The organism is Paenibacillus taihuensis, from assembly GCF_003386535.1.
Lineage (GTDB): Bacteria > Bacillota > Bacilli > Paenibacillales > Paenibacillaceae > Paenibacillus_Z > Paenibacillus_Z taihuensis.
The window spans coordinates 57672-167222 of sequence record NZ_QTTN01000012.1; the positions used below are offsets into that span (position 1 = coordinate 57672).

At 53.4% G+C, this 109551-nt stretch carries 93 protein-coding genes (1 of these 93 cut by a window edge); 79 read left to right on the forward strand and 14 right to left on the reverse strand.

Annotation, left to right across the window (positions count from 1 at the left end):
• Together A8990_RS12165 and A8990_RS12170 are read right to left on the reverse strand one after the other, a co-directional pair.
• A protein-coding gene (locus A8990_RS12165) for an SPFH domain-containing protein (protein WP_116189391.1) crosses the window boundary here: on the reverse strand, nt 1-554 show its 5' portion. Its footprint begins 382 nt before the window's first position; the window shows 554 of its 936 coding nt (coding positions 1-554); its start codon is at nt 552-554; its stop codon lies off the left edge, out of view.
• Nucleotides 555-560: 6 nt separating this feature from the next.
• On the reverse strand, nt 561-986 hold the full coding sequence (locus tag A8990_RS12170) for an NfeD family protein (RefSeq protein WP_116189303.1): 426 nt from the start codon (nt 984-986) through the stop codon (nt 561-563).
• 138 nt (nt 987-1124) lie between these two features.
• Between A8990_RS12170 and A8990_RS12175 the strand changes: the two genes are divergently transcribed.
• The 4 genes from A8990_RS12175 to A8990_RS12190 all read left to right on the forward strand — a co-directional run bounded on the left by A8990_RS12175 (nt 1125) and on the right by A8990_RS12190 (nt 3635).
• Entirely contained in the window at nt 1125-1541 is a 417-nt protein-coding gene (locus A8990_RS12175; RefSeq protein WP_116189392.1) for an S-layer homology domain-containing protein, read from the forward strand.
• Between the two features lie 70 nt (nt 1542-1611).
• Nucleotides 1612-1884: a hypothetical protein gene (locus A8990_RS32100; RefSeq protein WP_245995977.1), complete on the forward strand. Its 273-nt coding sequence runs from the start codon at nt 1612-1614 to the stop codon at nt 1882-1884.
• A gap of 268 nt (nt 1885-2152) precedes the next feature.
• Nucleotides 2153-2524, forward strand: coding sequence for an iron chaperone (locus A8990_RS12185; protein WP_116189304.1), 372 nt, complete (start codon nt 2153-2155; stop codon nt 2522-2524).
• Nucleotides 2525-2561: 37 nt separating this feature from the next.
• On the forward strand, nt 2562-3635 hold the full coding sequence (locus tag A8990_RS12190; RefSeq protein WP_245995978.1) for a permease: 1074 nt from the start codon (nt 2562-2564) through the stop codon (nt 3633-3635).
• Between the two features lie 64 nt (nt 3636-3699).
• Here A8990_RS12190 and A8990_RS12195 read toward each other — a convergent pair whose 3' ends face one another.
• Nucleotides 3700-4173 carry a DUF4830 domain-containing protein gene (locus tag A8990_RS12195; RefSeq protein WP_116189306.1) on the reverse strand — a complete coding sequence of 158 codons (474 nt, stop codon included), beginning with the start codon at nt 4171-4173 and terminating at the stop codon, nt 3700-3702.
• Nucleotides 4174-4285: 112 nt separating this feature from the next.
• Here A8990_RS12195 and A8990_RS12200 point away from each other — a divergent pair, with 112 nt between their 5' ends.
• Together A8990_RS12200 and A8990_RS12205 are read left to right on the forward strand one after the other, a co-directional pair.
• Entirely contained in the window at nt 4286-4837 is a 552-nt protein-coding gene (locus A8990_RS12200) for an MOSC domain-containing protein (RefSeq protein ID WP_116189307.1), read from the forward strand.
• Between the two features lie 61 nt (nt 4838-4898).
• The gene (locus A8990_RS12205) at nt 4899-5978 is read left to right on the forward strand and encodes a mandelate racemase/muconate lactonizing enzyme family protein (RefSeq protein WP_181909536.1); all 1080 of its coding nucleotides are present in this window, start codon (nt 4899-4901) and stop codon (nt 5976-5978) included.
• A gap of 331 nt (nt 5979-6309) precedes the next feature.
• On the opposite strand, the gene A8990_RS12210 is transcribed toward A8990_RS12205, so the two are convergent.
• Nucleotides 6310-7416, reverse strand: coding sequence for a CobW family GTP-binding protein (locus A8990_RS12210; protein WP_116189309.1), 1107 nt, complete (start codon nt 7414-7416; stop codon nt 6310-6312).
• A 156-nt stretch (nt 7417-7572) separates the two neighbouring features.
• Between A8990_RS12210 and A8990_RS12215 the strand changes: the two genes are divergently transcribed.
• From A8990_RS12215 to A8990_RS12225, 3 genes are all read left to right on the forward strand, one after another.
• A complete protein-coding gene (locus A8990_RS12215; RefSeq protein WP_116189310.1) occupies nt 7573-8628 on the forward strand; it encodes a CobW family GTP-binding protein in 1056 nt (351 codons plus the stop codon).
• A 76-nt stretch (nt 8629-8704) separates the two neighbouring features.
• Nucleotides 8705-9226, forward strand: a complete 522-nt coding sequence (locus tag A8990_RS12220) for a hypothetical protein (protein ID WP_116189311.1) — start codon at nt 8705-8707, stop codon at nt 9224-9226.
• Nucleotides 9227-9385: 159 nt separating this feature from the next.
• Entirely contained in the window at nt 9386-9955 is a 570-nt protein-coding gene (locus A8990_RS12225) for a hypothetical protein (protein ID WP_147306801.1), read from the forward strand.
• Nucleotides 9956-10499: 544 nt separating this feature from the next.
• On the opposite strand, the gene A8990_RS12230 is transcribed toward A8990_RS12225, so the two are convergent.
• A complete protein-coding gene (locus tag A8990_RS12230; protein WP_116189313.1) occupies nt 10500-11615 on the reverse strand; it encodes an undecaprenyldiphospho-muramoylpentapeptide beta-N-acetylglucosaminyltransferase in 1116 nt (371 codons plus the stop codon).
• Between the two features lie 179 nt (nt 11616-11794).
• Here A8990_RS12230 and A8990_RS12235 point away from each other — a divergent pair, with 179 nt between their 5' ends.
• The 21 genes from A8990_RS12235 (at nt 11795) to A8990_RS12340 (ending at nt 45808) form a co-directional block, all read left to right on the forward strand.
• Entirely contained in the window at nt 11795-12829 is a 1035-nt protein-coding gene (locus A8990_RS12235; RefSeq protein WP_245995979.1) for an ABC transporter substrate-binding protein, read from the forward strand.
• A gap of 144 nt (nt 12830-12973) precedes the next feature.
• Nucleotides 12974-14749: a sensor histidine kinase gene (locus A8990_RS12240; protein WP_181909537.1), complete on the forward strand. Its 1776-nt coding sequence runs from the start codon at nt 12974-12976 to the stop codon at nt 14747-14749.
• The gene (locus A8990_RS12245; protein WP_181909538.1) at nt 14742-16178 is read left to right on the forward strand and encodes a response regulator transcription factor; all 1437 of its coding nucleotides are present in this window, start codon (nt 14742-14744) and stop codon (nt 16176-16178) included. The genes A8990_RS12240 and A8990_RS12245 overlap by 8 nt, the downstream gene beginning before the upstream one ends.
• Before the next feature lie 122 nt (nt 16179-16300).
• Nucleotides 16301-18325 (forward strand): beta-galactosidase, encoded by a 2025-nt coding sequence (locus tag A8990_RS12250; RefSeq protein WP_116189316.1) that lies wholly within the window; start codon nt 16301-16303, stop codon nt 18323-18325.
• Nucleotides 18326-19857: 1532 nt separating this feature from the next.
• Nucleotides 19858-20775 carry an ABC transporter permease gene (locus tag A8990_RS12260; RefSeq protein WP_245995980.1) on the forward strand — a complete coding sequence of 306 codons (918 nt, stop codon included), beginning with the start codon at nt 19858-19860 and terminating at the stop codon, nt 20773-20775.
• A complete protein-coding gene (locus A8990_RS12265; protein ID WP_116189319.1) occupies nt 20776-21690 on the forward strand; it encodes a carbohydrate ABC transporter permease in 915 nt (304 codons plus the stop codon). It abuts the gene before it with no gap.
• 89 nt (nt 21691-21779) lie between these two features.
• Nucleotides 21780-23402 (forward strand): extracellular solute-binding protein, encoded by a 1623-nt coding sequence (locus A8990_RS12270; RefSeq protein ID WP_181909539.1) that lies wholly within the window; start codon nt 21780-21782, stop codon nt 23400-23402.
• Nucleotides 23403-23581: 179 nt separating this feature from the next.
• Entirely contained in the window at nt 23582-24589 is a 1008-nt protein-coding gene (locus A8990_RS12275; RefSeq protein ID WP_116189321.1) for a LacI family DNA-binding transcriptional regulator, read from the forward strand.
• A 208-nt stretch (nt 24590-24797) separates the two neighbouring features.
• Nucleotides 24798-26258, forward strand: coding sequence for an ABC transporter substrate-binding protein (locus A8990_RS12280; protein ID WP_116189322.1), 1461 nt, complete (start codon nt 24798-24800; stop codon nt 26256-26258).
• 97 nt (nt 26259-26355) lie between these two features.
• Nucleotides 26356-29364, forward strand: a complete 3009-nt coding sequence (locus A8990_RS12285; protein WP_116189323.1) for an extracellular solute-binding protein — start codon at nt 26356-26358, stop codon at nt 29362-29364.
• Complete coding sequence (locus A8990_RS12290) at nt 29361-30248, forward strand: carbohydrate ABC transporter permease (RefSeq protein ID WP_116189324.1); 888 nt, start codon at nt 29361-29363, stop codon at nt 30246-30248. The genes A8990_RS12285 and A8990_RS12290 overlap by 4 nt, the downstream gene beginning before the upstream one ends.
• Before the next feature lie 8 nt (nt 30249-30256).
• Nucleotides 30257-31129, forward strand: coding sequence for a carbohydrate ABC transporter permease (locus A8990_RS12295; RefSeq protein ID WP_116189325.1), 873 nt, complete (start codon nt 30257-30259; stop codon nt 31127-31129).
• Nucleotides 31130-31144: 15 nt separating this feature from the next.
• Nucleotides 31145-33172: a YIP1 family protein gene (locus A8990_RS12300; RefSeq protein ID WP_116189326.1), complete on the forward strand. Its 2028-nt coding sequence runs from the start codon at nt 31145-31147 to the stop codon at nt 33170-33172.
• A complete protein-coding gene (locus A8990_RS12305) occupies nt 33159-35426 on the forward strand; it encodes a DUF5696 domain-containing protein (protein ID WP_116189327.1) in 2268 nt (755 codons plus the stop codon). The genes A8990_RS12300 and A8990_RS12305 overlap by 14 nt, the downstream gene beginning before the upstream one ends.
• Entirely contained in the window at nt 35426-36292 is an 867-nt protein-coding gene (locus A8990_RS12310) for a carbohydrate ABC transporter permease (protein WP_116189328.1), read from the forward strand. The genes A8990_RS12305 and A8990_RS12310 overlap by 1 nt, the downstream gene beginning before the upstream one ends.
• A gap of 13 nt (nt 36293-36305) precedes the next feature.
• Nucleotides 36306-37256, forward strand: coding sequence for a carbohydrate ABC transporter permease (locus tag A8990_RS12315; RefSeq protein WP_245995981.1), 951 nt, complete (start codon nt 36306-36308; stop codon nt 37254-37256).
• A gap of 630 nt (nt 37257-37886) precedes the next feature.
• Nucleotides 37887-38684: a glycoside hydrolase family 16 protein gene (locus A8990_RS12320; protein WP_116189330.1), complete on the forward strand. Its 798-nt coding sequence runs from the start codon at nt 37887-37889 to the stop codon at nt 38682-38684.
• Between the two features lie 40 nt (nt 38685-38724).
• Nucleotides 38725-40710, forward strand: coding sequence for a glycoside hydrolase family 2 protein (locus A8990_RS12325; RefSeq protein WP_116189331.1), 1986 nt, complete (start codon nt 38725-38727; stop codon nt 40708-40710).
• A 33-nt stretch (nt 40711-40743) separates the two neighbouring features.
• Nucleotides 40744-42333, forward strand: a complete 1590-nt coding sequence (locus A8990_RS12330; RefSeq protein ID WP_116189332.1) for a DUF4091 domain-containing protein — start codon at nt 40744-40746, stop codon at nt 42331-42333.
• A gap of 2 nt (nt 42334-42335) precedes the next feature.
• A complete protein-coding gene (locus A8990_RS12335; RefSeq protein WP_116189333.1) occupies nt 42336-44042 on the forward strand; it encodes a DUF4091 domain-containing protein in 1707 nt (568 codons plus the stop codon).
• Nucleotides 44036-45808: a DUF5107 domain-containing protein gene (locus A8990_RS12340; protein ID WP_116189334.1), complete on the forward strand. Its 1773-nt coding sequence runs from the start codon at nt 44036-44038 to the stop codon at nt 45806-45808. The genes A8990_RS12335 and A8990_RS12340 overlap by 7 nt, the downstream gene beginning before the upstream one ends.
• A 361-nt stretch (nt 45809-46169) precedes the next feature.
• Here A8990_RS12340 and A8990_RS32105 read toward each other — a convergent pair whose 3' ends face one another.
• Together A8990_RS32105 and A8990_RS32110 are read right to left on the reverse strand one after the other, a co-directional pair.
• Nucleotides 46170-46592, reverse strand: coding sequence for a class I SAM-dependent methyltransferase (locus tag A8990_RS32105; RefSeq protein ID WP_342772826.1), 423 nt, complete (start codon nt 46590-46592; stop codon nt 46170-46172).
• On the reverse strand, nt 46550-46972 hold the full coding sequence (locus A8990_RS32110; RefSeq protein WP_245995983.1) for a class I SAM-dependent methyltransferase: 423 nt from the start codon (nt 46970-46972) through the stop codon (nt 46550-46552). Before A8990_RS32110 ends, A8990_RS32105 begins: the two co-directional genes overlap by 43 nt.
• Before the next feature lie 280 nt (nt 46973-47252).
• Here A8990_RS32110 and A8990_RS12350 point away from each other — a divergent pair, with 280 nt between their 5' ends.
• The 3 genes from A8990_RS12350 to icmF all read left to right on the forward strand — a co-directional run bounded on the left by A8990_RS12350 (nt 47253) and on the right by icmF (nt 53503).
• Entirely contained in the window at nt 47253-48284 is a 1032-nt protein-coding gene (locus A8990_RS12350) for a phosphotransferase enzyme family protein (RefSeq protein ID WP_181909540.1), read from the forward strand.
• Nucleotides 48285-48455: 171 nt separating this feature from the next.
• Entirely contained in the window at nt 48456-50060 is a 1605-nt protein-coding gene (locus A8990_RS12355; RefSeq protein ID WP_116189336.1) for a PAS domain-containing sensor histidine kinase, read from the forward strand.
• A 119-nt stretch (nt 50061-50179) separates the two neighbouring features.
• On the forward strand, nt 50180-53503 hold the full coding sequence (gene icmF, locus A8990_RS12360) for a fused isobutyryl-CoA mutase/GTPase IcmF (RefSeq protein ID WP_116189337.1): 3324 nt from the start codon (nt 50180-50182) through the stop codon (nt 53501-53503).
• A gap of 352 nt (nt 53504-53855) precedes the next feature.
• On the opposite strand, the gene A8990_RS12365 is transcribed toward icmF, so the two are convergent.
• The gene (locus A8990_RS12365; RefSeq protein ID WP_181909541.1) at nt 53856-55427 is read right to left on the reverse strand and encodes a methyl-accepting chemotaxis protein; all 1572 of its coding nucleotides are present in this window, start codon (nt 55425-55427) and stop codon (nt 53856-53858) included.
• Between the two features lie 99 nt (nt 55428-55526).
• Entirely contained in the window at nt 55527-57098 is a 1572-nt protein-coding gene (locus tag A8990_RS12370) for a methyl-accepting chemotaxis protein (protein ID WP_116189339.1), read from the reverse strand.
• A 323-nt stretch (nt 57099-57421) separates the two neighbouring features.
• Here A8990_RS12370 and A8990_RS12375 point away from each other — a divergent pair, with 323 nt between their 5' ends.
• Nucleotides 57422-58030 carry a substrate-binding domain-containing protein gene (locus tag A8990_RS12375; RefSeq protein WP_116189340.1) on the forward strand — a complete coding sequence of 203 codons (609 nt, stop codon included), beginning with the start codon at nt 57422-57424 and terminating at the stop codon, nt 58028-58030.
• 219 nt (nt 58031-58249) lie between these two features.
• Here A8990_RS12375 and A8990_RS12380 read toward each other — a convergent pair whose 3' ends face one another.
• Nucleotides 58250-59737, reverse strand: coding sequence for an esterase-like activity of phytase family protein (locus A8990_RS12380; protein WP_245995984.1), 1488 nt, complete (start codon nt 59735-59737; stop codon nt 58250-58252).
• Nucleotides 59738-59981: 244 nt separating this feature from the next.
• Here A8990_RS12380 and A8990_RS12385 point away from each other — a divergent pair, with 244 nt between their 5' ends.
• The 12 genes from A8990_RS12385 to A8990_RS12440 all read left to right on the forward strand — a co-directional run bounded on the left by A8990_RS12385 (nt 59982) and on the right by A8990_RS12440 (nt 73106).
• The gene (locus A8990_RS12385; protein WP_116189396.1) at nt 59982-60941 is read left to right on the forward strand and encodes an MraY family glycosyltransferase; all 960 of its coding nucleotides are present in this window, start codon (nt 59982-59984) and stop codon (nt 60939-60941) included.
• Nucleotides 60942-61115: 174 nt separating this feature from the next.
• Nucleotides 61116-62441 carry an outer membrane lipoprotein-sorting protein gene (locus tag A8990_RS12390; RefSeq protein ID WP_116189341.1) on the forward strand — a complete coding sequence of 442 codons (1326 nt, stop codon included), beginning with the start codon at nt 61116-61118 and terminating at the stop codon, nt 62439-62441.
• 163 nt (nt 62442-62604) lie between these two features.
• On the forward strand, nt 62605-63789 hold the full coding sequence (gene alr, locus A8990_RS12395; protein WP_116189342.1) for an alanine racemase: 1185 nt from the start codon (nt 62605-62607) through the stop codon (nt 63787-63789).
• Between the two features lie 232 nt (nt 63790-64021).
• Nucleotides 64022-64303: a CopG family ribbon-helix-helix protein gene (locus A8990_RS12400; RefSeq protein WP_116189343.1), complete on the forward strand. Its 282-nt coding sequence runs from the start codon at nt 64022-64024 to the stop codon at nt 64301-64303.
• Between the two features lie 3 nt (nt 64304-64306).
• Complete coding sequence (locus A8990_RS12405; RefSeq protein WP_090581240.1) at nt 64307-64657, forward strand: type II toxin-antitoxin system PemK/MazF family toxin; 351 nt, start codon at nt 64307-64309, stop codon at nt 64655-64657.
• A 188-nt stretch (nt 64658-64845) separates the two neighbouring features.
• Entirely contained in the window at nt 64846-65538 is a 693-nt protein-coding gene (locus A8990_RS12410) for a hypothetical protein (RefSeq protein WP_116189344.1), read from the forward strand.
• Between the two features lie 13 nt (nt 65539-65551).
• Entirely contained in the window at nt 65552-66223 is a 672-nt protein-coding gene (locus A8990_RS12415; RefSeq protein WP_116189345.1) for a hypothetical protein, read from the forward strand.
• Nucleotides 66224-66440: 217 nt separating this feature from the next.
• Complete coding sequence (locus tag A8990_RS12420; RefSeq protein ID WP_181909542.1) at nt 66441-68240, forward strand: sensor histidine kinase; 1800 nt, start codon at nt 66441-66443, stop codon at nt 68238-68240.
• The gene (locus tag A8990_RS12425) at nt 68218-69837 is read left to right on the forward strand and encodes a response regulator transcription factor (protein ID WP_116189347.1); all 1620 of its coding nucleotides are present in this window, start codon (nt 68218-68220) and stop codon (nt 69835-69837) included. The genes A8990_RS12420 and A8990_RS12425 overlap by 23 nt, the downstream gene beginning before the upstream one ends.
• A 151-nt stretch (nt 69838-69988) precedes the next feature.
• Complete coding sequence (locus A8990_RS12430) at nt 69989-71311, forward strand: ABC transporter substrate-binding protein (protein WP_116189348.1); 1323 nt, start codon at nt 69989-69991, stop codon at nt 71309-71311.
• 83 nt (nt 71312-71394) lie between these two features.
• Complete coding sequence (locus A8990_RS12435) at nt 71395-72279, forward strand: carbohydrate ABC transporter permease (RefSeq protein WP_116189349.1); 885 nt, start codon at nt 71395-71397, stop codon at nt 72277-72279.
• Nucleotides 72276-73106: a carbohydrate ABC transporter permease gene (locus A8990_RS12440; RefSeq protein WP_116189350.1), complete on the forward strand. Its 831-nt coding sequence runs from the start codon at nt 72276-72278 to the stop codon at nt 73104-73106. Before A8990_RS12435 ends, A8990_RS12440 begins: the two co-directional genes overlap by 4 nt.
• Nucleotides 73107-73581: 475 nt before the next feature.
• On the opposite strand, the gene yicI is transcribed toward A8990_RS12440, so the two are convergent.
• A complete protein-coding gene (gene yicI, locus A8990_RS12445; protein WP_116189351.1) occupies nt 73582-75906 on the reverse strand; it encodes an alpha-xylosidase in 2325 nt (774 codons plus the stop codon).
• Nucleotides 75907-76045: 139 nt separating this feature from the next.
• Here yicI and A8990_RS12450 point away from each other — a divergent pair, with 139 nt between their 5' ends.
• The 26 genes from A8990_RS12450 (at nt 76046) to A8990_RS12565 (ending at nt 97152) form a co-directional block, all read left to right on the forward strand.
• Nucleotides 76046-76921 carry an AraC family transcriptional regulator gene (locus A8990_RS12450; protein WP_181909543.1) on the forward strand — a complete coding sequence of 292 codons (876 nt, stop codon included), beginning with the start codon at nt 76046-76048 and terminating at the stop codon, nt 76919-76921.
• 180 nt (nt 76922-77101) lie between these two features.
• The gene (locus A8990_RS12455) at nt 77102-77833 is read left to right on the forward strand and encodes a CpaB family protein (RefSeq protein ID WP_116189353.1); all 732 of its coding nucleotides are present in this window, start codon (nt 77102-77104) and stop codon (nt 77831-77833) included.
• Nucleotides 77830-78699, forward strand: coding sequence for a CpaE/TadZ family protein (locus A8990_RS12460; protein WP_116189354.1), 870 nt, complete (start codon nt 77830-77832; stop codon nt 78697-78699). Before A8990_RS12455 ends, A8990_RS12460 begins: the two co-directional genes overlap by 4 nt.
• Complete coding sequence (locus A8990_RS12465; RefSeq protein ID WP_116189355.1) at nt 78699-80135, forward strand: ATPase, T2SS/T4P/T4SS family; 1437 nt, start codon at nt 78699-78701, stop codon at nt 80133-80135. Before A8990_RS12460 ends, A8990_RS12465 begins: the two co-directional genes overlap by 1 nt.
• The gene (locus tag A8990_RS12470; protein WP_116189356.1) at nt 80132-81067 is read left to right on the forward strand and encodes a type II secretion system F family protein; all 936 of its coding nucleotides are present in this window, start codon (nt 80132-80134) and stop codon (nt 81065-81067) included. Before A8990_RS12465 ends, A8990_RS12470 begins: the two co-directional genes overlap by 4 nt.
• Nucleotides 81068-81108: 41 nt before the next feature.
• Entirely contained in the window at nt 81109-81999 is an 891-nt protein-coding gene (locus tag A8990_RS12475; protein WP_116189357.1) for a hypothetical protein, read from the forward strand.
• A 25-nt stretch (nt 82000-82024) separates the two neighbouring features.
• Entirely contained in the window at nt 82025-82177 is a 153-nt protein-coding gene (locus tag A8990_RS31525; protein ID WP_181909544.1) for a hypothetical protein, read from the forward strand.
• Between the two features lie 18 nt (nt 82178-82195).
• Nucleotides 82196-82342, forward strand: a complete 147-nt coding sequence (locus A8990_RS31530) for a hypothetical protein (protein WP_181909545.1) — start codon at nt 82196-82198, stop codon at nt 82340-82342.
• Nucleotides 82339-82764, forward strand: coding sequence for a hypothetical protein (locus A8990_RS12480; RefSeq protein ID WP_116189358.1), 426 nt, complete (start codon nt 82339-82341; stop codon nt 82762-82764). Before A8990_RS31530 ends, A8990_RS12480 begins: the two co-directional genes overlap by 4 nt.
• Nucleotides 82765-82791: 27 nt before the next feature.
• Complete coding sequence (locus tag A8990_RS12485; RefSeq protein ID WP_116189359.1) at nt 82792-83274, forward strand: hypothetical protein; 483 nt, start codon at nt 82792-82794, stop codon at nt 83272-83274.
• 66 nt (nt 83275-83340) lie between these two features.
• Nucleotides 83341-84570 (forward strand): M24 family metallopeptidase, encoded by a 1230-nt coding sequence (locus A8990_RS12490; protein WP_281272503.1) that lies wholly within the window; start codon nt 83341-83343, stop codon nt 84568-84570.
• A gap of 521 nt (nt 84571-85091) precedes the next feature.
• Nucleotides 85092-86144, forward strand: a complete 1053-nt coding sequence (gene uxuA, locus A8990_RS12495) for a mannonate dehydratase (protein WP_116189360.1) — start codon at nt 85092-85094, stop codon at nt 86142-86144.
• A gap of 11 nt (nt 86145-86155) precedes the next feature.
• Nucleotides 86156-87046, forward strand: coding sequence for a sugar phosphate isomerase/epimerase family protein (locus A8990_RS12500; RefSeq protein WP_116189361.1), 891 nt, complete (start codon nt 86156-86158; stop codon nt 87044-87046).
• A 2-nt stretch (nt 87047-87048) separates the two neighbouring features.
• The gene (locus A8990_RS12505) at nt 87049-88197 is read left to right on the forward strand and encodes a Gfo/Idh/MocA family protein (protein WP_116189362.1); all 1149 of its coding nucleotides are present in this window, start codon (nt 87049-87051) and stop codon (nt 88195-88197) included.
• A gap of 22 nt (nt 88198-88219) precedes the next feature.
• Nucleotides 88220-89029 (forward strand): sugar phosphate isomerase/epimerase family protein, encoded by an 810-nt coding sequence (locus A8990_RS12510; protein WP_116189363.1) that lies wholly within the window; start codon nt 88220-88222, stop codon nt 89027-89029.
• Complete coding sequence (locus A8990_RS12515) at nt 89016-90101, forward strand: Gfo/Idh/MocA family protein (RefSeq protein ID WP_116189364.1); 1086 nt, start codon at nt 89016-89018, stop codon at nt 90099-90101. The genes A8990_RS12510 and A8990_RS12515 overlap by 14 nt, the downstream gene beginning before the upstream one ends.
• An 84-nt stretch (nt 90102-90185) precedes the next feature.
• Nucleotides 90186-91055 (forward strand): AraC family transcriptional regulator, encoded by an 870-nt coding sequence (locus A8990_RS12520; protein ID WP_245995985.1) that lies wholly within the window; start codon nt 90186-90188, stop codon nt 91053-91055.
• Between the two features lie 51 nt (nt 91056-91106).
• Nucleotides 91107-91889 carry an SDR family oxidoreductase gene (locus tag A8990_RS12525; protein WP_245995989.1) on the forward strand — a complete coding sequence of 261 codons (783 nt, stop codon included), beginning with the start codon at nt 91107-91109 and terminating at the stop codon, nt 91887-91889.
• Nucleotides 91890-92102: 213 nt separating this feature from the next.
• Nucleotides 92103-92645, forward strand: coding sequence for an RNA polymerase sigma factor SigY (gene sigY, locus A8990_RS12530; protein WP_116189365.1), 543 nt, complete (start codon nt 92103-92105; stop codon nt 92643-92645).
• Nucleotides 92642-93016 carry a DUF5345 family protein gene (locus A8990_RS12535; protein WP_116189366.1) on the forward strand — a complete coding sequence of 125 codons (375 nt, stop codon included), beginning with the start codon at nt 92642-92644 and terminating at the stop codon, nt 93014-93016. The genes sigY and A8990_RS12535 overlap by 4 nt, the downstream gene beginning before the upstream one ends.
• On the forward strand, nt 93004-93216 hold the full coding sequence (locus tag A8990_RS12540; RefSeq protein WP_116189367.1) for a sigmaY antisigma factor component: 213 nt from the start codon (nt 93004-93006) through the stop codon (nt 93214-93216). The genes A8990_RS12535 and A8990_RS12540 overlap by 13 nt, the downstream gene beginning before the upstream one ends.
• Nucleotides 93217-93219: 3 nt before the next feature.
• Nucleotides 93220-93423, forward strand: a complete 204-nt coding sequence (locus A8990_RS12545) for a PLDc N-terminal domain-containing protein (RefSeq protein ID WP_116189368.1) — start codon at nt 93220-93222, stop codon at nt 93421-93423.
• A 17-nt stretch (nt 93424-93440) separates the two neighbouring features.
• The gene (locus A8990_RS12550) at nt 93441-94517 is read left to right on the forward strand and encodes an ABC transporter ATP-binding protein (protein ID WP_116189369.1); all 1077 of its coding nucleotides are present in this window, start codon (nt 93441-93443) and stop codon (nt 94515-94517) included.
• A 2-nt stretch (nt 94518-94519) separates the two neighbouring features.
• Entirely contained in the window at nt 94520-95305 is a 786-nt protein-coding gene (locus A8990_RS12555) for an ABC transporter permease (RefSeq protein ID WP_116189370.1), read from the forward strand.
• A 98-nt stretch (nt 95306-95403) separates the two neighbouring features.
• Nucleotides 95404-95787 carry an ATPase gene (locus tag A8990_RS12560; RefSeq protein WP_116189371.1) on the forward strand — a complete coding sequence of 128 codons (384 nt, stop codon included), beginning with the start codon at nt 95404-95406 and terminating at the stop codon, nt 95785-95787.
• Between the two features lie 180 nt (nt 95788-95967).
• Entirely contained in the window at nt 95968-97152 is a 1185-nt protein-coding gene (locus tag A8990_RS12565; RefSeq protein ID WP_116189372.1) for a MalY/PatB family protein, read from the forward strand.
• Nucleotides 97153-97490: 338 nt separating this feature from the next.
• On the opposite strand, the gene A8990_RS12570 is transcribed toward A8990_RS12565, so the two are convergent.
• Together A8990_RS12570 and A8990_RS12575 are read right to left on the reverse strand one after the other, a co-directional pair.
• Nucleotides 97491-98561, reverse strand: coding sequence for a fatty acid desaturase (locus A8990_RS12570; protein ID WP_116189373.1), 1071 nt, complete (start codon nt 98559-98561; stop codon nt 97491-97493).
• Between the two features lie 180 nt (nt 98562-98741).
• Nucleotides 98742-99905: a hypothetical protein gene (locus A8990_RS12575; RefSeq protein ID WP_116189374.1), complete on the reverse strand. Its 1164-nt coding sequence runs from the start codon at nt 99903-99905 to the stop codon at nt 98742-98744.
• A 251-nt stretch (nt 99906-100156) separates the two neighbouring features.
• Between A8990_RS12575 and gatC the strand changes: the two genes are divergently transcribed.
• The 6 genes from gatC (at nt 100157) to A8990_RS12605 (ending at nt 107755) form a co-directional block, all read left to right on the forward strand.
• A complete protein-coding gene (gatC, locus tag A8990_RS12580) occupies nt 100157-100444 on the forward strand; it encodes an Asp-tRNA(Asn)/Glu-tRNA(Gln) amidotransferase subunit GatC (RefSeq protein WP_116189375.1) in 288 nt (95 codons plus the stop codon).
• Nucleotides 100445-100479: 35 nt separating this feature from the next.
• Complete coding sequence (gatA, locus tag A8990_RS12585; RefSeq protein WP_116189376.1) at nt 100480-101937, forward strand: Asp-tRNA(Asn)/Glu-tRNA(Gln) amidotransferase subunit GatA; 1458 nt, start codon at nt 100480-100482, stop codon at nt 101935-101937.
• 37 nt (nt 101938-101974) lie between these two features.
• Nucleotides 101975-103417, forward strand: coding sequence for an Asp-tRNA(Asn)/Glu-tRNA(Gln) amidotransferase subunit GatB (gene gatB / locus A8990_RS12590; RefSeq protein WP_116189377.1), 1443 nt, complete (start codon nt 101975-101977; stop codon nt 103415-103417).
• 134 nt (nt 103418-103551) lie between these two features.
• Nucleotides 103552-105387, forward strand: a complete 1836-nt coding sequence (locus A8990_RS12595; protein WP_116189378.1) for a DUF4097 family beta strand repeat-containing protein — start codon at nt 103552-103554, stop codon at nt 105385-105387.
• A gap of 81 nt (nt 105388-105468) precedes the next feature.
• On the forward strand, nt 105469-105903 hold the full coding sequence (locus tag A8990_RS12600; RefSeq protein WP_116189379.1) for a Fur family transcriptional regulator: 435 nt from the start codon (nt 105469-105471) through the stop codon (nt 105901-105903).
• Nucleotides 105904-106030: 127 nt separating this feature from the next.
• Nucleotides 106031-107755, forward strand: a complete 1725-nt coding sequence (locus A8990_RS12605) for a glycosyl hydrolase family 18 protein (RefSeq protein WP_116189380.1) — start codon at nt 106031-106033, stop codon at nt 107753-107755.
• A gap of 71 nt (nt 107756-107826) precedes the next feature.
• Here the strand turns inward: A8990_RS12605 and A8990_RS12610 are convergent, their stop codons facing one another.
• The gene (locus A8990_RS12610; RefSeq protein WP_116189381.1) at nt 107827-108210 is read right to left on the reverse strand and encodes a YgzB family protein; all 384 of its coding nucleotides are present in this window, start codon (nt 108208-108210) and stop codon (nt 107827-107829) included.
• A gap of 145 nt (nt 108211-108355) precedes the next feature.
• On the opposite strand from A8990_RS12610, the gene A8990_RS12615 reads away from it, so the two are divergent.
• Nucleotides 108356-109231, forward strand: coding sequence for a nucleotidyltransferase-like protein (locus A8990_RS12615; protein WP_245995986.1), 876 nt, complete (start codon nt 108356-108358; stop codon nt 109229-109231).
• Nucleotides 109232-109551: the final 320 nt, after the last annotated feature.

The window sequence follows — 109551 nt, forward strand, 5'->3', positions numbered from 1 at the left end:
CGCTTCTCGCGCTCTGCCCGCATCTGCTTCTCCATCGAGTTCTGGATATCCGAAGGGATGGCTAACTGCAGCACTTCGACGCGTTCAATACGGACGCCCCAGTTCTCCGATGCCTGGTCGAGCACCATTCGCAGGTCCGTCTGGATGCGGTCGCGGTTGGAGAGGATTTCGTCGAGCTCCATTTTACCAATCGTCGCCCGAAGTGCAGAGGCCACAATGTTATGTATGCCGCCTACATAGTTCGCAATCCCATAAGTCGCCAGCTTCGCATCGATCACACTGAAGAATGTGGCCAGCTCCACGCCGATCGCAACGTTATCCTTCGTAATGACGGATTGGGAAGGGACTGTTTCCTGATGAATACGAAGATCGTGGCGCGCACGGACTTTGTCGATGACCGGAATGATCAGATTCACCCCGGCATTAAGTGTCTTATTGTACTTGCCAAGCCTCTCCACGATAGCTACCGTTTGCTGCGGAATAATGCGAATCCCTTTGATAACAATAGCTGCAACGACTGCTAGGATTACGATAAATACAATAATGCCAACCAATTGCATCTACTCCTTTGTTACGGATAGTTTGGTTACGTGCACTTCTCTGACGATTACTTTCGTTCCCTCATCGAGCTTCTCATTCGATACGGCGGACCAAATCTCTCCATGCACTTTGACTAGCCCGGCTTCTTCAGGCGTGATGGTCTGAATGACGAACGCTTCTTGTCCCACCAAATACTCGGTGCTTTGCCTCAGCAGTGTCTTTGATGTGGACGGAACCAGCTTGCGCAGGAGAGGCAGCAAAAACATGTACAGCAGAGCAATCGCAAAGACAAACGTGAAGCATTGCACCAATAGCGGGAGACCGGACAGTGCGACAAAGATAGCGATGACGGATGCGACAGCCAACAGCAAAAAATAAAACGTCCCCGTATGCAGCTCAATGAGCACAAGCGCGGCAGCGAGCACCAGCCAAGCGATGGCGTACATAAAGTCCCTCCTTCTTGGAGTGTCCCTTTCTATTTCTATGTGGGGAATAGTAGAACAGAACCGTCCGTTTGTAACAGGTTTGTTGATTTTTGGTCATAACCTACTTCTCCTACTAAAAGACTAGTAGATAACGCGTAAATGAATATGGTGCTGTTGAACCGCAGCGTCATCAGCGGCTATCCGGATGGGAAATTCCGTCCAGAGCGGGTCGTTACGCGCGCTGCGTTCGCGAAGATTATGGTGCTTGCCGCTGGACTGAATCCGGTAAAGGTAAGCAAAACATCCTTCTCCGACATCAAGCCGTCGGACTGGGAAGCGCCTTTCGTGGAAGCGGCCAAGTCGTACTTGAATGGCTACAAGCAAGCGAATGGCAAGCTGGTGTTCAAACCGGATGCGCCAGCAACACGTGAAGATGTAGCGGTAGCTATCGTAAAGCTGAAAGGCTACAACAAGACGAAGCTGCCTGACCGCACAATTATTCAAGCGATGTTCAAGGACTACAATTTCGATTTCCGCCTATGCCAAGGATTATGTCGCGCTTGCTGTCGAGAATAACCTCGTCTCGGGCTTCCCGGACGAAACGTTCCGCGCGCAGCAGCCCGTTACTCGCGCACAAGCTGCGTCGATGCTATGGCGTTCGTACCAATATGGCGATGAGAACAAGTCCGATGATGCAGAAGAGGTCGTTGAATTCGACGACAGCGATGTTAATTCTGGAGCACCAGATGATAGCGTGGACACCGAGCAACCGACGGATAACGACGGTCAAGGGTACTCGATCACGGTTAAAGTCGTGGATGCGAACGGCAATGCCGTCAATACAGGTCGATTCCCGGATTTCGCTCCAAACAGCTACGAATACCGGTGGTTATTGGCCGGCGACGGATGCAAACGGTAACTTCAAACTGAATGATATCGCGCCTAGTACATACACGCTCCTAGTCGGGGACCCCGAACCAGCCTGTAGCTTCAGCCGAGCTGGAAGTGACGGACGGGAACGTATCGGGGCTAGTTGTCCAAGCGGGGTAGCAATATAGGGTGAGCAGGGTTCGTACCTGCTCGCCTTTTTTATTTGAAACGGAGCAGTACGATTGGAGAGGAATGAGGTAAACTAGTAACGGGCAGCATTGTGGAATAGAATGATTTTAAGAGGAGGCAAATGCAGCATGGAGGTTTTTGCAGAGTACTTGGCGGGGATTGACCACCCTGACCATCGGGCGAGGGCGGAAGAGGTACTGCAGTGGGTTTGCGAGAAGTTTCCCGAGTTAAAGCCGATCATTGCATGGAACCAGCCGATGTTTACGGATCACGATACATACATAATCGGGTTTAGCGTAGCCAAGCAGCATCTGGCGGTCGCCCCCGAAAGAGCGGGTATGATTCATTTTGCAGACGATATTAAGCAGGCCGGCCATGATCACACGAACCTGTTGGTGCGGTACAAATGGAACAGTCCGGTGGATTACGAGTTACTGGAGAGAATGATCGCGTTTAATATAGAGGATAAGGCGGATTGTTCTACCTTTTGGCGGAAGTAAGGCAAGAACATCGCTCGAATAGATGGAGGTAGTCAGGTTGCAAGAGAATAGTTGGGATTCGCGGCAGGAACCGCGAGTAGTTCGAGCGGTTATAATGGTAGCGGTGTTTCTGCTGCTTGCGGCGTCTGGACTTATGTATGTGAAATGGTGGCCGTATTTCTATAAAGCGCTCACCGCAGCAAACACGGGCTCTATCGGCAAATCCATACTCGGCGATCCGTCCGCACACATGGGCGCTCCGACGTGGGACGATGCCGTTGGTTACGCGAAGCTGTATTTTAAATCGGTATGGAAGGCAGCTGTATTGGGAATTCTGCTAGGCTCGCTCGTGCAGGTGCTGATTCCGACGCGCTGGTTGCAGCGTGTCCTGGGCAAATCGAATTTTGCCAGCGTGGTATGCGGCGGGGCAGCTGCGCTTCCGGGCATGATGTGCACCTGTTGTGCGGCTCCGATCGCTGTTGGCCTGCGGCGTAGAAACGCATCCGTCGGTGCGGCGCTGGCGTTCTGGATCGGGAATCCGCTGCTCAACCCCGCAACGCTCGTGTTTATGGCGTTTGTATTATCGTGGAAGTTCGTCGTCCTGCGGATTGCATTCGGCGCACTCTTAACATTCGGCATCGGATTTATCGCCAACCGAATCATGCGGGACCGTGATGCAGTCGTGCCGGAGCTGCCGCCAGCTGCAGCCGCAGCCGCACAGCTGGAATCGAGCTCCGCTCCGTTTCTAGAACGATGGCTCAGAAGCTTGTGGAGCCTGCTGCTGCATGTCGTGCCAGCTTACCTGATCGTCGTTCTTATGCTCGGCGCATTGAAGGTGTGGCTGTTCCCGATCTCGGTCGGTTCCGGCGTTGTCATGATTCTCCTGTTTGCATTGGCTGGAACGCTGTTCGTCATCCCGACGGCTGCGGAAATCCCGATCATCCAGTCCTTCCTGGCAGCCGGCATCGCAGTCGGTCCGACAACCGCGCTGCTCGTAACGCTTCCAGCGATCAGCTTGCCGTCGCTGCTGATGGTCATGCGCTCTTTTCCAAGGAAGATCCTGCTGCTCTTGTTCGGAGCGGTCATTGCCGGGGGCATCCTATGCGGAGTAGTTGGGGCGGTATGGATCTAAGCTAGTCAACCCGATACAACAATGTAAGAAAGGCAGCCGAGCAGGCTGCCTTTTCTACTTTCGCTTATTGCAACAATATCACTTTCTTATAAGCCTCTTTTTGACTCATCATGGGAACAATTGGACCAGTGGTGATCATATAAACGTCATCTTTCAATACGGATGTATTTAACGCCAGATAGCCGCCGATGACTTTCCCTTCACTTTCAAATAGATAACAGGAAACTTCATTATAATTTTGCAGGCTCTCGTTTAGTATATATTCGGTCTCAATCACATTTTTATTAATGTAAGGGTTGAGGTCCAATTGAACCTTTGCTTTTAACTCTTTTACACGGTCCATAGCTGCTGCCCCCAATCCGCCTTTACCATAATTCATTTCAAATTGAAATTGTCGAATCGTCCAACCATATTGTTCAATGAACTGTTTATGTGCGGCTGGGAAATGCTCAACTACTGCATCTGCTTCATTTGATTTACATCCAATAGCCAAACAACTCAATACAATTACGAGCAGCATTGCAAAAGCATTTCTCATGTTCTATGTCCTTCCCTCATGTCGTAAAAAGAACAAGTCTCGTATACTCATAATTATATACAAATTATGGACTGCATAGGTTAATAGATTATGTAGAGGAGTTGTTTCCAGAATGGAAAATATCATCGGAACAGTCGTATCCGTCAGCCGAAGCACAGCACATACGTTTAGCAAGCAACCCGTTGATGTCATCAAGCTGCTTGCCGGTCTAGGCGTGGAAGGCGATGCGCATATGGGCAAGACGGTGAAGCATCGTTCACGGGTCGCTCAAGACCCGAGTCAGCCGAATCTTCGGCAGATTCATCTGATTCATTCGGAGCTGTTTGATGAGGTGGGGAAAGCCGGCTTCCGCGTCGAGCCAGGGCAGATGGGCGAAAATATGACGACCCGAGGAATCCAGCTGCTTGGATTGCCCACAGGTACGAAGCTGTACATCGGTGAATCGGCGGTTGTTGAATTGACGGGACTGCGTAATCCTTGCGCGCAGATTGATCATTTTCAGAGCGGGCTGTTACAGGCGGTTCTGGACCGTGATGAGAACGGGAACCTGATTCGCAAAGCAGGTGTGATGGGCATTGTGCTGGCCGAGGGAGACGTTGCCCCGGGCGATGCGATCCGAATGGAGCTGCCACCGGAACCGTTCCGGCCACTCGAGCGCGTGTAACTTCTTAATTGTCCCATCCAGGAATAGGTTACATTATCTGGAATGTGGAGGGGCGGGAGCGGTGAAGATCACATCCGTGAAGACAAAGCTGATTTCAGTACCGTTTAAGGCCCCTATTCGTGTGTCGACATTATCTCTAGCGAAGCGAGATGCCATCATTGTTGAAGTCGAGACGGACGAAGGTGTTACCGGAATGGAGTATATCCCAGTCCTTGGCCGAGGAAGCGAAACGATCAAAGCGTGCATGGATCATGACATTGCTGATCTGCTAATTGGTGAGGATCCGTTGTACCGAAATAAGATTTGGGAGAAGCTCTGGTGGGCGCTCAACATGATTGGCCGCAAAGGCATTGCCATGTACGGTATTTCAGCTGTAGACGTTGCCCTGTGGGACTTGGCAGGTAAGCTTCAGAAGACATCCATACATAAGATGCTCGGGCCTTACACGAATCAAGTAAAAGTCTATGGAAGCGCAGGCTTTATGTCCTTATCGGAAGAGGAGCTTGTCGAGGAGGCAGAGGGCGTCGTTGCCCGGGGCTTTAAAGCATTCAAGATGAAAGCAGGGTTCCCGGATCTAAGAATAGATCTCAAACGCGTCACTGCTGTGAGGAAAGCTCTTGGCCCGGACATCGATATTATGGTGGATGTGAACCAGGGGCTGGATGTGCCAGCTGCTATCCAGTTCGGCAGAGAGCTGGAGAAGCTCGGTATCTACTGGTTTGAGGAGCCTGTCCCCGCGGACGATATGATCGGGCATGCGGAGGTTGCCAGAGCATTGGATATCCGAATCACGACAGGCGAGACGGAATATTCCAGGTACGGATTTCGTGAGTTGATCGACCGAAAAGCCGGAGATATTCTGATGATGAATCTCCGCGCAGGCGGCATAACTGAGGTGGTGCGTATTGCAAATATGGCCAGCGCACACCGCATATCCGTCACTCCTCATCTGGCTTGGGAGCTGCAGAACCAGATTTATGCCGCCATTACGAACGGGACCTACATTGAATATATGGACTGGTATGATGATTGGTTTGAGGACGTGCCGCAGATTAAGGACGGGATGGCAACCGTATGGGATCGCCCGGGGCACGGGTTGAAGTTTCGAGAAGAGATCGTGCGACAATATGCCGTCGAGTAGCTCCTTCTAGCAGAAATTCACGAGCGTGAGCATGTGCGTGTGCTTCCGCTTTTAAGCTAGGGTGGTTCTATGTATAGTGGACAAATCCAACGCAGAAGGGCGGTTTTGAGGGGAGCAGCGGTCTATATTTGAAAAATTTGAAAAATCCACTCTTTTCTGCTCAAAAGACGCCTAAATCGCCATTTCGCCCGAAAATGAATGGATAAATCCAACAAAGACAAGCAAATCCGGTAAAATCTCATCAATGGAGTGGATTTATCCATTATAGCTGCAGCTGACTCAAAGAAAAAAGGCGAGCCGAGTCACCACGACATGACCCCGCTCGCCTTCATTATTTGCGCACCGCCGATGCGGTGAAGCGCGTCCATTCCTGCATGATCCGGCTCTCATCGAGCTCGATGCCGATCATGACGAAGTACGGCTCGCCGACGTAGCTGCTCGGTGCCCATTCGATCCGTTTGCCGGCCAGCTGGAACAGCATCAGGCTGCCATCGCGGCCGAAAGGCATATACCCTTTGGCGCGCAAGCATGCGTTGCCGCGTCCGCTCACGAAGCTCTCGAATTGGCGGCGCGTCAGTCCGCCGACATCGGCGCCGGGGTAGATCGCCGCGGTGCGGATCCGCGCGAACGACGTGCCTGTGCCCGTCGCGGTCCCTGCTGCAGCGGTGCTGATCCGCGCACTCGCTGCGGCTGATCCGCTCGGGCCGCTCGGGCCAGGGGTGGCCGCCGGCACCGAGCTGGCGGCGATACGGCCGCCATTTGCCGCCGTCGCGCGCACGCCGGTTGCGACGGCCGGCTGCTTCCGGCCTGTCGCCTTCACGCCCTCGAACACGATCGCGGGATCGACCTCGCAGCGGATCGCCGGTACATAGCGGGCGGCGGGGTTGCGTTCCATCGCGAGCTGATGCACTTTGTCCGCCGTCCGGTTCGAGATGAGGTCGGCTTTGTTCGCGATGATCAGGTCCGCGACCTCAATCTGTTTGCGCAGCGTACGGATCAGCTCGCGATCCGATGAGAAAATGCTGTTATAATCAAGCGCATGCTCGGCATCCAGCACAGTGACGATCCGGTGCAGCTTTACTTTGCCGATGATGCCCGGTTCTGTAATCGCCTCCGCGATTTCCTCCGGGTTCGCAACGCCGGTCAGCTCCATAACAATAACGTCCGGCCGCATGAGCGCAAGCCGCTCCAAACAATTGGCCAGCTCGCTCTTCTTGCTGCAGCAGAGGCAGCCCTCCGTAATACGCTCCAGCATCTGATAAGCGGACTCGCTGCTGACGAGCGTGCCATCCACGTCCACGGCGCCGATTTCATTCATGAGCACCGATGACCGCATTCCGCTTGACTTCGCATGCTGCAGCAGCCTTAGCAGCAGAGTCGTTTTGCCGCTGCCCAGAAAGCCGCTCAATACGATTACTGGAATTGCTGTTTGTTCCATGATTGCGCGCTCACTCTCCCTCTAAGGTCCATTGCAAAGAAGAATATGCGGGAGGCGGTCAAAATAATACCCGAGCGGCCGGCAACTGTTAAATTCGTGAAAATAACGGTATAATTTTAGCCAGCCATTCTAAGTGTGAGAGGAAGAAATGAATTTATGCCAGTATCCAGTGAACATTCGATTCCGGTTCATCTTCTGTCCGGCTTTCTCGGCAGCGGCAAGACCACGCTGCTCAATCAAGTCGTAGACTACTATAAAGCGCAAGATGTGAAAGTCGCCATCATTATGAACGAGCTCGGCGACGTTAATTTGGACGGTCAATTCGTCGAGGGCGACGTGCCGATGGCGGAGATGCTGTCCGGCTGCATTTGCTGCACGATCCGGGGCGATCTCAGCATCGAGCTGAAGGAGCTCATCGACGAGCATCAGCCGGATGTCGTGCTCATCGAGTCGACGGGGGCTGCGAATCCGATGGAGATTATCGACGCGGTGACGGAGGCGACGCTGTTCATGCGCATCGACCTGCGGACGATCGCAACCGTCGTGGACGGTCCGGAGCTGCTGGAGCGCAGCCGCCGCGGAGGCAAGACATTCAAGCTGATGCAGGACCAGATCCGCTGCGCGACGGACCTGATCGTGAACAAGGCGGATAAGCTCGCGCCGGAAGAGCTTGTCGAGGTGCAGCAGCTCGTGCGGGAGCTGAACGCTTTTGCCCCGCTGACGGTAACGGTCCGCTGCGTGACGGACCTCAGTATCTTCGATCTTGCGGCTGCGCCGAAGGCGAGGCTGGACTTGGCGGCGGAGCGCTTTGATGACGAGTCCGGCGGCAAGCATGTTTGCGGCGCGAACTGCAATCATGATCATGATCATGATCATGACCACGATCATGACCACGATCACGCGCATGATGAGTATAGCTCGCACTCGCATGTAATGACGCTGACGCATTATTTTGCCGGACCGATTAACAGCCACGCCTTCGAGGAGCTTGTGCGCCGACTGCCGCAAGAGGTGTATCGGGCGAAAGGGATCGTTACCTTCACCGACACGAGCAGCCGTTTCCTGTTCCAATACGCCTACCGCGAGGTGGAGTTTATCCGCATCACGCCGCAGGGCGATGTGAACGATGTCGCGGTGTTCATTGGGGAGCATTTCTCGAAGGAAGCGCTCCAGCATGAGCTGGAAGAACTTGAGCAGAATCGGCTTGGATAAAAGGTTGCGCGAATGGGCATGCTACCGCTTGAACGGCTGGTTCTAATTTCCAGCCTTGGAAGGGAGCTGTTACATAGTGAAGAAACAACTACGCAAGCAACTTGTTGTGCTCGGCTCGGCAGCGGCATTGCTGCTCTCCGCAGTACCCGCTTATGCGGACCCTGTAAGCACAGCAACTCCGCCATCGGAGCAGCTGGAAGCGCAGCATGAGCAGGAGCGCAGCCACTGGCGCTTCTCGCATCATGGCAAAGGCGATCATGGCGCGAACCACGAGGCTCGCAAATTAAAGCATCTGAACGAAGCGGCAGCTTACTTCGGCATTAAGACCGAAGGCAAGTCGACCGAGCAGATTATTAAGGAACTCAAGGCGGCGCGTGAAGCTGATCCGGCCAAATGGGACAAGTTCAAAACCGAGATGAAAGCGAAGCGCCTTACCCATTTGCAGGAAGTTGCAAAAGGTCTTGGCATTAAGACGGAGGGCAAAACAGCGCATCAGCTGCGCGAGGAAATCCGTGCCAAATGCAAGGATAGCGCGAAGAAGAACAGCGGCAAAGGCGAGTCTAGCGCACCGTCGACACAGGCGCCTAGCAAGCAGTAGCCGTATATAGCTGTTTGAAGCAGCAGCTCGAGCATCGTGCTCGGGTTGCTGCTTTTTTGTATCTTTTTTATAGGGAAAGAGGGGGAATGAGAATGAACGAGAAGCGGCTGATTATCATTGATGGGATGCCTGGGTCGGGGAAAACGACGATGGCGACGCATGTTGCTGGGAACTGCAGGTGTGATGAACCGGTGCTATTTGGAGCTTGAGGAGAACCATCCGCTTATGCTGAGGGAGGTTGAGTATGAATCGCTGATAACCAACGAAGGGGCGGACAGGTTCATTGCGAAGCTCAAAGCTCGCTATGCGGCATTCGTGCAGGAGCGTCTAGAGGGGGAGGAGCGAGTCACGATTATCGAGAGTGTCATGATGCAGGATGTAATCAGCGTGGCGCATATGCTAGGTATGGATCTCGGCAAGCTGCGTCATTTGGCGCTGTCGCTGCAGCGTCTGTTGGAACCGCTGAATCCGCGGCTTATTTATTATTATCACGTGGATGTTGAAGGGCAGTGGCGGTTTATTTGCGGCATTCGCGGTAATGAGTGGGGCCCGGTTAAGCTGCACACGGATGAGGATTTTCGGGAAGCCGGCGAAGTGTGGTCGCGCAGCCAAGCCTTTGTTCGCGGTGTAATCGACGAGTGGATGATTCCGAAGCTGATCATCGAGAATCGCGATTACCGTTGGGTTGAGAATACGGAGCGGGTCGAGCTGCTTGTGGCGGAGCTCTAAGGAACTCCAACTACACTATTTGGACGAAATGTACGGTTGTGAGAAGCTAAGGAACTCAACGCACCTTATTTGCATGTTTTGTGAGGCATTTTTGGCTTATAGCACCAAATAGGCTTGCTGAGGTTCCTTAGAACGAAGGATAGGTGGAGAAATGGCAAATAAGCGATATCAGGTTCCTTAGCAAGAAGGTTCAGTGGCTAGGAGGTACACAGATGAGTATACGGAAGTGCAGGTTAGTGGGTCAAGACGGAGCAAGGAGCAAGTGATAACGGACCACAGAGTCGCTATTGAGCGAAAATCGGCTGCTCGCAAAATCTAACGGACACAGGCGTCGTTATTCCGGGGAAACCAGCCTTGCCCGGCCCCAAAATAGGCAAATAGCGACTGTGGGCTCCGTTACAAAAACTCGGGGCCCAAAAGTGTTCCAATAAGATCCATAAGGACCGTTAGAAAAGACGACCCGAGTGAGCCCAGCCCCCGGGCCTCACCAAACATACAAAAACGGCTGCCCTCACCGGGCAGCCGTCAACTATTCGCCACTCACTCACTCACTCACTCGCGCCGTCTGCTCAATCAGCGCGATCACCTGCTGCGTAGAGTCGCCTTGCTCGCTCTGCTGCATCTGCTTCTTGATCGCCTCGCGGCCCGCGTACACCTTGCCGAGCGACTGCAAGAACGTCGCATCGTCGAGCTCCTCCTCTTGCAGAACCTCGCAGAAACCCGCCTGGCGGAACGACTCCGCGTTCAGAATCTGGTCGCCGCGGCTCGCCGACTTCGAGAGCGGAATGAGCAGCATCGGCTTGCGGAGCGCCAGAAACTCGAAGATCGAGTTCGAGCCGGCGCGCGAGATGACGACATCCGCGCATGCGACCGCATTGGCAAGCTCATCGTGGATGTACTCGTACTGCCGATAACCCGGCGTCCCAATAAGCTTGCTGTCGATTTCGCCTTTGCCGCAGATGTGGATGATCTGATACGTCCGTGTCAGCTCCTCCACGTTGCGCCGGATCACATCGTTGATGCGCTGCGAGCCGAGGCTTCCGCCCATGATGAGCAGCACCGGCTTGCCCGGCGTGAACTTGCACCACTGGATCCCTTTATAGGCGCTGCCCTTGCGCAGATCGCTGCGAATAATCGGGCCGACGTGCATCGCTTTGTCGCCCTTGATATGCGCCGCCGTCTCCGCGAAGGTGATGCATATCCGTTTGGCGAACGGACCGGCTATCCGGTTGGCGAGGCCAGGCGTCAAATCCGACTCGTGGATGATGACCGGCACGCGGTTCAGCCAAGCGCCGAGCACGACGGGCACGGAGACGAAGCCGCCTTTGGAGAACAGCACATCCGGCTTCAGCCGGCGAATGAGCCGGAAAGCTTGATACACCCCTTTGACGACGCGGAAGGGGTCTTTGACATTCTCAAGATCGATATACCGGCGCAGCTTGCCGGTAGCGATGCCATAGTAATCGACATCAGACATCCTGCTGATCAGCTGTTTCTCGATACCGCTGCGCGAGCCAATATAGGACACTTTCCAGCCTTGCTCTATCATCGTTGGGATGATTGCTGTATTGACGGTCACATGTCCCGCTGAGCCGCCGCCGGTAAATAGAATATGGCGCGGCGCGTCCTGATGCGCGGGTGATGCGGGTTTTGTTGTCATGGTTCGATCTCCTTGATCGCAATCTTCTTAGACTTACATCTTAGAAACATTATGCGCTGACGCGGCGTTCATGCCAATTTATTTTTTGTGAAGAACTTGTGATATGGCTTGACTTTGATAATGAGATTCATTATCATTCTCAATGGACAAATTACTTATCGAACCAGGGGGCTAACATCTTGTTGCGTAAAACTGATCGTGTAAAGAAATTTAGTATCGTACTTATGAGTATCCTAGCCATAATGCTGGTGCTGTCCGCTTGCGGCAGCAACAATGCTAACAATAGCGGTAATGCTGCGAACAGCGGCAACGCAGCGAACTCGGGGACAGAGAACACAGGTACTGCAACGGACAACAGCGGCAATACAGCTTCGGACGAGCCGAAGACGGTTAAAGACGCGATGGGTCATGACGTTACAATTCCTGCTCACCCGCAGAAGATTCTTGCTTCCTACCTCGAAGATCCAGTTGTAACGCTTGGCGATAAGCCAGTGGCACAATGGTCCGTTGCGAACGGCATCCAAGATTACCTGGCACCGCAATTGAGCGGCGTTCCGACAATCGCATACGACCTTCCGGTCGAATCCGTACTTGGTTTTGCGCCTGACCTGATCATCATCGGTTCTGAATCTTCCGTTCAGAAAGGTCTGTACGAGCAATACGCGAAGATCGCTCCAACTTATGTGCTTGGCGATAAAGTAAACAACGACTGGCGCGAAACGCTGAAGACAATCGGCGGCCTGCTTGGCAAGAGCGAAGAAGCTGACAAAGCAATCGCGGACTACGACCTGAAGGCAGCTGACGCGAAAGCGAAGCTTGCAAGCTCCGTTGGCGGCAAATCCGCAGCTGTACTGTGGCTTGTAGCGAAGAACTTCTACCTTGTAGACGATACGAAGTCGAGCGGCGCGGTTCTGTACAAAGACCTTGGCCTGACGCCTCCGAACCTGGTATCGAACATCCCGGTTGAGGCCAAAGCTTCGTGGAACCCAGTTACAATGGAGAAGCTGGCTGAGCTGAACGCAGACTACATCTTCCTCGTGAACAGCGACAAGACAGATGCGGCTGAAACGTTGAAAAACCCGGTATGGCAGAACATTCCTGCCGTTAAGAACAAGCATGTAATCGAGCTCCCAGCTTCGAGCGCGTGGCTCTACTCCGGTAAAATTGCCGGCGAAATGATCATGGACGATGCCGTGAAGAACTTGACGAAATAATAGCAGCGCGCAGTTCTCGCGGGCTGACTATAGAGAGCGTAGTTCCTTCTTCGATAAACCGAAGAGGAGCTGCGCTCTTTTCTTTGAGCTACGCTCTTTATTTCTTTGTGCTATAATGAGGGCAAAAAAAGTAGGATGACTCGGGTGAACCTATTGCGCAAACTGCCGATACGCGGACAAATGTACTTGATTGCAGCTCTGACCGTAAGCGTTATCATTGTAATCCTGCTCTTTAACTATAGTCGAAGCGCGGCGTATCTGACGAAGAACAACGAGATGTACACGCGCGACATCTCCAGTCAACTGGAGCAGACGATTCTTTCGAACTATGACGTCATTAAGTGGATGACCTATAACGTTGCTTACAACCAGTCCATTCAAGATTATTTGCTCGACGAGGACAAGCTGTCCAAGTACCAACGGTTTCCCACGCTCAAGAACTTATTCATCAACTTATCAACGGTGAAGTCAGGCATTCTCGACTTTATTGTAAGCGGCAAGAACGGGGATTGGTTCTCGCTGCAGGGCTACTCCACGGAACAATTCGGCAATTTTATGCCGAAGCGGGCGGATTCGTATTTCTCGAACGTGAAAGAATGTCCCTCCGGCAGTATCATGCGGTATTGTTTTGCGGTAGGGACGAACATTTTCTCCAGCAATATTCATAAGCGCTATACGAGCGAGATCGGCCAGATTATCGTGCTGATCGATGCGACTACCCTTACCGGCGGCTATGATCTGAAGACGCTTCAGCCGGGTACGGCTGTGTATTTGCTCGACCGCGGCAATACGATCTTCATGAGCAACGAACGGGAGAAGATCGGCCAGCCGTTCGAGCTGCCGAAAGATGAGGTGAAGAGCGGGCTTGTCCGCATCGACGGGAAGCTGAATCATATTCAGATCAAGGACATTCCCCAGATTGGCGGCAAGTTCGTCCGCGTCATTCCGGATGACGTGTTCTTCCAGGACATCCGCAAGCTTCGCAAGCAGACGCTTATCGCGGTCGGTATCGGCGTTCTGCTGCTGATGATCCCGTTCCTGTTTATTTTGAACAATATGATTTTGCCGCTGCGCAAGCTTTATTATTACATGCGGATCAATCATCAGGACGACCTCAACAAACGCGTCGATCTGAGCGGCTCTGCGGAGGCGGAGGTCATCGGGACAAGGTACAATCAGATGCTCTCGAATGTGCAGGATTTGACGGACCAGCTTGTTGATTCAAAAGAGCGGCTGCTGACGTCGGAGATTGAGAAGAAGCGGGCGGAGTATGATTTTCTCAAGAGCCAAGTGAATCCGCATTTCCTCTACAATACGCTCGATACGATTCGCGGGCTTGCGTCGGAGCGCGGCGTGCCGGAGATTCGTGAGATGACGGGCGCTCTATCGCGCATCTTCCGCTACAGCATCAAAGGGAATGATGTCGTGCCGCTCTCGCAGGAGATTCGCATCGTGGAGGCGTATATGAACATTCAAGCGATCCGCTTCTCGCATCGGTTCGAGCTGAGCTGTCACGTTCCCGGGGAACTGATGCAGCTGAAAGTGCCGAAAATGATTTTGCAGCCGATTATTGAGAATGCGGTTTATCACGGGCTTGAGCCTCGCTACGAGAAAGGGAAGCTGACCGTAACCGCAATGCTGGACGAGAGCGGGCAGGATCTGATCATAACCATTCAGGACGATGGTGTTGGGATGAATGAGGAGCAGCTGGCGTGCATTCGGAAGCAGCTGGACCTTAGCAGAGAAGCGGCTGCGGCGAGCGAAGAAGGCAGTCATGGTGTTGGGCTCACGAATGTTCACAACCGGCTGCAGTATCTGTTTGAGCATCCTTACGGAATTGAGATTTGGAGCAAAGAGAAAGCGGGTACAACGGTAACCCTTCGCATACCTGTGCAGATGGAGATGAATGAGCATGTATAGAGCGATGATCGTAGATGATGAGCAGTGGGTTGTCAAAAATCTGCTGGACGCCGTGGAATGGACGCGCTACGGATTTGAAATTGTCGGCACGGAGACGAACAGTCACCGCGCGCTGCAGCTGATCAAGGAATTGCATCCGGATCTCGTATTTATTGATATTCGAATGCCGGAAATTAGCGGTCTTGAGCTGATCAAGCGATGCAATGAGCTGAAGCTCGATACACTCTTCATCGTTGTCAGCGGATTCGCGGAGTTTTCGTACGTGCAGAAATGCATGAACCTCGGGGCGCTCGGCTATTGCCTCAAGCCAATTGAAGAGGAGGAGATTATTCCGCTTCTCAAGAAGGCGAAGGACCGGCTCGATGACCGTTCCGCCAGAGACGTGCCGTCACTCATGGATTGGATAATGGAAGACAAGCAGGAGAGCGGCGAGCGAATTGGCAAGCTGCTGACGAATGCTGGCATGGATCCGGCGAGAGGCTTGCGTGCCGTAGCAGGGCTGGATGTGGAGGATGCGGAATTGCTGCGTCCGTTCCGTCAACTGAAGCTGAGTGCGGGAAGCGGCAAGGTGCTGTATGTAGCAGAGGAGACTGCTCCGGATTCGATCCATTCGCATCTGCTTGCGTATCGCGGGAAGTTTCGGGGCATCGGCATTAGTGCGCTTGTTCACGATGTGGCGCAGCTGCGCGAAGCAATTGAAGACGCAGAGATTGCGGCATTCCAATATTTTATTGCCGGTGGACCGGCCGTTTGTGTGGCCAACGCCAACAGCTGCAAGGGGTTCGGCGACTTCAAGCAGCTCACGACCGCTCTTTCGCAGACCAATATGTCGGAGCTCTTGGCGCTGTATGACCAGTATGCGGAATGGTTCCAGACTGGCGCTTACCAGATGAAGCATGTATTTTACTTATACAATACGGTTATGTCGACGATCATTCAGTCCCAGCAGGTTGAAGAGGAACTGCTCGCCAAATATTGGCTGGTCGATTATGAACGGCTCATCGAGCGGTACACGGATGTCGGCGATTTGATACAGGATTTGAAGCGGATGTCCGGCGCATACCTAGGCGGCCTCTACCATCAAGGTCAAATTCGCAGCGATTCGTTCAGCGCGGTGGTCGATTATGTGAACCGGAATTTCCATCAGAATCTGTCGCTGCAGATGCTCGCCGATGAGTTCTACATGAACCGAAACTATATCAGCCAGCTGTTCATCAAGCATGTAAGCCAATCGTTCACGGATTATTTGGCTGAGCTTCGGGTGCGCCATGCGTGCGAGCTGCTGCGGGGCAGCAATTTGCCGGTGCATCGGGTCGGGGAGCGGGCGGGTTATCCGGACGCTTACTATTTCAGCAAGATTTTCAAGAAGATTATAGGCAAGACGCCTCGAGAGTATCGGGCAGCGAATGATGCGGGAGTTAGAAAGTAATGGATTTGGTTATGCGTGGAAAATGTGCAAAAACGATTAATTGGACAACAAAGTATGAAACGCGTCTATGGAGATGACAGCCCGGATTCCATACCATTGATCATGGGGAGGGGTTCACAAGTATGACCGTTCAAACGATGCAAAATTCAATGTTCGTGTACAGCAACTGCGTTAATGTTTCAACCGATCCGGGCACGATTACGCTCATGACCAATCCGGGACGCTCCGGCATTGTGCTGAGCGGCGAGCCTTGGACACTCGGCGGCGTCAACTGGCGCGAGGCGCGGCATCTTGTATTCGACGTCTACATGCACGAGGATTGGAGCGTCGGACTCGAAGTTCGTTTCTGGGAGCAGGACAACGACTCGGAAGAGCATAATTTGGTGTTCATCATCGGCGTGCTCCCGCAGGTGAAGACTCGAATTTCAGTCCCTCTCGAAGCGCTTAACTCGCAGAGAATGTTTTTGAAACGGAAGCCCGGTCAGCTCAAAATGGTCATTCACGGCAATAAAGTCGAGCTGGATCGTGTAGATCGAATCCAAATCGGGGTTCAGAAGTCGTCGTTCCAGCAGCAGATTGAATTCTCGAATATTCATATTTCGGATACGGAGCCGAACTATCCGCTGCCGGATGTTAAGCTTGTCGATACCCTTGGCCAGTGGACGCAGAAAGAGTGGCCTGGCAAGGTGCAATCGGAAGAAGAGCTCGTGGCGTATTTGCACCAGGAAGCTAGCGTTGAAGCGCCAGCCAGCTTGGCAGCGTTCACGGATAGCTGGAGTGATTACGGTGGTTGGAAGGAGCGCCAGTTCGGCGCGACCGGATATTTCCGTACGCATCATGACGGCGAGCGGTGGTGGCTTGTTGATCCGGATGGCTATGCTTTCTATAGCAACGGACTGGACGTCGTGCGGCCGAATGAGGAAGGCCCGGTGGAAGGCATCGAGAGCTTATTCAGCTGGCTGCCGGATGATGAGGGTGCCTTCAAGGATGCGTGGAGCTTGAACACCTGGTTCGGTCCTGCGAGGAGCATTAACTTCGCGGCGGTTAATCTCATTCGTGCCTTCGGCGAGCGCTGGTGGGACGAATGGGCGAAGCTGACGCGCAGACGGATGATCGAATGGGGCTTCAATACAATTGGCAACTGGTCGGATGAGAAGTTTATTGAGAGGGCGAAGGTGCCATACGTGTGGCCTCTCGACGCGTTCCCAACGACGGAGAAGCTGATCTTCCGCGGATTCCCGGACGTGTTCAGCGATGAATATCAGCAGAATGCGGTTGCCTTCGCGCAGGAGCTGGAAGCGTTCAAGGGCGATCCGTACATGATCGGCTACTTCCTGCGCAACGAGCCGGAGTGGGCGTTTATCAACGGTTTGATTATTGCCGAGGAGCTGCTGGCGAACAGCGGCGATTTCGCCTCCAAGGATGCGCTGATTGCGTATTTGGAGGAACGCTACAGCGGCGATATAGCGGGGCTCAATGCCGCGTGGGGGCTGCAGCTGGCGGCGTTCGCCGACTTGAAGCAGCCGATCCGCAAAGCCGCGCAGCTGTCGGAAGCGGCGCGGATCGATCTGAAGGCGTTCTCGCGCCAAATGATCGAGCTGTACGTGAAGATTCCGAGCGTCGAAGCGAAGAAGGTCGACCCGCATCACCTGAATCTCGGCATGCGGTACGCGTACTTGTCCGATCCGGATTTGCTGGCAGGCTGCGACAACTTCGACGTCTTCTCGATCAACTGCTACAAGATGAATCCGGAGCCGGAGATCGCCAAGATTGGCGAAGCGACGGGCTTGCCGGTCATGATCGGCGAGTATCATTTTGGCGCGCTGGATCGCGGGATGACGGCGACGGGACTGCGCGGCGTCACGTCGCAGGAAGAGCGAGGCGTCGCCTATCAGTACTACACCGAGCATGCGGCAGCGAGCAAGTACTGTGTCGGCGCGCATTATTTTATACTGCCGGACCAAGCGGCGCTCGGCCGCGCGGATGGCGAGAATTATCAGATCGGCGTCGTGAGCGTCTGCCACAAGCCGTACGACGAGTTCGTGCGCGCGATCCAGGCGACGCACCGCACGATCTACCATGTTGCCGTCGGCGAGAAGCAGGTATCGGAGCGGTATCCGGATGAGATTGAGTTTATTGCTTTTTGATGTTGGAGAGGCGGCCGCTGGCCGCTTCTTTTTTTTGTTATGTGGGAGTGGGAGAGGTCCAGCAGGTGAAGAGCAGATGGGGATTTGGTCAAGAGTGGTACGTGGTACCCCACATTGGCGGAATTGATCGAGAAATCGAGCAAGAGTGGTACGTGGTACCCCACATTGGTGAGAATCGAGGGGCTACTGCGAAGAGAGCACTCCAGGTATCTACATTGGCGGAAAACGGCTAGTTTACTGCGAATTGAGCACTCCAGGTATCTACATTGGCAGAAATCGGCTAGTTTACTGCAAAGAGAGCACTCCAGGTATCTACATTGGCAGAAATCAGCTAGTTTGCTCCGAAGAGAGTACTCCAGGTATCTACATTGGCGGAAACCAGCTAGTTTACTGCGAAGAGAGTACTCCAGGTAGCTACATTGGCGGAAATCAGCTAGTTTACTGCAAAGAGAGTACTCCAAGTAGCTACATTTTCGGAAACCAGCTAGTTTGCTGCAAAGAGAGTACTCCAAGTATCTACATTGGTGGAAACCAGCTAGTTTACTGCGAAGAGAGTACTCCAGGTTGCTACATTGGCGGAAACCAGCTAGTTTACTGCAAAGAGAGTACTCCAGGTATCTACATTTTGGGAAACCAGCTAGTTTACTGCGAAGAGAGTACTCCAAGTAGCTACATTTTCGAAAACCAGCTAGTTTACTGCGAAGAGAGTACTTCAAGTATCTACATTGGTGGAAACCAGCTAGTTTACTGCAAAGAGAGTACTCCAGGTATCTACATTGGTGGAAAACAGCTAGTTTACTGCAAAGAGAGTACTCCAAGTAGCTACATTGGCAGAAATCGGCTAGTTTACATCAAAGAGAGCACTCTGAGTAACTACATTCCCCGAACTTCGACCACTTTCCCTCAAAGTGTATCCCCCAGGGATACACATTACCGGAATTCATCGCTTTTCCCTCAATGTGTATCCCCCAGGGACACACATTACCGGAATTCATCGCTCTCCCCTCAAAGTGTATCCCCCAGGGATACACATTACCGGAAATCACCGCTTTTCCCTCAAAGTGTATCCCCCAGGGATACACATTACCGGAATTCATCGCTTTTCCCTCAATGTGTATCCCCCAGGGTCACACATTACCGGAATTCATCGCTTTTCCCTCAATGTGTATCCCCCAGGGACACACATTACCGGAATTCATCGCTTTTCCCTCAAAGTGTATCCCCCAGGGTCACACATTCCCCGAACTTCGACCACTTCAGCTCAAAGTGTATCCCCCAGGGCCACTCTTTGTCAGATTTCATGATCGGGTATCGAGCGTGTACACGATCTGCCTCCCAATCCGCTACACTTTTAACGCCAAAATGGAAATTTGCTATATCTTTTTGTCTTCTTGTTAGTTTATTGTTGTGCTCGAGCACGGCAAGGGGGGACAAAGACCGATTGCAATAACAAAAGCAGCTAAGCATCGTACATGGAAAGCGTTTTCATAAATCGGTACGATTAGTGCATGCACAGCTGATTGGAGATGGTCATGATGAAGAACTCCTTATGGAGAAGAATGATGCAGTACCGGATGTACTACCTGCTGCTTGTGCCCGTAGTCGTCTATTACGCCGTTTTCTCCTACATCCCGATGTACGGGGTCACGCTTTCCTTCAAGAAGTACATGTTCAACAAAGGGGTGCTCGGCAGCCCGTGGGTCGGCTTCGACAACTTCCATTACATTTTCCGCTATTCTGCCTTCTGGAACGCATTCCGCAACACCGTCATGATCAGCTTCGGCCGACTCCTCGTCGAGTTCCCGATGGCAATAATCGTTGCGCTGCTGCTCAACGAGATTGCAGGCTCCAAGCTCAAGAAACTTTATCAGACCGTCTTCACGTTCCCGCACTTCCTGTCCTGGGTCGTGCTCGGCGGAATCCTCGTCAATATACTCGGCAATACCGGCACCGTCCACGCGCTGTTCGAGCTGCTCGGCTTGCCGGAAGTGAACTTCCTGTCCAACCCGGACACGTTCAGGCCGTTCCTCTACCTGACGAACATCTGGAAGGAAGCGGGCTGGGGCGCCATCATCTACATGGCTGCTATTGCGGGCATCAGTCCTGAGCTGTACGAAGCAGCTTATATGGACGGAGCGAACCGCTGGAAGCAAATGCTGCACGTCACTTGGCCTTCGATCAGCGGCGTTGCTGCGATGATGCTCATTCTGGCGATCAGCGGCATTCTCAACGGCGGCTTCGAGCAAATTTTCAACTTGTACAGTCCTGGCGTCTACGATGTTTCGGACATTCTCGATACGTTCATGTACCGGTTGTCCTTCTCCGGTAACGTATCGCTTGGATTTGGCATTGTTACAGCGGTCGGCCTGTTCAAATCCGTCATCAGCTTAGTGCTGCTTGTCATGGCGAACTTTATAGTGAAACGCATGGGTCAGGAGGGGCTGATGTAAATGGACGCTGCTACACAACATAATCAAGCTGATACTTCATTCTCGGAATCCCGGATCGCAACCCGCGGCAAGAGCCGTGTCGATCTGCTGCTGCACCTCTTGTTTATACTGGTTGCTGCATGTGCGATTTTCCCATTCTATACCGTAGTCATCAGTTCATTCGGCACACCGGCGGGACATGTGCTGCCGACAGCGTTCACGCTTGAAGGCTACAAGCAAATCATCCAGTATGGCGTTGGACGCGCCTTCACCGTATCCGTTCTGGTCACGTTGGTCGGGACGTTCATGAGCTTGTTCCTCACCACGATCGCGGCTTACGCGCTTTCGAAGAAAGGGATGCCGGGCTGGAAGTATCTGATGGGCTTTATCGTATTCACGATGTTTTTCGGCGGCGGACTTATCCCTTACTACTTGACCGTTAAAGGCGCGGGGCTGTTCAATAGCTACTGGGTCATGATTCTGCCCTCTGCGATTAACACATTTTACATTTGGATTATGCTTTCCTTCTTCCGGGATTACCCTGTAAGCTTGGAAGAGTCGGCGAAAATTGACGGAGCCGGAGACTTTACGATTCTACTTAGGATCGTCATTCCGACTTCGATGCCGGTCATTGCGTCGATCTCTCTCTTCTATGCAGTCGATCGCTGGAACGATTGGTACACGCCGATGCTGTTCCTTCAGGATACGACGAAGTATCCGCTGCAGCTGATGCTCAAGAACATGCTCGCGAACATTGGCCAAATTTTGAGCATGAATGCCGGCATCTCCTCGGTCGCGCAAAGCAAAATCAACATCCCGCAGGAGTCGCTGAAGATGGCGGCGATTATGATTGCAAGCGTGCCGATTATGGCCGTTTATCCTTTCTTGCAAAAGTATTTTGCCAAGGGGGTGATGATCGGTTCGATCAAGGGCTAATGCCTGGCTTTATACAAATCACGTCGGTATTATAGCGGGGTCATACAGTTGTTTTCCAAAAGGTTCATATGCCAAGGAGGTTAAGAGACATGAAGAAAAAGAATGCTCTTACGGTTGGGCTTAGTGTTGCTCTGCTTACATCAGGCTTGCTTGCAGGCTGCGGCTCTAATGGTGATAATACAAGCAATTCGGGAAATGCGAATACGGCTGCGAACGATACTTCGAATTCGGGCAGCGCAGACAGCAGTAACAACGGCAGCACAGCGACAGGAGATTTATATAAAGACCATCTGGATATCTCGATCGCCTATATGGACATCGGCACGGTTATTAAAGACGGACAGACGGACGATATGCTGAAGCTGATAGAGGATAAGTTCAATGTGACGATCAAGCCGGTCAATGAATCGTGGGGCGACTACGGCGACCGCACGAAGCTGTGGGCAGCATCGGGCCAGCTGCCGGACGCGTTCTTCACAGACGCAACAAGCGGCGACCTGTTCAACCAATGGGTAGAGCAGGGCATCATTAAACCGCTTCCGGACGATATGAGCAAATATCCGAGTCTGAAACAATATACGGATCTTCCAGACGTGAAGGGCGCAGCGGCGTCGGATGGAAAAAACTACTTCATTCCGCGTATGCTGGCTAGCCGCAACGAGCTTCCGAACGATCGCGGTATTCTCATTCGGAAGGATTGGATGGACGAGCTCGGTTTGAAGGATCCAACGACTTACGATGAACTGAAGACGGTGCTGAAAACGCTCGGCGAGAAGAAGCACGTCATTCCATTGACGACTTCAAGCATCGACTGGACGAGCGACAGCGTGTTCCATAACCTTGCTCCTGCGATGCAGTGGTGGCAGAAGATTGACGGACAATGGAAGCCGGGCTGGATGACGGATGCATTCGCTGACGTGGTTGCACATGAGCGCGATCTGTACCAATCCGGAATTCTGGATAAAGATTTCTCCGTACCGAACATGGATGCAGGCGCAAAGTTTAATCAAGGCAAAGCGGCAGCGCTTGTAAATACGGTTAAAAACATGGCTTATGACGTGCCAAACTGGCAAAAAGAGAACCCAGGCGTGAAGTATATCGATGCGGTGAAGATCCTGCCTCCGATCCCGGCAGCAGACGGCAACAACTACCTGTACGGCTACTACGATTACTGGTCCGGTACGATGTTTAACGGCAGCCTGAGCGACGAGAAACAGGATCGAATCCTGGCGGTGTTCGACTGGCTGGCTTCGCCGGAAGGTCAGAAGACAGTTCGATATGGCTTGCAAGGCGTAGACTGGGAGCCGAATGGCGACATGGTAACGAACAAGCATGCCGAAGAGAAGGATTTCGATCTGGCGAAGAAATACCCGTCCTCCTCGCTGTTTAACGGTCTGTCGATCTGGTCGGACGGCAAACGTTATGTAGAAGGCTACGGTCCAAGCGAAGTAGAGCAAACGCAGAAGTACCTGGATGAAGTTGAAGCACAGCAGCTGCAAACAGGTCAGAAAGCACCTGTGAACTGGGTAGTCAATGCATACGCAGGCTCGCTCAATACAGGCGGCGGCGACGTGCAAGGTCTCGTAACGAAGCTTGTCATGGGCAAAGAAGATATCAAGGAAGCGTTGAAGAAGTTCGCTGATGAGCAAATGGGGCTCGGCCTTCAAGACGCGATCGACAAGGTGAACGAGAAGTTCAAGGACGAGAACTAAGTCTAAGCATGAATCAAAGGTGGAGGTCGAATGGCTTCCACCTTTGATTTATTAAATTTGTGCACGAGCACAAGAAAGGTATTGAAAACGATTTCAGCTTCTGATAAGGTATTAACATGAATTGTCGTAAAAACGCATTCATTGTCAATTCTCTATCTCCCACGTAAAGGCGAATGCATATGGACATTAAAATTGTGGACGTCGCAAGGCTGGCTAATGTTTCACCGACGACGGTCTCCAGAGTGCTGAACAACAATCCGATCGTGAAACCGAAGACCAGAGACGCCGTTCTCAAAGTCATCGAGGAACTGAAATATGTGCCTCACGCTGCGGCGAAGAACTTACGCCAACAGAAGACGATGACCATTGGCGTTATCGTGTCGGACATTAAAGTGTCCTACAACACCGATATCGTCAAAGGGATTCAAACGAAGGCCTATGCCCAGAAGTATAAGGTTGTCATCTGCGATACGCAGAATGATCTGGACATTGAGCGCGAGTATTTGCGCCTCTTGATGGATCGGAGCGTGGATGGCATTATTCTGGTCGCGTCGCTATTGCCGGAGCAGGAGATTGTGGACCTGGCAGAGCGAGGCTTTGCTGTGGGGATTATCGGCCGCCGGATTGATCGCGCGAATGTGCTGAACGTCCATACGGACAACGTAAGCGCGGCGAAAGAAGCGGTGGAGCATCTGATTGGCCAAGGGCATCGCGACATCGTGTTCTTAAGCGGATATGCGAATGCGAAGGACAGCTACGATCGTCTCGAAGGGTACATTAAGGCGCTGGGCATGCACAGCATTCCATTCCGGCCGGAGCTGGTGGAGAACGGTAATTTCAATGAGACGGGCGGCTATGAAGCGTTCGCGCGATTGAAAGAGAAGGGACTTACATTCTCTGCGGTCTTCTCGGCAAATGACGAAATGGCGCTAGGCGTGTACGAGTACTGCAATGAGAAGAAGATCGGCATTCCGGGCGAGGTGGCCATAGTAGGCGTGGACAATGATCGGGTGTCGAAGTATTTGACGCCATCGCTGAGCACGATTGACCAGCCTAAGTATGATATGGGCTTTCTGCTTGCAGAGAAATTGATTCGCAGCATGAATGGCGAGGCTGAAGTTCCGCGCGTATCGGTGCTGAACTCACGGCTTATCGTTCGCCAGTCTTCAACTACATACAGCCGCTAACCGGTTGTAATTGGGAAAATTGAAATCGATTTCAAAGATTTAATGAAGTTTGGTGTGAAAACGTGAAAATCCTTGGTGTAATTATTGAAATCGATTTCAAAAAAAGTTTGCAGAATGGGCATCGAAACGAGCAAGGCAATAGGCAAGGCCAAAAGCGGGATACATTGCACTAACGTGTATCAATATATATCGAGTTGGGGGATTAGGAATGAAATCTAGCAAAGTACTCATTGTTCTCATGATTGCTGCAGTTGTGATTTCCATGCTGGCAGGCTGCTCCAGCAAGTCCAATGATTCACAGAACAATGCTGCGAACAATTCGGCGAATAAGAATACTTCGCCCGATGCGGCTAACGCGACAAACACGACAAGCTCGAACCAGGCTGCGGATAACACAGCGGCTGAACCGGAAGAAGCGCCAGCTTGGACGACGGAGAAGTTCACACTTCGTTATGCAGACGGCGGCGACAACAAGCTTGAAGAAGAAATGTTGAAGGCATTCATGCAGAAATACCCGAACATCACGGTTGAGTACGATAAGACGATTACGTTCCCGCCTGAACCGTCTCTGACGGCTGCGGCTGCTGCAGGTACAATGCCGGACGTATTCACGATGAAGGACGTACCGCTCGCGATTACGAACGACTGGCTGCTCGACCTTGCTCCATATTGGGACAAGGACGAAGAGTCGAAGACGGTTTACAAGAACATTGCCGACATGGCAGTGTTTGACGGCAAGCGTTATGCAATGGGCACGTTCCAGTATGCAGAAGGCGTATTCGTGAACAAGACGCTGTTCCAGAAGAACAACGTGCCGCTGCCTTCCTACAACTGGACATTCGACGAAATGATCGACCTCGCGAAGAAGTTCTCCAAGCCGGACGAGTTCTACTACGGCATCGGCGGTCCTTGGGGCGACCTTGGCTTCCAAGAGTGGCTGCCAATGAACAACGATAATTCGTTTGGCTGGGATACGTACGACGGAGACAAGTTCCATTTTACAAGCCAAGAATGGATCGACGCGTACAATCTGAAGCTGGAGCTTCGCCGCTTGAAGGTTGACGATGTCATGACAGGCGCACAGAAGAAGAAGCTGTGGGGCGACGAAGGCGCATGGACGTTCCAAAAAGGGCATTCGGCAATGGCGATCGACTACTCCTGGAACATGGGCTGGATCCCAAGCGAAATGAAGAAGGCAGGCGCTGGTGACGTTGACTTCTACCCAATGCCATCCGGTAAGGCAGGCCAACGTATCCAAACGATCCTCGACTTTATCGGCGTATCCTCGACGACAGAGCATCCGGAAGCGGCTTATGAGCTGGCAAAATGGATGACTTGGGGCAAGGAAGGCGCACTCAAACGTGCCGATATCGAGAAAGCTGCCGGCCAGCCGGTAACGAAGTACCCGACTGCGGATCAACCGGAAGTATGGGCGAAGCTTGAAGCGAACCTGACGCTGCCAGGCGAGAAGGAAGTTATGAAGCTGATGTCCAACGCGGTTCCGATGCCGATCGTTCCGGGCTGGAATGATTTTGCGGCATGGGATACGGAGAACAAGTTCACGGAGAAGCTGAACTCCGGAGAGTACAAAGTAGCCGATAAGGCAAAAGAATTCGAAGACAAGGCGAACGAATTCGTTGCGAAAGCGAAAGCAGCAATGCTGAAATAATCCATTCTTATCTTCATAGCAAACAGCATCCGTAAGTGTGAGAGATGACCCCATCGCTCACACTTACGGCATTAATAAGGCAGGTAGGGAAGAGACTATGAAAAACAGTTGGCGTACTTTACTAGGGGCCGTCCTCACCGCATCCCTCATTATCGGCGTTTGCCAGCCTCAGCTGGCGTCGGCGGAAGGCATATTAGTCGGCGATGCCTCTCCCGATTCGCAGCAGAAGCAGCAGTCAGCATCAGCGCAAGCGCAGCATATTCAGCTGGAGCGCAGCTATACGGACATGCTGAAGGAATGGTCCGCCGTTCCGGCTCTCCCGCATGCGGAAGTGACGATTAATCCGAGCGTCGAGCCTGCGAACGTTAGTCTAATTGCCGCCAAGAATGAAAGCTTTGGCTACACCACAGATACCGTCCGTCTCACTCCTCATTCACAGCTCACAGCCAAGCTCGACGTGCCGCAAACCGGACTTTACCAAATCGGCTTCGATTACTACATTACAGACGACAGTATTTTGCCTACCGAAGGCTTTATTCAAGTGAATGGTAAATATCCGTTCTATGAAAGCCGCCGCATACTGTTCCCGAACCTCTGGGAGAATCAGCAAACGGCGCAGAAGCTCGATCGCTACGGCAACGAGCTGCTTCCGCACCCGCAGAAGGTGAAAGCTTGGCAGCATGGATACGCCATGGACGCAAGCTATGCGTATATGAAACCGCTTCTCTATAAACTCAATAAAGGCATCAACACGATAACCATAGCCAATACGAGAGGAGAACTGCTGCTCGGCAACATAACAGCAGACTCCCCTTCCGAAATAGATCGCTATGAAGCTTACACCAAGAATCAGCCGCAGCCGAGTGATAATAGCCCGCTGAAGTCGCCGATCGTCATCGAGGCGGAGACGCCGGTCTACAAGAACGATTCTTCCATTCGCGCGATCTCGATCGACGATCCGCAAATGACGCCGTACGATACGAAGCACCGCATGTTGAACGGGTTTGGCGGCACATGGGCAAGCGGCGGCCAGGCCGCAACTTGGGAGTTCGATGCGCCGAAGGATGGCTATTACCGGATTGCCATGAAATATAAGCAGGACAGCCTGCGCGACATGCCGGTTTTCCGCCAGATCGCCATTGACGGGAAGGTGCCGTTCCGCGAGCTGCAGGATTACGGATTCCAGTACAGCAAGAGCTGGAACAACGCCGTGCTTGGCGGAAGCGGAAGTGATAGCGGCAGCGGAGATGAGCCGTACGAGTTCTATTTTACAAAAGGAAAGCACGCGCTCACGATGGCCGTTGACCTCGAGCCGATCCGGCCGCTCACGGAAGTCATTGAGAATCAGATGGAGCAGATCAGCAAGCTGTCGCTCGAAATCCGCAAGCTGACCGGCAATCACACCGATGCTTACCGGGACTGGGACTTAAGCGAATATATTCCGAATCTCGATAAGACGCTGACCGGCTGGGCCGATCAGCTGGAGAGCGAGTACGGCAAGCTGAACAAGCTGAACGCAGACGGCGGCGAGATTGCCGAGCTGAACAACTTGACGAAAGCGGCGAGCCAGCTGCGTTCGCTTGCCGAAGAGCCGGACAAGCTGCCGAATCGGATGGCGCTCTTCTCCGAAGGCAGCACTTCCGTCTCGCAGCTGCTCGGCGACCTGCTGCAGCGCATTACGCATTCGCCGATGGCGCTCGATAAGATCTACGTCTACCAGGAAGGCAAGCTGCCGAAAGCGAACGCGGGCTTCTTCAAGAAGTTCCGCGAATCGGTTAAGCGCTTCTTCCTATCGTTCACGAAGCAGTCCTACTCCGCTTCCAGCAAGTCAAGCACCGAGTTGAACGTGTGGGTGCATAACTCACGCGAGCAGGTCGAGCTGATGCAGAAGATGATCGACGAGGAGTTTACGCCGCAGAGCGGCATCAACGTCAAGCTCTCGATTATGCCGGACGAGAACAAGCTCGTGCTGGCGAACGCGACAGGCAGCCAGCCGGATGCCGCGCTTGGCATCTCCAGCTGGATTCCGTACGACCTCGCGGTACGGAATGCGGCCGTCGACCTGCGCAAGTTCGACGATTATGAGCAGGTAGTGAAGCCGTTCTCAAAGGGCGCGATGATTCCATTCGCCTATGGAGACGGCGTCTATGCACTGCCGGAATCGCAGGACTTCTGGGTGCTGTTCTATCGCAAAGATATTCTCGACAATCTGAAGCTCAGCGTGCCGAACACGTGGGACGATGTCGTCAACATGCTGCCGGAGCTGCAGCGTCTCGGCATGAATTTCTACGATCCGCTGGCGCTCTATAAAGGCTTCAAGCCGCTCGGGGCAACGACGCCGTTCATCTATCAATTCGGCGGCGAGCTGTTCACGGACGACGGCATGAAGACAGCGATCAATAGTGAGCAGGCGCTCAAAGGTATCAAGTTCATGACCGACCTGTTCACAATTTACAATCTGCCGCAGGACGTGCCGAACTTCTACCAGCACTTCCGTTCGGGCATTCTCCCGATCGGCATTTCGGATCTGTCGACCTACATTCAGCTGAAGGTCGCAGCGCCGGAAATCGCGAACAGCTGGAAGATCGCGCTGCATCCGGGCACGATGCAGGACGGTACCGTTCAGCGGTGGTCGCCAAGCGGCGGCACCTCGGCGATGATTTTCAAAGGAACGAAGCAGGAGCAGGAAGCGTGGGATTTCCTCAAATGGTGGATGTCCACGAAGGTGCAGGTGGAGTTTGCCAATATGGAGCAGGCTGAATTTGGACCGATGTTCATGTGGAATTCCGCGAACATGGATGCTTTTGCCGAATCGCCGTGGCCGGAGGAAGACAAGCAGACGATTCTCGAGCAGAGCAAGTGGGTGCGTGAAGCATCCCGTGTTCCAGGCGCTTACATGGTGGAGCGCGAGCTCAGCAACGTGTTTAACTCGGTCGTGTTCGACGGCGACAATCCGCGGACGGCCGTCGATGATTCCGTCATTCGCGCCAACCGCGAGATCGACAAGAAGATGGAGGAATTCGGGTTCATTAAGAACGGCAAGCAGGTGAAGGACAACCCGGTTCCGACGATCAATACGATAGATAAGTGGGTTGAGAAACGATGAAGAAGCGGAAGATTAACGAAGCCTACTGGTTTCTATCTCCTTATTTGCTCATGTTTGCGATGTTTATCGTCGTTCCGGTATTAGTGGCGATCTATCTGTCGTTTACGAATTTCAACACGATCGAGATGCCGAAGTGGATCGGTTTCAGCAATTATACGGCGATCTTTACGCAGGACGATATCTTCATGCAATACGTGCTCCCGAATACGATCAAGTTCGCGCTTATCGTAGGACCGGGCGGCTACATCATCTCGTTCATGCTGGCGTGGATGCTGGCTCAGATTCCGCACAGACCGCGTACTATTCTCGCGCTAATCATTTACTCCCCGTCGATGACGATGGGGGTAGCGATGACCGTCGTCTGGTCGATTTTCTTCAGCGGTGACCAGACCGGTTATCTGAACGCGTGGCTGCTGCGCCTCGGACTTATCCATATGCCGATTCAGTGGCTGCAGTCGCCGGAGTACTTGATGACGATTATGATCATCGTTTCCCTGTGGAGCAGCATGGGCGTAGGCTTCCTCGCGATGCTGGCAGGGGTGCTGAACATCGACCAATCGATTTATGAAGCCGGTTATATCGATGGCATCAGCAACCGGTTCCAGGAAATTATCCATATTACGATTCCATCCATGAAGCCGCAGATGCTGTTCGGGGCGGTAATGGCCGTCGTGACGACGTTCCAATCGGGAGACCTTGGCGTACAGCTGTCAGGCGGCAATCCGACACCGCAATATGCCGGTCAAGTCATGGTCAACCATATCTCCGACTACGGCTTGACGCGATACGAGATGGGGTATGCTTCCGCGCTATCCGTCATATTGCTCGTCGGCATCTATGTGCTGTCCAAGTTCTCATGGAAGCTGTTCGGAGAGAAGGAGTAGGATCACTTATGTCTTATCAAGGTACGAAAATAAATCCGACGAAATTCCACCGCAGCCAGCTGAAGTTCTACGTCTTCCTGATTCCGCTGGCGATGTTCATGATGCTGCCGATCATCTTTATCGTGTTCCATGCGTTCAAGCCGGTCAATGAGCTGTTCGCGTTCCCGCCGCGCTTCCTGGTGCAGCAGCCGACGCTCGACAATTTCAAAGACCTGCTCGGATTCGCGGGAGATTCGGGCATCCCGTTCAGTCGGTACGTGTTCAATAGTATTATCGTGACGCTGAGCGTCATGTTCCTGTCGGTATTTATGAGCGCGCTCGCCGCCTATGCGTTGTCCAAAATGAAGTTCAAGCTGCGGGCGGCCATCTTCGAGACGAATACGGTAGCGCTCATGTTCGTGCCGATTGCGGTGCAGATTCCGCGCTTTCTCGTTATCGACAAGAGCGGCATTATGGACACGTATTTGGCGCATATTCTGCCGCTGCTGTCCATGCCGATCGGCCTCTTCCTTATGAAGCAGTTCATCGATCAAGTGCCGGATGAGCTGAAGGAAGCGGCTGTTATGGACGGCGCGGGCGAGTTTCTCGTATTCCGCAAAGTCATGCTGCCCGTCATTAAGCCGGCGCTCGCGACGGTGGCGATTCTATCGTTCCAGCTCGTGTGGAATAACATCGAGACGTCCTCGTATTACGTGAACGACGAGAGCTTGAAGACCGTAAGCTTCTTCATGAGCACGCTTGTCAGCCAGAACGGCAACAACGTCGCCGGACAAGGGATGTCCGCGGCCGCGTCGCTCCTTATGTTCCTGCCAAATCTCATCATCTTTATTTTCTTGCAAAGCAAAGTGATGAACACGATGGCACATTCCGGGTTGAAATAGTCAGGGGAGAGACAGATGAGACAGATCGCAAAATCTATCGTTGTTGCACTATGCGCCTTTGTCGTATGCATGTCGCTGCTCCCGGGCTTCGCAGCCGCGGAAGCGACGTACAAAACTTACACGGGCGATTTCCAGCGGACGCCCGACGCCTATGAGCCGGCAGGCTCGATCGAGAAGGCAGGCGATACCGAGTTCGCAACGCCGTCCGATATCTTCATCGACGGCAGCGACACGCTCTATATCGCGGATACCGATAACAGCCGAATCGTCGTCATGACGCGCGGCGGGGAGCTCATCCGGACGATTGGCGAGGATGTGCTCGATGCGCCGTCAGGCGTCTTCGCGGGCGAGAATGGCGACGTCTACGTCGCGGACAGCGGGCTTGAGCAGGTGCTGCACTTCAGCAAGGAAGGCAAAGTGCTGCAGACATTGGGGCGTCCGGAGACGCCGCTGTACGGCAAGAGCACGCCGTATAAGCCGATGAAGGTGACCGTTGATAAACGAGGCAATGTATATATCATCTCCGAAGGCACGACGAACGGGGTCATTCAGATGAGTCCCGAGGGAGATTTCATGGGCTTCTTCGGAACGAATGATTCGAAGCCGTCGGCGAAGCTGGTGCTCCAGCGCTTCTTCTTCACGAAGAAGCAGATCGAGAAGCTGTTCAAGAACGTGCCGAATACGCCGACGAACGTCGCGATCGATGCGTTAGGGCTCGTGTACACGATTACGCAAGGAGACAAGGATCAGCCGATCAAGCGGCTTAATATCTCCGGCTATAACTTGATTCCGGGCACGTTCTGGGATCCGAGCTATACCGACATTTCAGTGTCGGCGGCGGGGAATATTTTCGCGGTTGGCCAACGGGGTTACTTCTACGAGTTCGACAGCGAAGGGCATCTGCTGTTCGTTTCCGGATCGCCGGACGACGGCAAATCCCGCGAAGGCTTGCTGCTGAACGGCGCGGGCATCGCGACCGACTCCAAAGGCTACGTCTACATTACCGACGTGGGCCGTAACAGCATCCAAGTGTATGAGCCGACCGAGTTCGTGGAGCTGGTTCATCATGCGCTCGACCTGTATAAGGACGGACTGTATGTAAAGAGCCAGGCGCCATGGAACCTCGTGGAGCAGCGCAACAGCTTGTTCGTCCTGGCTCACCGGGGGCTGGGCGATGCTTATATCAAGCAAGAGCTATATGCGAAAGCGATGGCGGAATACAAGCAAGCGAAGGATGTCAGCGGCTACTCCAATGCATTCTGGGAAATCCGCAACAGATGGCTGCAGCATAACCTGCTGACAGTCGTGCTCATTATTATCGGACTGATGGTGCTGCGCTCGCTGCTTAGGTGGCTGCATCGGAGGACGGGCATACTGGCACCGGCTGTGCGTGTGAAGAAGGCGATCATGAACGTACGCCTCATACGCGAGCTGCTCTATATAGGCCGATTCATCAAGCATCCGCTCGATGGCTTGTATGGACTGCGGGAAGAGGGCAGAACCTCAGCGATTTCGGCTGCGCTGCTCTATGCGCTGTTGATTGTGGAGTATCTGTTCACCTTGTATTGCACGGGGTTCATCTTCGATCAAGCAGACGCGTCGACGATTAACCTGACGAAGGAGCTTGCGATGCTCATCGCTCCGCTCGCGCTCTGGATCGTATCGAACTATCTGGTCAGTACGATTACTGACGGTGAAGGCAAGTTCTCTCAAGTGTATCAAGGCACCATTTATGCGTTTGCACCTTATCTTATTTTTCATCCGATCGTCGTAATCGCTTCTAATGTACTGACGCTGAATGACGCGTTCCTGTTCAGCTTCTCGAATGCGATCATTACGGCTTGGTGTGCAGTGCTGCTCTTCTTGATGGTGAAGGAAGTGCATGATTATACCGTTCGCGAGACGCTGCGCAACTTGTTCATTACGCTGTTTACGATGCTCATTACGAGCCTCGTGCTGTTCATTGTATATGTCATATTGCATCAAGTTTACGACTTCGCCGACTCTGTCATTCAGGAGATGATTACGCGTGCGGAACAATAGATGGATAAAGCCGCTGTTATTGTGCGGATTGCTTGCCGCATGCATTGCTGTTTTTGTAGTCATTTATAAACACGGAAGCGATCAGGAGACGGTGGATACGACGCCGGCGGCCGTGCTTCAGACGGCGTTCCCGGACAAGCCGGCGCAGAGCCCGCTCGCATCCGATTACCGTCAGATTGCGGAGAACGACAAGCTGCAGCTTCGGCTGAAGGAAGATACGCTCGCGATTCAAGTGGTTAACAAGCAATCGGGTTATGTATGGTCCTCGGATATGGTAAAGCCGGATGCGAACGAAACATGGCTCAATTTCATTCAGTCCGGCGTGTCGATCGACTATTTCGATAAAGAGAACAACAACGCGATCCGTACCGACCTGCTTACGGAGACCAACAAGACGATTCAGATCAAGCCGATTGATCAAGGGTTTCAAGCGACCATTCGGTTCAATGATCTGAAGATCGGATTGGATCTGATCGTGAAGCTGGACGGCGGTCAGCTCGTCGTGCGAATTCCGCAGAAGAGCGTGCTGGAAGGGGAGCAATTCAAGCTCGGCTCGGTTCTCGTCTATCCGTTCCTCGGCGCGACGAAGGCCGGCGATACGAGCGGGTATATGTTTATCCCCGACGGTTCGGGAGCGCTCATCGCTTACGCGGATAACAAGGGCAAGTTCAAGACGCCGTACGAGGCGAAAATCTACGGGGCAAACAAGGGCATCGACATCGCCCGTATCACGGACAGCTTGACCGACGGCGCCAAGGATCCGTACAATGCGCAGTTTCCGGTATTCGGGCTCGTCCATGGCGAGAATCAGCATGCGCTGTTCGGCGTCGTCGAGGACGGTAAATACAACGCGAAGATTATTAGCTACGCAAGCGGCGTGAAAACGCCGTACAACTGGACGACGGCGCAGTTTATCGTCCGTGAATCGTACCTGCAGCCGACAAGCCGTACGATGGGCGGCGTCGTCGTCTTCGAGAAGAATCGCAATGCGGAGGATATGCAGCTGCGCTACTCCTTCTTGGAGGGTTCAGACGCCAGCTACATCGGCATGGCGAAGTCGTACCGGAATTACTTGATCGCGCACCGCGACATGCCGAAGGAGCCGATCGCAGCAGGCGGCAGCGCAGACATCCCGATTCTTCTGGATGTGCTTGGCGCGGAGACGGAAGGCAGCCTCTTCTCCAACCATCTCATTCCGATGACGACTGTGGATCAGCTCTCTTCGATGCTGAACCAGCTGCGCGATGGCGGCGTCACCCGTATAGACGTCGTATACCGCGGTTGGAACAAGGGAGGCTATTCCGGAACGAACCCGGCGCCGATCAGCTTCGAATCCAAGCTCGGCTCAGCGAATGCATTCGGCAAGCTGAGCAAGCAATTGGACGATCAAGGCGGCAAGCTCTACTACTACGCGGACTATACGACCGCGTTCGATACATCGAAGCGGTTCTCCGCACGCGACGGCGCTGCCATTAAGATCGATAAGTCGCTCTTGTCCGTGCCGACTTATCAGGAAGTGTATCCCATGAAATACTTCATGTCGGCGGATTACGCGAAGAAGATTGCGGCGGACAACGGAAGTGCGTACAAGAAGAAAGGGATCGCATCGATCGCCGTAGACGAGACGCCGTACGAGCTGTTCTCGGAGCGGGTGAACGGCCAAGTATCGAGCCGCAGCAAGACCGCTGAATCCTATACAAGCATGATGGAGCAGCTGAAGTCGCAGGCGCCGAACATGGCGATGTATCACCCGAACGATTATATGCTTGCGTATGCTGATCAGCTGCTCGACGTTCCGATGCATTCCTCGCAGTACACATACACGAGCGAAGCAGTTCCGTTTGAGCAGATCGTGCTCAAAGGGTACAAGAACTATTTTGCCGAGCCGATCAACTTCTTCGCGAATCCGCGGAAAGAGCTGCTGGCGATGATCGAGACAGCGTCGTATCCGACCTACTACTTGACCAGCGAGCAGGCATTCCGCTTGGCGCATACCAACTCCAGAGATGTGTTTGCTTCGGCGTTCGCGGACTGGAAGGACAATATCGTGAAGACGTACAAGCAGTTGAACGCAGCGCTTGCGCCAGTGCAGTATGCGACGATTGAAGGACGCAGCGTGCTTTCGGCAGGCGTCGTTCAAGTGAAGTATTCGAACGGCAAAGCGATCATCGTGAACTATAACGACAGTGCTTATACCGGCGAGAAAGCTACCGTAGAACCACTCAGCTATAAAGTAATCGAGGTGAGAACGTAATGGCCAGTATCCGCATCCGCATGACGAACAAACGCAGAAAAGCACTTGTCGGTACAGCGTTCATCTCGCCTTGGATTATCGGATTCTTCATCTTTGCATTGCGGCCGATGATTTATTCGCTCTACTTGAGCTTTCAGAAGGTCAAAGTAACGCCGCTCGGCATTAAGACCAATTACGTCGGCTGGGATAATTACAAATACGCGTTCGTCTCCGATACGACGTTCGTCGAGAAGGTGCTTCATTATCTGCGCGAGATGGCGCTGAATGTGCCGATTATCGTGACGTTCTCGCTCATTATCGCCCTGCTTATCAATCAGAAAATCAAGATGCGCGGCATCTTCCGGACGATCTTCTTCCTTCCGGTGATCATCACGAGCGGCCCCGTCATCAACGAGCTGCTCAGCCAAGGCGTCACCAACATTCCGAACATCGAATCGTACAGCATGTTCGAGATGGTGAAGCAGAGCTTGACCCCGGCCGTTGCGAACCCGATTATGTACCTGTTCAAGCAAATTATTATGGTGCTGTGGTTCTCCGGCGTGCAAATTCTGATCTTCTTGGCAGGCTTGCAGAAGGTCGATCATTCGCTGTACGAGGCGGCTCGAATCGATGGCGCATCGCCTTGGGAGGCGTTCTGGAAGCTGACCCTGCCGATGCTGATGCCGCTCGTGCTCGTCAACTTCATCTATACGATCGTCTACATTTCGACTTTCGCGCTCAATGAAATTATCGTCATGATCAAAGACAACATGTTCAATACAACGACCGGCTTCGGCTACGCAACGGCAATCGCCTGGATCTACTTCGTCCTCATCGCGATCGTGCTGGCGATCTGGTCGCTGCTGCTTAGAACGAGAAAGAGTTAGGAGGTGCATGAAGGTGAAGCAACAACAAGTGAAGCAACAAAGCGTAGCTGTACTGACTCGTATTCGCAAGCTGCTGCTCGGTATGGGCGAGAATGACGGAATCGTGTTCAAGCTTGTCGTCTATCTGCTGCTCATCGGGATCGGCTTTATCTATTTGTACCCGCTGCTCTTCATGCTGGTGAACAGCTTTATGAGTCTCGATGACCTCGTCAATTCGATGGTCAAATGGATTCCGACGTCGCTCTATACCGAGAACTATGAGAAGGCGCTGCAGGTGCTGAACTTCCGCAAGACGCTGATGCAGACGATTCTCGTCGCCGGCGTGCCGTCGATTATTCAGATGGTGATGACGTCCGTGATCGGCTACGGCTTCGCGCGGTTTGATTTTCCGCTTAAGAAGCTTTGGTTCGCGCTCATGATCGCGACGTTCATCATTCCGCCGTCCGTTACGATGATTCCGACATACTTGATGTTCAAGGATTATCACCTGCTCGGCACGCTCAAAACATACATCTATCCCGCCTTTCTCGGCCAAGGGCTGAAGAGCGCGCTGTTCATTATGATCTTCTATCAATTCTTCAAAAAGCTTCCGGTCGTGCTGGAAGAAGCGGCGCAAATCGACGGTGCCGGGTATCTCAAAATGTTTTACCGCATTGCCGTTCCGACGGCTGGCCCGGCGTTCATTATCGTGTTTCTGTTCTCGTTCGTCTGGTACTGGAACGAATCGTACTTGGCGGCGCTCTACTTCGGCAACAAGCTGACGATTCTGCCGCTCGAGCTGCAGAAGTTCACCGACAGCTTTACGAAAATGTTCCCGCAGAGCGGCGGTCAAGGCAATCAAATCAACGAGGCGATCAAAATGGCCGGCACGATGCTGACGATCGCTCCTTTGCTTGTGGTGTATTTTGTGCTGCAGCGTTGGTTCGTGGAAGGTGTGGACCGCTCGGGGATTACGGGGGAATAGAGGGGCGGTGGTCGCTCCGCGTGCGGAGGTCGGGTTCCGATCGCTGTTGTCCCCGGATTATCGGATTGTATTCCTAAGAGGAATAAATCCGGGGACAAAGGCGACCGCTATCGCTTCTCCACTCCGACTCCGCCCGCTGCGCTTAGCGCCCCAAGAGCACTCCCCCTGCACCGCTTTGCGGTTGGGGGTGTGACAAGGGGATGCTCGCTGAGTACTTTGCTCGCATCCATTGCCCTTCGGCCAGCTGGGATTCTCCCATAGTTATGGGAACTTCCCGCAGCCACGGCAGCCGCTACGGGACTCCCCAGCCAGCTCGGAACTTTCCCGCCGCCACGGGACTCCCCAGCCAGCTCGGAACTCCTCAGCCGTCACGGGATTCTTCCTTCTCTTCGGGCTATGTTGGATAAATCCAACATGGGAGGGCGGTTTGGGCCCAAATTGCTTGTTATGTTGGAGAAATCCACTCATTTTTGCTTAAAACAGGCGAAATGGACCCATTCCGCTAAAAATGAGTGGATAAATCCAATATAGCCCGCTAAAAGGGCAAATATCTGAAAAAATGAGTGGAAAAATCCAATATAGCAGAGCGCATATATAGCAAATTTTTAGATAATCAATGGAGGGACTACAATGACTGACAACAATAAAGACTTCACAATATCCGACAACGGATGGAAGCTCGTATGGAACGAGGAGTTTGAAGGGCCCGAGATCGACCTCAGCCGGTGGGATTATGATATCGACGGTCACGGTTGGGGTAATAATGAATTGCAGTATTATACGAGAGAGCCGAGAAATGCCTATATCGAGGACTCGAAGCTCGTGATCAAAGCGATTAAGGAAGAGTACGAGGGCAGTCCTTATACGTCGGCCAAGCTGGTGACGCGGAATAAGGTGGACTGGCTGTACGGCCGATTCGAGATTCGCGCGAAGCTTCCTTACGGACAAGGCATCTGGCCGGCGTTCTGGATGATGCCGACCGATCTGCAGATTCACGGCGATTGGCCGAGCGCGGGCGAGATCGACATTATGGAAATGTGCGGGCATGAGCCGAACAAGGTGCATGGCACGCTGCATATGGGCAACCCGCACTATTACAAGGGCGACTGCTTCGTGCTCCCGGAAGGCAAGTTCGCTGATGATTATCATACGTTTACGCTCGATTGGACCGAGGCGCAGATGCGCTGGTACATCGACGGCGAGCTGTTCTACAAGAGCAGCGAATGGTACACGCGCGAGACGGAAACGTCCGAGAACGAGCCCCATCCGGCACCGTTCAACAAGCCGTTCTATATGATGCTGAACCTCGCTGTCGGCGGCAACTGGCCGGGCTATCCGGACGAAACAACGGTATTCCCGCAAACGTTGGAGATTGACTATATTCGGATCTATCAGCCGGAGGACGGCGTTTACGGACCGGCAATCTAGCCTAACAATTTATCGAATGAAGCGGGAGGACTCAAACACGATGAATCAGCAATCTATGACATATACCGGTATTCGCACGACATTCTCGCTTCAGCAGCAGGATGGGGTGCATATTCCTATTCAGAACGGCATTCCCGTTCCTTCGTTCGATCCGCAGGAGCGGCTGAAGCTGGATCTCGCGGGCGAGTGGAGGAAGCAGCGTTTTGAAGCCGATCACGATTTCTCGATGGCACAGCGCGATGAGCGCTGGATCGATCAAGCCAGAGAAGAAGCGGCGGGCCGCACGGAAGCGGATTACAACGACTCCAGCTGGGAGACGATTATGCTTCCCCGCCCTGAAAATGGGCTGAAGGGTATTGAAGCGGCAGGCTCCAGCGAGACATACGAGAACGGCGTCTGGTATCGACGCACCTTTAAGCTTGATGAGCAGTGGAAGGACAAAGCCGTTACGCTGCATGCGTTGTCGATCAGCTACGTCGCCGATATTTGGGTGAATGGCCTATGGATCGGCTATCACGAAGGCGGCTTTGCGCCGTTTGCGATTGATCTTACGAGATATGTCTGCTTTGACAACGACAATACGATCGTTATTCGCGTGGACAACCCGCCTTGGGGCAGCCGCAGCGATATGATTCCGGCTACGGTCGGAACGGACTTTTTCAACTACACCGGCGTTATCCATGATCTGTATCTAAGCGGCAGCGAGGCTTGCCATATTGCAAGAGTCGATTCGGTTCCGCTTGATACGGAAGGCAACGTACGGTTCACAGCCATAATCGAAAATCGCTCGAATGTACCGGCAACGGTGGAGCTGCAAGGTGCATTGTTCGAAGCGGATCAACAGGCCGAAGCCTTCCTGGGCTCCCCTTACGCATCGAAGATCAAAGGCGCGGAGGCGGCATGGGACGGCGAGCTGTCTGCGACGCTCACACTACAAGCGAGAGAGGCAAGAGCAGTCACTCTGCATGCTCGCATACGGAATCCGAAGCTGTGGGCGTTCTGGCAGCCGAATCTCTATGTAGCCCAATTCACGCTCGTTAACCGTGAGGATCAATCCGACAGCTTTCATACGCAGTTCGGTATTCGGACCGTTGCAACGGAAGGCGCCGATATTCTGCTGAACGGACGCGCCGTCTTCTTGGCAGGTATCGCACGTCATGAAGAATGGCCGGATACAGGCCGGACAGCAACTTGGGACCGCATCCGCGACGACCTGCAGCAGATGCGCTCGGAGCTTCATGTAAACTACGTGCGTACCGCGCACTATCCGAACCACGTCTACACGGCGATGCTGCTTGATCGGCTGGGGCTTTCGACGGCGAGTGAAATTCCGCTGTGGCAGTTTACACGGGACCATTTTGAAATCCAGGAAGAGAAGCGGCTCAGCGACCAAATGTGGCGGGAGATGGTGTTCTCCCAATATAACCGTCCGTCGGTTCTGATGTGGAGCACGCAAAACGAGTCGGTTGAGGTCAAGCTGCGCACCGTGTATAATACGCGGCTTGTCCATGATTTGAAGACCCGTTATCCGGACGGAAGACTGACGACGCAGAGCGCAGCAGCCGACCAACCAGGCGCGCATGATCCTTCGATGGAGCCGCTCGATGTAGCAAGCTGGACGATGTACTTTGGCATTTTCCACGGGGGAACGTATTACGAGGGGACGAAGAAGTTTCTGGAGGACGCGAACCGACTGTGGCCGAACAAGCCGATCGTCAATACCGAATACGGTCATTGGTCAGGCGAGAACAACGTTGTGTCCGATTCCCAAATCGAGACGTATAAGGAAACGCTCAAGGCGCTTATGGAATATGCCGTTATCAATCCGGACGGAACTCGAAATCATGATGGTTTTGTAGCTGGCATTGATTACTGGATTATGTATGATTGGTATGTGAACCACAACAATTGGATCGATACGTTCGGCATCTATCATATGGATCGGAAGACGATTAAGCCTGTAGGGGAATTGATTCGAGCCGATTACCGGACATTCACGGAACATGAGGGCGGGTTCGTCAAATAAAGCAAACGCGGTAGCTGGGAGGAAGCAGCAATTATGATCAAGTACGAAATATTCAGTATGAATGAATGGCTCTACACGGATAGCGTTGTTAGTGACGGCGGTGCTGGCACGATCAAGCTGAATTCGGCTCGGGGGAGCTACGCAGCATGCCAGATTTTGCTTAACGATGTTGCACTGGAAGCTCCTATTCGTTGTTCATTTATTCATTCGACAAGCACTGTGTTTCTAGGCCAACCGGAGTTCAATCAATTAATCGATATTTTTGTGGAGAAGAATACAGGTCCAATCAGCTTCTGCGTGCAAGATGGCGAGTCGGCGGAGGGCTATACGACGAGGCAAGCTCCTTTCCGCGTCTATGAAGCGATACAGCCGTTGACGGAAGAGACCGTTTCGCGTGCGACTACCGAAGCGCTGTATGTATGCTGGGAGATTCCGGCGGACGCTGCTCCGGGCAAGTTTTCCGGCGAATTGTCGATCACGATCGGGGAAGACAACTGTCTCATTCCGGTAGAAGTCGACGTGTTCGAGGCGGTCGTGCCCGCGAAGGAGACGCTTGCGGTTACGAACTGGTTCAGCCTGCCGAATATGGCGAAGCGTTATAACGTGGAGCTGTGGTCGGAAGGGCATTGGGCCATGATCGAGAAATACGGCCGCATCATGCGAAGAGCGCGGCAGACGCATTTCTGGGTGCCGATGGATGCGATTCAAGTCTCGCTCGTTGGCGAGGATCAATACACGTTTAACTTCGAGCGTGCGGAGCGGCTCATTCGGCTCTATCTCGGGCTTGGATTCACAGGTATCGAAGGCGGCCTTGTTGCAGGGCGCAAGGACTTCTGGGGCTCCGAGTTCCACATTTTCAATACGTGGAATGGCGGCGAAGCGCTAAAGGCGATCGCGGCAGAAGGTTATGCGTACCTATCGCAATTCCTGCCTGCTTGGCGTGAATTCCTCGAGCATAACTGCTGGCTGGACATTCTCGTGCAGCATGTTGCCGATGAGCCGACAGAGAACAGCGTGACAGAATACCGGATTCTGTCCGGTATCGTGCGCAAGTTTATGCCAGGCGTTCCGCTGCTGGAAGCGGTGGAGACGGTTGATTTGGCTGGTGCGGTCGATATTCTCGTACCGAAAAATATTTTCTACCAAGAGAATCAGGAGCAGTTCGAGAAGCTGCGTTCGCTCGGGGACAAGCTGTGGTACTATACCTGCTGCATTCCAGGCGGTAAGTGGTTGAACCGGCTTTGGGACATGCCTCTGATCCGGTCGCGTTACTTGCACTGGGGCAACTACAAATATGATCTGGAAGGGTTCCTGCACTGGGGGCTTAACCATTGCGACGATGATAAAGACCCGCTCAATCAGACGGATCTATTCTTCCCGCCGGGCGACACGCACTGCACCTATCCGGGGGCGAATGGTCCGCTTAGCAGCATGCGGCTAGAGGCGATGCGTGCCGGCTGCGAAGACTACGAGCTGTTGAAGCAGTTGGCTGCGAAGAACAAAGCTTTGGCTGACGAGCTGACGGCATCCTGCTTAACGAGCTTTAATGAGGCGAACGAGGATACGGTTCATTTTGCAGAAGTGCATCGCAAGCTGCTGGCAGCATTATCGGAGGAGGCATAAGGATGTCGGAGCAACAGTTGAAATTAGAGACGAGATGCCTCCATTCGCTTGCAAAGGTGTTTGCCGATGAGGAGCTTCAAGAGGCTGCTTATGAGCGGGGCTCCGCGCTGCGCGGGGAATATTATTCATTCCAAGTGGCGTACCGGACGACTGCTTTCATGAAAAATCTGAAGGTGGCCGTGAAGAGCGGCTTGGCGGAATCTTCGACGATTACAGTGAAGAGCGTCGGTCTCGCGCCTTCCGAGCTGCCTAACTATAATGACCCGGACGACTATCTGCTTCGGACGACGCCGGGCTTGTATCCGGATCCGCTCTATCCGCTGGAAGCGGTAACGGGAGGCGTCCATGCGCTGCCGAATCAGTGGCGGTCGGTATGGGTGACGGTTCAAATCGCAGGCGACGCGGCTCCTGGCAAATATCCTGTGGAGATCGAGTTCACGGAAGAAAATGGCGAAGCTCTAGGCTCCGGCATGTTTGAGCTGGAGGTTATCGGTGCAGAGCTGCCAGAGCAGCAGCTTGTGCATACGGAATGGTTCTATCTTGATTGCCTCGCGAGCTGGTACAAGGTGGAGACGTTCTCCGAAGCGCACTGGCAGATCATCGAGAAGTACGTGGCGCACTATGTAGAGTCCGGCATGAACATGATTTTGACGCCGCTGTTCTCGCCTCCGCTGGAGCTGGATTACGGTAAATATCGTCCGACGGTTCAGCTTGTTGGCGTGAAGCTGGCGGGCGAGTCGGGCGCTTATACTTTCGACTTCACGCTGCTGGAGCGCTGGGTCGAGGTATGCTTGCGGAATGGCGTGAAGCATTTCGAGTACTCCCATCTGTTCACGCAGTGGGGAGCGAAGCATGCGCCGAAGATCTTTGCGGAAGTGGATGGCGAGGGAGAGCAGCGCCAAATCTTCGGCTGGGAAACGGATGCGGAAGGCGAAGCTTACCTAGAATTCCTGACGCAGTTCATTCCGGCGCTTGTGCAATTTGTTAAGGCGCATGGGCTTGAGCGGAGCAGTTATTTCCATCTGTCGGATGAGCCGGGCACATGGTGCCTGGATTCGTATACGAGCGCGAGCACTACGATTCGAACACTGCTGAAGGATGAATTCCCAATTATCGATGCGCTGTCTGAGTATGATTTCTACAAGCGCGGCCTGCTGACGCATCCGGTCGTTTCGACAGAGCATATCCATACCTATATCGAGAACAATGCCGACAACCTGTGGGCGTACTACTGCTGCTGCGAGTACAAGCATAAGGAGTCGAACCGCTTCTTCAACATGCCTTCGGCGCGGAACCGGATTATCGGCGTGCAGCTGTACAAATACGATATTCAAGGCTTCCTGCATTGGGGCTACAATCACTGGTACGCGCAGCGTTCGCGCCGGGAAATCAATCCGTTCCAAGTGACGGACGCCGACATGGCGTTCCCTTCGGGCGATGCGTTCCTCGTGTATCCGGGCGAAGACGGTCCAATTAGCTCGATCCGCTTGGCTGTACTGCGCGAAGCGCTGCAGGACATTCGTGCACTTCGTTTGCTCGAAAGCTTAACGAGCAAGCAGGACGTAGTAGAGCTGTTGGAAGCGGGACTGAGCGAACCGATCACGTTCCGTCAGTATGAGCGCGGCAGCGCATGGCTGCTTGCGATGCGTGAGCGGGTAAACCGCCTAATTGCGGAGTGCGTGCAGCAGGAGAGTGGACTGACGTGCTGAATCTGACGGAATGGCAGGAGACGCTGCTGTATCATCCGATGATTGGAAGCGGACCGATTCCGACAGTCTGCGACGGAGAGGGTATCTATCCGTACGAGAGCTTCAGCGAGACGGCGGAGCGTCCTGTGCTGCGCAAGTTTCGGATGATTGCGATCGAGAATGAATGGATGAAAGTGACCGTCTGTCCTGACCTGGGCGGCAAAATCTATTCCATCTTCGATAAGGCGAGCGGCAAGGAGATTTTGTTCGACGCAGGTGCGGTGCGGCCAGTGCGGATTCTGCCGCGCATGGCGTTCATCAGCGGCGGCATTGAGGTGAGCTTTCCGATTGCACATACACCTGTGCAGATCGAGGCTGTTCATACGGAGGCGCGGCAGATTGGCGACCGTCTCTACATTTGGTGCGGCGAGCGCGAAGTGCGCTACGGCATGCAGTGGACGGTCGAGTATTCGCTCGGGGAGCGGGATCGTTATCTGACGCAGCGGGCGACGTTCGTCAACCCGACCTCGGAGGCGCATGCTTGGATGTCATGGTCCAATGCGGCGCTGCCGGCGCGCGCGGACTCGCAGTTTCATTTTCCGACGGGTCGTGTGCTGCGGCATGCGGACATTCTGGAGGAGATCGAGTGGGACGGCAAGCGCGGTTATACGCTGGAGGACTTCGATCGGATGCAAGGCTTCTTCTGGAAGACAGCCGACTGCAACGCGTTCGGCATGTACACGCCAAGCCTCGGCAGCGGCTTGTACCATATCGCCGATCCGGCGGAGACGCCGGGCATCAAGCTGTGGCTCTACGGACTCGGCAAGCATGAGAACTGGGCACATTCGACGGCAATCCGCCGGGAGAGTTACGTCGAGATCCAGGCAGGTCCGCTGCTGGAGCAAGCGGATAATTCGAAGCTGCAGCCAGGTGCGCGGCATGTGCATACGGAATTTTGGATCCCAAGCGCGGAGCCGCTGGAGATCCGCGAGCTGGCGCTGCCGGCGCCGCAGCTGATTCCAATCGAAGAGGTTCCCCTCTTCGATTGGATACCGCGTGCGGGCACGGCGCCGTGGCTGGCGCTTGCGGCCCCCTATCGGGGCGGCGACGCTGGCGCGCTTGCGGCTCCGCCGGCGGCCGAGGATTGCATCTGGCCGCCGTCCGGTTTGGAGCAGCTCGGCGACGCGCTGCTGTGGGCCGCGGACGTCGCTGCTAGCGCAGCTGGCGATGCTGGCGAAGAGCACAGCCAGCTGTGGCGGTATTACTACGCCGTATGGCTGGCAGGGCAAGGCCTGCTGGACGAGGCGATTGCTGCGCTCTCGGCGGTCCAGCTGGACTGCGGCTATGCGCTGCTTGGCCGGCTGCTGCGCGTAAGCAGGGGCGATTACGCCGGCTCGCGCGCTGCGTACGCGCAGATTCGTTCGGCTGCGTGGAGCCTGCACCCGCAGCTGTTCTTCGAGCGCGACGTGACGCTCGCGCACTTCGGAGCGGAGGCTCTCGATGAGCGCGCGCAGTGGTTCGCGCAGGTCGACTCGCTGCAGGACGACGCGCTGATCGAGCGGAAGGCGAGCTTCTTGTTCGACCGCGGGGACCTTGCCGAAGCGAAGGCGATCCTGGATCGCCACGCATTCGGCAAGGTGCATCAGCGGTACGACCGTACGCAGCTGTGGCAGCGCCTTGCGGCAGCGGCGGGCGAGCCGACCAGCGCGAGCGAGGACGTGCTCGCACATCTCGGCGAGGACGATCTTGCCGTCTACGGCGCATATCGCGTGTCGGAGCAGGAGTAAGCGTGGCTGCCAGGCTTCTGCGCGGTTGAAATGAGTAAAAGCGTGCATTTCACAGCGAAATGCACGCTTTTTTCATTGCAATCAGCGTTTCGCTGAAAGGCTATAATGGAAAAATCCACTCATTTTTGCTGAAATCGGCCTTTTTGCTTGGCTATATTGGAGTTTTCCATTCATTTTCTGCGGAATCGCCTATTTCGGGGCGTTTAGAGGTAAAAATGAGTGGATATTTCCAACATAGGCTGCATTTTTCTGCGACTGAACCGTTTCTTAGTGGAAATATCCAATATAGAGAGGGGCGGGACTCCGAACTGTACACTTAGAGCCAAGTTCTGCAAGAGATGCGCGCCTAAGCCTCTGCCCCCTACTTCACCGAACGCACCGCCAGCCACTGCGGCAATGCCGCAAGCGGATTCGACTTCCAATCACAATAGCTGTCCAGCTCGGCCTGCGACGGCTGTTTCACATCGTCGTCCGATTCGTCTACCCAGAATGTACCGTCTACCGCGTACATTTCCTCCAGCCGCGCCAAGCTTAGGCCAGATGAAACTATCGCATTCACAAAGTCCTGCACGCGCCATCTGTACCTCGGAACATCTCCGATGGGACCGGTCTTGTCGTAAGGCTTCACGACTTCAAGCGTGCCAGCCTCCCCCGAGAAAGGACGCATGAACGGATGAACATCGAACATGACCGAATAACCGCCAGTCTTCAGAACACGGTGAATATTCCGGTACATCGCTTTCAAATCATGAAGCCACACGTGTACGCCGTTCGAGGTGTACACCAGGTCGTAGGCGTTGTCCGCACGCGGCCAAGCTGCATCGTATCGTCTACCACAAACTCAATATCCCAGCCATGCTTGCGAGCAATGGAGGAGCTGTTCGCAATTTGCTTTTCCGAGATATCGCATGAAGTGACCTGTGCGCCGAGAAGCTGAAAAGCATACACCGCGTGATTGTCGCCGCTCGACGGGACGCAGACCCGCTTGCCCTGCAGATTAGGTAATGCTTCGCGAATGATTGCGTAGGTTGCGGGATGGAACGCGGATGCTGGATCGTCGATGATTTTGGCGATGGCTTCATCTGTCCGATAACGCAAGTACCAGGAATCGGCCCATTCGTTCCATTGGTCTTTAATGATGTGCCGCGAATTCGAATTGTCCATGCCGTGCACTCCCTTACTCCTTGTATAACTCCACTATGCTACATTCGGAAATGATTGAATAGAAATATATGGAAGTCTCTCGCGCAGCAAGCTACAATAAAACTAACCCGTAAGTATGCAGTTACGGACGGGCCAGATTGACGGCTTCAAACCTATCTCTTACATAAAGGAGTGATGATGTTTGCATACGAACGAACATGACAATAGACCGTTGAGAGGTCGGGCAGTCTAACGGGCAGTCTAACTCCTCTCATAGGCAATGGGAGGCCGACAGGCGACGATGATGTTACTTGTAAATATGTGGCTTGGAACAGTAGATGACACGCCTGCTGGACAGCTTGTTCTGAATTGGGAGCACGAAGCGAATTCGCTAAAGTTCTGGAGAGCTAGCAGCAATTTTGTATACCGCTTTGAAGCAGACGGGGGCAAGCCGTTCTGGCTTCGGTTTGTTCACGAGGCTGATAATTCGATCGCGAATATACATGCAGAGCTCCACTATATCATCTACTTAATAGAGCGGGGATATGCTGCGGCCCCGCCGGTCCCATCCTTGAATGGTCGGCTCATCGAGACGATAGAGACGGAGCAGGGACGCTATTACGGTGTTGTGTTTGAACAAGCCGAAGGGAACCGTGTGCAGGCTGACCGGATGACAGAGGATCAGCTTCAGCGATGGGGCCAATCGTTGGCACAGCTGCATCTGCATGCAGCTGACTATGAAGTGTCTGCCGATCTGACGGCACGGCGAAGCTGGGAAGATACACTCCGCTTCATCTCCGAAGTGCTGGAGCGTCATCCGAACGAGGATGCAGCCATCGCCGCGTGCAGGCGCGTGGAGCAATGGCTCCGCAGTCTGCCGAATGGAGCGGAGCATGCGGGAATAATCCATTATGATTTCCAGCTCGATAATGTGTTCGATAGAGCTCAAGCGGAGGCTGACGCTGCTTCAACCCGTGCATCATTCGGTGCACCATTCAGTGTCATCGACTTCGATGATGCGATGTACCACTGGTACACCATGGACATTGCAGCTGCTCTCGCTGATTTGGACGACCTCGAAGAAGCTCAAGCTGCCAGCGCTCGAGCGCTATTTTTGCAAGGGTACGCATCAATAAGATCACTCAATGATCACCACATCGATGAGCTTCACCATCAGCTGCCATTATTCAGACGATTCTCCCGGCTCTACTCTTACGCCAGACTCTTGAGATGCATCGAAGGGCTCGAGCTGGATGGGGCACCGGAATGGCTGATCGGACTTCATCGGAAGGTGCTGACGTGGTGCGGCGGAATGCGTGAAGAATTTAGTTGAAACATTATAATCTAGTCTTTCAGGCTCTCGACGCTTATTGTCGAGGGTTTTTATTATGCTAATGCGACACTGGTAAAAAGAACTATAAGCTTCTTACAACCGATAAATGGTATACTTGACAGGAAAACGGATGATAGACTATTTTTCGAAGCAGAGGTAGAACGTATAATTATGCATAATAAGCCAAATGCGAAACAACCCAATACGGCGCTCCGAATTGCGCTCTCTTATGTCATCATCGGAAGCATCTGGATTGTACTGTCTGATGAGATTATGGAGCTGCTGCATATTTCGAATTTGATACGGATCCATACCTCCAAAGGGATTTTCTATGTATTCATAACTGCTTTTATACTATATTTCTGGGTCAAACGGGCGAAGAAGGATTTAACCGAGAGTGAGGAGCGGTACCGCATTCTTGTGGAGCATCTGCCTGAGCCGATCGTGGTTTATTGTGAAGAGGCAATTGTATTTATTAATCCAGCCGGGGCAAAAGTATTCGGAGCCGCGAATGTGCAGCACATGATTGGCACGCCGATTGCCCGACTCGTCCAAAATGATTTCAAGCTGCTTTTTTCCACACAGCATGGCGTTCCGAGCGAGCATATTTTCCAGCGTGTGGATGGACAAGCGATTGACGTAGAAGTGACTTGCGTACCGATTGCGTACATGGGCAAACCGGCTATGCAGCTGCTATGCCGCGATATTACGGAACGTAAGCGGAATGAGCGCAAGCTGGCGGAGAATGAGCAGGCGATCAAGTCGCTCGTGGATCACAATCCGGATGCGATCTTCTCGCTTGATCTAAGTGCTCACATGGTCAGTGCGAACCCGGCGATCGTGAGGATTGTCGGTTATCAGCTGGACGAGCTGCTGGGTCAATCCTTCTGCCAATTTATTAATGAACCGGACCGAAAGCCAGCTAAAGTTGTATTTGACCAGTCGCTCCAAGGGGAATCGCAAAGCATCGAAATTAAGATTCTCCACAAGGATGGGTCCCACATCAGCGTGAACTTGAAGATGGTTCCGATCATTGTCAGCGGTCAAGTGATAGGCGTCTATGGTATTGCCAAAGATATAACCGAGCTCAAGCGGACGGCAGAGCTGCTGCTGAAATCCGAGAAGCTGTCTGTCGTTGGGCAGCTGGCCGCAGGTGTAGCGCATGAAATTCGGAATCCATTGACGTCCTTGCGGGGCTTCGTGCAGCTGTACAGCAAGAAGATCGATCATGCGTATTACGAGATCATGCTCTCGGAGCTCGACCGGATTAACGATATTGTCAGCGAGTTTCTCGTTATTGCGAAGCCGCAGGCGGTTGTTTTTGAAATGAACGATATACGCAAAATGCTGGACGATGTAATCGCGCTCCTCGACACGGAAGCGATTTTGAGAGACGTGCAGATTAAGGCCGAGCTTGCGCCGGACATTCCGCTCGTCTACTGCCAGCAGAATCAACTGAAGCAGGTATTCATCAATGTGCTCAAAAATGCGATTGAATCGATGGTAAGCGGCGGCGAGATTATCATTCAGATGCAAGCCAACGAGCAGCAGGTTGTGGTTCGGATTAAGGATCAAGGCTGCGGCATTCATGAAGATCGGCTGGCGATGGTTGGCGAACCGTTCTATACGACGAAGGAGAAAGGAACTGGCCTGGGCTTAATGGTCTGCCACCAGATCATGGAAGCTCACTCAGGCAGCCTGCGGATTGAGAGCGCGGTCGGCGTTGGCACGACGGTTGAATTGATTTTGCCGGTTAAATATATCCCGGCAGCATAATGGATCGAAGAAGGGGCTCCGGACACCACGTCCGGGGCCTTATTTGCATGTCCGGCAACATGACCCTCGCGCCGAAAGCATACAGATAACAAACAAGGATAGCTTCGGAGGCGATCGGTATGAGCGAAGAGGTCAGTCGATATGTGCCGGTGCATCACATTCGTTTTGTCACGGCTTCCGCGTTGTTTGACGGTCATGATGCTTCGATTACCATTATGAGACGGATATTGCAAGCGAGCGGCGCGGAGGTCATCCATCTGGGACATAACAGGTCGGTGCACCAAATTGTCCGCACAGCCATTCAAGAGGATGTGCAAGGAATAGCGGTATCGTCGTATCAAGGTGGGCATGTCGCATTTTTCAAATACATGCTGGACCTGCTGCGCGAGCAAGGCGCTGGTCATATCCGCATCTTCGGAGGCGGCGGGGGCGTAATTATCCCGTCTGAGATGGATGAGCTGCATCAATATGGCGTTAGTCGGATATTCTCCCCCGAAGATGGGCGGAAGCTTGGCCTGCAAGGGATGATTAATGTGATGCTGCAGGCGTGCGATTTCAGTACGGTTGCGGATTTCGAGAGCAAGCCGGAGGCGCTCGCAGCGAAAAATGACAGCATGACGGCGAAGTTTATGACGCTGGCCGAGCTGAAGATAGAGCCTTCGACGACGCGCGAGGAGAAGGCGCGGCTTGATGCGCTGTTCGCCGAAGTCGGCAAGCTGGCTGCACCGGCCGGGGGCGGTGGAACATCGGCACCAGTACCGACGTTGGCCCCGGTGCTCGGCATCACCGGAACTGGCGGCGCCGGCAAAAGCTCGCTCACCGACGAGCTTGTCCACCGCTGCCTGCAGCATTATCCGGAGCGGCGGATTGCCGTGCTGTCCGTGGACCCGACCAAGCAGAAGACAGGCGGCGCGCTGCTCGGCGACCGCATCCGGATGAACGCGGTATACGCCGACCGCGTCTTCATGCGCTCGTTCGCGACGCGCGGCTCGCGCTCGGAGCTGTCGAGCGCGCTTGCCGATTCCATTGCCGCGGCGAGGGCGGCAGGCTATGAGCTCATCATTGTCGAGACGAGCGGCATCGGGCAGGCGGATAATCAGATTACCGCCGTTGCCGACTTCTCCGTCTATGTGATGACGAGCGAGTATGGCGCGCCGAGCCAATTGGAGAAGATCGAGATGATCGATTACGGCGATCTGTTCGTCATCAATAAATTCGACCGTCGCGGCTCCGAGGACGCGCTGCGCGACGTGAAGAAGCAAGTGCAGCGCAGCCGCGTACAGTTCGACCGCGACTGGCAGGATATGCCGGTGTACGGCACGACCGCGAGCCAGTTCAACGACACCGGCATGAACCGGTTCTTCGCCGCGCTCATTGCGAAGCTGAATGAGCAGTGCGGCCTAGGCTGGGCGCCGCCGGCGGCCTTGGTGCAAGCAGGGCAAGAATCTTCGGTCAAGCGGACGATCATTCCCGATGACCGAAGCGGATATTTGAGCGAAATTGCCGCTGCGGTGCGGCAATATCGGCGGCTCGGGGAGGAGCAGGCGGATGCAGCCGCAGCCTGCTACCGCATTGAAGGCGCCATCGAGGCGGCGCGCCAACAAGGGCAGCACGGTGATGGGGCCGTACTGTCTGCGCTCGAGCAGCTCAAAGATACGTATGCGAGTAAGCTGAGCGCGTATACACGGAAGCTGCAGACGGACTGGGCAGCTGTGTCGCAGGCATACCGTGAGCGGACTTACACAGCGTACGTTAGAGGCAAACCGATCGTGACGGAGCTCTATTCGCGAAGCCTCTCTGGTCTCGACATCCCGCGAATCGCGCTGCCTGCGTACCGCGATTATGGGGATATTATTAGCTGGATGTACAAGGAAAATGTACCTGGCCAGTTTCCTTTTACAGCGGGCGTCTTCCCGTTTAAGCGGAAGGAAGAGGACCCGAAGCGGCAGTTTGCCGGAGAAGGAACGCCGGAGCGGACGAACCGCAGGTTTCATTACTTGTCCAAGGATGACACGGCGAAGCGGCTCAGCACGGCGTTCGACTCCGTGACGCTGTATGGCGAAGACCCGGCCTACCGCCCCGATATCTATGGCAAAATCGGCGAGAGCGGCGTCAGCATCTGCACTCTCGACGATATGCGGAAGCTCTATGCCGGCTTCGATCTATGCCATCCGTCGACGTCGGTATCGATGACGATTAACGGTCCGGCGCCGATCATACTGGCGATGTTTCTGAATACGGCGATTGAGCAGCAGACGGAAGCCGCCGCCGCGAAGCTCGGCAGGGCGCTTACGGAGGAGGAGCTCGCGCAGATTCGGCGGGAGACACTGCATAACGTTCGCGGCACGGTGCAGGCGGATATGCTGAAGGAAGATCAGGGGCAGAACACCTGCCTCTTCTCGATGCCGTTCGCGCTGCAGATGATGGGCGATATTCAGCAATATTTTATTGATCATCGTATTCGCAACTACTACTCGGTCTCGATCTCCGGCTACCATATCGCCGAGGCGGGGGCGAACCCGATTACGCAGCTTGCTTTTACGCTCGCGAATGGCTTCACGTATGTGGAATATTACTTGGGCAGAGGGATGTCCATTAATGATATCGCGCCGAACCTGTCGTTCTTCTTCAGCAACGGGCTCGATCCCGAGTATTCCGTTATTGGGCGTGTGGCGCGGCGTATCTGGGCGGTTGTGATGCGGGACAAATACGGTGCTGACGAGCGCAGTCAGAACCTGAAGTACCATATCCAGACGTCGGGCCGTTCACTGCACGCGCAGGAGGTAGACTTCAACGATATCCGCACGTCGATGCAGGCGCTGATGGCGATTATGGACAATTGCAACTCGCTCCATACGAACTCGTACGACGAAGCGGTGACGACGCCGTCCGAAGAAGCGGTCCGCCGGGCGATGGCGATTCAGCTCATCATCAACAAGGAACTCGGACTGATGCGATGCGAGAACTTGCTGCAAGGCTCGTTCCTCATCGAGCAGCTGACCGATCTCGTGGAGGAGGCAGTGCTGCTTGAGTTTGAGCGTCTTCATGTGCGGGGCGGTGTGCTTGGAGCGATGGAGTCACAGTATCAGCGGGGCAAAATCCAGGATGAATCCATGGTCTACGAGATGAAAAAGCATAGCGGCGAGCTGCCGATTATCGGCGTCAATACGTTTCTGAATCCGCATCCATCGCAGGAAGAAGCGATGGAACTGCAGCTGACGAGAGCGACAAAGGAAGAGAAGGAGCAGCAGATCGCGAACCTGCGAGCATTCCAGGAGCGGCATAAGGGTAAGGCGCTCAAGGCCTTGAAGCAGCTGCAGCAAACGGCAGTTAGCGGCGGCAATTTGTTTGCGGAGCTGATGGAGACGGTGAAGGTCGCTAGCCTCGGGCAGATCACGAATGCGCTGTACGAGGTAGGCGGGCAGTATCGGCGGAATATTTGATTGATGCGAAATACCCTCTCCCGAACGGGAGAGGGTATTTCGTATTTTGCTTTTTTCTATAATGGATTTATCCACTCATTTTGCCCATAAACGACCGTTTTTGATAGCTATAATGGATTTATCCACTCATTTTCAGCAGAATGGGCCGAAAATGCTTGTTTCGCGCGTCAATGAGTGGATTTTTCCATCATAGCCTGCCCAAACGGGGCATTTAGCCACTTTCCGTAGGATAAATCCACCATAGCCTGGCGCCAGTCCGCACACCCGCCTCACACCCGCCTCACACCCGCCTCACACCCGCCTCACACCCGCCTCACACCCGCCTCACACCCGCCTCATAAACAGGCTAGACTTATACCTTGAAGAAGTTAATATTCTTGTTCAGCTCTTCGGAGAGATGAGCGAGCGTTTGCGAGGAGCTTGCCGTTTCTTCCGCTGCTGCAGCGGATTCTTCGCTTGCTGCCGCAATCGTCTCGACAGCGCGCATCACTTCCTCCGTCTGAGCGGCTTGCTCCTCGCTTGCTGCTGCGATCTCCGTTACTTGGTCGGCCGTTTCAGTGACCATGCGAACGATGTTGTCGAACGTCTGACCGGTTTTGGACGTTTGCGTTGTGGCAAGCTCCATCGCCCGCAGACTTTGGTCGGTGTTATGCTGCATCCCCTTAATAATGCCGGCAATTTGCTGCGTTGCTTCGCTGCTGCGTTCCGCGAGTTTACGCACTTCATCGGCAACGACCGCGAAGCCGCGGCCTTGCTCGCCGGCTCTTGCTGCTTCAATGGCAGCGTTCAGCGCAAGCAGGTTCGTCTGCTCGGAAATATCGTCGATAACCTCGATGATTTGGCCGATCTTCTGCGAATCGGTTTCCAGGAGCTTCATCTGCGACGACAGATTCTCCATGCTTTGAACGGACGCATGGATCGTCTCGCCGCCGCTCAACGCGCCGCGTTTTGTCTTTTCTGACAGATCGGATACCATGCTGGCTTTCGTCGCGACGTCATTAACGGCGATCGTCATTTCACGGACAAGCTCGCTAATGATTTGTGCCGATTCCGCTTGCTCGGTGCTGCCTTTGGCAATTTCCTCGGTCGTTGCGGAAATTTCCTGCGAAGCAGCGGATACGCTCTGCGAGGAGTACAATGTCTGACTGATCAACTGGCGCAGATTGTCCATCATATCGTTGAATGCAGCGGCCAGCGTACCAAGCTCATCTTTGCTCTTCGCATTCGCTTTGTCGCGGAGATCGCCTTTTGCCGCTTTCGTGGCCACTTCGAGAATGGAACGGATTGATCTAACCATCGAATCCGATATCCAGAATGCAAGGCTAATGCCGATCAATACGGCGATGATGCCGAACACGATAATAAGCGTTTTGCCAACCGCATTCGTCTGTGCGGCGTTATCAACCTCAGCTTTGGCTCCATCGTTGTTGAAGTCGATCCAGTTAGCGAAATCCTCCATGACCTGCTTGCGGACAGGCGTCAGATCATTCAGCAGCTTATAGCCTTGCTCCGGCTGATTGTCTTTGCGGGCTTGAATAATGGCAGGCATCTGATCGGAATAAGCTTGAATATGCTCTTCAAGCGATTTGAAGATCTTATCCTCCTCATCCGAAATGATGTACGATTCGTAGTCCTGCATTGCCTTCTGAGCAGCTGCAATGTTGTCTGTAATCGATGTTGCGATATTATCGATTTCAGCCGGGTTGCTCTCGAGGTTGATCTTGTTGACGCTAACACGTGCTTCAACGAAATAGTCTTTGATAACACCGATCTTGTTAATGCTAGGCAGCCAGTTGCCTTGTACGATAGAGCTCGATTTCTGCAAAGATCCCATCTCCACGATAGCGAGGATGCTAATCCCCGACAGCAGAACCAGTATAGCGATAAAGCTGGACATCAGTTTGCCTCGGATAGAGAGTTTCATCATATTCCTCCTGGTAAGTTCGATTGTTGGTATATAGGGAGACTATGAAAATAAAAGCCGGCCGCATAAGGAAGCAGCCGACTGCTTTACATCATGATGTTAGACTCTGAAGTAGTTGATATGCTGGTTAAGTTCTTCGGATAGATGTGCAAGTGTTTGGGAGGAGCTGGCCGTCTCTTGTGCTGCGGCTGCCGATTCTTCGCTTGCCGCGGCAATCGTCTCAACGGCGCGCATGACTTCGACAGTTTGAGCCGCTTGCTCTTCGCTGGCAGCCGCGATTTCGGTCACTTGATCCGCTGTATCGCTTACCATGCGTACAATGCTCTGGAACGTTTGACCTGTCTTAGACGTTTGCAAGGTCGCGTGCTCCATGGCTTTCAAGCTTTGGTCGGTGTTATGCTGCATGCCTTTAATGATTCCGGCAATCTGCTGTGTCGCTTCGCTGCTTCGTTCCGCGAGCTTGCGTACTTCATCGGCGACGACGGCGAAGCCGCGACCTTGATCGCCTGCGCGTGCAGCTTCAATCGCTGCATTCAGGGCAAGCAGGTTCGTCTGTTCGGAGATTTCGTCGATCACTTCGATAATCTGGCCGATCTTCTGTGAATCTTTCTCAAGAAGCTTCATCTGGGAAGAGAGGTTCTCCATACTTTGAACGGATGCTTGAATCGTCTCGTTGCCGGTCTCTGCGCCGCGCTTCGTCTTATCGGACAGCTCTGCAACCAGGCTTGCTTTCGTTGCGACATCGCTAACCGCTACCGACATTTCGCGGACAAGCTCGCTGATCGTCTGAGCGGATTCCGCTTGCTCGGTGCTGCCTTTGGCGATCTCCTCCGTCGTAGCGGAAATCTCTTGGGATGCCGCGGATACGTTCTGCGAAGAGTTGACTGTTTGGCCGATCAGCCCCCGCAAATTATCCATCATTTCGTTGAATGCAGCTGCAAGTGTGCCGAGCTCGTCCTTCGTGCGCGCCTTCGCTTGATCTCGGAGGTCGCCTTTCGCTGCTTTGAGAGCAACGTCCAGAATGGAGCGGATGGCTTTCACCATCATTTCGGACATCCAAAGTGCAAGCGCGATACCGATGACGACTGCGATAATGCCGAATATGATGATTAGCGATTTGCCGACGGAGTTCGTATGAGCGGCTTTATCGACCTCTGCTTGGGAGCCGCGATTGTTGAATTCGATCCACTTGTTGAAGTCTTCGGTCACAAGCTTGCGAACTGGCGTCAGTTCGTTTACAAGCTGATACCCTTTCTCCGGCTGATTGTCTTTGCGAGCTTGGATGATCCCAGGCAAGTGATCGCTGTAGGCTTGCAAGTCTTTCTCCAGCTTATTGAAGATCGCATCTTCTTCGGGGGATATAATAAATGACTCATAGGCTTGCATCTCTTTGTTAATTGCAGCCATGCTGTCATTAATCGTTTGGGCGATTGTATCGATGTTGGCAGGGGTGCTTTCCATGTTGATTTTGTTAACGTTTACACGAGCTTCACTAAAGTAATCCTTGATGACGCCAATCTTGTTAATGCTCGGCAGCCAGTTCGTTTGTACGATATAGCTGGAATTTTGCAGGGATGCCATTTGTACGATGGCTAGCGTTCCGATCCCTACCAAGAGCACAAGAATGGCTATAAAGCTGGACATTAGCTTTGTGCGAATGGATAGTCTCACTAATGTTCTTCCTCCCGTATACTTCGTTTGTCAGTCCATGGTGCTAATAGTAGAGGTAAAGTGTTAAAAAAAATGTGTAAAAACTATTTGATTTGTGTATGGCCCCAGCTAAAAAGAGCAGCGACATGATCAAATTGCTAGAAAAGTGCTAGGAATTTGTCGCCAAATTTCGCCAAATAGACAAGGGGCTATCTCCAATAGACCCGAAAGCATCAACTCCATAAGTAAATATTTTGTAAAAATATGTCGAAAAATTTCCAACAGAGTAATTGTAGAGGAGGCAGGCTATTATGTAAATTTAAATAAAATAAAGAGCTGTTCAAATTGTCTATGAGGCATCGCTCGCATTTAAAGCCGATTTCGGCGACGTCGATGTAACGATCGATGAGAAGAATCGCGAAGATATCTTTGATTGTATCCGCGCAAGAAGCGTAGATATCGTCATTCATCCTCATCCCGCGAGCGAAATTGCACATGAGAAAGATATTGGTTATGAATACATGACTAGAACAAGGCTTGCCGTCTGTTTCGCGAGAGAGTCGCGTTTCTTCAATCTCGATTTCGTTACGCCTGAGGATTTGAGGAATGAGGAGGTCGTGATCCATAACTCGGTGCAGGGCAAGGCTTGGGTCAGCTTGTTTCACAAAGACAGCCCGATTCTATTAGCCTCCAATAACATCGGAATTCTCAAAGACGCGGTCAAAAGAGGACGTGCGTGCTCGGTCGTGCATGAGTTCATGTTCAACAGCTTTCCAGAAGCGCAGACGGGCGAAATCTTTATGGTTCCTCTTAAAGATAAGAATTACTTTTACGAGGAATGCTGGTTGACGTACCCGATTCAGGCTGGAGTATCGGACGAAGCGAAACAATTCATGAAGTATGTCGCTGTGGAGATGGAAAAGCAGGCCCAGTTGAATAAAAGGTCGATATGAATGTACAACCCGAACTAGAGCAATCCTCGCAGAGTTCCTCCATAGTTGCCCTATTTTGGACCGAATAGGGTTGCTCCAGTCCGTTAGCGCGTGGCGAAAGCCAATTTGCGGCAAATAAGTGCAGCGGTGTCCGTTAACCGTGGAGCGGAGGAGATTACGGTAGAGTTAGACAAAAAACAGGAGAGGTACCAAGTACCTCTCCCGCACACAACTCGCTTATTACCACAAATTTTTTACTTTGATCTCCCACACTTGCGTCTGCTTATCCGTTACCTTCAGAACGCCGTTTGCGTCGTATTCGCCTACGCCGAAGTCATTGTCGTTCGCAACAAGGATCGTGTTCTTGTTCAGCACTGTCAGGCCTTCGAACTTCTCCCACGGATAGCCGAGCTTCGTCAGGTCGAGGATCAACGATTTTGGCGCTGTTGCAACACCAGCCGATTTCAGGTTCTCGCCGCTAAGTCCTTCGGCATTGCCGCTAACATCGGCGTTGTTCAAGATATTCGTCGCTTTGGACAGGTCGATCTTGTACACGCGCTTGATTTGCGCGGCAGCGCCTTCGTTCTTGTCACGCTCGTCCACGAGCAGCACGTCTGTCGACAGCGCATGCAGATCGGAGATAACAACGTCCTTCTGCGATACGTTCATGAACGTCTTCGCATCTTCAGCAACATATACGTACTCGCCGATGATTTTCTTCGTAGCGAGGTCCATTTTCAGAATGCGCAGGTTACGGGACGCTTCGCCTGTCGCTTTGTCAGGCACAGCCATCGGGCTTTGGATCGACGCGTACAGGTACTTGCCGTCCGGGCTGATCGTTACGCCTTCGAAGCCGCGGTTCACGATACGCTTCGAATAGATAGCCGGGATTGCTTCAACGATTGGAATTTGCGCGCCCGTAAGCTTCGCCTTGTCGCCAACCGGCACGTAGCGGCTGATGATTGTGCCGTCACGCTTCAATTGAATGAGCGAAGGGCGGTACTCGTCAGCCATCCAGAGCGTATCGTCAGATGGGCTGTATGCGATGCCTTCGAGATCAAGTCCGTCCGGGTCAAGCGTCAGCAGCTTCGTGCCCGTATTGTCGTAAGACTTCTCGTCGCTTGCGATGTTGCTGAGGCCTGTCGTGTTGCGGTTGCCGGAGACAGCGCCTTTCGTGCCTTCAGGAAGCAGCAGCTTTGTCGTCTCCAGAATGGTCACTTTACCATCCTCAAGCCTGATTTTATAGAAACGCGGCACATAATCCTGTACCGGGAAGGTACGATTTACGGTCTTATCAATCGTGATTTGTCCGTTTGGACCGCGGTCAGCCAGCGTGTAGAACACGTCGTCCGGATCGCCAGGCATGTGAAGAAGTCCCGAGAAGCCGCCTTCTTTCAATCCGAGGCCGAGGTCTGGCGCGTTCGTCCACGTATACTTGCCTTCTACAAAAGGATACTCGCGGATTGTAACTTTCTTGCTCGCGTTATCCCATGCTACATGTTGGCCGAGGGCTTCACCCATCGCTCTAACCGGCACATACAGGCTGCCGTCGATTGTAACGGCGTCCTTATCGAGTGCCACTTCGTTGTCTCCTGCAAATAGATTTACTTTGACTGCGATCGCTTTGAGCGCTGTATCAGCGGCTTCTACGATTTGCGAGCTCAGTACAGCAACGGATACGATGCCTGCGACTGCAGCCCATGTGGACAAGCGGGACTTCTTCATCATCTCTTCAACTCTCCCCTTTAAAGCGTCGGTGTAAATGCGTAACTTTCTACTAGAATAAGAGCGTTATATTAACTACGGATGTGAAATAAATGGAAATTTTGTAAATGGGGATGAAAGCCGCGTACATTTGCAAAAGCAGATTTTTTTGTAACTTTTTGGCACTTCATGCAACATCCTGCGAATAGAAGTCGTTTAATAAGGTTGAATATAGGATGTGACCCAAATAAACGATGGTGGTGAGATCATTATTTATTTCATTGCATTTCTAGCTTCCTTTCTAATCGTGTATCTGCTTATTCCGCCTTTCAGCAAGCTCGCGTTCAAGTTCGACTTTGTGGACAAGCCCCGCAAGAATGTGGAGCGGAAGCTTCACCGAGAGCCGATTCCGCTTACGGCCAGCTATGCGATCTTCATTGGATTCTTCATTACATATCTTGCGGTTACGAGAGGATTTACGTGGGAGACCGGCGCTCTGATCGCGGGCGGAGTTCTGCTGCTCATCATTGGCACCATCGATGATTGGTACAAAACAAAGGGCAAAGACTTCCCTGCCTTGCCGAAGCTGGTCGTTCAACTATCGGCTGCTATTCTTGTGTACGCATCCGGTATCGTGTTTACGGGCTTCATTAATCCGTTTACCGGCGACTATATCATGCTGCCTGTCGTCCTGCAGTTTCTGCTTACGATCATCTGGATTTTTGGCGTGACGACAGTGATTAACTTCTCGGATGGTCTGGACGGGCTGGCGGGAGGACTGTCGGCGATTTCGGCGACAACTCTCTTCATTGTTGCAATCGCGATGGGACAGTCTAACTCGGCCATGATGGCGATTATTCTACTGGGCGTTACGATCGCCTATTTACGTTACAATAAGCCGCCTGCGAAAGTATTCATGGGAGATGCCGGTGCAACCTTCTTAGGCTTCCTGCTTGCAGTGATTGCGCTGGACGGGGCGTTCAAGCAGGCGACGGTGCTCTCGTTGTTTATCCCGATATTGGCGCTTGGCGTGCCGATCTTTGATAATTTGTTCGTCGTTGTGAAGCGATTCATGGAGGGGAAGCCGATGTATCAAGCGGATGCCACTCAAGCCCATTACCGGTTGCTTCGCGCGGGGCTTAATACGAAGCAGGTGCTGATGGTTCTCATGCTGCTTAGCACTTGTTTGGGGCTATCTTCCATTATTTTGTTATTAGTCCAAATCTAAATCATTCTCGTTCAATAAGCTTGTCATGCTAGTCTGCATAATTGTCCAAGTCCCCTCATAGACATAGAACATCTGAAGCGTAAACGGCTTATGTCCCGTACGAGCTGCAAACTTTTTTGCAGCATGCGTACAACTCCGGGTACGTTTAATTCAATGGAATGAGGGGTTGATCTCATGCGTCGTCGAATCAGTTTTCTCGCGGTAATCTTGCTATGCCTCACGGCGGTGCTCGCAGGCTGCGGGACTAAGGACGCGGAATCGGTTGTCAAAGATTTGGACAAAACGTTGAACGGGTTGGAAAGCTATCACGGCAAGGGCACCATGACGCTGCATACCGGCCAGCAGCCGCTGGAGTATCAGGTGGACGTTTCGTTCCAGAAGCCGCAGTATTACCGCATTGCGCTTACGAACGCGAAGAAGGATATTACGCAAATTGTGCTTCGCAACGATGAAGGCGTATTCGTTCTAACGCCGCGCCTCAATAAAGTGTTCCGTTTCCAAAGCGATTGGCCGGCTAATCAAGGACAAGTCTACTTGTACCAAACGCTGGTGCAGAGCATTCTGCTGGACAACTCCCGCCAGTTTGCGGTAGACAATGATGCGTATGTATTTGACGTTATGGCGAACTATCAGAACGGATCGCTCGCACGGCAGAAGATTTGGCTGAACAAATCCGACTATGCGCCGAGCAAAGTTCAAGTGAGCGACGCGAACGCAGCCGTTATGGTTGAGGTCAAATTCGACTCCTTCCAATTCGGTTCGAAGCTGGAGAAGAGCGTATTCGATACACAGACCAATATGGGTACACCGGCGGGGGACAAGGGTGACAAGCCTACCATCGCTGCCCCGGACGACAGCAACAACAGCAGCAATAGCAGCAACAGCAGCAATAACAGCGAGAATAGCAGTGCGGCGAATGACGGAAGCAGCAACAACAATTCCGATCAAGCGGCAACGTCGCCGGACAACAATTCTTCGGATTCGAATTCGAACAATGCGCAGGCGGATTCGAACAGTGACGCCAATTCGAGCGGCAACAATCCGGACAACAGCGCATCCAGCACGGATGTAGACAATTCGAGCAACAACGGCAGCGATAACAGCAGCAGCAATGCGAATGAAGACGCGGAAGATACGATGGTGCCAGCCGGCAGCCAAAGCTTCGTAGCGCTCGAGCCTTCCTACTTGCCGGATGGCGTGTCCGAGAAGGATCAGCAAGACATCGTGTTCGGCGGCAACGCAGGCATCGTCATCCGTTACGCAGGCGATTACGAATATACATTAATCGAGACGCAGCCGAAGGATGTAGCGGTATCTCAAACGAAGGGCGAGCTGGTGGATCTCGGCTTTACAGTCGGCGTCCTCACAGGCGCGGAAGATGAGCAGAAGACGCTGACTTGGACGTATAACGGTACAGAGTTCCGTCTTACAAGCGGCGACCTGCCTCAGAACGAAATGTACCAAATCGCACAATCGGTGCAAGGCGAGATGTCAAAATAATGCCGGTGCGATAAACAATTTCCAGCACTTGTTTGACCTGAAATACCCGCGATTTTATTGACAGCCGGAAGCCTAAGCGTTTAACATTAGGTCTACGGGTTTAAAAATAAACGCCTGCCCAATGCGGTAGGCGTTTACTTTTTGGAAATGAAGGTGGACCAAGTTGAACTTTGGTGCTTACTATCGCCCAACGCGGGCAGAGATTTCATTAGATGCGCTTGCGCATAACTTAAAGTCCTTTCGTGAAGCAATCCCGAAAGGCATGCGAATCCTCGCAGCCGTGAAAGCGAATGCTTACGGTCATGGCGCAATAGAGGTCGCACGTGAAGCAGAACGCTGCGGCGTAGATTATCTCAGTGTTGCTTTTCTGGACGAAGCGCTTCAGCTTCGGCAGGCTGGCATTAAGTCGAGCATTCTGGTGCTCGGGTATGTTCCGCCGGAAGGGCTTGCTGCCGCACGTGAAGCGAATATCTCGATTGCCCTGTTCAGCGATGCCATTATTGAAGCGGCGGCTGCACTTCCGCCTAGCGATAAGAAACTGACGGTGCATGTGAAGATCGACACCGGCATGGGTCGTCTTGGCATATTGGCTGGCGACGAAGCATTGCCTTTCGTTCAGCGTGCCGTGCAGGAGCCGAATTTGTTTGTCGAAGGGCTCTTCACGCATTATGCGCGGGCAGATGAGACGGACAAGAGCTATACGGAACTGCAATACGAACGCTTCACCAAAGTGGTGAAAGAGCTGAAGGCAGCTGGGTTGGAAATTCCGATCATCCACGCTGCAAATAGTGCAGCAGGCATTGATACACCGGAGATGGGCTACGGCATGCTGCGCCTCGGCATCAGCATGTACGGTTTATATCCATCCGCTGAAGTGAACAAGACGCGGATCGCGCTTGAGCCGGTGCTCACCTTGAAGACCGCAGTGGTGATGGTGAAGGATGTGCCGCCAGGCTGGGGAATCAGCTATGGAACGCGATATTTCACACAAGGCACCGAAGCCATAGGAACGATCCCGATCGGTTACGCCGACGGCTTTAACCGGATGTTGACTGGCAAAGCAGAAGTGCTGGTGCGCGGACAGCGGGTTCCGGTGCGCGGCACGATCTGTATGGACCAATGCATGATTGGGCTTGATGCAGCGGCAGCAGCCGGGAACAAACCGGTCGAAGTAGGCGAGGAAGTTGTCGTTATCGGCCGTCAAGGCGATGCAGCAATAACGACAGAAGAAGTTGCAGATCAGCTGGGTACGATTAATTATGAAATTACGTGCGCGCTTGCAAACCGCGTGCCTCGTGTTTACATGCGCGGCGGCAGTGTAACGGCGGTAACGAATCCGCTATTGTAGGTTCAGGAATTAATTACCTGTGAAGGATTTGCACTGGTTTTAGAGGATTTTATCATCTAACCGCGAATAATGTTATAGAGGCAGTTTGTCTTTAAATGAAGGTCTTTCCGTAATACCGGTATGCAGCATACTTGATATATCGCTCGCATACATATGAGGGTGTATAATACGGCCCAAACAATGACATACTGTTACTGTTTTTTGTTGGAAATGTTTTGGAGGTGCGAGTTCGGTGGCCAATGTGCAAAACACCAAAAGGATTATGATCAGCTTACCGGATCATTTGCTGGAGGAAGTCGACGGAATCGTCGCCAAAGAAAACTCGAACCGGAGCGAATTTATTCGTCAGGCAATGAAGTTGTATTTAATTGAACGAAAGAAACGCCAGATTCGCGATTCGATGCAGCGCGGTTATTTGGAAATGGCGAAAATCAACTTAGTGATGGCGTCGGAAGCTTTTCAAGCGGAGGAAGATGCCGGCGATACGCTCGGCCGACTCGTAAGCGGGGTGTAAAGCTTGATCGTTAAACGCGGCGATGTGTTTTTTGCTGACTTGTCACCTGTTGTCGGTTCTGAACAGGGAGGAGTGCGTCCTGTTCTGGTTATTCAAAATGATATTGGCAATCGCTTCAGTCCGACCGTCATTGTAGCTGCGATTACAGCTCAAATACAGAAGGCGAAGCTGCCGACGCATGTAGAGATTGATGCGGCGCTTCATGGGTTTGACCGTGATTCCGTCCTTCTTCTCGAACAGATTCGCACGATTGATAAACAGCGTCTTACCGACAAGATCACACACCTCGACGATGAAACGATGCGCAAAGTAGACGAGGCGCTGCAGATCAGCGTTGGTCTTATTGATTTTTGAATAGGCTTAATACGACAGCAGGGCCGAAATGGGCTCTGTTTTTTTTTGCGTTCAAATCGATTGCGCGCAGTAATGTCGATAAGGTCGGTCTTCGGACGTAGCGCAAGTTCAATCCTGCGCCGCTGTCTGCGAAGCGGCATTCCATCCATAATGAGAGTAAGATGAATCACTAATGGAGGAATGACGAGATGAACACAATGAATCGGCCGGATTTTGCAATTTCGGGTATGGGACGCACTGGCGGCGGAGACTTCCACCGCGCCCAGCTGGATGGCGTCAGCACAGTGGAAGGAGACCTGGATTGTTATTCCTTCAAGATGAACGGGCTGGCTACAGTGAAAGGCAGCGTTAGGGCAGAGGAACGGTTCGAGGGCAACGGGAAGCTGAAGGTGGAAGGCCCGGTAGCGGCTGCAGTGATGAAGCTGGAGGGGCAAATTACGATAAATGGGTCCGTTCAGAGCGACGTCTTCGAGGGCAGCGGCTATATGAAAGTGCATGGCGACTGCCGCACGAATCGTTGTGATGTTCGGGGAGCGCTCGCTGTGGATGGAGTGCTGAGCGCGGATCAAATGCATGTATGGCTGGAAGGGCCGTTTCGCGCAGAGGCGATCCGGTGCAGAGAGCTGCGGGTGAAGACCACGCACGGCGGTACGCTGAAGCGGCTGTTGAATTCGATTCTGCCTGCTACGTGGCAAACGCAGCTGCGTGCAGATTTCATCGAAGGCGATGAGATCGAGCTGCGGGAGACGACCGCATCGCTCGTTCGCGGCCGCCGCGTATCGATTGGAGCGGGCTGCGTGATCGACCGCGTTGAATATGAGAGTGAGCTTATCGTGCACCCGGACGCTGTCGTCCATTCGCGCGAGCAGCTCGTGCGATAGGAGGGCATAAGCGATGGCGACAGGCGTTAGCAGGAAGGTGAAGATTACCGGCTCAGGCTCGACGTCCGGCGGTCTGTTCGACAGCGTCCGCGTGATGGGCGAAGGCCAGGTGCTTGGTACAATCGAGAGCGAATCGGTCAAAAGCATGGGCACGCTGAATGTTTCCGGCTCGCTCAAAGCAGGGCAGTACCAGCAGATTGGGGAAACGGTAGTGTCTGGAGATTTGATGGGCGGCTATATGAATGTGCTTGGCCAGCTGAGCGTGTCCGGTCGCATTCGCTGCCGTTCGATGAAGCTGCGGGGCCAGCTCGATGTGCTCGGCGAATGTGAAGCCGATGACTTCGATGCAAGAGGCGGCTTCCATATTCATGGGCTGCTAAGCGGCAAAGTTGTCGACATCCGCACATGGGGACCGTGCAAGGCGAAGGAGATCGGCGGCAACAGGGTGACCGTTCGCAAGAGCAAATGGGGCGGCATGAAGCAGTGGTTCTCCGGCAAGCATCCGATGGAGCTGTCGGCGGAGCTGATCGAGGGCGAGAGCATCTATCTGGAGCATACGACGGCTGACGTCGTTCGCGGCAATGAAGTGACGATCGGACCGGGCTGCCGGATCGGGCTCGTGGAATATCGCCGGTCGCTCAAGCTGAGCAGAGATGCGGAAGTGGAACAGCAGGTGAAGCTATAACGTTGCTGTCAGAGTAATAACAGTACTATAAAAGTATTTATAGCTGTAACTATAGTACTTCTGGATTGGGGGCTGTGGCTGCTCGCGGAATAGGTGCATGAAGTGCACGTTCCTCGAGCGGCAGCAGCCCTCTTTTGTCTATCGACATTCTGCTATCGTTTGTATAATCCTGTCGTCGCGCTATAATAAGACTATTCTGCCGGGTGGAGGATCTGCTGTGATTGAGAGGCTGTGGCAACGACTAAATGGATACATATCGAGCAAGCTGCGCAACCAGCTCATTACGCTGTTCTCGGCAATCGGGGCGTGCATCGTTATTTTGCTGACGTACTTGTCCTATTTGCAGTCCGCTGGCATGAACCGGGATAATTTTATCGAAAGCAACGTGAAAATTTTGAAGCTGGTCAATCAGAATCTGGACGGGTATTTGGGCCGGATTGATGAGCTGTCAATCTCGCTGCGCAAAGACGCGCAGTTTATGGACGCCATTATATCGAAGGAGTATGGCAGCCAGAGCTATATCCAGAATCAACTGAAGAACTTATATTACTCCAGTGACGATATCGAAGCCGTGTCGATCTATACGCCGATGACCGGCATGCAATATACCATGTCGAAGGCATTCGTGAACCTGAAGCAGGAAGCGACGAACGAGCCGGAGGCGCAGCGTTGGTACCGGGAAGCGGCGCAAAGCCGGCGTTTCCGCAGCATTGAGTCAGGCTATGGCTCAGATGGGAGCGGACACTTTCTCGTTTTTCATCGCATTCTGATCAATATCGCGGATAAGAAGCCGCTTGCTGCGGTGTCAATCTCCTATAACCTGAACGAGATTAAACGGATTTTGCAGGATATGACAGGCAAGTCCGGTGAATATATCGGGATCTATAACGAACAGAACGAATTGTTTTATGCTGAAGGACCGAAGCTGGCGGAGGCGAAGACGGAGAGTCTGCTGCGAACGATACCTGTCGACGCAACCGATACCGAGCATTCGACCTGGACGATCGATGGGGAGCGGTACTTGGCGATTTATAATGTGTCCCTGAATAACGGCTGGAAGCTGGTGACGCTGACGCCTTACAGCGTGCTGAACAAGGAAGCTTCGCATGCCGGCTGGATCAATCTGATTGCTGGCGCGGCGTTCGTCGTGCTGCTCATCTTCGTCATTGTTGTGGCGGCGAATGCGATCACGAGCCGGCTCATGAAGCTGTCTCGCCAAATTGTGATGCTCGGAGACGGCAATTTCGAGGTGCAGAGCGAGATTGAAGGCAGTGACGAGATCGCGCACCTGTCGCGAAAATATAACCAAATGATCGTGAGAATAAACGAGTTGATTGGTGAACGCTACGAGATGCAGATCAATGAGAGAACGGCAAGGTTAATTGCGCTTGAGGCGCAGATTAATCCGCATTTTCTATACAATTCGCTGCAGGCGATCTCGACCGAGGCGATCATTAGCGGGCAAGAGAACATTCAGGAGATGGTCGACGCGCTGGCATCTTCGCTCCGTTATGCGATCAAGGAAGCGGAGACGGTTCGGGTGAAAGAGGAGCTTGCTCACGTCGGCAATTACATGCTGCTGCAGCAAGCGCGTTTCGGTGAGAGACTGCGGTTGCAAGTTGAGGCGGAAGAAGCGGTTATGGAAGCTTGGATTCCGAAGATGACGGTGCAAATTCTGGTCGAGAACACGATCAAGCACGGGCTTGAGCAGATGATGGGAACGATGGAGGTACGGGTGAAGGCAGAAGCTGCGGAAGGCAGCCTCATCATCACCGTATCCGACAATGGCCCCGGCATTGCGGAGGAGCGGCTGATCGAGATTCGGTCGCTGCTGGACAGCCAGGTGCTCGAGTATCGCGAAGGCATTGGCTTAAATAATATAAATGCGAGAATTAAGCTGTTGTTCGGACCGGAGTCCGAGCTTCACATTCATAGCAGGCATGGAGAAGGGACGACCGTTATAGTGACGCTGCCGCTAAGAGAGGAGAGACCGTATGTACAAGGCTATCATCATTGACGACGAGCTGCCGGCACGCCGGGCTATCAGGGCGCTTGGAGAATGGGAGCAATACGGCATCGAGATTATTGCTGAAGCAGACAATGGGAAGCAGGGGCTGGAACTGCTGGAGACAGAGGAGCCGGATCTTGTCTTTGTCGATATGAAAATGCCGCTGATGAGCGGAGACGAATTTCTCAATAAGGCGCGAATCCTGCATCAGGAAGCTTGTTATATCGTCATCAGCGGGTTTGATGACTTCGCTTATGCGCGCAGCGCCATGCAGGCAGGCTCGGTCGATTATTTGCTCAAGCCGATTCGCAAGGCAGACCTGAATACCGCGATTGGCCGCGCGATTGCGATTATTGCGGAGCGCCGGGAGCGCGTGCTTAGCGAGAGCCGTTCGCGGATTTATCGCAATCTGTCCGCGCCGCTTGTGAAGGAGAAAATCTATTCCTCCATCATCGACAAGAGCGGACGATTCCACCACATCGTCGAGCTGCGGGCTGTGCTTGATACGGAAGAGCTGTCTTCATTGTGCCGCGTCGTCGTCTTCAAGCTTCTTAATGCACGGGATGTGATCGAGCAGCGTTTCAAGAACGATTCCCATGCTTTCTATTATGCGCTTACCAATGCGGTGGACGAGCTGCTTGACCGATTCGGGAAGACGTTCAGCTTCAAGAACAACCGCGATGAATCGGAGATTGTGGCGGTCATCAAGCTGTCCGGACAAGCCGATTCGTTGAGCATTCAAGTCCATGAACTCTCCGCTCAGCTGACTTCGGTCTTCGACGTTAAGCTCGTTGCTGCCGAAGGCCCGACCGCATCGATCGAGAGCCTTGGCGAATCCTACGACGCGGCACTAAGGACACTTATGGACCTGAACATGATTGATCTTCGCCCGGTTAAGCTGTCCTCTTCCTCTTCGCAGAAGGAATCTGACACCGACCGCAGTAGATCGCTATTGGAGCGTTCAAGGTTGTTCATTCAGCCCATCGAATCTGGCAGTGAGCGCCAGGCCATGCAGGAGCTGCGCAAATGGCTGCAGGAGCTGGAATCGACAGGCGTTGTCACCATGAGCGACATGCTGGCGATCGAAGCGGAGCTGCGGATGTTCGCGAAGTCGCTGCTCGCCCAGTTCAAGTCGGATGAGCAGGAAACCGCGGACAGCATCGCGCTGTTTGACCGCACGCTTCGCCGACGCGTATATGAGTTTGCCGCGTTCAAGGAGGCGGTGCTCGATTACTTCGAGCCGTTCTTCTCCGTGCTGGCTGAAGCGGGCCGTTCCGGCGATAATGCGTCGATAGCGGAGAAGATCAAGGCGCATATCGAGCTGCATTACGACGACGAGCTGCCGGTTTCGTTCTTCGCCGAGCGGTATCATATGAGCAAGGAGCACTTGGCGAGGCTGTTCAAGCAGAAGTACGATATCGGCATTCATGAGTACCAGCTGCAGATTCGGATGAGCAAAGCGAAGGAGTGGCTGAGCGACAAATCGCTGAAGATCCAGACGGTCAGCGAGCGGGTCGGCTTCCGCGATCAGAACTATTTTAGCAAGGCGTTTAAGAAATATACCGGTCTGACCCCGCAAGAGTTTAGGGGAAAGATGGAATCCTAATGGCGGGTGGAGCTAATCCACTCGTCATTTTTTTACCCATAAGGCGCTTGTTTTTTACATTGTGATGAAAGCCATTTCAGACGAAAATAGAGAAGCAATAAGGCATTACACAGTATGTAAGCGGTAAACAAACAGGGGGGGCTTACGATTCATGGCAGCTAAGAAATGGATGACAGTAGCAGCGACTGCAGCACTTGTGCCAGCACTTCTGACGGCATGCGGCAGCAATTCGAATAACAGCAACGAGGCGAATGCAGGCTCGAATACGAGTACGAACGCTAACTCTGGCGCGAACGACAGCGCAAGCACAGAGCCGGTAGAAATCACGATTCTCCAGTACGCACCGGAGATGACGGAATCGATCAACAAGCTGGCGGCGGACTACAAGAAGGAGCATCCGAACGTTACGATTACAGCGACGATTCACCAGGATGACTACCCAACTTTGCTGAAATCCCGCATTAACTCTGGCGATATCCCTGATATTTTTATGACAGGTGCCTATAACGAGAACAAGACTTATCAAGATTATGTCTACGATCTGAAGGACGAGCCTTTCATGAAAAATATCGTTCCAACCGCGCTTCCAGGCGTAACGTTGGACGGTAAAGTACTGGGCTTCCCGCTCGTACTGCAATCGCACTCGTTCATCTACAACAAGAAACTGTTCGCAGATGCTGGCATCACTGAGCTTCCGAAGACGTTTGCAGAGCTCGAAGATGCAGCGAAGAAGCTTCAAGCGAAAGGCGTCATCCCATTCTCCAACGGCTACAAAGAGTGGTGGGTACTGGAGCAGACGTTCACGCAAGTATTGGCGTCCATGGGCGGCGACTACGCGAAGACGTTTGACGAGCTGAACAGCGGCGACAAGAAGCTGTTCGACATCCCGGAAGCTTCGAACGTGTTCAAGCTGATCGATCTGACGACGAAATACGGCAATCCGAAGCCGCTTGAAACCGACTTGAACTCGCAGGTTGCGCTGTTCGCAGAAGGCAAAGCAGCGATGATGCACCAAGGTACTTGGGTTGAAGATTCCGTACGCAAGCTGAACCCGAACATTGACATGGGCTTCATGCCAGGTCCTGTAGGCGACGATGCGTCGAAAGCGGGCCTTATGGTTGACTCGAACATCGTATGGCGCGTCAACAAAGATTCCGACCACCTGAAAGAAGTTCTGAAATTCCTCGAGTGGATGACAACGTCCGATGCGGGCAAGTCGTTCATCCCTGTCGGCACGAAGCAAATCTCGACAGTCGCAAGCGCTCCGTTCCCGGATGCTCAGCTGTCCAAAGAAACGCAAACCTTCTTGGAAGGCGGCGTAACTTACCCTTGGGTTAAAGGCTACTGGCCAGACGGCTTCGAGCAAAAAGCCGGCGAAATCCTGCAGAAGTACATCGCAGGCGGCGCAAGTGCCGATGAAGCTGAAGCAGAGATGAATAAGACGTACAAGACGCTGGCGGAAGCCGCAGAATAAATAGAGCATCAAGTTTGACAGTGCGGCCGGAAACAAGCGTTCCGGCCTGCTGTTCATTACAGCATTCGAGTGGAGTGACTTCAATGTTTACGCGCAACAGATGGGGAAGCAGAGTAGAGTTTGGCGTATTTGTATTGCCGGCAGTCGTTTGTATTTTGCTCTCGGCGATCGTGCCTTTCGTAATGTCCATGTACTATTCCATGACCAAATGGAATGGCGTAGGCAAACATATTAAATTCATCGGCCTCAAGAACTTTAGAGAATTGCTGACTTCAGACACTAACGCGCTAAAGGCACTTATCTTTACGCTTGAATACACATTGCTGGCTGTCGTTCTTACGAACGTAATCGCGATTTTGCTGGCTGTCCTTATGACAAAAGCTTTTAAACTCCGCGGTCTATACCGGGTTTCGTTCTTCGTTCCTTATATTATCAGCTTGATCATTATCGGTTTTGTGTGGAAGTTTATGTTCACGAAGGGCTTTGACGTGCTGTACGCACAAACCGGCTGGAGCATCTTCCAGTGGAGCTGGCTGGGCAACGCGCATCTGGCGTTCTGGTCGATTCTGTTCGTCGGGATTTGGCAGTCGGTCGGCTTCTACATGATGATCTACATCACGGGCTTGCAGTCCGTTCCTGGAGACTTGCTCGAAGCAGCTTCGATTGACGGTTGTGTTGGCTTGAACCGGTTCTTCCGGATTACGCTGCCTTTGCTCATGCCTTCGATCACAGTGGCATTGTTCCTCTCGATTGCGAACTCGCTCAAGGTGTTCGATATCATCTACACATTGACGTTCGGCGGCCCGGGCGGCGCAACGAACAGTATTACGATGGATATCTACAACGAAGCATTCGTCAACAACCGGTTTGGCTACGCTACGGCGAAGTCGCTCGTGTTCGTCGTGCTTATCCTGGTCATTACCGTCATTCAAGTGCGCTTTACAAAAAGCAAGGAGGTGGAAGCGTGACGCATCGCAACCAGAGAAGATTCGATGTCATCCTAGAGATCGTCATTGCGATCCTTGCCTTATTGTTCCTATATCCGCTGTTCCTCGTCGTGTTCAACTCGTTTAAGACGTATGACCAAGTATTGACCAATATTTTGGCCTTGCCGAAGTCGCTCATGCTGGACAACTACAAACAAGTGTGGACGCTGATGGGCTATCCGAAGCTGTTCGTGAACACATTCTTCCTTACGCTTGCGGGCGTTGCTGGTATCGTGGTATTCGGTTCGATGGCAGGCTATAAGCTTTCCCGTACCAAGACGAAGCTGAGCGGTTTCCTGTTCTTCCTCTGTATCATGCCGATGATGATTCCGTTCCAATCGTTCATGATTACACTGACGAAGCTCGCAAAAACATTCCACTTGATCAACTCTCTCGGTGGTCTGGGTGTTATCTACTGGGGGCTGGGCGCTCCGCTTGCCGTATTCATGTTCCACGGCTTCGTGAAGTCGCTGCCAATGGAGCTGGAAGAGAGCGGCGCAATCGATGGCGCATCCCGTTACGGCGTCTTCGTTCGTATCGTTTTCCCTGTTATGTTGCCCGTGATCAGCACCGTTATTATCTTGAACGTGATGTGGATCTGGAACGACTTCCTGCTGCCGCTGCTTATGCTGAACGGCAAGCAATCGACGCTTCAGCTCGCATCGTACAAGTTCTTCGGCCAGTACAAGAGCGAGTGGCAATACGCGCTTACGGCTGTCGTCTACACGTCGATTCCGCCGATTGCGGTGTTCCTGGTACTGCAAAAGTACATCATCAAAGGTATGGTTGCCGGAGCTGTAAAAGGTTAATAAGTTGGTAAGCGGCGTAGAATGGGTTCTGCGCCGCTTTTCTTGTTTTGCTTGTTCGAAGAGCTTAGGACCCATGCACCTTGTGCACCTCGCAACCCCCGAAACCCCCGAAACCCCCGAAACCCAGCAGTCCGCACCCCGCACCTCCAGCACCTCCAGCACCTCCTCCAGCACCTCCGCCGCCACACCCGTTCCCACCCCGCACCTCCAGCCGTCCGCCAACAAAGCTATACTGGATATTTCCACTCATTTTGATCCAAATGAGCGGTTTTGCTCGGCTATATTGGATTTATCCGGTCATTTTCGGCAAAAAGGGCGAAATTAGACTATTTGAGGCCGAAATGAATGGATTTTTCCACTATAGCTCTCCAATTCCAGCAAAACAGTCATCCTATATTGGATATATCCACTATAGCCCGCCAAACGACAAAAAAAGGACGCAGGCAATCTGCCTACGTCCTTCAAACTTCAATCTTTATAGCTCGATAACCACCTGGGCTGCACCAGCAGCCGGGATGATCCGCACGCCTTCGGCACCGGCGTCTGCTGTGCCGCCTTGAACAGCTGCGACACCGTTCACGCCGCGAAGGAGAGCTGTCCAGCCTTCGGCTTGGCCTTGCGTATCCACTGTGATGGTGGAGCCGCTGCGAGTAGCTTTTGCCGTAAACGCCGTTTCGCCTGCAACAGTCGGTACAACTGCAGTTGCCTGAGCGCCGTCTTTCAGCGCGAACAGCTGGAGCGTAACTCCTGCTGCGTAATCGTAATCCGGACGGCTGTCTTCCGCGCCGACAGGGATAAGTGAATTTTCACGAACGAAGAGCGGCATGCTGAAATAATCGTATTGATCTTGACGCCATACGCCGCCTTCAACTTGCTCGCCAGTGATGTAGTGCATCCACGTGCCCTGCGGCAAGTAGTACGTCGCTTCACCTTCAGGATTGAAGATTGGCGCAACCAAAATCGAATCGCCCAGCATGTACTGGCGGTCGAGATAGTCGACAGTAGGATCACTGCCGAACTCCAGCACCATTGCACGCATAACCGGCAGACCGATTTTCACAGACGCTACGGATTGGCCGAACAAGTACGGCATGAGGCGCAGCTTCAGCTTCGTGTAGTGGCGAAGCACGTCAACTGCTTCTTCATCATACAGCCAAGGTACGCGGTACGAAGTGCTGCCATGCAGGCGGCTATGGCTCGAGAGCAAGCCGAACGCGACCCAGCGCTTGTACAGATCCGGCGGGGAGCTTTGCTCGAAGCCGCCGATGTCGTGGCTCCAGAAGCTGAAGCCGGACAAGCCTAGCGACAGGCCGCCGCGGAGGCTTTCCGCCATCGACTCGTACGTCGCTTCGCAGTCGCCGCCCCAGTGAACCGGGAACTGTTGACCGCCTGCTGTTGCGGAACGCGCAAACAGAGCCGCTTCACCTTTGCCGCGCTTCTCTTCAAGAAGCTCGAAAACAACTTTGTTATACAGCTGCGTGTAGTAGTTGTGCATTTGCTGCGGATCGGAGCCGTCGAAGTACACGACATCTGTCGGGATACGCTCGCCGAAGTCGGTTTTGAAGCTGTCGACGCCCATATCGAGCAGCACTGCCAGCTTGGCTTTGAACCAGTCGCATGCCGCCGGGTTCGTGAAGTCGACAAGACCCATGCCGTACTGCCATAGATCCCATTGCCACACGCTTCCGTCCGCACGTTTCACGAGGTAGCCAAGCTCCATCGCTTCATCGAACAAAGGGGAGCGCTGGGCGATATAGCTGTTGATCCATACGCAGATGTGCAGCCCTTTTGCCTTCAGCCGCTCCAGCATTTCTTTTGGATCCGGGAATACGCGCTCATCCCATTCGAAGTTGCACCATTCGTACTCCTTCATCCAGAAACAGTCGAAATGGAATACGGCAAGCGGAAGGTCGCGCTCAGCCATGCCGTCCACGAAGCTGGTTACAGTTGCTTCATCGTAGTTCGTCGTGAACGATGTTGTCAGCCACAGACCGAACGACCAAGCTGGTGGAAGAGCAGGCTTACCAGTCAGTGCCGTATAGTTGGAGAGCACGTCTTTGAGCTGTTCGCCGCCGACGATGTAATATTCAAGCTGTTCGCCAGCTACGCTGAACTGCGCCTTGGACACTTTCTCAGAGGCGATCTCGTAGGAAACGAGCTCAGGGTGATTCACGAATACGCCGTAGCCGCGGTTCGTGATATAGAACGGTACATTTTTGTACGCTTGCTCGGAAGCTGTTCCGCCGTCTTGGTTCCAGATGTCAACAACTTGTCCGTTCTTTACAAAAGGCGTGAAACGCTCGCCGAGACCGTACACCGTCTCGCCGATGCCGATGTCCAGCTGCTCGCGGAACTGGTGGTTGCCGTCAGCCGCTTTGACATAGCCAGTAGCGCGATGACCGCTGCGAGTAAGCTTGCGGCCTTTGTGCGTGTAAGTGATCGTAAGCGGATGCGCCTTCGTAATCGTCACGGCAGTGTCGCCGCTCTTCAGCGTTACGGATTCTGCCGAATCTTGAATCTCTACAGAAGCATCGCCTTCTGTCATAAGCGGGAACGAAGCTGGGCCCAGGCGGCGCGTTCCTTTATGGTGATAGAATTTTGCACGAATAATATCTTTCATCGGCGAGGAAAATTCCATCGTCATGAGCGGCTCATTCAGTGTGTTTGCGCGATTTTCCAAGTGTCGGTGGGTTGCATATACAGTAATTCGATTGCTCGAAACTTTTACATCATGGACTTCATAAGGTGTCAGTACCTGATACCCTTCGCGGGTCATCCAGTAACCGTCGCTGAATTTCATAGATCGGTTCATCCTCTCAAAAATAGTGGGTTGCTCCATAGTAACAGTATACTGATTGAAAAGTATTCATTCTTGTATTATTATGCTTATTATTAATACAATTATGATATTTGGAGATGGTATGGTGGATATCCATCATTTGCGGGAAAATCGCCGCCACGGCAGCGCGGGAACGCCTGTCGGTATCTATCGGATGGACCAAGCGGCGGGGGAGCCGATTCTTGATCATCACTGGCATGAAGAAGCGGAATTTCTCGCTGTCGTGAGCGGGGAAGCTGTCTTCCAGATTGGCTTGTCCACTTATAAGGCAAGTGCCGGCGACGTGCTGTTCATCCCAGGCGGGGAGCTGCATGGCGGGTATTCGCTGAATGGTGCGGCATGCTCGTATGGAGCACTCGTCTTTCATCTGGATTGGCTGATGAGCCAGGGAGACAACGCGACGACACAGTATTTGGAGCCGATTCGGCGCGGCAGGCTCGTGCCTGAACCCCATGCAGTTTCGGGTATTGAGTCAGGCGGGCTCGCGGAAGGATTGTTCGGGCAGCTTATGCAGCTTATTGCGATGGAGCATTCGGAAGATCCAGCGAAGCCCATGCGGCTGAAGGCAGGGCTCTATCAGCTGCTTGCGGAATATGTGACGCGTGATGCGTTTGTCCGTAGGGAGCCGCGGTCATCGCTCGATATGCATACACAGGAGCGACTCAAAACAGTCCTTACCTACATCGATATCCATTATGCGAAGAAGCTGACGATCAAGGAGCTGGCGGCGGAAGCGGGCATGAGTGAAGGACATTTCACGAGGGTGTTCAAGTCATTCATGCGCAAGACGCCAATTGATTATATTAATTCCCTGCGTATTCGAATTGCAGCTGCGATGCTGGCTGATAGCCGAGTCTCGATCGGCGAAGCTGCGCTGGAGTCCGGCTTCGATAATTTCAGTTATTTTTGCAAAATGTTTCGCAATGTCTATCAATGTACGCCGACAGAATACCGGGAACGCGAGGATTTGCGTTAACGAATGTATTTTTATGGTAGACAGTTCTATTATTGTCTGCTATTATGAGTTCAATATTAATAAAAAGCAGTTAATTAGCGACCGCTATGCGAAGAACGCAAGCCTCGGGCACATGCCCGGCTTGCGTTCTTTTTTTATTTTCGCTGTGAAGCTGCGGAGAGGAAGGGAGGCTAAGAACAGATGAACAGGAAGCGTAATTTGCTCGTTACGATCACGGCTGGGCTGCTGTCGGGCTTGCTCGTCTATGGCGTTTATGTGCTGCAGCTGAGGCAGGTGAAGTTTCAGGAGACGGTAAACATCGTCGTGCCCCAGCGGTTTGTTGCAGCTGGTGAGCGTCTGCGTGCAGACATGCTCGGAGAGAAACAGATTGCGAAAGCATCCTATGTGCCGGAGATGTCACTGGATGCAGGTGAACTTTTAGGAGCAGAGGCTATCGTGCCGCTTGGCGCGAACGAGCCCTTGCTGAAGTGGAAGGTCGGCAAGTTCCGTCTTCTTCCCGGGCGAGATCAGTCTACTTTTCAGATTCCAAGAGATTATGTGCTATCCGTATCAAGCGGTATTCGGGCGGGAGACAAGGTCATTGTGTATGGATCGGGGGCGGAGTCGGAGTCTGTTCGTTTATTTGAAGAGCCGGTCACCGTCGCTTCAGTGAAAACTTCTGGGAACTTGGAAATCGACGATATGGACGATTCGAACTTGAAGGCAATGGCGAGCAATGATCAAGCAGGAATGTATGCAGCAAGGCGTGATGCCAATGGCGCTATCGACGCGATAAATCTGAATTTGACGGAACTACAGTGGCTTAAGCTCGATGCCTTATGCAAGGATGGCAAAAGCAAAGTCGTCATCGCTTACTCTTCGGATTCGCTCGACATTGCTGCTTCTATGGTGGAAGAGGAGGCGGTGCGATGAATGGTGGACTAAGTCCGAGGCGGAGCGCTCATCGGGCGCCGCTCCTGACGTTCTTCGGCACGACGCCGAATATCGGGACGACGGTGACGGCATTTGCAGCTGCTTGCCGGGTGGCGCAGTACAGCGGATTATCAGTCGGGTACTTGGATCTGAATCTGAAGAGCGCCAAGCTCCATCGTTTTGTCGGTGTCGATCGGCCTACTGCAACGCTGGATGCACTGCGGCCTGAGCTGCGGACAGGCACATTGACGCCGGATAAGCTGGCTCGCTCAATGTATGTGAGTGGGGCGGTACCTGGTCTGCATATGCTGTTCGGCAATTTACTGCGAGATCAGGCGGAATTCTATGCGATGGAAGAGATCGAGCATTTGCTGGAGGCGGCTGAAGCAGCCTTTGACATTGTTATTGCGGATGCCGGTGCTTACTGGGACAATGCGGCAATTCTTTGCGCGCTGCGCAGAGCGGATCGGCGATTGATGGCGACGACAGGCGCTTTGTCGCATTTTCAAGAGGATGGACAGCGGTGGGTGAAACAGCTCTCTGCACTTTACGGCATTGGGATTCACGACTACGAAGCGATTGTTATACATCAGCCATGGGGCAAGGGAGGATTTCAAGTGAAAGAAATTTGCAAAGAGATGGGTGTTGCGCTGCTCGGGGAGATGGCGCTGTCACAGCCGATGCTTTCTCAGCTTGACCGGGGGACGCTGGACGAATGGATGATGCGCAGCGAGCAGGGCAAAGAAGCGATGAAAGAGCCGGCGCAGCGTATGATCGCCGCTTACGGGCTGAAGCGGCCTGCGAAGTTAGTCGTGCAGCCGTGGTATAAGAAGCTGCTGACGCATCGCGGCGGGGTAAGCTCCTGATGCAGCGGGAGGTGAAGTTCTCGCCATCCGCTTTCTCTGCGAAGCTCTGGGCGAAGGAGCCGGGAGCGGCAACGATTGTGGAGGCCATTGGCACAGAGTCTGGCGCGCAGCGGGATTTCAATCGGCTCGCTGATGATATTCGCTCTTACCTTGCGCTGGCTCGCGGGGAGACGGAAGAAGAGAAGCGCGAGTATAACGAGAGCTTGAACCGGGCGGTGCTTGGCTACACGGATGATCGCGAGCATATCTTGGCGGTCATTGCGGATCGGCTGCTGCGTCAGCGGATACACGAGCTGCCCGGGTACAATCATCTTTACGGCACGCTGGCAGAAGCTTTGTTCGCCGAAGTCATCGGCATGAATGTGCTTGAGCTTGTGTTGGCCGATCGCGACGGACTTGAGGAGATTCAAGTTGTCGGGACGCGCATCTTCGAAGTACGCGAAGGCAATAGCGCGCCTTCGACGTATATGTTCGAGTCGCTGCGAGAGGTGGAGCGGATTCAGCAGAACCTTGTGCTCTACAATAACGACCGGATCAATCCTCGCAAAAGATGGGCCGAAGTCATGCTCCGAGACGGAACGCGCGTCACGATGACCGGCTTCGGATTCACGGCGCTGCCGACGTTGACGCTTCGTTTCTACACGGTCCGCAGATTCCAGCTGGCTCAGTTAAGCACGCCGGAGTACGGAACGATCAGCGAGCGGCTGCGCATGATGCTGCTTGCCGTATTGGATGCACGGTTCAACGTTGTCATCATCGGACCGACCAACTCCGGCAAGACGAACCTCATAAAGGCGCTTATCGGCGAGCTGCCAGATGAGGAGCGGCTTGTCACGATTGAGAGCAGGCATGAGCTGATGCTGCAGCGGGATTTTCCGTCCAAGAACGTAATCGAGTACGAAGTGGACGAGGAGGATGTACAGCACCGCTCGACGCAGGCGTTCAAGCTGGCATTGCGGCAGTCGCCGCAGCGGATTATCCACGCTGAAATACGGGATGACGATGCCAACATCTACGTGCGCGCCTGTACACGCGGACATGCCGGATCGATGACGACGCTGCATGCAAATGCATTGGAGGATGTGCCGGAGGCGATAACCGATATGTGCATGCTCGATGGCCGGGGCATGAGTCCAGAGCGTCTCTCAAAGCGGATCACCGAGTATGTGACGCAAATTGGTATTGAAATGCGGTTCGAGGCAGGGAAGCGAAGACTTGTAAGACTTGCCGAGATTAGTTGGAAGGATGGCAGTCCCGTCGTACGGGAATGGGCTCTGTTTAATGAGAAGTCAATGGAGTGGAGCTATCCAAAGCCGCCATCTGATCAGGCTTGGTCAAAGCTTGTCATGGGTGGAGGCGTCAGGGATTATGGCGCTGGTTTAACTTTGCAGCACGCGTGGCCTGAGCTAATGGAAGCGGGCGGTGGCAGCGGATGATGCAGCTTGGACTGATTGCTTTTACAATTGCTTTGTTCTGCTGCGTGTTTATCGTGTTTCGCAGCTTGCTAGACGTATGGCTGCATCACCAGCAGGTTGCTGGGCGGCTGAATTACAAGCAGGATCAGCGGCTGGATGTGCGGATTTCCCGATATCTAGAACGGTTTGAGCGGCCGCATCGCCACTTGTCGGAGCTGCTCGAATCGCTGCATCTGAGTTGGCGTGTCAGCTCTGTTGCTGGACTGAGCCTGCTGCTGCTTCTTATCGGCTTATCATTCGGCGCACTATTCTTCCAAAGCTTGAAAGGCGTGCTGATGCTCGGCGGTCTCTTCGTATCGCTGCCGTATATGACGCTGCGTTCGCTGCTCATTCACCGCCAGATGAAGACTCGCGTCGATTTCTTGCCGGCAGTGGAGCTGTTCTATCAATGCTGTCTCGTTAGCGGCGGGAGGCAAATTCGGGCAGCGCTGCAGCGGACTGTTGAGGAGAAAAGGCTGCTCGGACCCATGCAGGCGGTGTTCGAGCAGTTGTACCGGAATGTATCGGTGCGCGGCGATGATGAAGCGAGCCTGCGCATTTTTGCTGCTTCGCTCGGTCATGTATGGGCGGACTATTTCGTTAATATCGTTCGGGCGGGACTAGCAGAAGGGCATCCAATCGCCATGAATTTGAAGGACCTGATCGTCGATATGCGTAAAGCCCGCATCGCAAATCAACAGGAACGTAACAAACTGCTCGAAATTCGAATTGCCAACTTCACGCCGGTGTTCTTTCTCATCCTGTTTATCGGCATCAACTGGCATTACAATCCGGATAATGCGTACCAGTACTACATCGCTGATCAAGGTGGCCGGAACATGCTGCTGAATGCGGCGGTAATGATTTTCTGCTCCTTCGTGATGGGACTGTGGTTGTCTCGGAAGAGGATGTGAGTGAGCTAGGCAGCGCTGAAGATAAGGAGGGGGCATAGCTCATGAATGATTCGATCAGCCAAGTGGTCATGTGGGCTGCTCTTGCCGGGCAATACGTGCTTGGCTTCGTGTTCGCAGCCTCTCTGCTGCCGGTTATTCTGGCAAAACGGCCGCGATTCGCGCATCTCGCATTGATGCAGTGGCGCACGAGAACGGTCAGCGGCAGGTGGCTTGCTATCGCCAGAATTGACCGGGGAGACGCATCGTTTAAGGAGCGGGAGCGGCTGCTCGCGGGCTGCGGATTTACCGGAGATGCTGCGCTGTATGTTTTGTTGCGCCGATTGTTTTTTGCAGGGATGCCGCTGTGGTGTCTAATGGCATATGGATTATCACTCATTGAAATTCGCGGAATACCGCGTGTTGCCGCACCACTGATGCTGGTGATCGTAGTGCTGCTTCTGCTGTGGGATCAGGCGTGGCTGGATGCGATTCGCAGGACGCGGGCAGAACGAATGACGAAAGAAATCTACATCGTTAGCAATCAGCTGCTCTATCTGGCAGGTTCCTCGCTTCATATTCATACGAAGCTCATGCGTTGTCTGCCTTATACCCGCACAATGCGAAGCGAGATGCAGATGCTGCTTGGCGAGTGGTATCACGATGCAGAAGGTGCGCTGCGCCGGCTCAAGCTGCGGCTCGGAACTGAGGAAGGCTTAAGCTTCGTGGAGACGATTGATTCGCTGCGGCTTCATGAGAGCGAGCATTATTACGAGCTGCTGCGCGAGCGGATTCAGGATTATAAGGAGAAGCTGGAGCTGGCGAAGAACAGCAGGAAGGAGTCGACCTCTTACTTCTTGTTCGTGCTCGCGGGGCTTCCGATTATGTATACGTTTCAAATTTTTATCTATCCATGGGTTAGAGAAGGACAGAAATTGTTTAGTACTTTAAACTAATCGAATTTACTGGAGGCGCTAGAAGATGAGAAATATATTGATCACTGTCATGATGCTGGTTGTCGTTGTGCTGCTGTTTAATACTGTCGTAGCCAAGGACTCGACAGGAACACATGATGAGATTGAATCGCAGGGTTCGAATGCGAATACGAAGATCGGCTCGGTCGTGTTTCCTTAACGGAATGGAGGGGGCAATATGCGCGCGATTTTGATGACAATGCTGCTCATTGTCGTTGTCCTCGTCATTTATTCGAATGTCACCGGAGGCGAGAAGGGCACCAAGAAGCAGCTTGTGCAAGCAGGTGCTCACATGCAGGAACGGATCGCGGGCATGAGTCCATGAAGAGCCTGCTAGTCTTTATTTTGCTTGCTGCGATGATGTGCTGGTTCATGTTCAGCCCGATCTACAAGCATGTGCTCATTGTGAGACAAGCTGTGCTGCAGCAGGAAGTGGACTACCTGCTCGAAGTGGGAGCGAATGGCGATCATGGTTACATCAATAGTCAGATGCTGCAGGAGGCGAAGGTTCGGCTTGCAGCATTCGGACTGAAGCCGGCATCCATCACGTTTGAAGTGAGTGCAGGCGGCGGGGCGGATGCTACGAATGCTGCTGCGCCTCTTCCTAGAGGGACAGCGCTGTCGTTGAAAGCCAGTTATCCGATTGAGGGTTTGTTCGCCATCGATCAGTTGATTGGCATTACACCGCCATCGGATTCGATGAAGCTAAGTGCTTCGGGCATGAAGATGAGCGAATATGTCCCTTAGCGTGAGAAGGGGGCTGGAGCGAGAACGATGTACAAGCTTGTGCTAGTGCTGATGATGATGGTTATTTGGATGTTGTTGCATGCCTCGCAGATGGATGAGGAAATGGCGATCAGCGCTCTTTTTCAAGGAAAGCACGCCGTCAATCGAGCCGCCCATGCCGCTGCCCAGCAGGTGGATCGTGCAGCGCTTGCGGATGGTCGTATGCACATCGATGAAGCTGCCGCGAGAGCGGAGGCGGACTTGTATTTGCAGCGTAACCTGCAGCTGGATACGCGAGGCGTGCCGCTGCCGGGTACTTTTCTGAAGGAACGCATAGAGGTCGCGGCGTTCGAAGTGATTAATGACGACGAGGCGTTTCCATATACGTATCGCAATGACAGCTTCGATTACGAAGTGACGCTGCAGAAGCCGGGCGTGGTCTTGATCGCTCGCATTGTATATCCGCGCGTATTCAATGTAATCGCTCCAATCGAGTGGACAATCAAAGGAACAGCAGAGCTTACGTCTTAGTTGACTCAGCCGCTGTTCTTTTGTTGTAATGGAGGAAAATACGGCTTTACGCAAGGAGCGAACGCGGTGCACAGCAATTTGGTGGCGACGATCGATAAGGATGAAGTATTGGCGCGAATCGTTCGGCTGCAGCAGTTGATGGCTGCTGAGCAAGTGGATGCTTTTCTAGTGACGCAGCATGTCGATTTATTCTATATAACGGGCTCGATGCAGGCTGGTTATGCTTTTATTCCCGCGGTGGGAACGCCGGTGTTCTATGTAAGGCGCAGCTTGGAGCGGGCGCAATTAGAGTCGGCTGTTCGGGTAGAGGCAATGCCGTCATTGCGCGGGTTTAAGGCGAAGCTGGAGCAGGATCATCCATCTGTGTTTGCTAGCGGCAATGGCGAGTCGGGAGTTCGGATTGCGACGGAGATGGATGTGCTGCCAGCGGCAAGCTATGCGCGACTCGTGGATGTCTTCGGCAGCGGCTGTGGGTTGGTGGACGGTTCATCGCTAATAAGGCGCGTGCGCATGGTGAAATCGCCATGGGAGGTAAGCCGGATCGAGGCGGCGGCACAGGTCGTGGCCGAAGCGCTTGTCGAAGCGACCTCCATCATTCGGGAGGGCATTACGGAGCTTGAGTTGATGGCTCGCATCGAGTATGAGATTCGGATGCGCGGGCATATCGGTTTGATGCGGACCCGCACGTATAACATGGAGATTACGACAGGCATGGTTGGAGCGGGCGAGGCGGTTGCGGTACCGAGTGCTTTTGACGGCCCGGCTGGCGGGCTGGGACTTGGACCATCGTTTCCGCAGAGCACGAGCCGGAAGGTGATTACACGCGGGGAGCCGATTCTGATCGATATCGGCTGCTGCATCGATGGCTATGTCATTGATCAGACCCGCACGGCGGTCATCGGCGGATTGCCTGATGATTTGGCTGCGGCATATGCGCAAGCGGAGCAGCTCATTCATCAGGCGGAGACAACGATGCGACCGGGTATTGCGTGCGACAGCCTCTACGCGGATGCGCTTGCGGGCGCCGGTGCTGCAGGATTGGCCGATCACTTCATGGGGTACGGCATCAACCAAGTGAAATTCCTCGGCCACGGCATCGGACTTGAAGTCGATGAATGGCCGGTACTCGCCAAAGGCTTCAACACGCTGCTTGAACCGGGCATGGTGCTCGCGGTCGAGCCGAAGTTCACATTCCCCGGCCGCGGCGTCGTCGGCATCGAGAACAGCTACCTCATCACAGACGCCGGCTGCCGTCAGCTGACGCGCTCGCCGGAGGGGCTTATTGTAATCCCTTAGGCGGCTGAGATGTAGAGAGCCGCAGATTGTGCGATTCGCAAGGTAGATGCGTGCTGAGAGCGGCTTTTCCCGCTCTCGGGTGGCAAGTCGCCACGTTTGCGGCAGTGAGAGGGGCTTTTGCCTCTCTCACCAACAGTCGATTCCGACTGAGAGATCATATATGATCTCTCAGCAACCCATCCGCCCCATTTCCCAGCTGAGAGAGCAAATAAGCTCTCTCAGCGCTCAATCCACGCCACTTCCCCAGCATTTCACGCCCGAGAGACCCTATACGATCTCTCAGCCGACAACCATCATCAAATTCATGCTGAGAGGCCCAATTCGATCACTCAGCATTTTTCGCATACCATCCCACCAGCCCGCTTGACTCAAACACTGCATTTCCCCACTACATTTAACTGTGGTTAAGCACATCCTCGAATCCGACTTTTATTGACCCGCGCTATGCTACAATTAGCTTGAAATTCCATGTAAACACAGCCAGCCCCACGCGAACATTCCTATTCCAAGAGGTGTAGAGCATGCAAATGTCATTTCGGTGGTTCGGCCAAGGCGATCCGGTCACCTTGCAAAATATCCGCCAAATTCCTGGGGTTTCCGGCATCGTTACCGCGCTTTACGATGTGCCTGTCGGCGAAGCATGGCCGATGGAGTCCATCCTCGCGCTGAAACGGACGGTGGAAGCCGCGGACCTGCAAATCAGCGTTATTGAAAGCGTTCCCGTGCACGAGGACATCAAGCTAGGACGCCCGTCACGCGACCGACTCATTGAAAACTACAGTCAAACGATTAGCCGCCTAGGCGAGGCCGGCGTACCGGTCGTCTGCTACAACTTCATGCCGGTGTTCGATTGGACACGCTCCCAGCTTGCATTCCAGCTGCCGGACGGCTCGAACACGCTCACCTTCGAGGATGAGACGATCTCTCGCATGGACCCGGTCAAAGGCGATCTCTCGCTGCCCGGCTGGGATTCCAGCTATACGAAAGAAGAGATGGGCCAGCTCATCGACGCTTACGCCGATGTGAACGAGGACCAACTCTGGAGCAACCTCGCGTATTTCCTTGAGCGCGTCATTCCGGTCGCGGAGGAAGCGGGCGTCGTCATGGCGATCCATCCGGACGATCCGCCATGGCCGATCTTCGGCTTGCCGCGCATCGTCAGCAACTTCGACCAGCTGCGCCGCCTGACCGAGCACGTCGACAGTCCGGCGAACGGCATTACGTTCTGCTCCGGCTCGCTCGGCGCGAACGAAGACAACGACCTCATCAAAATCATTCATCATTTTGGCTCGCGCCGTAAACTTCATTTTGCCCATACACGCAATATCCTGCGCACCGGTCCGCGCTCCTTCCAGGAATCGGCGCATCTCTCCTCCACCGGCTCCATTGACATGGTCCGAGTGCTGGAGGCATTGTACGACACCGGCTTCACGGGTCCGCTCAGACCGGATCACGGCCGTATGATCTGGGGCGAGCAAGGCCGCCCGGGCTATGGCCTCTACGACCGCGCGCTTGGCGCGACTTACTTGAACGGCATCTGGGAAGCGATATCGAAGACGAAACCAAGGAGCTGACCACTACCGCCATGTCTCACAATCTTAAACTATCCGTATTCACCGTAGCCGCGCCGGACCTATCGCCAGAGCAGCTATGCGAAGCAGCGGCCGAGGCTGGCATCGACGGCATCGAATGGCGCTGCAAAGAAACCGCGCCGCATCTGCTGAACGAGCAGCCGTCCTTCTGGGGCAATAACCGATGCACCCTCTCGCCGGGCGCAAGCGATAACGAGATCAATCGTTTCGCTCAAGCCGCATCCGCACATAACAGGCAAGCGATTTCCGTTACGCCATACCTCGCGTGCGGCGATATCGAAGGCACCGAGCAAATCATGCGGCTCGCCAAGCGTCTGGGCGCAACGATGATTCGTGCCGGCGTACCGGGCTATGATCGCAGCCGCAATTACAACGAGCTCTTCGACCAAGCGACGGACTACTTACGGGAAGTCGAACAGCTCGCACGCACTTATAACGTCAAAGCAGTCATCGAAACGCACCACCAAACGATCGCGCCGAGCGCCTCTCTTGCGCACCGACTCGTTTCAACGTTCAATCCCGATCATATCGGGGTGCTGTACGATCCCGGCAACATGGTCTATGAAGGCTTCGAGAATTACCGGATGGGGCTCGAGCTGCTTGGCCCTTACCTTGCGCATGTTCATATGAAGAACGCAGGCTGGCAGCCGCCGACCGACACTCCGCAAGCAGCACAACAGGATCCGCTTCAACCGATCGAATGGAGCGCAGGCTGGCGTCCGATCGCGAACGGCCAAGTGCAGTGGAAGCAGGTGCTGCGCGACTTGAAGGCAGTCGGCTACGACGGCTGGCTGGGTCTGGAGGATTTTAGCCAAACCTATGATACACGCACGATGCTTCATACGTTTGCCAAACAAATACGAACTTGGATGGAGGAAATTTAACGATGAAACAGCTTCGCCTAGGGATTATCGGTATCGGCAACATGGGCTCAGGCCACGCATCAATTTTGACATCGGGCAAAATCAAAGGTGCTGTCCTCGCCGCGGTTTGCGACGGCTTCGAAAGCAAGCGCGCTTGGGCACGCGAAACATACGGCGAGAAAGTTGCAGTATTCGAGAACTCCGCAGCAATGATCGATTCCGGACTCGTGGACGCAGTCATCGTCGCAACGCCGCATTATGACCATCCTTCCGAAGCGATCCATGCTTTCGGCAAAGGCATGCATGTCCTTATCGAGAAGCCGGCAGGCGTTTATGCGAAGCAAGTACGCGAGATGAACGAAGCGGCTGCAGCCAGCGGCAAAACGTTCGGCATCGTCTACAACCAGCGGATGAATCCGCTCTACCAGAAGCTTCGCGAAATGATTCAGTCCGGCGAGCTCGGCGAAGTGCGCCGCATCAACTGGATCATTACGAACTGGTACCGTACGCAGGCTTACTATGATTCCGGCACTTGGCGCGCAACTTGGGGCGGCGAAGGCGGCGGCGTGCTCATTAACCAATGCCCGCACAACCTCGACCTGTGGCAGTGGACGACAGGCATGATGCCGACTCGCATGCGCGCGTTCTGCCAATTCGGCAAGAATCGCGACATCGAGGTAGAGAACGAAGTGACTGCCTATGCGGAGTACGAGAACGGTGCGACTGCCGTGTTCATTACGTCGACCTCCGAAGCGCCGGGCACGAACAGGCTCGAAGTGGCAGGAAGCCGCGGCAAAATCGTCATCGAGGACGACAAAATGACATTCTGGCGCCTCCGCGAGGAAGAAGCGGCGTTCAACGCGCGCAATACGGTGCCTTTCGCATCGCCGGAATGCTGGAAGATCGACATTCCTAGCGGCGGACCTAGCCCTGAGCACGCAGGTATCCTCCAAAACTTCACGGACGCGGTACTGAACGGAACGCCGCTCGTTGCGCCTGGCGAAGAAGGGATTTTCGGCCTGACACTCTCGAACGCGATGCATCTCTCGACTTGGATTGACGGCTGGGTCGACCTGCCGCTTGACGAAGAGCTGCACGAGGCGGAGCTGAACAAGCGAATCGCAAGCTCGAAATTCCAACGACCAACGACAGCGCCTGCTGCGACGAAATAAAAATATAAAGGAGTGATCCACCTTGTTCAAGAAGCAAATCGCCGCGCAGCTCTACACGCTCCGCGACTACGCGAGAACAGCCGAAGAGCTCGATGCAACGCTTGCCAAAGTGAAAGCGATCGGCTACGACGCCGTACAGGTATCCGGTATCGGCCCAATTGAGCCGGACGAAGTGAAGCGTATTTGCGACGCCCACGGGCTTGCAATCTGCGCGACGCATGTATCCTACGAGCGGCTGCTGAATGATCTGGATGCGATCATCGCCCAGCATCAATCGTGGAATTGCAAATATGTCGGTCTCGGAGGCCTGCCGTCGCAATACCGCACAAGCCGCGAAGGCTACGAAGAGATGGCGACAATTCTCTGCGGTATCGGTTCGAAGCTGGCGGAAGCTGGGCTGGAGCTTGTGTATCACAATCATAAGTTCGAGTTCCAGAAGTTCAGCGGCGGCGTCACGGGCATGGACCTTCTGCTTGAAGGCTCTACCCCACAGGGCGAGCCAGCTGCTTACAGCCTTGAGCTCGACACATACTGGGTGCAGGCGGGTGGCGCTGACCCGGTCGCATGGATTCGCAAGTCGCAGCGGATGAAGGTTGTCCATCTGAAGGACATGGCGATCCAAGACGATCAGCAGAACTTCGCGGAGATTGGCGAGGGCAATCTGAACTGGGCGGCTATTATCGAAGCTTGCCGCGAGATCGGTGTCGAATGGTACGTTGTGGAGCAGGATACGTGCCAGCGCGATCCGTTCGAAAGCTTAGCGATCAGCTACAAGGCGCTGCAGCAATGGGTGTACCAAGAGGAGGAGCTGAAAGGCGATGTCACTGTTTAATCGAAATGACGGCATGAATTACGCGCCAGTGTCCATCGTGAAACCATCCCCGGTGTGCGGCCCAGGCGAATTTACATTTGCAGCAATGGCGCTCGATCACGGTCACATCTACGGCATGACGAACGGTCTGTTAGAAGCAGGGGGCACGATCAAATGGGTCTACGACGCTGATCCGGCGAAAGTCGAGCAATTCCGCAAGAGCTTCCCGCAGGCGCAGGCAGCCTCATCGCCGGAAGTGGTTCTCGAAGATCCGGAAGTGCGGCTCGTTGCAGCTGCAGCGGTTCCTTCCGAGCGAGGCGCGTTGGGCATCAAGGTAATGAACCACGGCAAGGATTATTTTACGGACAAAACGCCGTTCACTTCGCAGGGCCAGCTCGAAGCTGCGAAAGCGACCGTCGAAGCGACGGGACGCAAGTATATGGTCTACTACAGCGAGCGGCTGCATGTGGAGAGCGCGATCTACGCAGGCAGACTCATTGAGGAAGGCGCCATCGGTCGCGTTCTGCAAGTGCTCGGCACTGGTCCGCACCGTCTGAACAAAGCGTCGCGTCCGGACTGGTTCTTCCGCAAGGAACAGTACGGCGGCATTCTGTGCGACATCGGCAGCCATCAGATCGAGCAGTTCCTCTACTTCGCGGGCTGCAAAGATGCGACGGTTGCTCATAGCAAGGTTGCCAATTACAGCAATCCGGACTATCCGGAGCTGGAGGATTTTGGCGATGCGACGCTCGTTGGCGACAATGGGGCGACGAATTATTTTCGCGTAGACTGGTTCACTCCGAACGGTCTTGGCACTTGGGGCGACGGCAGAACGACGATTCTCGGCACCGACGGCTACATCGAGCTGCGCAAATACATCGATGTTGCACGCGAGAAGAGCGGCGATCACGTTTATCTCGTTAACCACGAAGGCGAGCATCATCTGTCCGTCGGCGGCCAGATTGGCTTCCCTTTCTTCGGCAAGCTGATTCTCGACTGCTTGAACCGGACGGAGAACGCGATGACGCAGGCGCATGCCTTCAAAGCGGCAGAGCTTTGTCTCCTTGCGCAAAATAAAGCGGTCCGTATTTAGCAAATTTGGCGAAATTGGTACTGAAAATCGGAGCGGCATGATAAAATCAGTTCATGTACTTCATTCATTATGGAGGGGAACTAAGTGCCGCTCACGATGCAATGGCAGCAGCCGATCGAGCTCATGTACCGGAATGATTACCCGATGCCTGGCGCTCAATTTCATTCGCATGCCTTCTATGAGCTGTATTATTTTCAGGATGGCGAATGCAATTATCTGATCGGTGATAAGCTGATCACGCTTAAACCTGGCGATTTGATACTCATGCATGGCATGACGCTTCATTGTCCGAACCCGTCTCCGCATAAGCCTTATATTCGTACGATTATCCATATGGATCCGGCCTACATACATAAAGTGCTTCAAGCCGACACGGCCGCGATGCTGCTCAGGCCGTTCGAAGAGCTGCGCAATATCCGCATCTCGCTCAGTCCGCATGACCAAGAGGAGATCGAGACGCTGCTTGCAGAGATGAACCAGCTGTACCAGCGCAAGAGCGAAGCCGGCGTGCGAACCGCCTATGACCGCTTCGTGCTGCGTGTGGTCGAGCTGTTGCATCTCGTCCGCGATTGGTGCAGCGAGCCTGTCAGCGACCGCGACCACCGCTCCTTGAAGGAGCAGCATGTGCAGGGCGTCATCTCGTATCTCGAGGATCATTACGTGGAGGAGATCACGCTTGATCATATCGCGAGCGCGCTTCACCTCACGAAGCCGTACTTGTCCAATCTGTTCAAGGATGTGACGGGTACGACGGTTTTCAAATATTTATACAACCGGCGAATCAATCAGGCCAAAATGCTGTTTCGGCTTGAGCCGCGTCAGTCGGTATCGGACGTGTGCCGCGCAGTCGGCTTTCATCATCTGGCTCATTTCAGCCGGTTGTTCAAGACGACGGTTGGCGCGAGCCCCGAGACGTACCGGAAGCGGATGCTGCAGCATGCGACGGAGCAGTAGGTTTGATTGGACTTAAGTCCGCCGGCATGTTCATTCGAGGAGGCGGTCTTCATCGCACAAGCAAGCCCGTTATTTGACTTAACCGGCCGCACCGCGGTCATTATCGGCGCTGCCAGCACACTCGGTAGCGTCATGGCTGAGGCGCTCATCGATCACGGCGCGCACGCCGCGCTTGTCGTGCGCGACATCGAGAAGGCGGAGCTGAAGCTGCAAGCGCTGTTAGAGACGGGCCGCGCGGCGCTGTTCCAAGCCGACGCCGCGGTGAAGGCGGATCTCGAGCGTGTGCGCGGCGAGATCACAGCCTGGTCCCCGTCGGGACAGGCGCATATTCTGCTGCACACGGCCGGGACGAACAGCGCGACGCCATTCTTCGAGATTACCGAAGAAGAATGGGATCGCATTATGGACGTCAACGCGAAGAGCGTCATGCTCACCTGCCAAGTGTTCGGCAGGTCGATGATTGACGCCGGCGCTGGCGGCAGCATCATTACGATCAGCTCGGTCTCGTCGGGACCGCCGCTGTCGCGTGTCTTTACGTATTCGGCGTCCAAGCATGCCGTGAACAGCATGACGCAGTTTCTGGCGCGCGAATTCGCGCCGCACGGCATTCGCGTCAATGCGATTGTGCCGGGCTTCTTCCCGGCGGAGCAGAATCGGGCGATTCTGTCCGAGGAGCGGGTGAACAGCATCATGGGCCATATGCCGATGAAGCGGTTCGGCGACCCGAAGGAGCTGCAGGGCGCAGCCGTCTGGCTCGCTTCCGATGCGGCATCCAGCTACGTGACCGGCTCGCTGATCCGAGTGGATGGCGGCTTCGGCGCAATGACGATATAACATGAGCGTTCGGCTCGTTTCTGCTGCTTGCAGAAGCGGGCCGAATTTTTTTGCAGGGGCAGTGAACAAAATGGCATACCTAGGCGTCATATTGGCGACAACGAACTTAAAGAGCTCAAGACGAGAGTGGAATTGTAATTGAATTGAAAGTGAAATTGAAAGTGAAAGTGAAAGTGAAATTGAAATTGAAATTGAAGGAGCTGGAGCTGGGGGATGAACACGGTGGAGCCGCCAGTCGAAGATGAGCAGCTGACTAAGCGTGCGGTCCGCGGGGATGAAGAGGCGCTGGCCAGCTTGCTGCACAGCCACTATCCGATGCTGTACCGTTACATGCTGAAGGTGACGATGAACAAGGCGCTCGCGGAGGATTTGGTGCAGGATACGATGCTGAGGGCGATTGAACGGATAACCAGCTTTCAGCGGCGAAGCAAATTTTCGACCTGGCTCATTTCGATTGGTACAAGGCGGTACTTGGATGAAATGCGCAAGCAGAACCGAGAGAAGCGATGGCAGACCGAGGAGCAGGCGATGCATGCCATTCGGTTCGATGCGGCTATGCAGCAGCAGGAGTGGCCGTATGCCCTGGATGCGCTCGGTGCGCTGTCATATGAGATTCGGGTACCGATTTTACTAAAGTACTATTACGGTTATGCATACGAGGAAATTGCAGCATGGCTCGAAATTCCGGTCGGGACCGTGAAGTCCAGGCTGCATAACGGATTGAAGCAATTGAGAAAGGAGCTGGGCGACGAATGAAAAAGTCTGAGGATACGAACCGTTCGAATCGTGCTGAAGAGGAAGAGCTTGAGCAAGAATACCGCGAGCTTCTCGCCCCCCATGTCGAGAAGTGGGACCAATCCATTACACCGCCGAACCCGCCTGCGCTTGCCGCACTAACTGCGCTTGTCGGCGAGAAGAACAAAGCGCTGCGGCAGCGCTACTGGAAGGAGCTGGCGTTGTTCTGGATCGTCAGCTTGATGGTGCTGAGCGTGCTGTTGCTGCTATGGCAGAGCAGTATAATCCTGTTCGCGATTGTGCAAGGAATTGCCTTTGTAGCGGCAGCCGTCTTCATGGCTGTGAGCGGTGCGAAGCGCAGGGAAAGGCGGCGGCGCGAATGGCAGGAATGAATCTCGTCCTTACTCTCATTGGGGTGGCGATTTTATTGATCGCTCAATCTTCCTGGCTGTTTATAGATGCGCGCAAGCACAGCAGATATCCATGGTTTTGGGGAATCTGGGGACTCATTCAGTGTCCGATGCCGCTGATATTTTATTTCTTGATCGTTCGGGTCGACTGGAGCCAATTTAGAAATGCAAAGGGGAAATAGAACATGGACCAACTGACTAACTCTCAACTGATGACGATTATTTTGCCGCTAGCAATCGTGCAGTTCATCTTAATGATAATAGCAATTGTTGTTTGCGCACGGGCTGAGCAAACAAGAGGGCCGAAATGGATGTGGATCCTGATCATCATCTTCGGTAATCTCTTGGGCTCCATCATCTTCTTCCTCGTCGGAAGAAAGCAAGCGTAGGAAGGTGCGTAGAAGAGATGGAGAAACTTCTTGAGGTTCAAGGACTGAGCAAGCAGTTCGGCAGCTCCGCGAAAGCGCTGCAGGACGTATCTTTCAAGCTGGGCGAAGGACGCTGCACCGCGCTGCTAGGTCCGAACGGAGCCGGCAAAACAACGACGATCCGCATCCTGACCGGGCTGCTTAAGCCTTCGTCAGGAAGCATCCGATTCCGCGATGTACAGCAAGTAGCGAGGGCTGGAGCAGGAGCAGGAGCAGGAATGGGCGCGGGCGGGGATCATCGCGCGCTGATTGGCTATTTGCCGCAGACGCCGGCTTTTCACGGCTGGATGAGCGGCCTCGAATTTGCCCAGTACGCCGCAGAGCTGTGCGGCATGGGGCGTCGGGAAGCCGCGCAGCGAAGCGTCGAGCTGCTGGAGCGAGTCGGCATTGGCGCGGCAGGCAAGCGGCGCATTGCCGGCTATTCCGGCGGCATGAAGCAGCGCCTCGGCTTGGCGCAGGCGCTCATCCATCGGCCGAAACTGCTCATTCTGGACGAGCCGGTATCGGCGCTCGATCCGATCGGGCGCCGAGAGGTCATGGAGCTGCTCGGCGAGCTGAAGCGGGAGATGACCATCCTGTTCTCGACGCATGTGCTGCATGATGCGGAGGAGCTGTGCGATGACGTGCTCATTATGGAGAGCGGACGTATCGCTCTTCAAGGCGCGCTCAGCGAGATTCGAGCTGCTAATCGGGAATCGGTGCTGCTGCTCGAAATCGAGAATGAGAACGTGAACGAGAACGAGAACGAGAACGAGAACGCGGGGCAGCCTGCTGCTCGCGAGGCGTTCGTACAATGGCTGCAATCGCTCGTTGCACCATCTGTTTCGCCTGCACGATCTACTGCGCCTGCTGTGACTGCTGCAAATTCATGCATCATCCGATACGAGCTGGATCCGCTGAACAGCTGCGCAGCGAAGCTCATCGTACGTGACATAGGCGAAGCGAGACGCATCGTGCTTGAGCAGCTGCTCGCTCGGAACCTCCCCGTAACCAAGCTCGAAATCGGCTACTCGACGCTGGAGGATCTGTTCCTGAAGGTGGTGAAGCATAAGTGAGAATGCGACAATGGTTAGTCCTATACCGCAAAGAGCAGCTGGAACTGCTGCGCAGCTACAAGCTGCTCTGGGTGCCGCTCGTGTTTATTCTGTATGGCGCGATGCAGCCGGTCATGTCTTATTTTCTGCCCGATATTATTGCTCATGCCGGGAATTTGCCGCCAGGCGCGGTCATTACCATTCCGAAGCCGACAGCTTCCGAAGTGATGGCCCAAACCCTGCAGCAATTTAATACAATCGGTATTCTTATTCTGTCGCTCTCGGTCATGGGCATCATCTCTGCCGAGCGATCGAGCGGGCTGACCAGCATGATACTCGTAAAACCAATCTCTTATCTCTCATTCGTTACAGCAAAATGGGCCGCGATGGCAGTGCTCGTCCTCATCGCTTTCGCTGGCGGCTTTGGCGGTGCGCTCTACTATACGACCGCGCTGTTCGATGCCGTTGGTTGGCAGCACAGCCTAAGCGCTTATCTGCTGTTCAGCCTCTGGCTCTGCCTCGCAGGCTCGCTTACGCTGTTCTTCAGCTCCTGGCTGCGAAGCGGCGCAGCCGCGGCAGCTTGTGCGCTCGGCGTGGCGGCACTGCTCGCGCTGACGTCTTCGGCATTTCCTGATGCGCTCGCGTACAGCCCAGGCGTGCTGCCGCATTTGGCGTACTCGCAATACGACGCAGCTGCCGGCGACAACCATACCCTCGCGGTGGTGGCGATCACGCTCGTGTCGATGCTTGCACTGCTCGCAGCTGCCTCCGCGGTGCTGCGCAAACGGCCCTCTCTAGATGCGATATAGCTATCAGCCTATCAACCTTGCTTTATTGGACTTCACTCCTATTTTTTAGTAGGATAGAAGGAGATAGAGTTCGGAAATGGTGACGGGAGTGGTTGTACGTGTTTAAGCTAGGCCAGCGTGTTGTAATTATGTCGGACCTTTTTGAACAAGGCCTTCCGGTTGAGGAGTATGGATATATCATCGCGTATGACCGCAATGCGGACAACGCGTTCGACTATGTAATTCGGGTTCCGAAGGCGAACCGTAATTTCTATGTGCCTGCTGCGGATGTGGAGCTCGAGGAAGTGCTGATGCGGCTTGAAGTCGATCGTTTGGAGCGGGAAGCGCTCATCGATTTTGCCCTGGCGACCCATAATGAAGAGCTGTTCAAGCGCATTATGAACGGTGAGAACGAGGATGCCGAAGAGGAAGAGCCCGAGGAGAGCGAGCCTCAGTCGCGTGAAGAGTTTATTCGGCAAGTGCGTCTGAAAGCGTGGATCTAACCGAATACTTGTATGCAGTACAGAAGGCTGGCGCCGGATATGATCCGGAGTCAGCTTTTTATTATGGTGTGGACCGATGGCGTGGACCGGCGTTTCTGTACACGCTCAATCGAACATGATATATTCGGCATTAAGTGAAACGTATAGCGTACAATTGGACATTAATTCGGGGGCTGGATAATGGATTACAACTTTGATAAACCGATTAATCGCCGCAATAGCGCGTGCTTGAAGTGGGACAATCTGGAAAGCAGCCACGGTACGCAGGATGCGATTCCGATGTGGGTAGCGGATATGGATTTTGCATCTCCGCCAGCAGTTACTGAAGCGTTGAAACAACGGTGCGAGCATGGCGTGTACGGATATTCCGTAAGAATGGACACGTACGTACAGGCAATTATGGATTGGCTTGAACGAAGGCATCAGTGGACGATTAAGAAAGAATGGCTTTCGCACAGTTCAGGCGTGCTTCCTTCGCTGTCGCTCATCATTCATGCCTTTACGAAGCCGGGAGATAAAGTGCTGGTGCAATCGCCGGTCTATCATAACTTTTATCGTGTCATCAAAGCGCAGGGGCGTGAGGTTGCCGTTAATCCGCTTAAGCTTGCAAACGGCAGGTACGTGATGGATCTGGATCACCTGGAAGAAAATCTCGATCCCAGCGTACGAATGATCATTCTATGCAGTCCGCACAACCCGGTAGGGCGAGTATGGAGCCGGGAAGAGCTTACGCGTCTCGGAGAAATTTGCCTCAAGCGGGGCGTAATGGTGGTCTCGGACGAAATTCATTCCGATCTCGCGCATCAAGGCAGCAAGCATATCCCGTTTGCCTCGATATCACCGGAGTTCGCCGAACACAGCATCACATGCATTGCGCCGAGCAAAACCTTCAATTTGATGGACCAGCACACGTCGAGCGTTATTATATCGAATCCCAAATGGCGGAACGCATATAACCAGGCCATGTACGATTTGTCGCTGGCAGCACCGAACACGTTCGGCATTATTGCCACAGAGGCAGCTTACAGGCACGGGGAAGAGTGGCTCACCCAGATGCTGCAGTACGTCGAAGGTAATGTGGAGCTTGTCATGCAATTCATGAAGCAGCGTATACCGGCGATAAAACCGGTGCAGCCGGAAGGAACGTTTCTGATTTGGCTGGATTGCCGCGAGCTTGAACTATCGGATGAGGATTTGGAGCAATTTTTTACACACGAGGCGAAAGTTGCGCTCAGCACGGGCATTCAGTTCGGAGCAGAAGGCAGCGGATTTATGCGGATGAATGTGGCGTGCTCTCGCTCTCTCTTGGAGCAAGCGTTATTGCAAATTGAAGCAGCAATGCGGACGAGATTAGGCAGCGAGTAAATAAACAAAGGGCTATCCCAACAGTCATCAAAGATGACGAGGGATAGCCCTTTTGCATTACAGGCGGGATTTTTTTACGGTTGCCTGAGCGGCTAAATGCTAAGCTTCGTGGTATGAAGCGGCGATGAAGGGCGGGTTTGCCGGACTGAGAGTCGGAAAACTCGACTCTCACGCACGATAATGCAGCGAAATCAAGCTGAGAGTCGGGAAAACCGACTCTCGTGGTATGAAGCGGCTATTTACTGCAAATGGGTTGATATTAATTGCTCCCAATCGAATCGAGTGGATTCGCTGCCAATATCACCAAATAGCTTTGCTACACAATGCTGATCCCTAGGCTAAGCGCCTTTGCAATCCCGTCCCACGCGTTCAGCAAACTCGCGGTACTTCGGTACGATATGGGTCGGTTCCGTCTTTATTCGCCATAATGCCGTTGCTGCTTCACGGACAGCAGCCCGGAAACTCGGGGCAGCGGCAGGGCAATCATGCTTGATCTCCTCATGCAGCGCCGGCAGGTTGTAGTAAGGCACCATCGGGAACATGTGATGCTCCATATGGTAGTTCATGTTCGTATACAAAAACCGAAGGATCGGATTCGTATAGAACGTCCGGCAGCAGAGGCGGTGATCCAGCTTATCTTCGTACAGTCCGAGATGCTGCGTCATATTGAGCACCGTCATGAGGAAGGAGCCGTAGTAAGCAGGCAACCCGACGTACATAAGCGGCAGGATGCTGTGCGTGTAGAAGCAGAGCCCGATCAACACCACGAACACGCCAATGAAAGTACGTGCTTCCAAGAACAGTTTCTTGTACTGACTTTCTGGAATAAGCTCCTTCTCCGTTTCATTCAGGTTGCCAATCGCGTGCAAGAATAACGTCTTCGGCGTATTGCCCTTCACATCTTCAATTCGAAAAGCTGACCGAATGAGCGGGAAAAACTTCGGCGGGCGAGGCGCCATAATTTCCGGATCGCTGCCGACGATATACGTATCCGTATGGTGACGTACATGACTCCAGCGGAAGTTCGTCGCTTGCACGAGGATAAGGAACGAAGTGAACTGGTAGATCACTTCGTTAGGCCAGCCCGTTTTGAACGGCGTACCGTGGCTGTACTCATGCCATTTGGATACGGAGCCAACGAAGTAAACCGTGCCGTATAAGGCAAAAGCAGGGATTGCCCACCACGTGCCCCATGACAGGTACGCAATATAGCCGGTGACGATCATGGCGGCAAGATAGAGCAAAATATCTCGCAGCGCAGGACCGTTGCGTCTGACCATAAGCTCCTTTAACCTTTTTCGAGGAATCGGGCATTTGTACCAGTCGGCCGACACAAGACCTTTCTCCATGGCATGGAATCGCTCTTGACCCGTAATACTATAATCTCGTTTTGCAGCAGCATCGCTCATCGGATTGCTCCGCTCCTTATCAACTATAGTGGTATCGCTTATTTCATAGTGTAAGGGATCCGATTACGGAGCGCTTTCCGAAAAATATGTGAGAGGATCAGACACAAAAAGCCGCCCGCCTGCCACAATAACAGGGGAGCGGCTTCCTTTTTAATTTGAGCTAAGTATGTTCACCGACTCTTATGCACTCGTCGCGGAGGAAGCAGAAGTCGTCGTCGTAGTCGAGGAAGCGCCAGCGCCGTCGCCCTTCATCCGATTCCCCATGCCATGGAATTGACGTCCCAGCTTGCCGTTCACCAAGTTCGTCGCTTGCTCCTCGGCATTCGCAATCGCTTTGTCCGCTTGTTCCTGCGTCAACTTACCTGCTGTTGCTGCTGCATTCAGGTTATCCACGATTGTTTTCTTCACTGCATCGATGACCTTCTGAGCGTCGACGCCCTTATCCTTCGCGACATCCGCCAGCGTTTTGCCGGAAGCTAACGCCTTTTTCAGGTCTTCGGCCGTAACTCCGAGCGCCGCGGCAGCACCGGACAGGTCCGCATTGCCAATGCCGCCGAAACGGCCTTCCATTTTCATGCGTGCGCCTTTTCCGTTCACTGTGTTCTCTGCGATATTCGCTGCATCTGCAATCGCTTTATCCGCTTGTGCCTGCGTCAGGTCGCCTGCTTTCACCGATGCATTCAAGTCATCGATGATCGCTTGCTTCACGGCATCAATAACTTTTTGAGCGTCTACGCCTCTATCCTTCGCCAGATCCGCGAGCGACTTGTCGCCGGATTTCAGAGCCGTGTTCACTGCGTCCGCAGTCATGCCGAGCACAGGAGCTGCAGCTGCATTAATATCGGTTTTCCTCTCGAAATGGAAGCCGCCCTTGCCGCCGAAGCCCATTCCGAAGCCGCCTTTGCCGCCGCCGAAATGCCCATCCATCGTGCCTGGCTGGCTGTCCACCAGCTTGTCCAGGTTGTCCGTGAACGCTTGCTTCTCCGTCGCTTGCTGCTTGTCGAACGCCGCGGTCATCGCTTTCTTCAGGTCATCACGCGATACGCCTTGCTCGGTAGCTACTTGTGCAAGTGTCTTGCCGGATGCAAACTTCTCTTTCAGCGCCGCCGCATCAAGCTTAAGCAGATCCAGTACCTCTTGGCTTACTGCACCGCCGCCGAAGCCGCCTCTTTGCCCGGGATGAGCACCAAACTTGCCTTGTTGCTGCGTCGAATTCGAGTTTGTCGTTGCAGTAGTAGAAGTTGAAGTGGATGTCGAGTTAGTGGTAGTCGCCGCGTACGCGCTCAGCGGGATCATAACTGCAATGGCAGCTGTCAAGCCGATCGCTTTCATCGTTTTGTTCATTAAAGTTTCCTCCTGTATTTTGGTCATCTTGCTGGTTACAAGACCCAGTATGGTCGCCTAACCTTAAATCTAGCTGAAATGAATGTAAAAGAACGCTTAGCTCCAGATGAAGTTTTTCTTCATATTCGTATCATTTTCGCCACCGGAATACCGCACTTGCTCATGCGCTTTATCATTGAGTTTGATCAAGGGCTTACGTTATAATAGGTAGAATATGTGCAAAATGGCTAGAAAGGACGGGACATGAGAAGATGAGCATTACGATTAAAGATGTTGAGCATGTGGCCAATCTGGCCCGGCTGGAGCTTTCCGAGCAGGAGAAAGAGCAGTTCAACGGTCAGCTTAATGCGATCCTTAAATACGCAGAGAAGCTGAACGAGCTTCATACAGACGATGTGGAGCCGACCAGCCACGTGCTGCCGGTTTATAATGTGATGCGCGACGATGTCATCAAGCCATCGGTTTCCAATGAAACGGCGCTGCGCAATGCACCAGACGAAGATGACGGCCAGTTTAAAGTACCGGCTGTATTGGAATAAGAGACACGCTTACATAGCGAAAGGAGGAAAGGCTGTTGGCACTCTTTGATTTACGCCTTCAGGACGTACATAGCAAGTTGAGAACGAAAGAGCTGTCGGCTCTTGACCTCGTAGAGTCTTCCTACGCGCAAATTGCGAAGACGGATGAATCCGTTAAAGCCTTTTTGACATTGAATGAAGAGGGCGCGCGCAAAGCAGCAGCTGAGCTGGACGGCGCTCTGCAAGCAGGCGGCGAGCAAGGATTGTTGTTCGGTCTTCCTGCCGGCATCAAGGACAACATCGTAACGGAAGGAATCACAACGACTTGCGCAAGCCAGTTCCTGCGCAATTATGATCCGATCTATGACGCTTCCGTTGTGAAGAAGCTGAAGTCCGCGCAGTCGATCACCATCGGCAAGCTGAACTTGGACGAGTTCGCGATGGGCGGCTCGAACGAGAACTCGAGCTTCTTCCCTACGCGCAACCCTTGGAACACGGATTACGTTCCGGGCGGCTCCAGCGGCGGCTCCGCAGCATCTGTTGCTGCCGGACAAGTCTACTTCTCGCTCGGCTCCGATACCGGCGGCTCGATTCGCCAGCCGGCGGCATACTGCGGTATTGTCGGCCTCAAGCCAACGTACGGTCTCGTATCGCGTTTCGGCCTCGTTGCCTTCGCTTCGTCGCTTGACCAGATCGGCCCGCTGACGAAGAACGTTGAGGATTCCGCGTATGTGCTGCAAGCGATCGCAGGCTACGACCCGAGCGATTCGACCTCCGCGAATGTAGAGATTCCTGACTACGTCAGCGCACTAAGCGGCGATGTGAAAGGTCTTCGCATCGGCGTTCCGAAGGAATACATGGGCGCAGGCATTGATCCGGCTGTTAAAGAAGCGGTACTTGCTGCTTTGAAACAGTTCGAGAGCCTTGGCGCAACATGGGAAGAAGTGTCGATGCCGCATACCGAATATGCGGTTGCGACATATTATCTGCTTGCTTCCTCGGAAGCATCGTCCAACCTGGCGCGTTTCGACGGCGTCCGCTATGGCGTTCGCGCAGAGAATCCGGACAACCTGATTGACCTGTACCGCAAATCCCGCAGCCAAGGCTTCGGTCCGGAAGTGAAGCGCCGGATTATGCTTGGCACATATGCGCTCAGCTCCGGCTACTATGACGCGTATTATCTGAAAGCACAGAAAGTCCGTACGCTGATCAAGCAGGACTTTGACAATGTGTTCAAGGACTTTGACCTTATCATCGGACCGACTGCGCCGACAACGGCATTCCGCATCGGTGAGCAAGTGGGCGATCCGCTCACGATGTATTTGAACGATATTTGTACGATTCCGGTCAGCCTTGCTGGCGTTCCAGCAATTAGCGTGCCTTGCGGCTTCGCGGACGGCATGCCGATCGGTTTGCAAATTATCGGCAAAGCGTTCGACGAGCGCACGGTGCTTCGCGCCGCGCATGCGTACGAGCAGCACACTGAGCATCACAAACAGCGTCCGCAGCTATAATCGTGCGCGGATGCCAATGAAGCAGGAGGGCTAATCGATGTTTGAACCGAACCAATACGAAACGGTTGTCGGGCTTGAAGTGCACGTCGAGCTCCATACGAAGAGCAAAATCTTCTGCGGCTGCTCCACGTCCTTCGGCGCCCCGCCGAATACCCATACATGCCCGATTTGTCTCGGGCACCCTGGCGTGCTGCCGGTGTTGAACCGCCAAGCGCTGGAATTCGCGATGAAGGCTGCAATGGCGCTCAACTGCCAAATCGCCGACATCAGCAAGTTTGACCGGAAGAACTACTTCTACCCGGATTCGCCCAAAGCGTACCAAATCTCGCAATACGATAAACCAGTCGGCGAGCATGGCTGGATCGACATCGAAGTCGATGGCAAGACGAAGCGCATCGGCATTACGCGTCTTCATCTTGAAGAAGACGCGGGCAAGCTGACGCATATTGACGGCGGCTTCGGATCCCTCGTTGACTTCAATCGTGTCGGCACGCCGCTCGTTGAGATCGTATCCGAGCCGGATATCCGTACGCCTGAAGAAGCAAAGGCGTACCTCGAGAAGCTGAAAGCGATCATGCTCTATTGCGAGGTGTCCGACGTGAAGATGGAAGAGGGCTCGCTTCGCTGCGACGCCAACATCAGTATCCGTCCTTACGATCAAGAGCAGTTCGGCACACGCGCCGAGCTGAAGAACATGAACTCGTTCCGCGGCGTTCAACGCGGTCTGGAGTATGAGCAAATGCGCCAAGCGGACATTCTTGACAGCGGCGGCAAAGTCGTTCAAGAAACGCGCCGCTGGGATGAGACGCAAGGGAAGACATTCTCGATGCGTTCCAAGGAAGAAGCGCATGACTACCGTTACTTCCCGGATCCGGATCTCGTGCAGATCCACATCGACGATGAGTGGAAAGCTCGCGTGCAAGCCTCGATTCCGGAGCTCCCGGATGCGCGTCAAGCTCGCTATTCAGCGGAGTATGGTCTGCCATCCTATGATGCCGGCGTCATTACATCTTCGAAGAAGCTTGCTGATTTCTTCGAAGAGAGCCTGCAGTATACGAAGGATGCCAAGGCGGTATCGAACTGGATCATGGGAGATCTGCTCGGCTATTTGAACGCAGGCGGCCTTGAGCTGGATGCGATCAAGCTGACAGGCCAAGGTCTTGGCGAAATGATCGGTCTCATGGAGAAAGGGACGATCAGCAGCAAAATCGCGAAGACCGTGTTCAAGGAGATGCTCGAGACAGGCAAAGGTCCGCAGCAAATCGTCGAAGAGCAAGGACTTGTCCAAATCAGCGACGAAGGCGCACTCGCGGAAGTGGTTGACCGCATCGTAAGCAGCAACCCGCAGTCGGTCGAAGATTTCAAGGCTGGTAAAGAGAAGGCCATCGGCTTCCTCGTCGGCCAAGTGATGAAGGAAACGAAGGGCAAAGCGAACCCGGCGCTGGTCAATAAGCTGCTGGTTGAGCGCTTGAACCAATAATACTGATGTAGAGGCATGTCCACCCAGCGTGGACATGCCTCTTCTGCATACCAATAAATGTGATACAATATGTACTATATAATAATGACAAGAAGAAGCTTGGAAGTCGGAGTCGAGGAAAGGGGGCCACAACAATGTCTGTGCGCGAGCGTTCGAAGAGTGCATTCTTTGCACCGTTATTTGCATTTGTCGTCCCAGGCGGCGGGCATCTGGCGCTGGGCAAGCATTTGACAGGGCTGCTCCTCCTTCTTGGCACCTTGACCGATATCGCTGCAATGATTCGCTTTGCCGATGAGGGCGGCGGCAAATATGCGCTGCTGATCATTTTTCTCGGGCTCTCGCTGCCCGGTTTCTGGTTCTACAGCGTCTTCGATACGCTGCAGCTGAAGGCGAAGCTGCGCGCCGAAGCCGCTTCTGCCTCCGTCATCGCCGAAGCTGCCACCTCCTCCGCCTCCGCCTCGGCGGAACCGCAGCCGCAGCAGAGGACCACCAGCGGCTTCATCGCTGCGCTGCAAGGAATCAGCGTCATTGGTCTGGCGCTCATTCTGCTATGGCTCGTGCAAGCACCGGAAGCGCTGCTCGCGGCGCTTGATGATATCGGCTCCTACGCCCCTGGAGCGGGCTTGATCATACTTGCGCTATTCGCGGCTTCCAGGAGGAAGAATGGGATGTTCAAGCTCGGCCGGTTTACTGTCGCAGCTGTGATGATCGTCATCGGCTCGTTTCTGCTCTGGGACCAAGTCCGCGGACGCAACGATATCGAGCTGCTCGGCAAGTGGTGGCCGGCCGCTTTTGTCCTGATCGGCGTTGAGATGGTCGTCCTGAGCCTCGTGTACCGCACAGCACCACGGAAACCAGCCTTCGATCTAGGCGGCGCGCTGCTCGCGACAATCATTGCGGTCACTGCCTTCGGCGTCACGCAATATGCATCGATGCCTTTTCGCTGGTTGGACGAATTTAAGGTGAACCTCACCGGAACTAGCGGATATAGTGAAGAGAAGGGTTTTCAATATAACAAAGGTTTGCTCAGCGAGGTACTGGACACGGACACGTCGAGCATAGCGATCAATAATCCGAACGGCAAAGTGACTGTAAGACGCGGGGATGTCGATGCCGTTACAGTTCAGACCGTCATGTGGGTCGATTCTGTTGAGAAGACAGAGGCCGACGAAGTAGCAGAGAAGTCAATTGTCACAATAAACGGCGGCAAGAAGATAGAAATCGAGGCAAAAGGCCATCCTTACGGTGCTAATGGCAACCGAGTCCCGCGTATGAATATGATAGTGACTATACCCGCTCATTCGATTTTTGGTGTACCGCAAGCAACTTTAACGCCGTCAACGACGTCTACGACAGAGATTGAAGCGGAGCTCAGTCTCGACATTATGAATGGCTCGGTTGATATTTCTGGGCTCAATTTACCCGGCGGCGTTCAAATTCGAGCGGCGTATGGAGAGCTGGAGCTGCGCAATATGACTGGTCCAATTGATGCGGAGACGAAGAACGGAGGCATTATAATCTCCGATTTGCAAGGTGATTCGACGCTTAGCGCCCTGAGCGGCAACATCAAATTGTTTAAAGCTGCCGGCTCCGTACAAGCTTCCACGCAAAGCGGCGACATCGAGCTGCAGCAAATTACAGGCGACATTGAGACCGATACGAAGAATGGCCAAATTACGATTAAAGAAGCTTCCGGCGCAATCAAGGCGGATACGCTGAATGGCGATATTGATCTGGTTAGCGCTGCCGTCGGAGGCGATTGGGACATTGACAGCTCCATAGGCGAGATTCATTTGCTGCTTCCAGTGCAGGGCAATTATTCGGTCAATGGTTCCGTTACATTTGGTGATGTTTCGAGCGATTTGCCGCTAACCATTAGCAAGAAAACAATTCGAGGCAGCATCGGTTCAGGAACGTTTCGAATCAACATTAATGCGAACAGCAGCATACTGGTAAATCGTTACAAATGATAAAATGATTTTCCACTTCATTGACAAAACGAAAAGCATGCACGTAAAATGGTTCTAACAAAGCGGAAAGGACGTGCCAATATGGGTGCAACCGTTGAACAAGCACTAGAACAATTGAAAAGCACCGGCGTTCGTATGACCCCGCAGCGTTATGCTATCTTAAGCTATCTCATGCATTCCATGACTCATCCCACTGCAGATGAAATTTATAAGTCGCTTTCGCCGTCATTCCCTAGTATGAGCGTGGCGACCATTTATAATAATCTCCGTCTGTTCGTTGAAGCAGGTCTTATTAGGGAATTGACTTACGGTGATGACTCAAGCCGATTTGATGCTGATTTATCCGAGCATTATCATGCGATTTGCCGCTCCTGCGGTACGATTGTCGATTTCGACTACCCGCCGCTTACCGATGTGGAAGCTGCAGCCTCCAAAGAAACTGGATTTAAGGTAGAAGGTCATCGCATGGAGATCTACGGCATCTGCGCAGATTGCACAACGCGGCACAATCATTAATTTTATTCATTTTATTCGATTTGAACATTTGAACTGGACGCGCGCCTGAGGAGTGAGAGCTCACCTTCATGCGCGTTTTTTATTCTTGTCCTTTTTACCGTTTACCATCAGGGAGGAGTGTTACAACGTGGAAACCGTACGTTTTCGGCCTAGGCGCAAAAGTGGAGGCTGGCTGAAATGGGTTGTTTTGATGAGTGGATTGCTTGCTATGTTCAGTGTGATCTGGGTAGGCTGGGAACGGCTGTCCCCTAACAATACAGTAGTTAAGCCGGACTATGGTACGACGCATCCGATTCTATATCATGGTGAAGCTGCCAAGGACGGAGCATTAGTGGATGGCGATCAGATCAGGCTGCCGTTATCATTCATATATGATCAATTAGGGCTCAAGCAGGAAGTGTACTTCGAGGAGAAGACGGGTTCGATCGTTATGACGAATGCGAACAAAGTGCTTCGCTTTAAGACGAATGCGCTGACGGCGACGATGAATAAGAAGGAATATCCGCTGCGTATTGCGGCAGAGGTGAAGGACAATGTCGCCTACTTGCCGACGACACCGTTAGAAGAGCTTTACGGTTTGAAGATTGAGTATAATGCGACTGATGATATCGTCACGGTTATGCGTGCAGGAGATGCGGTGCAGCGCGGGATTTCGCCTGAGGAAGGCGTCATTCGTACAAGCCCATCCATACATGCAACAATCGTCAAGCGTCTTACCCAGAAGGAAGAATTGCGCATTTGGGGCGAAAAGGATGGCTGGTACACGGTTCAGAGTATCGATGGCGTTTCCGGATACGCACAGAAGAAGGCTGTCACGCTCACAGAGCTTGAACAAATAGACGCCCAGCAGGAGCCTGCTCCTTATAATGCATGGAAGGTCATCGGCAGCAAAATCAACCTAACCTGGGAGGCGGTCTACCAGAAGGCACCGGATACGAAGCAGATCAGTGATATGCCAGGGGTGAATGTCGTTTCTCCAACCTGGTTCGAACTGCTCGATGGCAAAGGGAATATTAAAGGCAAAGCGGACATGCAGTACGTCAATTGGGCGCACAAGAAGGGCATGCAGGTGTGGGCAGTGTTCAGCAACAGCTTCGAGCCGGACCGTACGTCAGCCGCGCTCGGCAGTGCGGATGCGCGCTTGCAGATGATTCGCCAGCTGTCCGCTTTTGCAGAGATGTATAAGCTTCAAGGGATCAACTTGGATTTCGAAAATGTGAACACAGCGGACAAAGCGAATCTCGTTCAGTTCGTGCGTGAGCTGACACCTCTGATGCATGAGCAAGGTGTCGTTGTATCCATTGACGTGTCGCCGAAGTCGAACAGCGAGATGTGGTCTTTGTTCCTGGACCGGGCTTCGCTGGGCAAGACCGTCGATTACATGATGATCATGGCCTATGATGAGCACTGGGCATCCAGTTCTACCTCCGGTTCGGTGGCATCTTTGCCTTGGACCGAGCAATCGATTAAGACCATTATTGAAGAAGACGGTGTTCCCGCTAACAAAATCGTGCTGGGCATGCCTCTTTATGCAAGGTTATGGACGGAGAAGACAGACGATAGCGGTAAGACGAAGGTGACGTCGAAGGCGCTCGGAATGGACGCCATCAATAACATTATCGCGGATCATAAACTGAAGCCGACTTTCGATGCAGATTCCGGTCAGCATTATGTAGAGTACAAAGAAGACGGAGCGCTTCAGCGCATCTGGATTGAAGATGGACTATCGATGAAGTCGCGTACAGCACTTGCCAAGAAATATGGACTAGCTGGCGTTGCTACATGGCAGCGGCAGTTCTCATCCGATGATATCTGGGGCACCATTAATCAATCATTGAAGCAACTGCCATAATCGTAGATCATAACAATAACGCCCTTAGCGAGGTCCTCATGACCATGCGAAGGGCGTTTGTTTGTTAAAGACTATGCTTGAGGCTGAGTAATCTCCTCAGTTTCGTTAAGTTCCTCGGTCTCGTCCAGATCGGTTGCTTGCTTTGGATCGAGGGTCATTTTCGTTTTGCAATACATGCAACGGTCCGTTTTGCCGAGCATCTTCGTATGACGGCCGCATTCCGGACACGTAATAATGCGTGCGCTTGTTGAGAGCATGCCTGCCCAGAAGTAGACGCCTACGCTGGCGAGCATCGCAATCATCCCGATAACCATGAAGATCGCCGCGAACACTTTACCGGCTTGTCCCCAGAATACAATCCCGGCCGTGCCCAGTATCATTAGACCCATGCCGAATAGCGTGAATACGAGGCCCCAGAGCCGAAATTCGTTAATTTTACTAGATTTTCCGAACAATATCTTCAATCCTTTCTGACAAATACCAGCGCTTTTCTATTTAAGCTAGGCAGGAAAATGCGCAGACATTGTCGAACAACAAATATAAACAACTGCGAAATCATTATAGCTTAAACCAATGCGCGAAGCTATATGGAGGATAGACGTGGAACATATAAAAGAGCATTTTAGGCAAAGTTTTGAACATAATGAGAATGTGATCAGCCTGGCTGCAATCGAGAATCCTTTTCGATATAATCCGTTGATTGACGGATTGGATCTCCTGCTGCTGGTCGTATCGTCATCGGATGAGCAAGGCAGAGGTATCGAGCATGTCAGTTTCAGCGGAGAGCGGATACAGATCAGAACTGTAAGTCCAGCAGTGCTTGAGCAATGGACGGCAGGCGTGGAGAACCGAAGCATCATACAATGGCTCGCTCAGGGGGAGATCCTATTGGATCGGGACAATTACTTAACGGATTTACGCGACAGCTTGTTGTCATTCCCATCTACTGTACGTGGACAGAAGGAGCTTGCTGAGTTCTCCAACTTTTTACGCACTTATCTGCAAGCGAAGCAGGATCTGCAAGATAACAATCTGCTCGACGCTTATACGCATATTCTTGCAGCACTTCATCATTGGGCACACATTGCTCTTATAGAAGAAGGAGCTCATCCTGAGCTGACTGTATGGCGGCAAATGCGCAGGTTCAATCCAGGTATCTATAAGTTGTATGAGGAGCTGACGACTTCGCCGGAATCGCTCGAGAAGCGGGTACAGCTTGTCCTACTCGCTTGTGAGTTCTCTGTGATGAACAAAATGAAATCGTCCTGCGAGCTGCTCTTCACGATTTTATGCAGCCGTGAGGAGCCGTGGAGCGTAATGGAGCTGCAGCTTCATCCATTGTTAATGGAACTGCACATCGATTTGTCGCTTTTGCTGCAGAAGCTGGTCAAGCGCGGATACATTCGCGAGGTCGCATATATGCCATTTGCGTCTGATGCAGAAGCGCTGGAGCTGCGGTATCACTGCGTTTCATAAGGGTTTAAATCGCAGGCTGAAATAGCCTGCGATTTTTTTGTCGAAATATGCTTGACGTGTTATAGGGGGATGTGATAAATTCTTTATTACCGCCTCCGAGAAACGGGCAAACAGCTGAGAAGCTGGCAAGCAAGCAAGAAAAAAGTTTTAAAAAAAGTGCTTGCAATTGAACGACCGGATGTGATATATTAATCAAGTCGCCGCTGAGACGATGGCGAATCAATGAGAAACAATTTGTTCCTTGAAAACTGAACAATGAGCGACCTGTCAAACAGGTTTTAAAGCGTCGAAACGCTCATCATCATCTAGGTGACGATGGA

Excerpts from the sequence above, each read along its gene's own strand:
- A8990_RS12570 (WP_116189373.1), bottom strand. The coding sequence starts at position 98,561 with ATGAGCGATGCTGCTGCAAAACGAGATTATAGTATTACGGGTCAAGAG.
- yicI (WP_116189351.1), bottom strand. The coding sequence starts at position 75,906 with ATGAAATTCAGCGACGGTTACTGGATGACCCGCGAAGGGTATCAGGTA.
- A8990_RS12455 (WP_116189353.1), top strand. The coding sequence starts at position 77,102 with ATGAACAGGAAGCGTAATTTGCTCGTTACGATCACGGCTGGGCTGCTG.
- A8990_RS12485 (WP_116189359.1), top strand. The coding sequence starts at position 82,792 with ATGTACAAGCTTGTGCTAGTGCTGATGATGATGGTTATTTGGATGTTG.
- A8990_RS12600 (WP_116189379.1), top strand. The coding sequence starts at position 105,469 with ATGGGTGCAACCGTTGAACAAGCACTAGAACAATTGAAAAGCACCGGC.
- A8990_RS12500 (WP_116189361.1), top strand. The coding sequence starts at position 86,156 with ATGTCTCACAATCTTAAACTATCCGTATTCACCGTAGCCGCGCCGGAC.
- A8990_RS12535 (WP_116189366.1), top strand. The coding sequence starts at position 92,642 with ATGAAAAAGTCTGAGGATACGAACCGTTCGAATCGTGCTGAAGAGGAA.
- A8990_RS12285 (WP_116189323.1), top strand. The coding sequence starts at position 26,356 with ATGAAAAACAGTTGGCGTACTTTACTAGGGGCCGTCCTCACCGCATCC.
- A8990_RS12515 (WP_116189364.1), top strand. The coding sequence starts at position 89,016 with ATGTCACTGTTTAATCGAAATGACGGCATGAATTACGCGCCAGTGTCC.
- A8990_RS12215 (WP_116189310.1), top strand. The coding sequence starts at position 7,573 with ATGCCAGTATCCAGTGAACATTCGATTCCGGTTCATCTTCTGTCCGGC.
- A8990_RS12350 (WP_181909540.1), top strand. The coding sequence starts at position 47,253 with ATGATGTTACTTGTAAATATGTGGCTTGGAACAGTAGATGACACGCCT.
- A8990_RS31530 (WP_181909545.1), top strand. The coding sequence starts at position 82,196 with ATGCGCGCGATTTTGATGACAATGCTGCTCATTGTCGTTGTCCTCGTC.
- A8990_RS12195 (WP_116189306.1), bottom strand. The coding sequence starts at position 4,173 with ATGAGAAATGCTTTTGCAATGCTGCTCGTAATTGTATTGAGTTGTTTG.
- A8990_RS12410 (WP_116189344.1), top strand. The coding sequence starts at position 64,846 with ATGAACACAATGAATCGGCCGGATTTTGCAATTTCGGGTATGGGACGC.
- A8990_RS12380 (WP_245995984.1), bottom strand. The coding sequence starts at position 59,737 with ATGATGAAGAAGTCCCGCTTGTCCACATGGGCTGCAGTCGCAGGCATC.
- A8990_RS12225 (WP_147306801.1), top strand. The coding sequence starts at position 9,386 with ATGTTGCTGGGAACTGCAGGTGTGATGAACCGGTGCTATTTGGAGCTT.
- A8990_RS12185 (WP_116189304.1), top strand. The coding sequence starts at position 2,153 with ATGGAGGTTTTTGCAGAGTACTTGGCGGGGATTGACCACCCTGACCAT.
- A8990_RS12470 (WP_116189356.1), top strand. The coding sequence starts at position 80,132 with ATGATGCAGCTTGGACTGATTGCTTTTACAATTGCTTTGTTCTGCTGC.
- A8990_RS12390 (WP_116189341.1), top strand. The coding sequence starts at position 61,116 with ATGCGTCGTCGAATCAGTTTTCTCGCGGTAATCTTGCTATGCCTCACG.
- A8990_RS12435 (WP_116189349.1), top strand. The coding sequence starts at position 71,395 with ATGTTTACGCGCAACAGATGGGGAAGCAGAGTAGAGTTTGGCGTATTT.
- A8990_RS12250 (WP_116189316.1), top strand. The coding sequence starts at position 16,301 with ATGACCGTTCAAACGATGCAAAATTCAATGTTCGTGTACAGCAACTGC.
- A8990_RS12545 (WP_116189368.1), top strand. The coding sequence starts at position 93,220 with ATGGACCAACTGACTAACTCTCAACTGATGACGATTATTTTGCCGCTA.
- A8990_RS12575 (WP_116189374.1), bottom strand. The coding sequence starts at position 99,905 with ATGAACAAAACGATGAAAGCGATCGGCTTGACAGCTGCCATTGCAGTT.
- A8990_RS12540 (WP_116189367.1), top strand. The coding sequence starts at position 93,004 with ATGGCAGGAATGAATCTCGTCCTTACTCTCATTGGGGTGGCGATTTTA.
- A8990_RS12295 (WP_116189325.1), top strand. The coding sequence starts at position 30,257 with ATGTCTTATCAAGGTACGAAAATAAATCCGACGAAATTCCACCGCAGC.
- A8990_RS12265 (WP_116189319.1), top strand. The coding sequence starts at position 20,776 with ATGGACGCTGCTACACAACATAATCAAGCTGATACTTCATTCTCGGAA.
- A8990_RS12210 (WP_116189309.1), bottom strand. The coding sequence starts at position 7,416 with ATGGAACAAACAGCAATTCCAGTAATCGTATTGAGCGGCTTTCTGGGC.
- A8990_RS12320 (WP_116189330.1), top strand. The coding sequence starts at position 37,887 with ATGACTGACAACAATAAAGACTTCACAATATCCGACAACGGATGGAAG.
- gatB (WP_116189377.1), top strand. The coding sequence starts at position 101,975 with ATGTTTGAACCGAACCAATACGAAACGGTTGTCGGGCTTGAAGTGCAC.
- A8990_RS12460 (WP_116189354.1), top strand. The coding sequence starts at position 77,830 with ATGAATGGTGGACTAAGTCCGAGGCGGAGCGCTCATCGGGCGCCGCTC.
- A8990_RS12565 (WP_116189372.1), top strand. The coding sequence starts at position 95,968 with ATGGATTACAACTTTGATAAACCGATTAATCGCCGCAATAGCGCGTGC.
- A8990_RS12330 (WP_116189332.1), top strand. The coding sequence starts at position 40,744 with ATGATCAAGTACGAAATATTCAGTATGAATGAATGGCTCTACACGGAT.
- A8990_RS12475 (WP_116189357.1), top strand. The coding sequence starts at position 81,109 with ATGAATGATTCGATCAGCCAAGTGGTCATGTGGGCTGCTCTTGCCGGG.
- A8990_RS12430 (WP_116189348.1), top strand. The coding sequence starts at position 69,989 with ATGGCAGCTAAGAAATGGATGACAGTAGCAGCGACTGCAGCACTTGTG.
- A8990_RS12465 (WP_116189355.1), top strand. The coding sequence starts at position 78,699 with ATGCAGCGGGAGGTGAAGTTCTCGCCATCCGCTTTCTCTGCGAAGCTC.
- A8990_RS12555 (WP_116189370.1), top strand. The coding sequence starts at position 94,520 with ATGCGACAATGGTTAGTCCTATACCGCAAAGAGCAGCTGGAACTGCTG.
- A8990_RS12170 (WP_116189303.1), bottom strand. The coding sequence starts at position 986 with ATGTACGCCATCGCTTGGCTGGTGCTCGCTGCCGCGCTTGTGCTCATT.
- A8990_RS12415 (WP_116189345.1), top strand. The coding sequence starts at position 65,552 with ATGGCGACAGGCGTTAGCAGGAAGGTGAAGATTACCGGCTCAGGCTCG.
- A8990_RS32110 (WP_245995983.1), bottom strand. The coding sequence starts at position 46,972 with ATGGACAATTCGAATTCGCGGCACATCATTAAAGACCAATGGAACGAA.
- A8990_RS12595 (WP_116189378.1), top strand. The coding sequence starts at position 103,552 with ATGTCTGTGCGCGAGCGTTCGAAGAGTGCATTCTTTGCACCGTTATTT.
- A8990_RS12290 (WP_116189324.1), top strand. The coding sequence starts at position 29,361 with ATGAAGAAGCGGAAGATTAACGAAGCCTACTGGTTTCTATCTCCTTAT.
- A8990_RS12260 (WP_245995980.1), top strand. The coding sequence starts at position 19,858 with ATGATGAAGAACTCCTTATGGAGAAGAATGATGCAGTACCGGATGTAC.
- A8990_RS12245 (WP_181909538.1), top strand. The coding sequence starts at position 14,742 with ATGTATAGAGCGATGATCGTAGATGATGAGCAGTGGGTTGTCAAAAAT.
- A8990_RS12355 (WP_116189336.1), top strand. The coding sequence starts at position 48,456 with ATGCATAATAAGCCAAATGCGAAACAACCCAATACGGCGCTCCGAATT.
- sigY (WP_116189365.1), top strand. The coding sequence starts at position 92,103 with ATGAACACGGTGGAGCCGCCAGTCGAAGATGAGCAGCTGACTAAGCGT.
- gatC (WP_116189375.1), top strand. The coding sequence starts at position 100,157 with ATGAGCATTACGATTAAAGATGTTGAGCATGTGGCCAATCTGGCCCGG.
- A8990_RS12280 (WP_116189322.1), top strand. The coding sequence starts at position 24,798 with ATGAAATCTAGCAAAGTACTCATTGTTCTCATGATTGCTGCAGTTGTG.
- A8990_RS12550 (WP_116189369.1), top strand. The coding sequence starts at position 93,441 with ATGGAGAAACTTCTTGAGGTTCAAGGACTGAGCAAGCAGTTCGGCAGC.
- A8990_RS12300 (WP_116189326.1), top strand. The coding sequence starts at position 31,145 with ATGAGACAGATCGCAAAATCTATCGTTGTTGCACTATGCGCCTTTGTC.
- A8990_RS12310 (WP_116189328.1), top strand. The coding sequence starts at position 35,426 with ATGGCCAGTATCCGCATCCGCATGACGAACAAACGCAGAAAAGCACTT.
- A8990_RS32100 (WP_245995977.1), top strand. The coding sequence starts at position 1,612 with ATGCTATGGCGTTCGTACCAATATGGCGATGAGAACAAGTCCGATGAT.
- A8990_RS31525 (WP_181909544.1), top strand. The coding sequence starts at position 82,025 with ATGAGAAATATATTGATCACTGTCATGATGCTGGTTGTCGTTGTGCTG.
- A8990_RS12325 (WP_116189331.1), top strand. The coding sequence starts at position 38,725 with ATGAATCAGCAATCTATGACATATACCGGTATTCGCACGACATTCTCG.
- A8990_RS12270 (WP_181909539.1), top strand. The coding sequence starts at position 21,780 with ATGAAGAAAAAGAATGCTCTTACGGTTGGGCTTAGTGTTGCTCTGCTT.
- A8990_RS12175 (WP_116189392.1), top strand. The coding sequence starts at position 1,125 with ATGAATATGGTGCTGTTGAACCGCAGCGTCATCAGCGGCTATCCGGAT.
- uxuA (WP_116189360.1), top strand. The coding sequence starts at position 85,092 with ATGCAAATGTCATTTCGGTGGTTCGGCCAAGGCGATCCGGTCACCTTG.
- A8990_RS12275 (WP_116189321.1), top strand. The coding sequence starts at position 23,582 with ATGGACATTAAAATTGTGGACGTCGCAAGGCTGGCTAATGTTTCACCG.
- A8990_RS12365 (WP_181909541.1), bottom strand. The coding sequence starts at position 55,427 with ATGAAACTCTCTATCCGAGGCAAACTGATGTCCAGCTTTATCGCTATA.
- A8990_RS12200 (WP_116189307.1), top strand. The coding sequence starts at position 4,286 with ATGGAAAATATCATCGGAACAGTCGTATCCGTCAGCCGAAGCACAGCA.
- A8990_RS12230 (WP_116189313.1), bottom strand. The coding sequence starts at position 11,615 with ATGACAACAAAACCCGCATCACCCGCGCATCAGGACGCGCCGCGCCAT.
- A8990_RS12480 (WP_116189358.1), top strand. The coding sequence starts at position 82,339 with ATGAAGAGCCTGCTAGTCTTTATTTTGCTTGCTGCGATGATGTGCTGG.
- A8990_RS12425 (WP_116189347.1), top strand. The coding sequence starts at position 68,218 with ATGTACAAGGCTATCATCATTGACGACGAGCTGCCGGCACGCCGGGCT.
- icmF (WP_116189337.1), top strand. The coding sequence starts at position 50,180 with ATGAGCGAAGAGGTCAGTCGATATGTGCCGGTGCATCACATTCGTTTT.
- A8990_RS12505 (WP_116189362.1), top strand. The coding sequence starts at position 87,049 with ATGAAACAGCTTCGCCTAGGGATTATCGGTATCGGCAACATGGGCTCA.
- A8990_RS12335 (WP_116189333.1), top strand. The coding sequence starts at position 42,336 with ATGTCGGAGCAACAGTTGAAATTAGAGACGAGATGCCTCCATTCGCTT.